Raw genomic sequence first — 111,685 nt, 5'->3', positions numbered from 1 at the left:
GACGCCGACGTCGGACACCGCGTCGTGCGCCCCGCCGACGACGCGGTGCAGCCGGAAACGCCAGGGCCCGTTGGCCGGGTACTCCTGGTTCATGCGCACGAAACGGTCGGCACCGCGGAAGCGTTCGCCGGACTGCGGCCAGTCGAGCACGAAGTCCTCGGTCAGCAGTTCGCCGACCGAGGCGAAGTCGTTGCTCGCCATGCGGCGCCAGAACTCGTGCACCAGCGCCGCGGCACCCACGGCCGGGCCGACGGCGGCCGACGACGGCGAAACATCGAGCGCGGGCGAAGCCGGCACGGCGGCGCCGCCGGCGAGAAAGGCGGGAGAGTTCATGGTTGCAGGACCTCCTGGGTGAACGCAGTGCGGGCCACCGGCGTCGCGGCGCGGGCCCGCGCCGCAGCCGGCAGCACCGGAGGCAGGGCCAGCGCCAGCGGCTGGGCCAGCGGCGGGCCGCGGCGCTTGAGCAGGTGCACACGCAGCGCGTCGGCGCCCGCGGCGCAGAGCCACAGCCGCAGCGGCGCGACGCTGGGCCGGGTGCGCGCGGCGTCGTCGCGCAGCACGAAAGCCGGGCCGTCGTGGGTCTGCGCGGCCAGCTGCAGCCGGCGCAGCGCGTCGGCCGGCAGGCGCGCCGGCAGCCAGGCGAGCACGGCGCCGACCTGGCCCGAACGCAGCGCCTGTTCCAGCGCCCACAGCACGTCGGCAGCCGGCAGCGGCCCACGCGCGCGGCCGCGCTGCGCCTGGCGGCTGCGCACGACGAACAGCTGCGCCAGGTCGAGCCCGCATTCGGCCAGCGCCCAGCCGAAGGGCAGCGCCGGCGGGTCGAACAGCATCACGCAGCCCTCGGCACGCTGGACCGCGGCCAACGCTGGCGCCAGCAGCCGCATCTCGCCCAGGCCGGCACGCGGCAGCAGCAGCTCGGTGAGCACTCGCGAGGGCCAGCCGCCGCCGGGCAGCACCGCGTCGAGCGCGGCGAAACCGCTGGGCCAGGTGGTCTCGTGCTGGCGACCGAGCTGGTGCGCGCGCCACAGCGCCGGGTGCAGGTCTTCCAGCGCCGCGGGCCGCGGCGGCACGGCCGGCGCAGAGGGCGGAGAAGGCTGCACCACAGGGGCCGGCACGGCCCCCTCGCCGGCCGGCGCCGGCGGCACAGGAGGCACCACCGGGGGCGGCTCCGGCCACGGCCGCCGCGCACGCCGCCCCTCCGCCGGCACGGCAGCCGGCGGCGACGGGGCGAACAGGGGCAGCGTCTCCATGATGGAGACTGTATGTCCATACAGTATTCGCCGCAAGCACCGGAAACCGCAGCCAGCGGCATCCGGTCACGTTCAGCCGGGCACCGCCTCCAGCGACAAGACGGCCGGCCGCCCCGGCACGAAGCCCACGCTCAGCACCGGCACCGGCTGGCGTGCGACGAGCGCGGCCTGCGTCGCCGCGCGCCCGGCCTCGTCGGCGACGAAGAGGCCGACCAGTTCGCCGGCCGCCAGCGCCTGCGCCGCACGCTCGACGGCTTCGGCGTGCGCCGCCGCGTCCTCGTGCGCCGGCACCCAGGCGACGGCGCCGGCGCGGCGCAGCAGCGCGCCCAGGCCGGGGCTGGCGAGGCGCTGCCGGTCGACGACCCAGCGCAGCGGCCGCGGCCCGGCGGCCGCCGGCAGCAGCAGGTCGGCGCCGGCCGGCGCCGGGCCGACGAGCAGCGCGGCGCCGTCGGCCGGCGGCAGCACCGAGCCAGTCACACGCAGCCGGCGCACCAGCCGCCCGTGCAGCAGCGCGCGGCAGCGCAGCAGGTACTCGGGCACGAACCAGAACACGGCCCCGGCAACGAGCGCGTTGACGACGCCGGCGACGAGGAACACACCCGGGATCGACAGCCCCGCGCCCAGCAGCGCACCGGCGCCCAGCGCGCTGGCGATCATGAACAGCGCGTTGAGGATGTTGTTGGCGGCGATGATGCGGGCGCGGTGCGTCGCCGGGCTGCGCAGCTGGATCAGCGCGTACATCGGCACGCTGTAGACGCCGGCGGCCAGCGCCAGCAGCACCAGGTCGGCCATCACGCGCCAGTGCGCCGGCTGGGCGACGAAGGCGGAAACCGGCATCAGCGCCGAGGCCGGCAGCGCGTGGGCGGCGAAATACAGGTCGACGGCGAAGACGCTCATGCCGGCCGCGCCCAGCGGCACCAGGCCGATCTCGACGTGGCGCCGCGACAGCGTCTCGCACAGCAGCGCGCCGACGCCCACGCCCACCGAGAACAGCACCAGCAGCAGCGAAGCCACCTGCTCGTCGCCGTGCAGCACGTCCTTGGCGAAAGCCGGGAACTGCGACAGGAAGACCGCGCCGAAGGCCCACATCCACGAGATGCCCAGCAGCGAGCGGAAGACCACCGGGTCTTCGCGCGACAGCCGCAGGTTGCGCCAGGTCTCGCTGAACGGGTTCCAGTTGATCGTCAGATCGGGCTGCGGCGCCGGCGAACGCGGCACCGCCTGCGCCACCAGCCGGCCGAGCAGCGCCACGCCCAGGCAGGCGGCGGCCACCAGGCGCGCGCCGGCCTCGGGCACCGCCATCAGCAGGCCGCCGGCCAGATTGCCCAGCAGGATGGCGACGAAGGTGCCCATCTCGACCAGGCCGTTGCCGCCGGTCAGCTCGCGTTCGTCCAGGTGCTGCGGCAGGTAGGCGTACTTCACCGGGCCGAACAGCGTCGAGTGCAGCCCCATGCCGAAGACGCAGGCCAGCAGCATGACGGCGTCGGTGCGCACGAAGCCCCAGACCGCGGCGGCCATGATCGCGATCTCCAGCGACTTGACCCAGCGCGCCAGCAGCGCCTTGTCGTGCTTGTCGGCGAGCTGCCCGGCGGTGGCCGAGAACAGCACGAAGGGCAGGATGAAGACCGCGCCGATCACCAGCCCGGCCAGCGACGGCGGCATCCAGGCCAGCTGCAGCTCGTAGGTCGCCATCACCGTGAAGGCGAACTTGAACAGGTTGTCGTTGCCGGCGCCGAGGAACTGCACGGCGAAGAACGGCGCGAAGCGGCGCTGGGCCAGCAGCGCGAACTGGTTCGGGTGGCCGCCGCTCATCGGCGCCCCTGCGGCAGCAGCCGGCGCACCGTCAGGCCGCCACCGGCGCCAGCGCCTCGCGCAGGAAGCCGCCGGCCAGCGCGAGCGCGGTGTGCGCCTCGTCGAGCACACGCCCCATCGTCACGAAGCCGTGGATCTGGCGCTCGAAGCCGACGTACTGCACGCGGTTGCCGGCCGCCGACAAGGCGTCGGCGTACTGCAGGCCCTCGTCGCGCAGCGGGTCGTGGCCGGCGGTGATGACCAGCGCCCGCGGCAGCCGGCTCAGGTCGGGCGCCAGCAGCGGCGAGGCGCGCCAGTCGGTCCACTGCGCCTCGTCGGGCACGTAGTGGCCGCGGAACCAGGCGATGCTGTCGTTCGTCAGCAGATAACCCTGGCCGTTGGCGGCGTGCGAAGGCGCGACGGCGCGCATGTCGGTCACCGGGTAGATCAGCAGCTGCGCGGCCAGCGGGTCGTGGGCATCGCGTGCGGCGATCGCCGCCACCGCGGCCAGGTTGCCGCCGGCGCTGTCGCCACCGACGGCCACACGCGCGGGGTCGATGCCGAGTGCGGCGGCCTCGCGCCGCGCCCAGCGCACGGCGGCGACGGCGTCGTCGACGGCGGCCGGGAAACGGTGCTCGGGCGCCAGCCGGTAGTCCACCGACAGCACGGCGCAGCCCGAGGCCAGCGCCAGCGTGCGGCAGACGACGTCGTGCGTGTCCAGGTCGCCGATCGTCCAGCCGCCACCGTGGAAGTAGACGAGCAGCGCCAGCACACCCTCGGCCGGCCGGTACAGGCGCAGCGCGAGGCCGGCGTCGGTGGCCAGGTCGCGCACCTCGGCCACCGACGGAGGCTCGGGCTGGGTGAAGGCGCGGCGCTCGGCGTAGAAGCGCCGGGCTTCGGCCGGCTGCAGCGTGTGCACCGGCGGCACACGCTTGTCGATCATCAGGTCCAGCAGCGCGCGGGCTTGGGGGTCGAGCATCGGGGGTTCCTGGCGGGACGGTGGCGTGCACGCGACGCGTGCGGCGGCCGGCGGCGCCGAGTGTAGCCAGCGCATCCCGGCCGCACGGCCGCCGCCGTATGCTCGCGCCGCCCGAGGACGAGACGATGACCCCCTGCCCCTGCGGCCTGAAGGCCGACTACGAGAACTGCTGCGGCCGCTGGCATGCCGGCGCCGCGGCGCCGAGCGCCGAGGCGCTGATGCGCTCGCGTTACAGCGCCTACGTGCTGGCGCTGGAGCCCTATCTGCTGGCCACCTGGCACGCCAGCACGCGGCCGGAGAGCGTCGAGTTCGAGCCCGGCCTGAAGTGGCTGGGCCTGGAGGTCCGCCGCGCCCGCGAAGACGGCGACGCCGCGACGGTCGAGTTCGTCGCCCGCAGCAAGCTCGCCGGCCGCGCCTTCCGGCTGCACGAGACCAGCCGCTTCGTGCGCGAGGACGGCCGCTGGTTCTACGTCGACGGCGAAATTCGATAAGAACCAGCGCGCAGGCTGCACCCGGCCGCCATCGTCCTCCTGACTGGAGCCTCCCTCTCGGAGGGAGGCTGGAGGGAGCCGTCGAACGAGCGGGAGCACCCTCGCGGAGGGGGCTCGGGGGAGCCGTACGTTCACCCGCAGGTTAGGGGCTTGGCCGCCGGCCAGGCCCCTAACCGAAACGCACCGCGTTTATGGGCGGCAGCGTCGTCGCCACCGTGTGCCACTGCTCGCCGCCGTCGACGCTGGCCCACAGGCCGCCGGTCGTGCTGCCCAGCAGCAGGCTCGTGCCGTCGGCAGCCACGTCCAGCGCGTGGCGGTAGACGAGTTCGTAGCAGTCGCGCTGCGGCAGCCCGGCGCGCAGCGTCTCGAAGCTGGCGCCGCCGTCGCGTGTGCGGTTGACGGCCAGCGCGGCACCGACCGGCACGCGGCAATCGTCCTTCACCGCGGGCACGAACCAGGCGGTGTCGGGGTCGCGCGGGTGCACCGCGACGGCGAAGCCGAACGAGGACAGCGGCGCCTGCACACGCTGCCACGAGCGCGCACCGTCGCCCGAGCGCCAGATGCCGTTGTGGTGCTGGCACCAGAGCACATCGGGCGCCGCGGCGCAGCGCACGATGCGGTGCGGGTCCTGCACCGCCGGGTCGTCGGCACGTTCGGGCGGCATGTACTCGGCGTGCATGCCGCTCGCCGCCAGCGCCCAGCTCGCGCCGTCGTCCTCGCTCGCCCAGGCGCCGCCGCAGGACACGCCGACCAGCAGCGCGCCCGGGCGCGACGGATCGGGGCAGACCGAATGCAGGCCCGGCACCTCGTAGCCGCCGCCGAACCACTCGGCACGGCCGGGTGCGTGCCACAAGGCCTCGACCAGTTGCCACGAGGCGCCGAAGTCCTCGCTGCGGAACAGCCCGCCGGGCAAGGTGCCGGCCCAGACGGTGCCGCGGTCGCGCTCCAGCGTCCAGACCTGCACCAGCGTCCAGGCCGGCCCGGGCGCGCCTTCGGGCTGCGGCGGATAAACGGGGGCGGCGACTTCGTGCCAGCTCGCGCCGGCGTCGTCGCTGGCGTGCAGCTTGACGCCGAAGTGACCCAGGTTCAGCGCCGCCAGCATGCGGCCGTCGGCGTCGGGCGGCAGCAGCGCCGACACCGGCTCGCCGAGGAAGGAGACGCCGGCCACGCGCCAGGCGCCGGCGCCGTCGTGGCGCAGTTCGAACAGGCCCTTGCGCGTCGCGGCCCAGGCGCGGTCGTGGTCCATCATGGTCCCCTTTCAGCCTCCGGACAGCGCCTGCAGCACGTGCACCGTGCTGGCGGGCGCGAGCGTGTCGGCCAGCGCCGTGCTGCGCCGGCCGTCGACGAAGACGGCGACGTTGGCGCGCAGCGCGCCCTGGTCGTCGAGCACGTAGCCGCGCAGCCGCGGATAGTGCTCGAACGCGGCGTCCAGCGCCTCGCCCAGCGTGGCCGCGTCGGCCTGCACCGCATCGACCGGGCCGACGAAGCGGGCGAGCTGCGGGGTGAAGACGACACGCGGCACCGCCGCATCATGCGGCGCCGAGGCCACCGCACCGAACGCGAGACCGCGCCGCCGTCAGGGGATCACGGGAGCACCCTTCGGCCTGGCGGCCAGTCCCGCCGCCCCGGACGAGTCCTGAGTCTCAGGCCACCTCGTGACCCATGCTCGCCTGCCAGACGCGGTACCAGGCCTCGGCCGGCAGGCGCAGCGCGAGCGCCGCGGTCGCCTCGGCCAACGCCTCGATGCGCGACGAACCGGTGATCGGCACCGGCCGCGACGGGTGGCGCAGGATCCAGGCATAGGCGACGGTCGCCGCCGAGACACCGTGCTCGGCGCCCAGCGCCTCGAGCACTGCGCGCACGCGCCGCGCCTGCTCGTCGTCGCCGCGGAACAGCCGGCCGCCGCCCAGCGGCGACCAGATCATCGGCGGCAGGCCCAGGTCCAGCGCCTGCTCCAGCGTGCCGTCGGCCAGCGCCTGCATCTGCAGCGGCGACAGCTCGACCTGGTTCGTCACCAGCGGGAACCGCCGGTGCAGCAGCGCGAACTGCGACGGCGTGTGGTTGGAGACACCGAAGTGCAGCACCTTGCCGGCGCGGCGCAGCGCGTCGAAGGTGGCGGCGATCTCGTCGGGGTCGGCCAGCAGATCCGGCCGGTGCAGCAGCAGCAGGTCCAGCCGGTCGGTGCGCAGCGCCCGCAGCGAGGCCTCGACCGAGGCGACGATGTGGCCGCGCGAACTGTCGTAGGACTTGATCGCATGCGCCGGCCGCGCGTCGCCGACGAGCTTGATGCCGCATTTGCTGACCAGCCGCAGCCGCTGGCGCAGCCCCGGCGCGGCGGCCAGCGCCTCGCCGAACAGCGCCTCGACGCGGTAGCCGCCGTAGATGTCGGCGTGATCGAAGGTCGTGATGCCGAGCTCGAGCGTGCGCTCGATCCAGCGCACGCGCGCCGCGACGTCGAAGCCCCATTCGTGCAGCCGCCAGCAGCCGGCGACGATGGGCGACAGCAGGCCGCCGTGCGGCTCGTTCGAGGGGTTCGGGTCCATGCGGCGACGATAGCGCCGCGGGCGGGCGGACACGTCGCGGGCATCGACTTGATGACAAGCCCGTTTTTGGTGCTATACTGCTAGCTGTTTCGGGGGCGTAGCTCAGCTGGGAGAGCGTCGCGTTCGCAATGCGAAGGTCAGGAGTTCGATCCTCCTCGTCTCCACCAAAACAACGAAGCCGCTGATCGCAAGATCAGCGGCTTTTTCGTTTCCGGCTCGCCGCAGGAGCCGCCCTCGGGCGGCTGTGCGGCGCGGGGTCAGGCGAGCGCGCGTGCCGCCGCGGCGTCGAGCTTGAAGATCGACACCACACGCGCCAATTGCTGAGCCTGCACCTTCAGGCTCTCGGCCGCGGCCGCGCTTTCCTCGACCAGCGCAGCGTTCTGCTGCGTCACCTGGTCCATCTGGCTCACCGCGTCGCCGACCTGCTGGATGCCGCTGCTCTGCTCCGTGGTCGCCGAGCTGATCTCGCCGACGATGTCGCTGACGCGTCGGATCGACCCGACGATCTCGTCCATCGTCTGGCCGGCGCGGTCGACCAGCGACGCCCCCTGCCCGACCTGCTCGACGTTGCGCGTGATCAGCGCCTTGATCTCCCGGGCCGCCTCGGCACTGCGCTGGGCCAGCGTGCGCACCTCGCCGGCGACGACCGCGAAACCACGGCCCTGCTCGCCGGCGCGCGCCGCCTCGACCGCCGCGTTGAGCGCCAGGATGTTGGTCTGGAACGCGATACCGTCGATGACGCCGATGATGTCGCCGATCTTGCGGCTGGAGTCGCTGATGCCGGCCATCGTCGTCACCACCTGGCCGACGACCTCGCCACCCTGGGCGGCGACCTGCGCGGCAGCCCGGGCGAGCTGGTCGGCCTGGCGGGCGTTGTCGGCGTTGTTGCGCACCGTGCTGCCCAGCTCGTCCATCGTCGCCGCGGTCTGCTGCAGCGCGCTGGCCTGCTCCTCGGTGCGGCCGGACAGGTCCTGGTTGCCATGCGCGATCTGCGTCGACGCGGTGACCACGCTGTCGCTGCTGGCGCGCACCGTGCCGACGATCTGCGACAGCTCCTCCTTCATCGTGCGCAGCGCCGCCAGCAGCTGGCCGACCTCGTCCTTGGACGAGCCCTCGACCCGGGCCCCCAGATCCCCCGCCGCGACCGCCTGCAGCGCGAGCACGGCCTCCTGCACCGGGCGCGTGATGGACCGGGTGATGACCAGCCCGCCGACGGCGGCCAGCAGCACCGAGGCGAAGGTCACGCCCAGGATCACCGCCTGGGTCCAGGCGTAGGTCGCGGATGCGGCCTCGACGTCCTGCTCGGCCGCATGCAGTTGCAGCTCGGTGATCTCGGCGATCTTGGCGCTGATCGGGTCGACGCTGTCGTACAGCGCGCCGTCGAACTGGCCGAGCTGGCCGGCGGCGGAGCCCGACAGCGCCTGCAGCGCCTGGCGCACGCGTTCGATGTCGCGGTTCGCCGGCTCGAACAGCTGCTCGGCCTCGCGCGCCAGTCGCGCCTCCTGTTCGGTGAGCCGCGTGCCCATGTAGTCCTTCCAGGACCGGGCGATCACGCCCTGGGCCGCGGTCAGCTGCTGGACGGCCTCCTGGGCTGGCATGCGCCCGGCGTTGGCCTTGTTCACCGCGTCGATGACGTTGACGGCATAGGCATCGGCGATCAGCTTGAGCTGCTTGAGCGGCACCACGCGGTCGCCGTAGACGGACTCCAGCCGCGCCTGCGTGGCCTGCAGGCTGCTCAGGCCGATCACCCCGGTCACGGCGAGCAGCACGACGAGGCCGAGAAATGCGCCGCCCAGGCGCACGCCGATGCGGATGTCACGAAGAAGTCCCACGAATCCCCCAAGGAATGCTGGCTGCGAAAGCCGGTCCAAGGAGCCTGATGGTTTACTCCCCAGCGTTTGCCGCTGTATCGGCAGCCAGCGGATGCGCTTGAGGACGCCGCACGGCAACATCGCACGCTGCGGCGCACCGGCCGGCCGCTACAGCGGCCGCAGCACGCTCAGCAGCAGCTCGCTCACACCGTCCCAGACGATCTGCACGCCCAGGCACAGCAGGATGAAGGCCGACAGGCGCAGGAAGACCACCGCGCCTGCCTCGCCCAGCGGGCGCAGCAGCAGCCGGGCGTAGCGGAAGGCGACGTAGAGCACGACGCCGATCAGCACCAGCGCGGCGATCGCCCCGCCCATGCGCGCCAGCGACACCGAGATCGTCGTGTCGTGCAGCGCCACGCCGACGGTGATCGCCGCAGCGATCGAGCCCGGCCCGCAACTGATCGGGAAGGTCAGCGGGTAGAAGGCCTGGCGCCGCGCCTGCTCGGGCGTGAAGGCCTGGGCGATGTCGCTGCGGGACTCGATCGTCGCCGGGGTGACGCTCAGCATGCGCCAGGCGGTGGCGGCGACGATCAGGCCGCCGCCGACACGCACGATCGGCAGCGAGATGCCGAAGAAGTCCAGCACGTAGGAGCCGACCAGCATCGAGCCGACGAGCAGCGCGAACATGTTGCGCGCGATGCGCCGCGCCAGCAGCGCCCGCGTCGTGTCGCTCGCGCCTTCGGTCAGGCCGAGGAAGATCGGCGCCGTCGCCGCCGGGTTGACGATCGGCAGCAGCGTCGCGAGCGCGAACAGCAGCCCCTTGCCGAACGCCAGCAGCAGCGCCCCGGCCTCGACGCCCATCAGAGCGGGCCCGGGCCGACCATCTCGCGCAGGCGCCGCCGCAGTTCACGCTCGCGGCGCTGCTCGGCCTGCCAGTCCTCGCGCACCGCGCGCCACAACGCGGCGGTCATCAGCACGATGACCAGCGTGAACGGCAGCGCGAAGACGATGGTCGCCGTCTGCACCGCCTTGATGCCGCCGGACAGCAGCAGGCTGGCGGCGATGCCGGCCACGAGCAGGCCCCAGACGAGCTTGACGCGCCCCTTCGGGTCGGGCTCGCCCTTGGAGCTCATGATGCCCAGCACCAGCGTCGCCGAGTCGCCCGAGGTGACGAAGAACACCAGCACCAGCACCGTGGCCACGACCGACATCACGGTGCCCAGCGGCAGCGCGTCGAACATCGCGAACATCGCCGTCGAGACGTCGGCCTTGACCGCGTCGGCGATCGGCACGCCGCCGAAGATCTGCAGGTTCAGCGCCGTGCCGCCGAAGATCGCGAACCACAGGAAGCCGGCCAGCGTCGGCGTGAACACCGTGCCGATGACGAACTCGCGGATCGTGCGGCCGCGCGAGACGCGGGCGATGAACAGGCCGACGAACGGCGACCACGCGATCCACCAGGCCCAGTAGAAGATGGTCCAGCCGCCGACCCAGCCGCTGTCGCGGAACGGCGTCATGCGCAGGCTCATGCGCACGAACTCGCTGGCATAGGCGCCCAGCGTCGTCGTGAAGGTGTCGATGATCGCCACCGTCGGGCCGACGGCGAAGACGAACAGCGCGAGCGCCGCGGCGATCAGCAGGTTGACGATCGACAGCCACTTGATGCCGCGTGTCACCCCGGTGAGGGCCGAGCCCAGGAACAGTGCCGTCGTCACGGCGATGATCAGCATCTGCGGCAGCGTGCCCACCGGCACGCCGAAGACGGCGTTCAGGCCGCTGTTGATCTGCAGCGCGCCGATGCCCAGCGACGCGGCGACACCGAAGGCGGTGGCGATGACCGCGAGCACGTTGAACAGCGGCGACAGCACGCGCACGCCGCGCCAGGGCAGCGACTCGGTGGCCGAGCTGATCAGCGCGGCACGGCCGCGACGGAAGGTGAAGAAGGCGATCGCCAGCGCGACGACGCCGTACACCGCCCACGGATGCAGCCCCCAGTGGAAGAAGGCGTAGCGCATCGCGGCGTTGGCCGCCTCGGGCGTGCCCGGCGTGATGCCCGGCGGCGGTGCGACGAAGTGCGAGATCGGTTCGGCCACGCCCCAGAACACGAGGCCGATGCCCATGCCGGCGGCGAACAGCATCGCGAACCAGGTGCCGCGCGAGAACTCGGGCTCGTCGTCGTCGGCGCCGAGCTTCAGGTCGCCGTAGCGGCTGAAGGCCAGCAGGGCGCAGACGACGACGAGGCCGAGCACGACCCACAGATACAACCAGCCGAAGTGCACGGTGATCGTCGCCAGCGCGCGGTCGAACACCGCACCCAGCGACGCCGGGGCGACGAGGCCCCAGGCGACGATCGCCGCGATCAGGCCGGCGGACAGGAACAACTGCATCGGGAACATCCTCCTCTTGAATCTGCCGGACGCACGCCGCCGCGCAGGGGCTCCAGGGAGGAACGATGCAGGACGGGGGCGATCCGGTGGCCCGCGAAGCGCGCCCGGGCCCCTGCGGGACCGGCCGGCGACGGGCATGGTCCGTAAAGGGAGCCGCCCGACACGGCCGAAGTTCCGCACGGGAGCGCAAATTGCCGTTTTCCGGCCTCGATGTCACGGCCGGGACACCGGCTCACGGGACCGTCGGCGCGATATGCGGCGCCGGCACGGGGGTGTTCGCATAACGAACAAGCTGCGCACTCCACCCAGCGGCAGAATGCTGGCCCCGAACTTGCAAAGGTTCGTGGGCATGCCGTCGGCCCCGCGTGATCCGGGGCAAGTCACGAGACGGGACGGCTTGACTTTCGCGATATAGTCCCGCGCTTCGCGGTCGACCAGGCCGCCTGCGGTCCACGAGGCCGCGTGAGAAGTTGGTCACGGGTTCGGGCACCGGATGGCGGTGTCGGAACTCCTGGAGGATTCTGAGTGGATTACGCCCAGCAACAACGAAACCCGGGCAAGCACGCCGTTGGGATCGGCATCGTCCTCGCCCTGCACCTGCTGCTGGGCTGGGCACTGCTTTCGGGTCTAGCGCAGCGCATGGTCGAGGTCATCAAGGCCCCGATCGAGACCAAGATCATCGAGGAGGTGAAGCCGCCGGAGCCCCCGCCGCCGGAGAACCTCCCGCCGCCGCCCAAGTTCGCGCCGCCGCCGCCGTCGTTCGTGCCGCCGCCCGAGGTCAACGTGAACCCGCCGCCGACCCCGGCGCCGACGATCACGACGACCACGGTCGCGCCGCCGCCGCAGGCCGTCACGGTCCCGCGTGCCGAGGCGCCGCCGGCGCCGCGCAACGTGCGCCCGACGATCATCAGTGCCCGATCCTGCGCGCCGACGCGCGAGGACTACCCCGCCGCGGCCGTGCGCGCCGAAGCGACGGGCACGACCAAGGTCCGGTTCACCGTCGACGCCAGCGGTCGCGTCTCGGCGTCCGAACTGGTGCGCTCGGCCGGCCCCTCGCGCGAGCACAAGCTGCTCGACCGTGTTGCCATCAACAAGCTCAGCCAGTGCCAGTTCAGGCCCGGCACCGACGAGCACGGCAACGCGATCGGCGGCCAGGCCGAAGTCGAATACGTCTGGAACCTCGAGTAGCGAGGCCCCTGTTGTTGCGCTTCGCCGCGTGGTGCGCGGCGACGCTCTTACCCACGTGCGGCGCTCGAGCCGGCGTTCTTTCCCCTTGGAGGCACGATGTCCTTGATGAAACTGATGCGATCGTCGCTGGCGGCGATGATGGTCGCGCTGGTCGCCACGTTCGGCACCCAACCCGCCCTTGCCCAGGCTGACACCGCCGCCCCGCCGGCGGCCACGGCCCCGGCCCAAGCCACCGAACACGAGGCGGTGGACAACCCCTACGGCCTGCAGGCGCTGTGGATGCAGGGCGACTTCGTCGCCAAGGGCACGCTGATCATCCTGGTCATCATGTCGATGGGCAGCTGGTACATCATCTTCACGAAGCTGTACGAGCAGCGCTCGATGATGAAGAGCGCGCGCGAGTCGGCCGAGGCCTTCTGGAAGGCGAACTCGGTGAAGGCCGGCGTCACCGCCCTCGAGGAAGGCTCGGCCTTCCGCTACATCGCCGAGTCGGGCATCAAGGCCAGCGACCATCACGAAGGCACGATGGTCGAGTCGATCGACAAGCACACCTGGGTGACGATGAGCGTCGAGCGCGCCGTCGGCAACATCCAGGGCCGCCTGACCGACGGCCTGGCCTTCCTGGCGACCGTCGGCTCGACCGCGCCGTTCGTCGGCCTGTTCGGCACCGTCTGGGGCATCTACAACGCGCTGGTGCGCATCGGCATCAGCGGCCAGGCCTCGATCGACAAGGTCGCCGGCCCGGTCGGTGAAGCGCTGATCATGACCGCCATCGGTCTGGCCGTCGCCGTGCCGGCCGTCATGGGCTACAACTGGCTGATCCGTCGCAACAAGGCCGTGCTGGACCAGGTCCGCAGCTTCAGCGCCGACCTGCACAACGTGCTGATCGCCGGCAAGCGCTGACGTGATGCCGATCGGCCGCCGCCGCCGCGACGGCCGTGCCTGCGGGCACGGCAGCGCGTGCGGCACCGGGCGGCCGTCGTCCTCCAGGAGATCGCGATGGCGATGCAAGTAGGCCCCGCCGAGAACGGCGGGGAGGAGCAGCTCAACAGCTCGATCAACACGACGCCGCTGGTGGACGTGATGCTGGTGCTGCTCATCATCTTCCTGATCACGATTCCCGTGGTCACGCAGTCGATCAAGCTCGAGCTGCCGAAGGAACGCAACATCCCGCTGCAGACCAAGCCCGAGAACATCGTCATCGCGGTCAACCGCGACGGCGAGCTCTTCTGGGGCATCGAGCGGCTGCCGGACATCGAGGCGCTGGTCACGCGGCTGAAGGTCGAGGCGGTCAAGGAACCGCAGCCCGAGGTCCACATCCGCGGCGACGGCGAGGTGCGCTACGAGTCCGTGGGCCGCGTGGTCGTGGCCTGCCAGCGTGCCGGGATCTTCAAGGTCGGCTTCATCACCGAGCCGCCGGCGGGCGCCGTGGCGCGCTGAACGGAGAACAACATGGCCATGCAAGTAGGTTCCGGCGGCGGTGACGACGACGTGATGGTGGACATCAACACCACGCCGCTGATCGACGTGATGCTGGTGCTGCTCATCATGTTCATCATCACCATCCCGATCCAGACGCACGCGGTGAAGATGAACATGCCGACGCCGAACAACGCGGCGCCGCCGCCGCAGCCGCCGGAGATCATCCGCATCGACGTCGACTTCGACGGCACCATCGGCTGGAACGGCGAGATCGTGCCCGACCGCGCGGCGCTGGAAGCCAAGCTGGCCTCCGTCGCCGCCGCGGCCGACCAGCCCGAGGTGCACCTGCGCCCGAACAAGCTCGTGACCTACAAGGTCGTCGCGATGATCATGGCCAGCGCCCAGCGCCTGGGCGTGACCAAGATCGGCATCGTCGGCAACGAGCAGTTCATGAATTGAGGACCACCCCCGTAGCGGCTGCGCCGCTCCCCCTCGAGGGGGCGACGCCAGCGCACGGGCAGAGCCCGTGCGCGGCGTCCGCTTGACATTACCGCACCCCTCCACCTGGCGTGCCGTTTGCTGGCAGGCGGTTCGCCGAGGAATCCAAGAGATGAAGACCAAGCTGCGAACCCTTGCCCTCTGCCTCGTCGCCGCCGGCTGGCTGTCCGTCGCCGGAGCCCAGGGGCTGCGTGCCGAGATCGGCAAGCCGCTGCAGCAGGCCGGCGAACTGCTGAAGGCCGGCAAGGCGCGCGAGGCGCTCGCCAAGGTGCGCGAGGCCGAGAGCGTCGGCAGCCGCAGCGCCGCCGAGCAGCAGACCATCGACCGCATGAAGGCCGCCGCCGCCCAGCGTGCCGGCGACTACGCCACCGCGGTGCAGGCCCTCGAGGCGCTCGCCGCCAAGGCCAGCGGCAACGAGCTCGGCCAGCTCGCCGAGCAGCTCGCCGCCGCCTACGCCCAGCTGCGCAACAACGCCAAGGCCAGCGAGTGGCTGAACAAGGCGGTCGCGGCCGGCAACAACAGCGCCACGGTCAAGCAGATGCAGGCCTACCTGCAGTCGGCCAGCGGCGACTACAACGCGATCGCACGCGACGCCGGAGCCGCCGTCACGGCCGCCGAACAGGCCGGCCGCAAGCCCGACGAAGGCGACCTGCTGCGCCTGGCCGACGCCCAGCAGCGCACCGGCAACACCAACGGCTACGTCGGCACGCTCGAGAAGCTGGTCACCTACTACCCGAAGAAGGACTACTGGACGGCTTATCTGGGCCGCCTGCAGCGCAAGAGCGGGTTCGCGGACCGTTTTGCGCTCGACGTCATGCGCCTGAAGCTGGCCACCGGCACGCTGGGCAAGACCGACGAGTACATGGAGATGGCGCAGCTGGCGCTGCAGGCCGGCCTGCCGGGCGAGGCGCTGCGCATCGTCGAGCAGGGCTACAAGGCCGGCGCGCTGGGCACCGGCGCCGAGGCCACGCGCCATCAGCGCCTGCGCGACCTGGCACAGAAGCAGGCGACGCAGCAGAAGGCGGACATCGCCGCGCAGGCCGACGCCGCCAACGCCGAGAAGAGCGGCGACGACCTCGTCAAGGTCGGTTTCGCCTACGCCTCGATCGGCGAGGCCGAGAAGGGCGCGGCGCTGATCCAGAAGGGCATCGCCAAGGGTGGCCTGCGCCGCCCCGAGGACGCCCGGCTGCGCCTGGGCCAGGTCCAGGCGCAGGCCGGCCAGAAGGCCGCCGCCGCGCAGACGCTGCGCGCCGTGAAGGGCAACGACGGCGCCGCCGACATCGCGCGCCTCTGGCTCGCCGCCCACTGAGGCCGACCGTGCGGGGCCGCGAGGCCCTGCACGCCCGTCGCCTGGCGCGGCGCGGTGACGCGAGATAACGCAGGCGACAGCCGACGGCAGCGCCGGCGCCGACAATGCGGCGCATGACCGTCCCAGCCCTGCCCTCCTTCGTCGAGCCCTGCGGGCACGACATCTACGCCGTCGACACCGGCTTCCACCGCCCGCGTTTCGACGCCGCCTATCTGGTGCTGCACGGCGGCCGCGCCGCCATCGTCGACGCCGGCACCAACCACGCGGTACCGCGCATCCTCGAGGCGCTGGCCGCGCTGGGCCTCGCCCGCGACGCCGTCGACTGGGTCATTCCGACCCACGTCCACCTCGATCACGCCGGCGGCGTCGGCCTGCTGGTGCAGGAACTGCCGGCGGCCCGCGTGATGGCCCACCCGCGCGCCGCGCGCCACCTCGTCGACCCGTCGCAGCTCTGGGCCGGCGCCACCGCGGTCTACGGCGAAGCCGAGATGCGGCGCAACTACGGCACGCTGGTGCCGGTGCCGGCCGAACGTGTCGACAACAGCCGCGACGGTCTGCACCTGTCGCTGGCCGGCCGCACGCTGGAGTTCGCCGACACGCCGGGCCACGCCCGCCACCACCACTGCCTCTGGGACGAGGCCTCGGCCGGCTGGTTCACCGGCGACACCTTCGGGCTGTCGTACCGCGAATTCGACACCGCCCGCGGCGCCTGGCTGCTGCCGACCTCGACGCCGGTGCAGTTCGACCCCGAGGCGATGCGTGTCTCGGTCGAGCGGCTGCTCGCACGTTCTCCGCGCTCGATGTTCCTGACCCACTACGGCCGCGTCGGCGACGTGCCGCGGCTGGGCGCGCTGCTGCTGGCGCTGCTCGACGAGATGGTGGCGCTGGGCCGGCGTGTCGCCGCGCTCGGCGACGCCCGCCACGCCGCGCTGTGCGAGGGGCTGAACACGATCTACCGCCGCAGCCTGGCCGAACACGGCTGCACGCTGGCGCCCGAGCCGCTGCGCCGGCTGCTCGAGCTCGACGTCGAGCTCAACGCCCAGGGCATGGCGGTCTGGCTGGACCGCGAGAGCGCCGGCCAGCCGTAAAAAAGCGCAACAGCGCTCAAGTCCCGAGGCCCCGGGCCGAGCCCCGGAGGGCCTCAGGCGCCCCGGCGAATTCGCCAAAATCAACCCACGTTTCGCACACTTTTCCGCACCTCTAACATTCGCCGCATCTTTATCGTTCGCCATCGCAACCGATTCCAGCAATCACGCTGAGAACCTGCGGAGGACTGTCGATGCGCGTGAATCTGCCCGTGAGTGACGAGGAGTATCCGTTTCCTGCGGGGGAGACGCTGGTGTCGACCACCGACCTGAAAGGCCGGATCCTCTACTGCAACCCGGCCTTCATCTCGGTCAGCGGCTACGTCAAGGACGAGCTGCTGGGCCAGCCGCACAACCTGATCCGCCACCCCGACATGCCGGAAGAGGCCTTCCGCGACATGTGGGCCAGCATCGGCGCCGGCCAGCCCTGGTCGGCGCCGGTGAAGAACCGGCGCAAGGACGGGCGCTACTACTGGGTGATGGCCAACGTCACGCCGCTGATGCGCGACGGTCAGCCGGTGGGCTACATGTCGGTGCGCACCGAACCGACGCGCGAGGAGGTGCAGTGCGCCGAATCGCTGTACGCCCGCATGCGCGCCGAGAAGGCGGCCGGGCAGTCGACGCTGCGTGTGGAGGCCGGCACGCCGTACCGCGCCACCGTCTGGGGCCGCCTGAAGCGGCTGAAGCGGCTGCGCCGCCATCTGCCGCTGGTGCTGGCCTCGGCGTTGTTGACCGGCAGCAGCGCGCTGATCGGCCACTACCTCGGCTGGTACGCCGTGCTGGGCTGCGTGCTGATGGGCAGCACCGTCGGCGCGGCGCTGCTCGCCCGCCTGGTGCTGGCGCCGCTGGCACCGCTGCTGGGGTTCGCCAACCGCATGGCCGCCGGCGACCTGACCGAACGCCTGCCGGCCTTCGGCGACGACGCCTTCGGCCGTCTGTCCAAGGCGCTGAACCAGCTCAACGTGAACCTGCGCTCGATCGTGCGCGACGCCCGCAACGAGGTCGAGCACATGCGCGACGCCACCTGCGAGATCGCCAGCGGCAACCAGGAACTGTCCGGCCGCACCGAGTCGCAGGCCGCCAACGTGCAGCAGACGGCCTCGTCGATGGAGGAGATCACGAGCACGGTGCGCCAGAGCGCCACCGCCGCGTCGGAGGCCGCCAAGCTCGCCGCCGAGGCCGCCGGCGTCACGCGCCGCGGCAGCCAGGCCGTCGACGAGGTCACGCGCACGATGCAGGTCATCAGCGAGTCCTCGCGCCGCATCGGCGAGATCATCCAGGTCATCGACGGCATCGCCTTCCAGACCAACATCCTGGCGCTCAACGCCGCCGTCGAGGCGGCACGCGCTGGCGAGTCCGGCCGCGGTTTCGCCGTCGTCGCCGGCGAGGTGCGGGCGCTGGCGCAGCGTTCGGCCACCGCGGCGCGCGAGATCAAGCAGCTGATCGTCGACTCGACCGAGAAGGTCGACGCCGGCAACCGGCTCAGCAGCGCGGCGCGCACGACGATCGCCGAGGCGGTGCACACCGTCGAGCGCGTCGGCAGCGTCGTCGCCGGCATCAGCCACGGTGCCGACGAGCAACTGCAGGGCATCTCGCAGATCAACACCGCAGTCGCCCAGCTCGACGGCATCACGCAGCAGAACGCGGCGCTGGTCGAGGAGATCGCCGCGGCGGCGATGCAGCTGCGCGCCAAGGCCAACACCGTGACCGAGGCGGTGCAGCTCTTCCACCTCGACGCGGGGCGCGGCGCGGCGCCCGCCGCAGCCGACGCCGTCGCGCTGCGCCGCAGCGCGCGCGCCCCTTTGCACGCGGCCGCCGGCCCAGCCTGCGCCACCTGAACGAGCGGCGCCACCGCGGCCGCAGGGGTCGTCGCGCCACGCGGCCGGGGCCTGCCTACACTGCGGGTCCGTCCCAACCGCCGCGGCCCGGCCGCCCGTCCCCATGCAGCAAGGCGTTCATTTCGGCCTCGACGGCCGCGTCGTCGTCATCACCGGCGCCTCGCAAGGCATCGGCGAAGCCTGCGCCCGCCGCCTCGTGCGCGACGGCGCCGCGGTCGCGCTATGGGACGTCGCCGACGACGCCGGCCGGCGCCTGGCCGACGAGCTGACGGCCGCCGGCCACCGCGCCGTCTACGCCCATTGCGACGTCTCGAAGAAGGCCGAGGTCGACGCCGCGCTGGCGGCGACGCTGGCCGCCTTCGGCCGTGTCGACGGCCTCGTCAACAACGCCGGCATCTTCAAGGCTGCCGACTTCCTGGAGGTCACCGAGGCCGACTGGGACGCCGTCATCGCCGTCAACCTGAAGGGTTCGTTCCTCGTCGGCCAGGCGGTCGCGCGGGAGCTGGTCAAGGCCGGCGGTGGCGCGATCGTCAACATGAGTTCGGTCAACGGCCGGCTGACGATCCCGTCGATCGCCAGCTACAACGCCAGCAAGGGCGCGATCGACCAGCTGACGCGCGTGATGGCCTTGTCGCTCGCCGACCGCGGCGTGCGTGTCAACGCCGTCGCCCCGGGCACGATCGCCACCGAGTTGGCGAAGAACGCGGTGCTGACCAGCGACGAGGCCAAGGCGCGCATCCTGAGCCGCACGCCGATGAAACGCCTGGGCGAACCCGCCGAGGTCGCCGACGTCTGCGCCTGGCTGCTGTCCGACGCCGCCAGCTACGTCACCGGCGAGATCGTCGTCGTCGACGGCGGCCGCATGACGCTGAACTACACCGTGCCCGTCTAGGGGCAGGCCAGCTGCGGGAAAATCGCCCGCATGAGACTGCTCCACACGATGCTGCGCGTCGGCGACCTGCAACGGTCGATCGACTTCTACACCAAGGTCATGGGCATGACGCTGCTGCGCACCAGCGAGAACGCCGCCCACGGCTATTCGCTCGCCTTCCTCGGCTACGGCTCCAACCCCGAGCACGCCGAGATCGAGCTCACCTACAACCACGGCGTCTCGTCGTACGACCTGGGCACGGCCTACGGCCACATCGCGATCGGCGTGCCCGACGCCTATGCGGCCTGCGACAAGATCCGCGCCGCCGGCGGCAACATCACGCGCGAGCCCGGCCCGGTCAAGGGCGGCTCGACGGTGATCGCCTTCATCACCGACCCGGACGGCTACAAGGTCGAGCTGATCCAGCGCGCCGAATCGGCTGCGCCCGCGGACTCGCTGCGCGCCTGATGCATGAGCCGGCGGCCGCCAGGCCGCCGGTCCTTCGATCGTTCAGTCTTCGCGCAGCGCCTGCGCGGCGCGCGCCAGCCGGGTGATCTGCGCCCAGTCGCCGGCGTCGATCGTCGCCTGCGGCGACAGCCACGAGCCGCCGCAGACCTTCACGTTCGACAGCGCCAGGTACTGGCGCGCGTTCTCCGGCGTCAGGCCGCCGGTCGGGCAGAACGCGATGTCCGGGAACGGCCCGGCCAGCGCCTTCAGCATCGGGATGCCGCCGGCCGCGGCGGCCGGGAAGAACTTCAGGAAGTCGTAGCCGTCGGCCGTCGCCGCCAGCACCTCGCTGGGCGTGGCGACACCGGGCAGCAGCGGCAGCTCGATCTGGCGGCAGGCGCGGCCGATCTCGGAGGTGTAGCCCGGGCTGACGGCGAAACGCGCCCCGGCGTCGCGTGCCGCCTGGGCGTCGGCGACGCTGCGCACGGTACCGGCGCCGACCAGCGCCTCGGGCAGCTCGCGCGCGATGCGGCGGATCGCCTCCAGTGCAGCCGGCGTGCGCAGCGTGACCTCGAGCACCCGCACGCCGCCGGCCAGCAGCGCCTCGGCCAGCGGCAGCGCGTCCTCGACACGCTGGATGACGATGACCGGGATCACGGGTCCCGGGGCGGCAAGTTCGATCGGTTTCAGAGCCATGTGACGGCGCCCTCCTCGGCGCTGCGGGCGTTGCGTCGCAGGCCCGCGAACAGTTCGCGGCCCAGGTCGTGGCCGTTGGCGGCCGCCTGGTCCGGGGTGATGGTGGCCGGCGTGCGTGCGGCCCACTCGGCCGGGTCGACCAGCGCCTGCAGCGTGCCGGCGTCGGCGTCGACACGCAGCAGGTCGCCGTCGCGCACCTTGGCCAGCGGCCCGCCGGCCAATGCCTCGGGGCTGACGTGGATCGCCGCGGGCACCTTGCCCGAAGCGCCGCTCATGCGGCCGTCGGTGACCAGCGCGACGCGCCAACCCTTGCCCTGCAGCACCGCCAGCGGCGGCGTCAGCTTGTGCAACTCGGGCATGCCGTTGGCGTGCGGCCCCTGGAAACGCACGACGGCGACGACATCGCGGTCGAGCTCGCCGGCCTTGAACGCCGCCTGCAGCGACTCCTGGTCGTCGAAGACACGCGCCGGCGCCTCGATGACGTGGCGCTCGGCCGGCACCGCCGAGACCTTGATGACCGCCCGGCCCAGGTTGCCCTGCAGCAGTTTCAGGCCGCCGGTCGGCGAGAACGGCGCGTCGGCCGGGCGCAGGATGGCCGTGTCGCCGCTGGCGCCGACCGGGGTCCAGGCGAGCGCGCCACCGTCGGTGGCCTGCGGCAGCGCCGCGTAGCGCTCCAGCCCGGGGCCGGCGATCGTCGCCACGTCCGGGTGCAGGCAGCCGGCGCGCAGCAGTTCGCCGATCACGTAGCCCGGGCCGCCGGCGGCCTGGAACTGGTTCACGTCGGCGGCGCCGTTCGGGTAGACACGCGCCAGCAGCGGCACCTCGGCCGACAGCGCGGCAAAGTCGCTCCAGTCGATCGTGATGCCCGCCGAACGCGCCACCGCCACCCAGTGGATCAGGTGGTTGGTGCTGCCGCCGGTGGCCAGCAGCGCGACCATCGCGTTGACGATCGCCCGCTCGTCGACGAGGCGGCCGATGGGCATGAAGTCGGCGTGCGCGCCGATCGCCAGCACGCGGCGCACGGCCTCGCGCGTCAGCGCCTCGCGCAGGCCCTCGTGCGGGTGCACGAAGGCGGCGCCGGGCACGTGCAGGCCCATCGCCTCCATCAGCATCTGGTTGCTGTTGGCGGTGCCGTAGAAGGTGCAGGTGCCCGGGCCGTGGTAGGCGGCGGACTCGGCGGCCAGCAGCGCGTCGCGGCCGACCAGGCCCTGCGCGTACTGCTCGCGCACCTTGGCCTTGTCCTCGTTGGCCAGCCCGGTGCTCATCGGCCCGGCGGGCACGAACACCGTCGGCAGGTGGCCGAAGTGCAGCGCGCCGATCAGCAGCCCCGGCACGATCTTGTCGCAGATGCCCAGCATCAGCGCGCCGTCGAAGACGTCGTGCGACAGCGCGATCGCCGTGCCCATCGCGATCGTGTCGCGCGAGAACAGGCTCAGCTCCATGCCGGGCTGGCCCTGCGTGACGCCGTCGCACATCGCCGGCACGCCGCCGGCGACCTGCGCGGTGGCACCGTGGCGGCGCGCCTCGTCGCGGATCAGCGCCGGGAAACCCTCGAAGGGCTGGTGCGCCGACAGCATGTCGTTGTAGGCGGTGACGACCGCGACGTTGGGCGCACGTTCGGCGACGACGCGCAGCCGGTCGTCACCCGGCAGCGCCGCAAAGGCGTGCGCGACGTTGGCACAGCCCATGCGTTCGGCCCCGCGCGGTCGGCGCGCGAGGCGGTCCACGCGTTGTAGGTAGGCCGCGCGGGTGTCGGCGCTGCGTTCCCGGATGCGATCGGTGATGGTTTGGATGGCGGGCTTCATGCTGACCTCCGGCCGTAACCATAGCACCGAAAACAAAGTAACCCGGTTACATCGCGATTTCGTGAAGGGCTTCCCGGGGACCTCGTGGCGCCGCCCGCGGCACCGTCATTGCAAGACTCTCGCTGCCGACAATGAACTCCATGACCCGGCTCTCGCGCCCCGCGGCGCGCTCCCACCCGTGAGCGCCTGTCCGCACGACCCCACCGCCCGCCTCGCGCTGCTGCGCGCCCAGTGGGGCGGGCGCGGTGACCTGTGGGTCTTCGGCTATGCCTCGCTGATCTGGCGCCCGGAGTTCGAGGCCGCCGAGCACCGTCCGGCGCTGGTGCGCGGCTGGCACCGCGCCTTTCGCATGCGCTCGCAGATCAACCGCGGCACGCCGCAGCAGCCCGGTCTGGTCTTCGCGCTGATGGCCGGCGGCGCCTGCCGCGGCTTCGTCTACCGCATGCGGCCCGAGACCGCCGACGCCGAGCTGCAGCGGCTGTGGGACCGCGAGATGGTCGGCGGCGGCATCTACGACCCGCGTTTCCTGCCCTGCGAGACGCCGCAGGGCACGGTGCCGGCGCTGGCCTTCACGCTCAGCCGGCGCAGCGAGCACTACACCGGCCGGCTGTGCGACGAGGAGGTGCTGGCCATCCTGCGCCACGCCCGGGGACGCTACGGCACGACGCTGCAGTACCTGGCCGAAACCGCCGCCGCGCTGCGTGACCGTGGCGTGCACGACCGCGAGATCGAGCGCCTGATGCGCCTGGCGGCCTGTGCCGGGCTGGTCGGCCGCGGCGGCGATCAGCCGGCCAGCGCGCGGCGCAACGGCCAGCGAGGGGCGTCCAGATCGTCGTCGGGGTCGACCGCGACGAGCACGCCGGCGTCGTCGACCTCGACGCCGACGGCCGGATAACGCGCCATCAGCCGGCGCGCACCGTCGTCGCCCTGCAGCGACGCCAGTTCCGAGTACAGCTCGGCGGCGAAGCCCACAGGATGGCCGCGGCGTCCGCCGTGCTGGGCATAGGACACCGCATGCGTGGCCACCGAGCCGGCGACGGCCAGGATCGTCGCCGGCCGCAGCATCGGCAGGTCGCCGGGCAGCACCAGCCAGCCGGCCGAGTCGGGGCTGTCGCGCACACCGGCGGCGATCGACTGGCCCGCGCCGCGCTGGGCGCTGGCGTCGTCGAGCACCAGCAGGTCACGCAGCGGCAGCGCCGGCCGCAGCAGCGGCACCAGGCGCTCGGTCGTGACGACGAGCACACGCAGGCCGGTCTGCAGCGCATGGGCGACGGTGGTGCCGAGCACCGTCGAGCCGTGAAGCGCTTGATCCAGCGGGTGCCGCGCCGGGTGGAAGCGCGCCCCCTGCCCGGCTGCCAGCACGACGATCGTCGGGCTCGTGTTCATGGCGCTCGCCTTCCCCGTCGACTCCCCGTGTCACGAAGAATGGCGGCGGCGGACGACGGCCGGCAGTGGGACGTTCACCTACGGCGTTCCACGTAAGGGAAGCACCGTCTGGGCACCGCCGGGCCGGGCGTCGCCGGCCCGCTTCCTATACTCGGCCCATGGACCTGGCTGCCCTCCGCAAGAGCTACGAGCGCGACGCGCTCGACGAGACCGCTTCCGACGCCGACCCGCTGCGCCAGTTCGAGCGCTGGATGAAACAGGCGATCGACGCCCAGGTGCCCGAGCCGAACGCGATGACCGTGGCCACCGTCGGCGCCGACGGACGGCCGTCGACGCGCGTCGTGCTGATCAAGGGCTTCGACGCGCGCGGCATCGTCTGGTACACGAACTACGACAGCCGCAAGGGCCGCGAGCTGGCCGTCAACCCCCATGCCGCGCTGCAGTTCCACTGGATCGAGCTGGAGCGTGTGGTGCGCATCGAGGGCCGGGTCGAGAAGGTCGAGCCCGAGCTGTCGGACGCCTATTTCGCCTCGCGGCCGCTGGACTCGCGCATCGGTGCCTGGGCCTCGCCGCAGAGCCAGGTGATCCCGTCGCGCGCGACGCTGGTCGCCAACGCGGCCAAGTACGCCGCGAGCTACGCGCTGTCGCCGCCGCGGCCGCCGCACTGGGGCGGCTACCGCCTGGTGCCCGACGGCTGGGAGTTCTGGCAGGGCCGCAAGAGCCGGCTGCACGACCGGCTGCGCTACCGCCTGGACGGCGGCGCGTGGGTGCGGGAGCGGCTGGCGCCGTAAGCCGCGACAGCGGCGCTTCGTCGCCGCCGGCCCGCGTTTCGTCGCACGGCACGCGCGCCGGCGCCACCCTGGGCGCGACCATGCGCCATGGACAGCGCGCAAACCCTGTCGCGGACACTCCCGAGGCGCGGCCCGTGGCGCTCGGCGCAGAATCCGGCGTCCGCCGCCACCGGGGGGGTCCGCGGCATGAGCTTCGCCCGCACCAAGATCCAGCCGCCGCGGCCGCGCGCCGGCACGGCCGGCACCTGGATCGAGCGCCCGGCGCTCGACGCCCATCTGCTGGACGCGCTGCTCGGCCAGCGCCTGGTGCTGGTCTGCGCCGCCGCCGGCTACGGCAAGACCACGGCCTTGGCGAGACAGCTCGCCCGGCTGCCGGCCGGCACCGCCGTCGCCTGGATCTCGGCCGACGCCGACGACGACCTGCACCGCCTGCTGGAGTGCTGGATCGCCGCGCTCGAACCCCATGACCTGCCGTGGCGCACCGCGCCCGAGGCGCTGCTGGCGCGTGTCGACGATCCGCGCGGCCGCGCCCGGCTGGCCGCCGAGCTGCTCGACGCGCTCGAATCCTGCGAAGTCGAGCACGGCGTCATCGTCTTCGACGATCTGCACCGCGTCGCCGACGCCGCGTTCTTCGAGCTGCTCGACGGCGTGCTCGAACGCCTGGGCCCGCGCTGGACGGTGGCCGTCGCGACACGCGAGGACCCGCCGCTGTCGCTGGCGCGCTGGCGCGCCGCCGGCGAGCTGGCCGAGTTCCGCCGCCACGAGCTGCAGTTCGCCACCGAGGAAGCCGAAGCGCTGGCCGGCGCGCTGGAGGCCGAGGGCCCGGGCGCGACGGCGCTGGCCGCACGCACACGCGGCTGGCCCGCCGGCCTGCGGCTGGCCCTGGCGCACGGTGCCCGCAGCGCCGCCGCCGGCGAACGTGCGATCCGCGACTTCCTCGACGAGGAGGTGATCGGGCCGCTGCCGGCCGAGCTGCGGGCCTTCCTGCTGCGCAGCGCCGTGCTGCCCGAGCTGACCGCCGCGCGCGCCGCCGCCGTCACGGGTGACGCGCGCGCCGCGGCCCAGATCGAGCGCATCGAGCGCCTGGGCCTGTTCGTCAGCAGCCTGCAGGCCGCCGAGCCGACGCTGCGGCTGCACGACCTGTTCCGCGAGACGCTGCTCGAACGCCTGCGGCTCGAGCACCCCGACGAATGGCCGGCGCTGTGGCGGCGCGCCGCCGCCGGCGAGAGCGACCCCGCGCGCCAGCTGCCGATGCTGCTGCACGCCGGCGACGTCGACGGCGCCGCCGCGGCCCTGCTCGCCCAGGCGCCGACGCTGCTGACCGAAGGCGCGCTGGCCACCGTCGCCCACCTGCTGGCGCTGTTCCCGGACAGCTTTGCCGCCACGTCGCCGGCGCTGCACGAGGTGCGCGGCCTGCTGGCCTGGGCGCGCTGGGACTTCCCGGCGATGCTGCAGGCGATGCGCGCGGCCGAACGCGGCTGGGTCGCATGCGGCGAGGCCGACCGGGCGCGCGCCGCGGTGGCCTACCAGTCGCTGGCGCTGAACGCGCTGGGCCGCCACGTCGAGAGCGCGGCGCGGCTGGGGCCGCTGCGGCGCGAGGCGATGTCGCGCGACACGCGCGTCGTCGTGCTCGTCGCCTGCACCTGGCATGCGCTGGACCTGGGCTCGCTGCACCGGCTGGGGCCGCTGCTCGACGAGCTGGTGGCGCTGCTGGAGACCTGCGACGACGCCTCGCTGTGGTACCGCGCCCACCCGCTGCCGCGCCTGAACGGCCTGCCGGGCACCGAGGCCGCGCTGCAGCGCTACGTGCGCGGCGCCTTGCGGGTCGCCGCCGACCGGCCGCTGCCGCTGCGTGCGCTGGCGCGTGTGCAGGCCGGCTGGCACCACGCCTGGCAGCGCGGCGAGCTCGACGCCGCCGAGCAGGAACTGGCCGCGGTGCTGGACGACTGCCGCTGGCTCGGCGAGCCGGCCAACGTCGCCGGCAGCGCGCAGCTGCTGGCGGCTTTCGTGCACGCGCTGCGCGGCGAACGCGAGCCGGCGCTGGCCGCCGCCGAGCGCCTGGTCGACGAACACCCGGCGGCACGCGGGCCGGCTTCGCTGCGGGTGCTGCGGCTGCACGCGGCGCGTGTGGCCGCACGTTTCGGCGAACGCGAGCGCCTGCTGCGCCATCTCGACTGGCTGCGCGGCCATCCGTCGGCCGACGGCTTCGCCGCCGCGGCCCAGGCCAGCCAGATCGAGGCGCTGGCGGGCCACGCCGAACGGCTGGCCGGCCGCCCCGATGCGGCGATCGACTGCTGGAGCCGGGCGCTGGAGTGCGAGGAGGCCGTCGACCGCCTGGGCCACGCCGTCGAGGTGCGGCTGTACCGCGCCGCGGCGCTGCTCGCCCAGGGCCGGCGCGAGTCGGCCGCCGCCGAGCTGGCGACCGCGGTGCGCCGCGTCGCCGGGGGTGCCGGCGTCGGCGCGGCGCTGTTCGCGCGCCCGGCCCTCGAGGCGCTGGCCGCCACCGACTGGACCGGCGTGCTGGCCGACGAAGCCGTCGCCGTGCTCGGCGGCTGGCTGGGTCGCGCCTTCGCGCCGCCGGCCGCGGCGCCGGCACCACTGCCCGGCGGCCTCAGCGCACGCGAGTGGGAGGTGCTGGAGCGCATCGCCGCCGGCGACAGCAACAAGCTGATCGCACGCGCGCTGGACTTGAGCCCGCACACCGTGAAGCGCCACGTCGCCAACATCCTCGACAAGCTGGGCGCTGCGTCGCGCGGCCAGGCCGCCGCCTGGCACGCCGCGCAGCGCGGCTGAGCCGCCGCCGATGGCCCGTCGTGGCCGCGGCGATGGCTCCTGCGGACGATGCCGGCGCAGGGGCCGCTGTCCAGACTTCGGTTCCACGCCGGCCGCAGGGCGCCGGCGATCACGAGGAACCCCGATGCACACGATCTCCGCCCTGCCGGGCAACACCTACGCCGCCACCGCGACGGCCGCGCGCTTCGACCTCTACGTCTTCATCCACAAGGCGCTGCGCGAGTTCATGCACCACACCGTCGCCGCCGTCGGCGCGATGGACGTCGACGATGCCGGCGAACGTGCCGACGTGCTCGACCAGGTCGAGCTGCTGCTGGCCACGCTGCGCGGCCACGTGCAGCACGAGAACGACTTCATCCACACCGCGATCGAGGCGCGCCGGCCCGGCGGCGCCGCCGACACCGCCGGTGACCACGTCGAGCACCTGGAGGCCATCGCCAACCTCGAGGACGAGACGCACGCGCTGCGCACGGCGGCACCGGCGCAGCGCGCGCTGCTGGCGCTGCGGCTGTACCGTCACCTCGCGGCCTTCGTCGGCGAGAACCTGCTGCACATGCAGGTCGAGGAGACGCGCAACAACGCCGCGCTGTGGGCGCTGTACCGCGACGACGAGCTCGTCGCGCTGCACGACCGCCTGATGGCGACGATCCCGCCGCAGGAGATGGCGCTGGTGGTGCGCTGGCTGGCGGTGGCGCTCAGCGTGCCGGAGCTGGCGATCCTGTTCGCCGATCTGCGCGCCAAGGCGCCGCCGCAGGCCGTCGAGGCGCTGCTGGGCGTGGTGCGCCAGCAGGTGTCGGCGCCGCGCTGGGCGCGGCTGGCGCAGGCGATCGGCCGCGAGGCCTGATCAGTCGGCCGCGGCGTCGCCGACCTGGCGCACGACACGCTGCGGGAACGGGATCTCGACGCCCTCGGCGTTCAGCAGGCGCAGCAGCGCCAGGTTGACCGCCGAGCGCACGTTGCCCTGGCCGTTGTGCGGGTCGCCGATCCAGAAGCCGATCGTCAGCTCCAGGCCGTCGGCGGCGAAGCTGCTGAGCTGCACCGACGGCGCCGGGTCGGCGAGCACACGCGGCACCGCCGCGACCGCGGCGCTGATGCGCGGCATCAGCGTGTCGAGGTCGGTGCCGTAGGCCACCTGCACGACGGTCGACAGCCAGACCCGGGTGTCGGCCAGCGAGGCGTTCTCGACACGCTGCACGATCATCATCTCGTTGGGCACGATGGACTCGCGGCCGTCGAGCGCGCGGATCACGGTGTAGCGCGTGTTGATGTCGGTGATGCGGCCGGAGAATCCGTCGACGCTGACCATGTCGCCGATGCGCACGCTGCGCTCGGCCAGGATGACGAAGCCGCTGACGTAGTTGGACGCCAGCTTCTGCAGGCCGAAACCGAGGCCGACGCCGATCGCGCCGCCGAACACGCTGAGCGCCGTCAGGTCGATGCCGGCGGCCGACAGCGCCATCATCAGGCCGACGAACAGCAGCACCGAACGCAGCAGGTTGGCCGCCATCTTGCGGACCGACAGGTTGTCGCCCGCGCCCTTGAGCAGGCGCTGCTCGAGCACCTGCGAGATCCACAGCGTCAGCACCAGCACGATCGAGGTGTTGAACACCGCCTCGATGACGCTGCCCACCGACAGCCGCACGCTGCCGACCTTCCAGGTGATGGCGTCGAGTTCGGCCATCAACAGCGGCAGCACGCCGGTGATCCACAGCACGGCGCCGATCCAGGCGATCCAGGACACGCTGCGCTCGACGACACGCATCACGCCCGACTTCGGGAAGGCCTGCTGGAGCACACGCACCGTCAGCCGGATCAGCAGCAGCGACAGCAGCACCGGCACCGCCAGGCGGAACACCGCACGCGGCACCGCGTCGCCGAGGATCCACTCGCCGGCGACCGCGAAACACAGCGCCAGCAGCGGGAACAGCACGCCGTCGACGCCGCGGCTGCCGAGCCAGATCGAGCCCTTGTGCTCGACGCGGGCGGCGATCTGGCGCACCAGCGCCCAGGCCAGCGCAAGGCACAGCACGACGATGCCCAGCTCGATCAGCGCCCCGGGCGCACGCAGCGAATCGAAGATCTGGCCGAGGCGTTCGGCCGTCGTGGCGCGGACCATCAGACGTCGGCGAGCACCCGGATGTGCGCGGCCACGCTGCGCGCCAGCGCGCTGAGGTTGTAGCCGCCTTCGAGCACCGAGACGACGCGGCCCTTCGCGCAGCGGTCGGCGACACCGACGACCTGGCGCGTGATCCACTCGAAGTCGGCCTCGACCAGGCCGAGCTGGCCCATGTCGTCCTCGCGGTGGCCGTCGAAGCCGGCGGAGATGAAGACCATCTGCGGCTCGAACTCCTCCAGCCGCGGCATCCACATCGCCATCAGCGTCTCGCGCAGCTCGCCGCCGCGCGTGTACGGCGGGATCGGCACGTTGACCATGTTCTCGCCCTTGGGCACGGCGCCGCTGTACGGGTACAGCGGGTGCTGGAAGAAGCTGCACATCAGGATGCGCTCGTCGCCGGCGACGATGTCCTCGGTGCCGTTGCCGTGGTGCACGTCGAAGTCGATGATCGCCACGCGCTTCAGGCCGCGCACGTCGAGCGCGTGGCGCGCCGCGATCGCGACGTTGTTGAAGAAGCAGAAGCCCATCGTCTCGTCGCGCGTCGCGTGGTGGCCCGGCGGGCGCACGGCGCAGAAGGCGTTGCGGGCGCGGCCGTCGAGCACGTCGTCGGTGGCCGCGACGCAGGCCCCGGCGGCACGCAGCGCGGCGCGCCAGGTGTCGGGGCAGGCGAAGGTGTCGGGGTCCAGCGCGCGGGCCTGGCCGCTCTCCTGGATCTGCACCAGCGCGTCCTGCAGCTGCAGCACGTAGCCGGCGCTGTGCGCGCGCTCGATCTGCTCGAGCGTGGCCGGCGGCGCGTCGCGGAAGTCGAGCGCGACGTCCAGGCCGGTGGCCAGCAGGTGATCGGAGATCGCGTCCAGCCGCTGCGGGCACTCGGGGTGTCCTGGCCCCATATCGTGCAATCGGCACTCCGCATGGCTGTAGAACGCGGTCGTCATGAGTCGTCGTTATGGTTTCGGGGTATGGTCCCGCGCATGGATTCGAGCCTTGCGCGCCAGATCTCCGGGCTGGTCGACCAGATTAGCACGATCATCGTCGGCAAACGCCCGCAGATCGAGGACAGCGTCGCCTGCCTGCTGGCCGGCGGCCACCTGCTGATCGAGGACGTTCCCGGCGTCGGCAAGACGACGCTGGCCCACGCGCTGGCCGGCTCGCTGGGGCTCAGCTTCTCGCGCACGCAGTTCACCGCCGACCTGATGCCCAGCGACCTGGTCGGCGTCAGCGTCTTCGACCGCCAGCGCGACGCCTTCGTCTTCCACCCCGGCCCGGTGTTCGCGCAGGTGCTGCTGGCCGACGAGATCAACCGCGCCGGCCCGAAGACGCAGAGCGCGCTGCTCGAGGCGATGGAAGAGCACCAGGTCTCCATCGACGGCGAGACGCGCGCGCTGCCGCGGCCATTCTTCGTCATCGCGACGCAGAACCCGAGCGACCAGCTCGGCACCTACCCGCTGCCCGAGAGCCAGCTCGACCGCTTCCTGCTGCGCATCACGCTGGGCTACCCCGACCGCGCCAGCGAACGTGCGCTGCTCGCCGGCGAGGACCGGCGCGAGCTGGCGACGCGGCTGCGGCCGGTGATGGACCCGGCCGGGCTGCTGGCCGCACAGCAGGCGGTGCAGCGCGTCAAGGCCAGCGAGCCGCTGCTCGACTACCTGCAGGCGCTGATCGCCGAGACACGCTCCGGGCGCTGGTTCGTGCAGGGCCTGTCGCCGCGTGCCGGCATCGCCGTGCTGCGCGTGGCGAAGGCCCGCGCGCTGATGGCCGGGCGCGACTGGGTCGCGCCGGAGGACGTGCAGGCGCTGCTGCCGCAGGCCGTCGCCCACCGGCTGCAGCCGGTGCCCGGTGCCGGGCGCGGCGCCGTGGCGCAGGTGCGGGCGATGGTCGAGGCCACGCCGGTCCCGTGATCGCCGCCGCGCGCGAGGCCTTCGAGCGCTGGCTCGAGCGCCGCATGCCGGCGTCCGACACCTGGACGCTGACCCAGCGCAACCTCTACATCGTGCCGACACGCGCCGGGCTGGCGTTCGCGGCCACGCTGCTGGCGATGCTGCTGGCGTCGATCAACTACCAGCTCAACCTCGGCTACGTGCTGACCTTCCTGCTCGCCGGCGCCGGCCTGGTGTCGATGCACCAGACGCACGGCACGCTGCGCGGGCTGACGCTGCACCTGAAGGCGCCGCGGCCCGGTTTCGCCGCCGACGCGGCGACGGTGGAGATCGTGCTGACCAACCCCGGCCGGCGCCCGCGCCACGGCATCGCGCTGGGCTGGCGGCGCCAGGGCGGTGTCGCCTGGTGCGACGTCGACGCCGGCGCGCAGGAGACGGTGCAGCTGGCCTTCGTGCCGCCGCGGCGCGGCTGGCACGCGCTGCCGCTGGTGGTCGTCGAGACGGTGTTCCCGCTCGGGCTGTTCCGCGCCTGGAGCGTCTGGCGGCCGGCCGCGCGCGTGCTCGCCTGGCCGCGGCCCGAGACGCCGGCGCCGGCCGTGCCGGCCGCCGCGGCGCAGCCGGGCGAGGCCGCGGCGCCCGCGGCCCAGCCCGCCGGGCAGGAGTTCGACGGCGTGCGCCACTACCGCCGCGGCGACGGCCTGCGCCAGATCGTCTGGAAGAAGGTCGCGCAGACCGGCGAGCTGGTCAGCCGCGACGGCCGCGGCGAAGGCCGGCGCGAGGTCTGGCTGGACTGGGCCGACACGGGCGGCGACACCGAACGCCGGCTGTCGCGGCTGGCGGCCTGGGTGCAGGCCTGCGAACAGGCCGGCCGGCCCTGGGGGCTGCGCCTGCCCGGCCGCGAACTCGCGCCCGGCGGCGGCGACACGCAGCGCCGCGCCGCGCTCGACCTGCTGGCGGGCTGGCCCGGATGAGCCCGCCGCCGCGCACGACGCGCGAAGCGCGCGACACGCTGTTCCTGCTGGCCGTCATCGGCTGGACGCTGCTGCCGCACGCCGCCCACGTGGCCGTGTGGTGCAGCGTGCTGGCCGGCGTGATCCTCGTCTGGCGGGCCTGGCTGGCGGTGGGCAACCGGCCGCTGCCGGGGCACTGGGTGCGGGTCGGCCTGCTGCTGCTGGCCGGCGCGCTGACCTTCTGGAGCGAGCGCACGCTGCTGGGCAAGGAGGCCGGCGTCACGCTGCTCGTCGTGCTGATGACGCTGAAGACGCTGGAGCTGCGTGCGCGGCGCGACGCGCTGGTCGTCTTCTTCCTCGGCTTCTTCGTCGTGCTGACGAACTTCCTGTACTCGCAGAGCCTGCTGGTGGCGGCGTCGATGCTGCTGTCGGTGTGGGGGCTGCTGGCGGCGCTGGTGCTGGCGCACATGCCGGTGGGCCGGCCGCCGCTGGCGCGCGCCGGGGCGCTGGCGGCGCGCGCGGCGCTGCTCGGCGCGCCGGTGATGGTGGCGCTGTTCCTGCTGTTCCCGCGCATCGGCCCGCTGTGGGGCGTGCCCAACGACGCCGCCGGGCGCACCGGGCTGTCGGGCACGATGCGCCTGGGCGGCGTCGCCGAGGTGGCCAACGACGACTCGATCGCGCTGCGCGTGCGCTTCGACGGCGCGGTGCCGCCGCCGGACGCGATGTACTTCCGCGGCCCGGTGCTCGGCCGCTTCGACGGCCTGGACTGGAACCGCGTGCCCGAGCGCTTCGGCGCGGCCGGCGAGCCGCAGCTGCTCGGCGCCCCGCTGCGCTACGAGATGACGCTGGAGCCCAGCCGGCTGGCGATGCTGCCGCTGCTGGAGATCACGCCGGCGCGCGACGGGGCCGCGCCGCGGCTGGAAGGCTGGAGCCCGCGGCTGCGCGCCGACCTGCAGTGGCAGCTCGACCGCCCGCTGACCGACCGCGTGCGCTTCAGCGCCGCGGCCTGGCCGGCCCACCGCCACGGCCCGCGCAGCGCGGTGCCGCAGCTGGCCGACTGGCTGGGCCTGCCGCCGGGCTACAACCCGCGCACGCTGGCCTGGGCGCGCGCGCTGCAGGCCCGGCCCGAGCTGGCCGGCGCCGACGCGCGCACGCTGGCCGCGGCGCTGCTGCGCGAGGTCGCCGGCGGCGGCTACGGCTACACGCTGGAGCCCGGCCCCTACGGCCGCGACGCGATCGACGAGTTCTGGCTCGACCGCAAGCTGGGTTTCTGCGAGCACTTCGCCGCGGCCTTCGTCGTCGCGATGCGCGCGATGGGCGTGCCGGCGCGCATCGTCACCGGCTACCAGGGCACCGACCCGGCGCCGGTGGACGGCTGGTGGATCGTGCGCCAGCGCAACGCCCACGCCTGGGCCGAGTACTGGCAGCCGGGCGTCGGCTGGGTGCGCGCCGACCCGACGGCCGCCGTCGCGCCCGAGCGTGTGCAGCGCGGCAGCAGCCTGGCGCCGGCGCCGGGTTTCGTCGCCGGCACGATGGTCGCCGTCAACCCGGCGCTGGCGGCGCGGCTGCGCGAGGCCTGGGAGACGCTCAACAACCGCTGGAACCAGGCGGTGCTGAACTACTCGCGCCAGCGCCAGTTCGACCTGCTGCGGGCGCTGGGCGTCGAGTCGCCCGACTGGCAGGACCTGGCGCGCGCGCTGGTGCTGCTGGCCGCGGCCGCCGCAGCCGCCGGTGCCGGCTGGGCGCTGTGGGACCGCCACCGCCAGGACCCGTGGCAGCGCCTGCAGGCGCGTGTGCAGCGGGCGCTGGCCGGCCGTGGTATCAAGGTCGGCCCGCAGCACGGGCCGCGGGCGCGCGCCGAGCGTGTGCGCGCCGCGCTGGGCGCGGCCGGCGAACCGCTGGCCGTGGAGCTGGAGGCGCTGGACCGGCTGCGCTACGGCGACGGCGTCGCCCAGCCGGCGCGGCGCTGGTGGCCGGGCTTCGCCAAGGCCCTGCGCCAGGTGGGCCGCCCATAATGGGCCGATGCCCGCCCCGAACTCCGCCCTCGCGAGCATCGCGCTGATCGCCCTGGCCCTGGCCGCACCGCCGCTGGTGCACGCCGCCGAGAAGCCCGCCCGCAAAGCCACCGCCGCGCAACACGCCGCGGCGAAGAAGAAACCCAAGGCCAAGGCCGTGGCCCCCGCCGCGCCGCTGTACGGCGAACGCGAGGACCTGCGCCGCTTCGCCGCCGAGGTCGCCGAGCGCCGCGGCCTGGACGCCGACTGGGTCGCTGTACAGCTCGCCCAGGCGCGCCGGCTGGACAGCGTGCAGCGCCTGGTGATGCCGCCGCCGGCCGGCACGGCCAAGGACTGGGCGGCCTACCGCGCGCGTTTCGTCGAGCCGCGGCGCATCGCCGCCGGGCTGGCCTTCTGGCAGGACCACGAGGACGCGCTGGCGCGTGCCCAGGCGCGCTGGGGCGTGCCGCCGGAGATCGTCGTCGGCATCATCGGCGTCGAGACCTTCTACGGCCGCATCACCGGGCGTTTTCGCATCGTCGACGCGCTGGCGACGCTGGCCTTCGACTTCCCCACCGGCCGCAGCGACCGCAGCCCCTTCTTCCGCCGCGAGCTGGAGGAGTTCCTGGTCTGGGCCGAGCGCGAGGGCCGCGACCCGCAGGCGGTGCGCGGCTCCTTCGCCGGCGCCATCGGCCTGCCGCAGTTCATGCCCAGCAACCTGAACCGGCTGGCCGTGGACTTCGACGGCGACGGCCACGTCGACCTGGGCGGCAACGGCGTCGACGCCGTCGGCAGCGTCGCCCACTTCCTGTCGGCGCACGGCTGGCAGCCGGGGATGGCGACGACGCACGCGGTGGCGCCGCCGGTGGACACCGCGGCGCGTGCGCGGCTGCTGGCGCCGGACATCGAGCCCAGCTTCACCGCGGCCGAGTTCGCCGCCGCCGGGGCCGAGCTCGACGCCGCCGGGCGTGCCCATGGCGGCCCGATGGCGCTGGTCGAGCTGCAGAACGGCGCTGCGGCGCCGAGCTACGTCGCCGGCACCGCCAACTTCCGCGTGCTGACGCGCTACAACGCCTCGTCGTACTACGCGATGGCGGTCATCGCGCTCGGCGACGCGGTCGCCCAGGCGCGTGCCGAGGCCGCCGCCGCCGCGACGGCAAGCGGCCCGGCGGCGCGCTGAATCAGGCTGCCACCGGCACCAGGAAGTCGCGCCCGATGCCGGCGCCGAGGTCGTTGACGCGGTCCAGGAACTGCGTCAGGTAGGCGTGCAGCCCGGTGGCCAGGATCTCGTCGATGCGGCCGTACTGCAGGTCGGCCTGCAGCCGCCCGGCGCGGCGCAGCGTCTCGGCGCTCTGCTGGTTGGCCACCGGCTCGAGGTTGGCGACGACCTCGTTCATGCAGGCCGCCAGCGAGCGCGGCATGTCCGGGCGCAGGATCAGCAGCTCGGCGACACGCTCCGGGCGGATCACGTTGCGGTAGACCTTGCGGTAGACCTCGAAGCCGGAGACCGACCGCAGGATCGCGCTCCAGTGATAGAAGTCGACCTCCTGCGTCTCCTTGACGTTGCCGTTGCCGAAGTACTCGGACGACAGCGCGTGGAACTTCACGTCGAGCAGCCGCGCGGTGTTGTCGGCGCGTTCGAGGAAGGTGCCGACACGCAGGAAGTGCATCGCCTCGTCCTGCAGCATCGTGCCGACGGTGACGCCGCGCGACAGGTGCGAGCGGTACTTGACCCACTCGAAGATCGCGCCCGGGTCGCGCTCGAAGCGGCCGGCCTTGAGCAGGCGGTTGAACTCCAGCCAGGTCTGGTTCTGCGTCTCCCAGACCTCGGTGGTCAGCGCGCCGCGCACCGCCCGCGCGTTCTCGCGCGCCGCACGCAGGCAGCACAGGATGCTCGACGGGTTGGTCTCGTCGCGCACCATGAAATCCATGACGTTGCGCGGCGTGACCTCGCGGTACTTCTGCTGGAAGCTCCAGGTGAGTTCGCTGATCGACAGCAGCCCCTGCCAGCCCTGCTCCGCCATGTCCGCCGACTGCGGCAGCAGCGAGGTCTGGTAGTTGACGTCCAGCATCCGGGCGGTGTTCTCGGCCCGCTCCATGTAACGGGCCATCCAGAACAGGTGATCGGCGGTGCGAGACAGCATCTTGTTCCTCCTGCGCGCGTCAGTCCTCGAGGACCCAGGTGTCCTTGGTGCCCCCGCCCTGCGACGAGTTGACGACCAGCGAGCCCTCCTTCAGCGCCACGCGCGTCAGCCCGCCGGGCACCATCTGCACGCCCTTGCCCGACAGCACGAAGGGCCGCAGGTCGATGTGGCGCGGGGCGATGCCCTGCTCGACGTAGGTCGGGCAGGTCGACAGCGCCAGCGTCGGCTGGGCGATGTAGTTCGACGGGTTGGCCAGCAGCTGCTGGCGGAAGGCCTCGATCTCGGCCTGGCTGGCGGCCGGGCCGACGAGCATGCCGTAGCCGCCGGCGCCGTGGACCTCCTTGACGACCAGCTCGCCCAGGTGCGCCAGCACGTGCGCCAGGTCGCCCGGCTCGCGGCAGACCCAGGTCGGCACGTTGTGCAGGATCGGCTTCTCGCCGAGGTAGAACTCGATCATCCTCGGCACGTACGGGTAGACGCTCTTGTCGTCGGCGATGCCGGTGCCGATGGCGTTGGCCAGCGTCACGTTGCCGGCGCGGTAGACGTCCAGCAGCCCGGCGCAGCCCAGCGTCGAGTCGGGGCGGAAGGCGCGCGGGTCGAGGAAGTCGTCGTCGACGCGGCGGTAGATCACGTCGACACGCTTGGGGCCCTGCGTGGTGCGCATGTAGACGAAGCCGTCGCGCACGAACAGGTCCTGGCCCTCGACCAGCTCGACGCCCATCTGCTGGGCGAGGAAGGCGTGCTCGAAGTAGGCGCTGTTGTACATGCCGGGCGTCAGCACGACGACGGTCGGGTCGTCGGCAGCCGTCGGGGCGCACTCGCGCAGCGTCTCCAGCAGCAGGTCGGGGTAGTGCGCGACCGGCTCGATGCGGTGGCTGGCGAACAGCTCGGGGAACAGCCGCATCATCATCTTGCGGTTCTCGAGCATGTAGCTGACGCCGCTGGGCACACGCAGGTTGTCCTCCAGCACGTAGTAGCAGCCGCTGCCGTCGGGCTGCGCGGCACGCACGATGTCGATGCCGGCGATCAGCGAATAGACCTGGCCCGGCACGTCCACGCCCATCATCTCGGGGCGGAACTGGCTGTTGCGCAGGATGAGGTCGGCCGGCACGACGCCGGCCTTGAGGATCTCTTGCTCGTGGTAGACGTCGTGCAGGAAGCGGTTCAGCGCGGTGACGCGCTGGGCGAGGCCGGCTTCGAGTTCGCGCCATTCGGCGCCGGGGATCACGCGCGGGATGACGTCGAACGGGATCAGCCGCTCGGTGCCGGCACCGTCCTCGTCCTTGGCGCCATAGACGGCGAAGGTGATGCCGACACGGCGGAAGATCATCTCCGCCTCGCTGCGTGCCGACTGCATCGCGTCGGCCGGCTGCTGGCGCAGCCAGCGTTCGTAAGTCCGGTAATGGGACCGCACGGCGCCGTCGGCGGCGCTCATCTCGTCGAAGCTGGGCTTCATCGTCGACATCGCTCCTCTTCAACCGGGGTTAGCAACAACCGGACCCACCACCCGCGTCGTGACGCCGACGGCCAGCGTGTGGCGGCCGCCGCCGCGGATCACGCCGCGCAGCGGCGTGACGTCGCCGAAGTCGCGGCCGACGGCGACACGCACGTGGCCGCTGCCGGGCACCAGGTCGTTGGTCGGGTCCAGGTCCAGCCAGCCGCCGTCGACCCCCGGCGTGTCGGGGCACCAGGCCTGGACCCAGGCATGCGAGGCGTCGGCGCCGACCATCGCCGTGCCGTCCTCGGGCCCGCGTGTCAGCAGGTAGCCGCTGACGTAGCGCGCCGGCACGCCGTGCATGCGCAAGGCGCCGGCCAGCAGGTGGGCGAAGTCCTGGCAGACGCCGCGGCGCTGCACGAAGGCCTGGGCCAGCGGCGTGTCGACCTCGGTGCTGCGGCTCTCGTACTCGAACTCGCGGTGCAGCCGGCGCATCAGCTCGATCGCCGCTTCGGCGACCGGGCGGCCGCGCCGCAGCGAAGGCGCCGCCCACTCGCGCAGTGCCGGCAGCCGCGGCACGAAAGGCGACGGCAGCACGAACTCCACCGCCGGCTCGAACGGCGCCCGCGCGACGTAGCGCAGCCGCGCCGCCAGCGTGTCCCAGGCCGGGGACCGCGCCGCCTCGAGCGCCGCGAAACGCGCCGCGACCCGCACCCGGCTCGTCGCGCGCACGACCAGCGTGCGGTGCGGGCGCAGCAAGGTGAAGTGGCTCTGGTGGTTGCCGAAGGCGTCGGCGTCGTCGCGGCGCTGCTGCGGCCCCGGCTCGATGTCCAGCTCGTGCGCCAGCAGGCGCTGGCCGGCGTCGTCCAGCGGCCGCAGATGCGCCAGGTGGTGCGCCAGCGTCACCGGCGCGGCGTAGTCGTAGCGTGTCTCGTGGACGACCTCGAGCTCGGTCACACGCGTCGGTCCTGTCCGTGCGCCAGCGTGAAGAAACGCGTGCCGACGTCGTCGGCCAGCGCCATCGCCGCGGCACGCAGCGACACCGACAGCGCCAGCAGGCGCTCGACGATGACCGCGTCGCTGGCGCCGCGCAGCGACTCCAGCGTCAGCCCGGTGCCGCCGGGCGGCAGCCGCGCCAGCAGGGCGGCGGCGCCGTTCGGGTCCAGCGGCAGCTTGCGCAGCTCGGTGCGCAGCCGGCGCAGCACGCCGGCGAAGGCACGCGGGTTGGAGTCGTCGAAGACCAGCAGGTCGGCCAGCGCCAGCAGGTCCTCGTGGCGCTGGTAGCGGGCGCGGAAGGTGATCGCGCTGTCGAACAGCTCCAGCAGCAGGTCGACACCGGCGGCGCTGCCCAGCGCGCCGGCCTGCAGCAGCGCCTCCAGCCGCGAGGCCAGGCCGATCAGGCGCTCCAGCAGCCGGCCGACGGCGAGCAGCCGCCAGCCGTGGTCGCGTGTCATGCGGTCGGTCTGCACGCCGGTCACGGCGGCCAGGCGCAGCGCCAGGCGGTCGAGTGCCGGCAGCACCTCGGGCAGCGGCGGCGGCCGTGTCGGCCCGCCGGGGAACGCGGCCTCGAAGGCCTCGCGCATCGAGCGGATCAGCCCCCACTGCTCGGACGACAGCCGCTCGCGCAGCGCCTGCGAGGCCTGCTCCAGCGCACGCAGGTTGAAGGCCACGCTCCAGGCACCGTCGGCGTCGCCCAGCGCGCCGAGCAGCGCACGCTCGAAGCGCGAGGCCGACTGCTCCAAAGTCGGCACGCCCGCCGGCGCCAGGCCGCTGGCCACGGCCATCGCCGACAGCGCACGCTGCACGGCGAGGTCGGCGTCGCTCTCGGCGTCGATCTGCAGCAGCGTCGCACGCGCCAGGCGCACGAGCTGCTCGGTGCGCTCGGTGTAGCGGCCGAGCCAGAACAGGTTCTCGCCGGTGCGGCTGGACACCGGCCGGCGGCGCGCGGCGATGTCGTCGACCTCCAGCCGGCGCGGCAGCATCGAGAAGGTGTCGACCGGGCCGTCGGTCAGCACCCAGGTGTCCAGGCTGGAGCCGCCGCGCTGCATCGACACCGAGGCGTCTTCGCGGCGCGAGACACGGGTCATGCCGCCGGGCAGCACGTGCCAGCGGCCGCCGCCTTCGGCGATCGCGTAGACACGCACCATCGCCGGGCGCGGATTCAGCGCCGCGCCGCCCCAGATCGGCGCACGCGAGAACCGCAACCGGCCCTGAATCGTCCACGCGTCGGGGTCCTCGTCCACCCTGAGTTGGTGCCCGTCGTGCACCTGCGACGTGCGTCCGCCATGCGGGAAGGTGCTGCGCACGAACTTGCCGTCGAGCTGCTCGCGCACGTCCTGCCAGGCCGCCGCCTCGCCGCACCACCAGGTCGGCAGCGCCGGCATGCGCAGCGGCTCGCCGGTCAGGCGCTCGCAGATGCCGGGCAGGAAACCCTGCACCGCCGGCGACTCGAGGAAGGCGCTGCCCAGCGCGTTGGCCATCACCACCTGGCCGGCGCGTGCGGCCTGCAGCAGCCCGGGCACGCCCAGCGTCGAGTCGGGGCGCAGCTCCAGAGGGTCGCACCAGTCGTCGTCCAGGCGGCGCAGCAGCGCGTGCACCGGCTCCAGGCCCTCGACGGTCTTCAGGTACACGCGGTCGTCGCGCACCGTCAGGTCGCCGCCTTCGACCAGCGGCAGGCCGAGGTAACGCGCGAGGTAGGCGTGTTCGTAGTAGGTCTCGCTGTACGGCCCGGGCGTCAGCAGCGCGACACGCGGCGTGGTGCCGCGGGCGACCTCGCGCGCCGCGGCCTCCACCGTGTCGAGCAGGCGCCGGTAGCTGGCCGCCAGATGCTGCACGCGCAGCTCGCGGAAGGCGTCGGGGAACTGGCGCGACACCAGCAGCCGGTTGTGCAGCACGTAGCCCAGGCCCGAGGGCCCCTGCGTGCGCTGGGCGACGACCCACCAGCGGCCGTCGGGGCCGCGCGCGAGGTCGAAGGCGACGATGTGCAGGCGCAGGCCGCCCGGCACGCGCGCGCCGATCATCGGCCGCAGGTAGCCCGGGTGGCGCAGCGCCAGCGCCGGCGGCAGCAGGCCCTCGGCGAGCAGGCGGCGTGCGCCGTAGAGGTCGTCGAGCACACGCTCGAGCAGCGCCGCACGCTGCATCACGCCGGCCTCGATGCCGGCCCAGTCGGCGGGCTCGATCAACAGCGGCAGCAGCTCCAGCGACCACGGCCGCATCGGCGCGCCCTGGTCGTCGAAGACGTTGTGCGTGACGCCGTCCAGGCGGATCTGCTGCGCGATCTGCAGCAGGCGGCGGTCGAGGTCGGCGGCGAGGTCGGCGCCGGCGGGCTCGGGCATCCAGTCGGCGAACTGCCGCCAGGCCGGCCGCACGCTGCCGTCGCCGGCGCGCAGCTCGTCCCAGACGCCGGGCTCGGCCGGCAGGGCGCGCTCGACGAACAGGCCGAGCGCACCGCCGGCGGCGGCGTCGGGGTCGAAAGGCAGCGTGCTCTGCGAGGCGTTCACCGGCGCGATCCTGCCACGGCGTTCAGCCGCGGCGCAGGTCCAGCGTGAACGGGAACTCCAGGCTGGGAGCCGCCGGCTCGACCTTCAGCGTGCCCGGCGTGTGGCCGTAGCGGAAGAAACGCGCCAGCCGCCGGCTTTCGGCCTCGTAGGCGTTGACCGGGAAGGTCTCGTAGTTGCGCCCGCCCGGGTGCGCGACGTGGTAGCGGCAGCCGCCCAGCGAGCGCTCCAGCCAGCGGTCGACGAGGTCCACCGTCAGCGGCGCGTGCTGCGGGATCGTCGGGTGCAGCGCCGACGGCGGCGCCCAGGCGCGGTAGCGCACGCCGCAGACGTACTCGCCGCTGCGCCCGGTGGGCTGCAGCGGCGCCGCGCGCCCGTTGACGGTGACGACGTGGCGGTTGTCGTTGAGGCCGGTGACCTTCAGCTCCAGCCGCTCCAGCGACGAGTCGACGTAGCGCACCGTGCCGCCGATCGCGCCCTCCTCGCCCATCACGTGCCAGGGTTCGAGCGCGGTGCGCAGCGTCAGCTTGACGCCCAGCGCCGCAACCTCGCCGATCAGCGGGAAGCGGAACTCGAAATGCGGCGCGAACCAGGCGGCGTCGAAAGCGAAGCCGGCGCGCTTCAGCTCGGCGACGACGTCGTCGAAGTCCAGCTGCACGAAGGTCGGCAGCAGGAAACGGTCGTGCAGCGCCGTGCCCCAGCGTGTCAGCCGCGTCGCGCCGCGGCCGGTGTAGGGCTCGCGCCAGAACCAGGCGACGAGCGCGCGCAGCAGCAGCTGCTGCGCCAGGCTCATGCGCGCATGCGGCGGCATCTCGAAGGCGCGCAGCTCCAGCAGCCCCAGGCGGCCGGTCGGGCCGTCGGGCGAATACAGCTTGTCGATGCAGAACTCGCTGCGGTGGGTGTTGCCGGTGACGTCGATCAGCAGGTTGCGCAGGCTGCGGTCGACGAGCCACGGCGGCACCTCGCCGCCCTCCTCCGCGATGCGGCGTTCCAGCTCGGCCAGCGCGATCTCCAGCTCGTAGACCTGGTCGTTGCGCGCCTCGTCGATGCGCGGTGCCTGGCTGGTCGGGCCGATGAACAGGCCGCTGAACAGGTAGCTGAGGCTGGGGTGGTTGTGCCAGTAGGCGAGCAGGCTGGCCAGCAGGTCGGGCCGGCGCAGGAAAGGGCTGTCGGCCGGCGTCGCGCCGCCGAGCACGAAGTGGTTGCCGCCGCCGGTGCCGGTGTGGCGGCCGTCGAGCATGAACTTCTCGGTCGACAGCCGCGTGCGGTGCGCGGCGTCGTAGAGGAACTCGGTGTGCTCGACCAGTTCGGCCCAGTCTTTCGCGGGGTGGATGTTGACCTCGATGACACCCGGGTCGGGTGTCACGGCCAGCGTCTTCAGGCGCGCGTCGCGCGGCGGCGGATAGCCTTCGAGCACGACCTTGACACCGAGTTCGACGCAGGTCGCCTCGACCTCGGCCAGCAGGTCCAGGTAGTCCTCCAGGTGCTGCAGCGGCGGCATGAAGACGTAGAGCACGCCGCTCTTGCCACCGTGCTCGGCCTCGGCCTTGGGGCCGTTGGCGCGCTGCGGGTCGCGCACCTCGACGCAGAGGGCCGTGCGGGTGATCCAGCCGGCCGACTCGCGGCGCTCGGGGCGGGCGTCGAGGCCCTGCGGATGAGGCGGGACAGGGATGCGGGCGATGGCGGGATCTCCCTCTCCCGCGGCGCGGGAGAGGGGCGGGGTGAGGGCTGGGGGTGCGCCGGCACCCTCACCCCAGCCCTCTCCCGCGAGCGGGAGAGGGGGCAGGTCCGTGCCGCGGGCGCTTCCCGGCCAGGCGACCGTGCCGCCTTCGGCGAAACCGCCGCCTTCGCGGTGCGCGTCCCAGCCGCGCGGCTGGGCGCGCACGCTGGCCGGCACCGGCAGCGGGGCCTGCGGCGCGAAGGGGTCGGGTGCGAACGAGGCCGGCCGGTCGCCAGCCTCGGCCCAGGGCAGCGAATCGAGCGGCAGACGCCAGCCCATCGGCGAGTCGCCGGGGATCAGGTAGAGGCGCTCGTCGCGCAGGAACCAGGGGCCGCTGATCCACTCCGGCCCCGCGGCGCCGGCGAACCACTCGCGGCGCAACGGCAAGGCGTAGCCGGTGACGGCATCCAGCCCGGCGCTGAAGACACGGCGCAGGCGCGCGCGCTCCAGCTCGTCGTCCAGGCGCGAGTCGAAGGGGTCGACGTTGCTCGGCAGCCGGCGCTCGCGCCAGAGGTAGTACCAGGCGTCTTCGTGGCCGGGCATCAGCCACTTCGGGTCCAGGCCCAGCCGGCGCGCCAGCGCGGCGCCGAAACGTTCAGCGTCGGCCACCGTGTAGGCATGCGTGTCGCGCTCGTCGGCGAACAGCGAGGCGTCGTGCCAGCAGGGCTGGCCGTCGGCGCGCCAGGCGATCGTCAGCGCCCAGCGCGGCAGCTGCTCGCCGGGGTACCACTTGCCCTGGCCGAAGTGCAGGAAACCACCTTCGCCGTAGTGCGCGCGCAGCCGGTGCACGAGTTCGTTCGCCAGACCGCGTTTGGTCGGGCCCAGCGCGTCGGTGTTCCATTCGGCGCCGTCGCGGTCGTCGACCGAGACGAAGGTCGGCTCGCCGCCCATCGTCAATCGCACGTCGCCGCGTTCGAGCTCGCGGTCGACCGCCTCGCCGAGCGCCAGCACGTCCTGCCACTGGTCCTCGGTGTAGGGCTTGGTGACACGCGGCGACTCGTGCACCCGCGTGACCTGCATCGTGTGGCCGAAGGTCACTTCGCAGGCGTCGACCGCGCCGGAGACCGGCGCCGCCGTCGAAGGCTCGGGCGTGCAGGCCACCGGGATGTGGCCTTCGCCGGCCAGCAGGCCTGAGGTCGGGTCCAGGCCGATCCAGCCGGCGCCCGGCAGGTAGACCTCGCACCAGGCGTGCAGGTCGGTGAAGTCGGTCTCGGCGCCGCTCGGGCCGTCGAGCGACTTCAGGTCGGGCTTCAGCTGGATCAGGTAGCCGGAGACGAACCGCGCCGCCAGGCCGCAGTGGCGCAGCGCCTGCACCAGCAGCCAGCCGGTGTCGCGGCAGGAGCCGGACTTCCTGGCCAGCGTCTCTTCGGGCGTCTGCACGCCGGGCTCGAGGCGGATCAGGTAGCTGATGTCACGCTGCAGCCGGCGGTTGATCTCGACGAGGAAGTCGATCGTGCGCACGCGTTCGCGCGGGATGCTGGCGACGAACTCGGCGAACAGCGGCGTCGCCTCGTCGCGCGCCAGGTAGGGCGCGAGGTCGTGCGCCAGTTCGGGCGCGTAGGCGAACGGGAAGTGCTCGGCCTCGGGTTCGAGGAAGAAGTCGAACGGGTTGTAGACCGACATCTCGGCCACCAGGTCGACGGTGACCTTGAACTCGGTCGTCTTCTCCGGGAAGACGAGGCGCGCCAGGTGGTTGGCGAACGGGTCCTGCTGCCAGTTGACGAAGTGCTCGCCGGGCTCGATGCGCAGCGAGTACGAGACGATGGGCGTGCGGCAGTGCGGCGCCGGGCGCAGACGCACGACCTGCGGCGAGAGCCCGACGCGGCGGTCGTAGCGGTAGTGCGTGACGTGGTTCAGCGCGACGTGGATGGACACGGACGGAGCTCCTGCGGCGGGATGCCGCGGTGTTGCAAGTGCCGGGCCACGGATGCAGCACGCGGGCTGCGACGATGATGCCAGCGCGGCGATGACGGCCGCAGCGCGCCGCGCAAGCCGGCCTCAGATGGCGAGCGCGGCTTCGAGCTCGGCCTGCAGCTCGGCTACCGCGTCGGCCCAGCGGCCCGCCGCCGGACGGCGGAACAGCCGCATCACGCCCGGATACCAGGGCGTGTCGGCGCGGCCTTCGAGCCAGCGCCAGTCGACGTTGTAGTCGGGCAGCAGCAGCGCGCACGGCGTGCCCAGCGCGCCGGCCAGATGGGCGATGGCGGTGTCGACGCTGACGACGAGGTCCAGGTTCTCGATCAGCGCCGCGGTGTCGGCCAGGTCGGCCACGTCGGGCATCGGGTTCAGCAGCGCGAACGGCGGCGCCGCGGCCTCGTCCTCGCCGGCGCCCTTCTGCAGGCTGACGAGCTGCACGCCGGGCAGCATGGCCAGCGGCGCCAGTTCGGCCAGCGACGGCAGCGAACGGCAGGCGTCGGTCTCGAAGCGCGGGTTGCCGCGCCAGACCAGGCCGATGCGGCGGCGGCCGCCGGCGTCACCGAGCACGGCGCGCCAGCGGGCGACGCGGGCCGGGTCCGGGCGCAGATAGGGCAGCGCGGCCGGCACCGAGTCGACGCGCGTGCCGAAGTGCCACGGCAGGCTCATCGCCGGCGCCCACAGGTCCCAGTCGCCCGGCGCGACCTCGGCCGTCGGCGGCACGACGACGTCGACGCCGTCGGCACCGGCCAGCAGGCGGACCAGCGGCGCATAGGCCAGCACGCCGACACGCCCGGCACCGGCGGCCTTGGCAACGGCGGCATAACGCACGAACTGGATCATGTCGCCGAGGCCGGCCTCGGCGCCGATGAGCAGCGAACGCCCGGCCAGCGGCTCGCCGGCCCAGCGCGGCAGCGGCAGCCGGGCGGCCAGCGTGTCGGACCAGCGGCGGCGCTCGAACAAGGCCCAGCCTTCGTCCCAGCAGCCCTGGCGCAGCCGCAGCGTCGCGAGGTTGAGCGCGGCGTCGACGTGGCCGGCGTCGAGCTCCAGCGCCCGCCGGTGGCAGCCTTCGGCCAGGCGCTCCAGGCCGGTGGCCGCGTAGAGCAGGCCCAGGTGCGTCCAGGCGGCGGCGGATGCCGGGTCCAGCGAGACCGCACGCGTCAGCGCGACCTCGGCGTCGAGCCGGCGCTTGCGCGTCAGCAGCAGCGTGCCGAGCAGGTTCCAGATCGGCGCCGCCTGCGGCGCCAGCGCCAGCGCGTCGCGGTAAGCGGCCTCGGCCTCGTCGGCGCGGCCGGCGCGTTCGAGCACCAGCGCGAGGTTGGCATGCGCCTCGGCCAGCGTCGGCTGCCGCACGATCGCCTCACGCAGCGCGGCCTCGGCGCCAGCCAGGTCGCCCGCTTCGAGGGCGCGGGTGCCCCTGGCGAACAAGGACTCGGCAGCGGCGGACACGGGTCAGGCGGGATCAGCGGGAGGACGGCCGATGATGCCAGTAGCGGCGCGAGCGCTCGCGCTCGCAGTGCGCGCGGCCGTCGGCGGCCAGCGTCCACGCGCCGCATTCGTCGCTGCGCACCAGCACGATGCCGCGCTCGACGAAGCGCGCGCTCACCTCCGGCGCCGGATGGCCGAAGCGGTTCAGGTAGCCGGCCTGCACGACGGCGACCCGCGGCGCGACCGCGTCGACGAAGGCCTCGCTCGACGAGCTGCGGCTGCCGTGGTGCGGCACGACGAGCACGTCGGCACGCAGCGGCGCACCGGCGGCCACCAGCGCCCGCTCCTGTGCGGCCGGCAGGTCACCGGGCAGCAGCACGCTGGCGAGCGCACCGCGCACGCGCAGCACGCAGCTCGTGGCGTTCGACGCCTCGTCGGCGATGGCCATGCCGGCCGGCGGGTGCAGGACCTCGAAGTCGACGCCGTCCCAGCGCCAGCGCTCGCCGGCCATGCAGCGCCGGTGCGGCACGCGGCCGAGCAGCGGGTGCTCGGCCGGCAGCGAGCCGACGATCTCGGCGACCGGCAGCGCCTGCAGCAGCGCGGCGCCGCCGCCGACATGGTCGCCGTCGCGGTGGCTGAGCATCAGCAGGTCGATGCGGCGCTCGCCACGGGCGCGCAGCAGCGGCACGAGCACGCGCGAGCCGGCATCGGCCTCGGGGCTCCAGCGCGGGCCGGCGTCGAACACCAGCAGGTGCCGCGCGGTGCGCAGCAGCAGCGCGCTGCCCTGGCCGACATCGGCGGCGACGAGCTCGAAACGCCCCTCGGCCGGCCGCGGCAGCGGCGGTGCGAGCAGCGGCAGCATCAGCGGCAGCGCCAGCCCGCGCAGCCGCCACGGCAGCGGCAGCACCGCGAGCAGCCCGCCCAGCAGCCCGGCGGCGACGGCCCAGGGCGGCGCCGCGGCCGCCGTCCACGAGGCCCACGGCCAGGCGGCCAGCGCCGCCAGCAGCACGCGCAGCCCGTCGACCAGCCCGGCCGCCGCCAGCCACAGCGGCGGCAGCAGCACGCCGGCCAGCGCCAGCGGCGTCACCGCCAGCGTCACCAGCGGGATGGCGACCAGGTTGGCGACGAAGCCGACCACCGACACCTGCTGGAAGAACAGCAGCGTCAGCGGCGCCAGGCCGACGGTGGCCACGGCCTGGGTGCGCAGGCCGCCGCGCGCGGCGCGTGCGAGCGCCGCCGCGCGGCGGCGCCAGGGGCGCGGGTCCGCGGCGGCAGTGGCCTGCGCCGCGTGCGCCGGCTCGGACACCGCCAGCAGCGCCACCGCGACGAAGGACAGCCAGAAACCCGGCTGCAGCGGCGCCCAGGGATCGATCAGAACGACGGCCAGCGCCGCGGCCAGCAGCACCGCCGGCAGCGGCCAGCGCCGGCCGGCGCTGCGCAGCACGACGACGGTGGCCAGCATGCCGACCGTGCGCTGCGCCGGCACGCCCCAGCCGGCGGCCAGCGCGTAGGCCGCGGCGCAGGCCAGCCCGCCCCAGCGCGCGGCCTGCGGCGCCGGCAGCACCAGCAGGCCGCGCCCGGCGTGCCGCCACAGCCGGCCGATCACGGCACCGGCCAGCCAGGCGAACATCGTCACGTGCAGGCCGGAGATGCTCATCAGGTGGGCGACGCCGGTGACGCGGAAGAGCTCCCAGTCCTCGCGCTCGATCGCCGCCTGGTCGCCGATCGCCAGCGCCGCCAGCACGCCCGCGGCGGCCGGGTCGGCGACCCGCGCGAAGACCGCGTCGCGCACGCGCTGGCGCCAGCGCTCCAGCGGTGCCGCGGCGTCGACCGCCAGCCGTTGCGGCGCGGGGGCGGCGCGCACGCTGCCGGTGGCGCCGATGCCCTGGATGAACCAGGCCAGCTCGGCGTCGAAGCCGTGCGGATTGAGCCCGCCGTGCGGCGGCTTGAGCCGGACGTGCCAGCGCCAGCGTTCACCGACCGCCGGCACCGGCGGGCGCGCGTCGCCGTCGACATACCCGCCGAGCACGACCCGCGGCGGCACCGTCACCGGGCGGCCGTCGGCCGTGGCCGCGCCCTCGGTCTCGACGGTGAAACGCACACCGCCGGCATGCACCGCCGGGATGCGCACGACGACGCCGGTGAGCACCAGCTCGGCACCGGCCAGCCCGGGCGCCAGGCGCTCGGCCAGGCGCTGGGTGGCACGCCAGTCGGTGGAGGCGGCGCCGAGCGCGGCGGCGGCCAGTGCCAGCGAGGCCGCACGGCGCGGGCCGCGGCCCCCGGCCAGGGCCAGCAACGTGGCGGCGGACACCAGCAGAAGCAGCTGGATCTGCGCGCCCCAGGGTTCGGGCTGGTGCAGCTGCAGCAGCACACCGGCCAGCCAGCCAGCACCGGCGGCCCACCACTCTCGCGCCGCAGGCTCCGCCGGGCCGGTCATCGGCCCAGTGTAGGATGGCCCGTTCCCCTGAACGGCACCCCCGAAGGCGTGCCCTCCCGAGCCGACCATGAGCATCCAAGACCGCCTGAACCAGCTGGGCATCACGCTGCCCGCCGTCGCCGTGCCCGCCGCCGCCTACGTGCCTTTCGTGCAGACCGGCAAGCTCGTCTTCATCTCCGGCCACATCGCCAAGCGCGACGGCAAGCCCTGGGTCGGCCAGCTCGGCCTGACGATGACCACCGCCGAAGGCCAGGCCGCGGCGCGCGCGATCGCCGTCGACCTGCTGGGCACGCTGGCGGCCGCGGCCGGCGGGCTGGAGAACGTCGCCCGCATCGTCAAGGTGATGAGCCTGGTGAACAGCACGCCGACCTACACCGAGCAGCACCTGGTGACCAACGGCGCCAGCGAGCTCTTCGTCGAGGTCTTCGGCGCCGAGGTCGGCGCCCATGCGCGCAGCGCCTTCGGCGTCGCCCAGATTCCGCTGGGCGCCTGCGTCGAGATCGAACTGATCGCCGAGCTTAAGTGACCCCCCCCGTAACGCGCGAGCGGAGCCGGCGATGAAGCGCGCCGATCTGGTGCTGGGTGCGATCGCGCTCGGCGGCCCGGCGGCCGTCGCCGCGGCCTACTACACCCAGCACGCCTGGAACATGCCACCGTGCCCCTGGTGCGTGCTGCAGCGCCTGATCTTCCTGGCGCTGGCGGCGGCAGCGGCGCTGGCGCTGGTCTGGCGCTCACCGCTGGGGCGGCGTGTCGGCGCGCTGCTGGCGCTGGGCTTTGCCGGCTGCGGCATCGGCGCGGCGCTGTGGCAGCACTTCGTCGCGGCCAGCGAGGCCACGTGCGACCTGTCCTTCGCCGAACGTTTCATCGGCGCGCTCGGCCTGGACGCTCGCTACCCCGACCTGTTCATGGCGATGACCAGCTGCGCCGACGCGGCCACCCGCCTCTTCGGCCTGCCCTACGAGTTCTGGAGCCTGGGCCTGTTCGTGCTGTCGGCGCTCGGGGCCATCACCGTGATGGCGCAGCCGCGGCGCTGAACGCGGCGAACGCCGGCCGCGGTCGGCCTCTCAGGCCTTGCGCCGGCGCAGGCCGGCACCGGCGGCGCCCAGCGCCAGCAGCGCGAGTGCCGCGCTGCCCGGCTCGGGCACGTCGTTGCTGGCCGGCTTGGCCGGCCCCTGGCGCAGCGAGGCCATCAGGAAGTCCTGCGAGCCGCTGCGCTGCAGCACCGAGATGTCGTAGATCGAGCTGACGCCGGCGGCGGCCAGCAGCAGCTCGTTGGCGTAGTCGCCCAGCGCCCGCAGCGGCCGGCCCTCGGCGAGGTTGAAGCCGCTGCCCGAACGCACGCTCGTGTCCTTGTCGTAGACGGTGTTCCAGATCGCGAGCTGCAGCGCCGCCGACTCGAAGGCCGTGTCGACCGCCGACGCGTTCTGGCCGACGTAGGTCATCAGGCGGCCCAGCAGGTCGACCTTGGCCTGGCTGCCGAAGTAGTCGAGACCGCCGACGAGCTGGTAGCCGGTCATCGCCTGCCGGCCGAACGAGAAGGTCTCCTCGAGCTCGACGCAGTAGGTGATGAAGTCGGTGGCGGCGCTCTGGCCGTCGGCCAGCCAGCTGCCCTTGAACGCGCCGGCCTCGACGCTGAAGCTGTGGCGGTAGCTGTTGCCGCGCGCCGGCACGTCGGGGCTGACGTAGGCGCCCTCGACCGACACGCCGCTGCCGTAGGCCCAGTCGGTGAGCGTGACGCTGGCGGCCTGGGCCGCACCGGCGGCCGTGAACAGGGCGATCGCGCCGACGGCGGCGCGCAGGAGAACGGGGGTCATCGTCGGGTCCGCATGAGCTTGCAACGGGCCGGACGATAGAAGCCGTTACGGTTTGACACATCCCCGCGCTCCGGGGTGCGGCGCCTGCTGCGGGCGGGCGAGCGTGAGATCGTGCACGCCCGCCGCAGCTTCAGGGGGCCGGCGAGCGCAGCGCGGCGACCTTCTGGAAGCCTTCCAGCTTGCGCCCCTTGCGCGCACGTTTGCCGATGCAGCTGGTGAAGGCGCTGTTGCGGATCTCCTCGTCGCGCGCCTTGCCGCCGCGGCCGCTGCCGACGACCAGCACCGACTGCGCGCAGGCCGCCACCGCGACCAGCGGCGTCGCCGCGTCGACGTCCATCAGCGTCAGCCCGCGGCCGCCGTTGGGCTGGTGCTTCAGCTCGTCGAGCGGGTAGACCAGCAGCCGGCCGTCGGCCGCCAGGCAGGCGGCGTTCGTCTGGCCGGCGGCCACGGCCCAGGGCTCGAGCGGGCGCTCGCCCGCTTCCAGCGTCAGGAAGCTCTTGCCGGCACGCTGGCGGCCGTGCAGGTCGCCGGCCTTGGCCAGCAGGCCGAAGCCGCCGCTGTTGGCCAGCAGCAGCGTCGTGTCGGCGGCGCCGGCCCAGTAGTGGGCGATGGCGGTGCCGGCTTCCAGCTCGATCAGCGTCGTGATCGGCACGCCGTCGCCGCGCCCGCCGGGCAGCGACGAGACGGCGACGCTGTAGACGCGGCCACGGTCGCCGAAGACCAGCAGCGTGTCGACGCTGCGGCAGGCGAAGGTGGCGTAGAGCGCGTCGCCGGCCTTGAAGCCCAGCGTCGAACGTTCGACCTCGTGGCCCTTCAGCGCCCGCACCCAGCCCTTCTGGCTGACGACCACCGTCACCGGCTCGTCGACGACGCGGATCTCGGCGACCGCGCGGCGCTCTTCCTGGATCAGCGTGCGGCGCTCGTCGCCGCAGGCCTTGGCGTCGGCCTCGATCTCGCGGATCAGCGTGCGCTTCAAGACCGCCGGGCTGGCGAGGATCTCTTCGAGCTTGGCCTGCGTTTCGCGCAGCTCCTTCAGCTCCTGCTCGATCTTGATCGCCTCCAGCCGCGCGAGCTGGCGCAGCCGCAGGTCGAGGATGTCGTCGGCCTGGCGCTCGCTCAGATTGAAGCGGGCGATCAGCGCGGCGCGCGGCTCGTCGCTCTCGCGGATGATGCGGATCACCTCGTCGATGTTCAGCAGCACCAGCTGCCGGCCTTCGAGCACGTGGATGCGCTCCAGCACCTTGTCCAGGCGATGGCGCGTGCGCCGCTGCACGGTCTGCTGGCGAAAGCCGATCCACTCCTCCAGCATCTGGCGCAGGCTCTTCTGCGTCGGCCGGCCGTCGGCGCCGACCATCGTCAGGTTGACCGGCGAGTTGCACTCCAGGCTGGTGTTGGCCAGCAGCGTCGTGATCAGGTCCTGCTGCGAGACGGTGCGGCTCTTGGGCTCGAAGACCAGGCGCACCGGCGCGTCCTTGCTGGACTCGTCGCGCACCGCGTCGAGCACCGCGAGAACGGTCTGCTTGAGCTGCTGCTGCTCCTGCGTCAGCGCCTTCTTGCCGGGGCGCAGCTTGGGGTTGGTCAGCTCCTCGATCTCCTCGAGCACACGCTGGGCGCTGGTGCCCGGCGGCAGCTCGTTGACGACGAGCTGCCACTGGCCGCGCGCCAGGTCCTCGATCGTCCAGCGCGCGCGGACCTTCAGGCTGCCGCGGCCGCTGGCGTAGGCGGCGCGGATCTCGGCGGCGCTGCTGATGATCTGGCCGCCGCCGGGGAAGTCGGGGCCGGGCAGCAGGGTGTACAGCGCGTCGTCGGCCAGCGCCGGGTCGCGGATCAGCTCGACCGCGGCGGCCGCGACCTCGCGCAGGTTGTGGCTGGGGATCTCGGTGGCCAGGCCGACGGCGATGCCCGAGGCGCCGTTGAGCAGCACGAAGGGCAGGCGCGCCGGCAGCTGACGCGGCTCCTGGGTCGAGCCGTCGTAATTGGGCTGGAAGTCGACCGTGCCTTCGTCGATCTCGTCGAGCAGCAGGCGCGCGATCGGCGCCAGGCGGGCCTCGGTGTAGCGCATCGCTGCCGCGCCGTCGCCGTCGCGGCTGCCGAAGTTGCCCTGGCCGTCGACCAGCGGGTAGCGCTGGCTGAAGTCCTGGGCCATGCGCACCATCGCGTCGTAGGCCGCGGTGTCGCCGTGCGGGTGGTAGCGGCCGAGCACGTCGCCGACGACACGTGCGCTCTTCACCGGCTTGGCGCCGACGTTGCCGTTGTAGCCCAGCCCCATGCGGTGCATCGCGTACAGGATGCGGCGCTGCACCGGCTTCTGGCCGTCGCAGACGTCGGGCAGCGCGCGACCCTTGACGACCGACAGCGCGTACTCGAGGTAGGCGCGTTCGGCGTAGTCGGCCAGCGTCAGGGCGTCGGCGGGTTCGGCCGCCGCGAAATCGAAGAGGTCTCGCATGCAGGGCGGGCGGCCGCGGGGCCGCTCGGCTTGGAAAGGCGGCGATTCTCGCAAACGCCGCCGGGCGGCGCCGGAGCGCGCCGGTTCAGCCCAGCGCCAGCCGCGTCGCGCGCGCCGCCTGGCTGCGCTGCAGCAGCGCCCAGTACAGCTCCAGCACCAGGTGCACGTGGGCGCGGGTCTCGGCCAGGCGCGGCAGGCCGCCGTGGCGGCGCACCGTGCCTTCGCCGGCGTTCCAGGCCGCCAGCGCGAGCTCGATGCGGCCGTAGCGGCGCGTCAGGTCGGCGAGCATGCGCGCGCCGGTGTGGATGTTGGTGCGCGCGTCGAGCAGGCGCTCGGCCGCAGGCTGGCGGCGCTCGGCCGCGGTCGCGTAGCGGTCGCCGGTGACGGCGGTGATCTGCATCAGCCCGATCGCGCCGCGCGGCGACACCGCGTCGCGGCGGAAACCCGACTCGACGGCGATGACGGCGGTCAGCAGTTCGGCGTCGACACCGTGCAGGCGGGCGGCCTCGCGCACCCAGGGCACCAGCACCTTGGCCTCCGGCGCGATTTCCATCCAGGTCAGCAGCGCGTCGGCGCCGTCGCGTTTGCCGGGCACGCGCGGGCCGGTGGCGGCGGTGTCGGCATGCACCAGGCGGTAGCGGGAGTCGACCGCGCGCGAGGCGAAGTGCGCCACGCCCTGGGCGTCGACAAAACCCCAGAGTTCGGCATGGGCCGGGCCACCGGCGGCCAGCAGCAGCGCCAGCAGGACGGGACGGAGGAAGCTCGGGCGGACGCGGGACACGATCGCCGCATCGTAGGCGGCGCACCGCCGCCGCGATCCGGCGAACACCGCCGTCGCGGTGGTGCAGTTCGGCGCCGCGCAAATGAAAACCGCCGGGCACGGCCGGCGGTTCTCGGATGGCGGGCCAGGCCTTGCGGCGAGGGCCGAGCCTGGCGCGAGAGGCCTGGCGGCCTCTCGCGTCGCGGCTCAGTTCGCGCAGCCCAGCGTGTTGATGCGGTCGATCGCGGCCTTGGCCTGCACCAGGCCGGCGCCGGTCTTGTCGTCGCGGCCGGGGTCGCCGATGTCCAGCGCGCTCTTGACCAGCGTGCTGCGGATCTGCTGCGCGCTGCAGCTCGGGAAGTAGCTCCACACCAGCGCCGCGACACCGGAGGCGTGCGGCGTGGCCATCGAGGTGCCGTTGAACGCGGCGTACTTGGCCGGATCGGGTTCGATCGCGACGTAGGTCGACTGGCCGAGCTGGCCCATCAGCGCCGCGCCGTCGGCCTGCGTGATGCCGACCGACGGGATCGTCGTGACGACGTCACCCATCGTGCCGGCCAGCTCGCCCGCGGTGTTGTTGTAGATGACCGCACCGACACCGCCGCTGGTCTGGCAGTTCACGACCTTGTCGGCGAACGAGATGTTGCCGCGCGAGATCAGGCAGACCTTGCCGGTCATCGAGCCGGCGGCCGGGGTGTCGCCAAAGCCGAAGTCGGCGAGCGCACCGGTGGCGCCGGTGACCGGCGAGCCTTCCATCGACAGCGAGGGCACGGCGACGCCGCCGACCTTCAGCACGCTCATCGTCAGCACGTTGGGCGGCACCGTCGAGACGACGGCGACGCCCGGCGCGGCGATCTCCACCGTCGCGTTGTATTGCGAGAACGAAGCCCAGGCCTTGTTCTCGTCGACGGCAGCGACCGACATCACGTTGTCGAAGCCGGCCGGGTACGACACCGCCGTCGTGCCGGCATTGCCCGCCGCGGCGATGAACAGGATGCCCTTCTGCGTCAGGCGGTCGATGGCGCGCTTCTCGGTGCGGCTGGGGCTGGCGCTGCCCAGCGACATCGAGACGATGTTCGCCTTGGCGCGGCCGCAGGCGTTGATGGCCTTGGTGATCGTCGAGGCGCTGGCGCTGCCGGAGGCGTCGAACACCTTGGCGATGTACAGCGAGACCTGCTTGCGGCCGTTGACGCCGACGACGCCGACATCGTTGTCCAGCGCCGCGACGGTGCCGGCGACGTGCGTGCCGTGCGCGTTCTCGTCGGTGTTCCAGCTGCCCGAGCCGGAGAAGTTCTGGCCCGCCAGCTTGTTGCCGGCGAGGTCCTCGTGCGTGCCGTCGATGCCCGAGTCGACGATGCAGACCTTGGGTGTCCAGGCCGGCGTGCCGGCCACCTGATCGGCCTGCACGGCGGTGATGCCGTAGGGCAGCGTCTGCGTCGACGCGGCCGCCAGCGCCGCCTTGCGGCTCTTGATCGAGGTGCTGCGCTGGCCCTGGAGGGTGTGGATCACGTCCTCTTCGACGTAGTCGACGCCGGCCAGCGCCCGCAGCTTGGCGAGCTTGGCGCGCGGCACGGTGACCGCGATCGCGTTGTCGTCGGCGAGGTCGGCGCGGAGCTTGCCGCCAAGACCGGCGAGCCCGCTGCGCAGCTTGGCGGCGGCGCCGGCCTTGTACGCGACGATGACGTTCACGCTGCCCGCGTCGGCCGCGACGGCCGCCATCGACGCGCTGCAGACGACCGCCGACACGGCCAGCAAGACGGCCGTGCGCAACGGCTTGAGAACCTGGGTCATGGGACGAACTCCGGCAAAGAAAAGCCACATGCGGCAGAAGCATTTGACTTTTCCGACGCCGGAGCAGAGCGTCAACCCCCGATCCCGGCGTCAGGAGAACACCGAGCGCAGCCCCGTCAGACGTCGATCTCGACCGCGTCGGCGCGCAATTCCATCAGGTCGCGGCGGGCCTGCGCCTCGCCCTTGCCCATCAGCCGCGTGAACAGCTCGACGGTGTTGTCGAAGCCCGGTGCGCCGAAGGCCACCGGCAGCAGGCGGCGAGTCTCGGGGTTCAGCGTCGTGTCCCAGAGCTGCTCGGCGTTCATCTCGCCGAGGCCCTTGAAGCGGCTGATGGTCCACGAGCCTTCACGCGCGCCTTCCTTGCGCAGCTTGTCCAGCGCCGCCTCGAGCTCGCCGTCGTCCAGCGCATAGAGCTTGGCCGCCGGGCGCTTGCCGCGCGCCGGCGCGTCGATGCGGTACAGCGGCGGGCGCGCGACGTAGACGTGGCCGCGTTCGATCAGCTTCGGGAAGTGGCGGAAGAACAGCGTCAGCAGCAGCACCTGGATGTGCGAGCCGTCGACGTCGGCGTCCGACAGGATGCAGACCTTGCCGTAGCGCAGCCCGGACAGGTCGGGCTCGTCGGCCGGGCCGTGCGGGTCGACGCCCAGCGCCACCGAGATGTCGTGGATCTCGTTGTTCTTGAACAGCAGGTCGCGTTCGACCTCCCAGGAGTTCAGCACCTTGCCGCGCAGCGGCAGGATGGCCTGGGTCTCCTTGTCGCGGCCCATCTTGGCGCTGCCGCCGGCGGAGTCGCCTTCGACGAGGAAGACCTCGTTCAAGCTCAGGTCGCGGCTCTCGCAGTCGGTCAGCTTGCCGGGCAGCACGGCGACACCCGAGCCCTTCTTCTTCTCGACCTTCTGGCCGGCACGCTGGCGCGTCTGCGCCTGGCGGATCACGAGCTCGGCCAGCTTCTTGCCGAACTCGACGTGCTGGTTGAGCCAGATCTCCAGCGCCGGGCGCACGAAGCTGGCGACGAGCTTCAGCGCGTCGCGGCTGTTCAGCCGCTCCTTGATCTGGCCCTGGAACTGCGGGTCCAGCACCTTGGCCGACAGCACGAAGCTGGCGCGCGAGAACACGTCCTCGGGCATCAGCTTGACACCCTTGGGCAGCAGCGCGTGCAGCTCGATGAAGCCCTTGACCGCCTGGAACAGGCCATCCTTCAGGCCGGACTCGTGCGTGCCGCCGGCCACCGTCGGGATCAGGTTGACGTAGCTCTCGCGCAGCGTCGTGCCTTCGTCGGTGAAGGCCACGCACCAGGCCGCGCCCTCGCCTTCGGCGAAGCTCTCGGTCTCGTTGGCGGCGGCGTACTGGGCACCTTCGAACAGCGGGATCAGCGGCTCGGCGGCCAGGCTCTGCAGCAGGTAGTCGCGCAGGCCGGACTCGTAGCGCCAGGTCTGGGTCTCGCCGGTCTTCTCGGTCGTCAGCGTGACGGTGACGCCGGGCATCAGCACGGCCTTGCTGCGCAGCAGGTGCAGCAGCTCGCCGCGCGGCAGCTCGGGGCTCTCGAAATACTTCGGGTCGGGCCAGACGCGCACGCGTGTGCCGTGGCGGCGTTCACTGGACGTCGCCTTGCGCACCGCCAGCGGCTCGATGACCTCGCCACCGTTGCCGAAGGCCAGCGTCGCGCACTGGCCTTCGCGCCAGACCGTCACCTCCAGCCGTGTCGCCAGCGCGTTCGTCACGCTGACACCGACACCGTGCAGGCCGCCGGAGAAGCTGTAGGCGCCGCCCGAGCCCTTGTCGAACTTGCCGCCGGCGTGCAGCCGCGTGTAGACGATCTCCAGCACCGGCACCTGCTCCTCGGGGTGCAGACCGAAGGGGATGCCGCGGCCGTCGTCCTCGACGGCGACCGAGCCGTCGGCGTGCAGCGTCACCGCGATGCGTTTGCCGAAGCCCGCCAGCGCCTCGTCGGCGGCGTTGTCGATCACTTCCTGGACCACGTGCAGCGGGTTGTCCGTGCGCGTGTACATGCCCGGCCGCTGCTTGACGGGCTCCAGGCCCTTCAAGACGCGGATCGAGGCTTCGGCATAACTGCCCTGCTTGATTGCCATAGGGGGCGGATTCTAGGAACCCCGGGGATGGGGTCAGGCGGATGGGGTCAGGTCCCGAGGGACCTGACCCCAGTCTTCCCTGCGGCGCCTCAACCGTAGCGAGCGATGTTCAGCGGCGCGACGTCGATCTCGGGCTGGCGGCCCGAGACGATGTCGGCGATGACACGCCCGGTACCGGCGGCCATCGTCCAGCCCAGCGTGCCGTGGCCGGTGGCCAGCAGCAGGTCGCGCACCGGCGTCTCGCCGACGATCGGCGTGCCGTCGGGCGTCATCGGGCGCAGGCCGCACCAGAACTCGGCGCGCGAGACGTCGCCGCCACGCGGGAACAGGTCGGTGACGACGTGCTCCAGCGTCTGGCGGCGGCCGCCACGCAGCGTCAGGTCGAAGCCGCCGAGCTCGGCCGTGCCGCCGACGCGGATGCGGTCGCCCAGGCGCGTGACGGCCACCTTGTGCGTCTCGTCCATGATCGTCGACTCGGGCGCGAAGGCGGCGTCGGTGATCGGCACCGTGATCGAGTAGCCCTTGACCGGGTAGATCGGCAGGCTGAGGCCCAGCGGCTTCATCCACTGCGGCGAGAAGCTGCCGAGCGCGACGACGACACGGTCGGCCGTCAGCGTGCCGGCCGTCGTGCGCACGCCCGAGACGCGGCCGCCCGAGACCTCGACGCCCTGCACCGTCGTGTCGAAGCGGAAGCGCACGCCCAGCGCACGCGCCATCTCGGCCAGGCGGTTGGTGAACTTGAAGCAGTCGCCGGTCTCGTCGTTGGGCAGGCGCAGCGCGCCGACGAACTTTTCCTGGGTGAGCGCGAGCGCCGGCTCGACCTTGACGAAACCCTCGCGGTCCAGCACCTCGAAGGGCACGCCGTACTGGCGCAGCACCTCGACGTCGCCGCCGATGCCGTCGAGCTGCTTCTGGGTGCGAAACAGCTGCAAGGTGCCCTGGGCGCGGTCGTCGTACTCGATGCCGGTCTCGGCACGCAGCGCCTTCAGGCAGTCGCGGCTGTACTCGGCGATCGGCACCATGCGGCTCTTGTTCAGCGCATAGGCGCGGGCGTTGCAGTTGGCCAGCATCGCCAGGCCCCAGCGCCACATCTTCGGGTCGAGCAGCGCGCTGACGACCAGCGGCGAATGCTGCATCAGCATCCACTTGACGGCCTTCAGCGGCACGCCCGGGCCGGCCCAGGGCGACGAGTAGCCCGGCGAGATCTCGCCGGCGTTGCCGAAGCTGGTTTCCAGCGCCGGGCCGCTCTGGCGCTCGACGACCTCGACCTCGTGCCCCGACTTCGCGAGGTAGTAAGCCACCGAGGTGCCGATGACACCGCTGCCCAGGACCAGGACCTTCATGCGCCGCTGCCGTTGCCGTTGAAGAGGCGCACTCTACCGACCGGCCCGCAGACGCTTTCACCATAGTTTCCCGAACATCTCCTCACGATTCACCATTCAAAAGCGCATGCACCGAATCGCCTGCAACTGAACCGCGAAAGTGCACGAAGGAACCACGGTGGAGCACAGCCATTGCCGCGCCGACCGCGCCGCCGACGCGCCCTCGCCGCATTGGATACATTGCGCCCCCATGACCCCCGCCACGACCGCACCGCGCCTGTCGATGACGCAGGTGCTGCTCTGCGGCGCCGCGATCGTCACCCTCAGCATGGGCATCCGCCACGGCTTCGGCCTGTGGCTGCAGCCGATCACGATGGACCGCGGCTGGACACGCGAGACCTTCGCTTTCGCGCTGGCGGTGCAGAACCTGGCCTGGGGCCTGGCCGGGCCGGTGGCCGGCATGCTGGCCGACCGCTGGGGCGCCTTCCGCGTGCTGATCGTCGGCTCGGTGCTGTACGCGCTGGGCCTGGTGTCGATGGCGCTCGCCACCTCGGGGCTGGCCTTCACCGGCGGCGCCGGGCTGCTGATCGGCATCGCCCAGTCGGGCACGACCTACGCGGTGATCTACGGCGTCATCGCGCGCAACGTCGCGCCCGAGAAACGCTCCTGGGCGATGGGCGTGGCCGCCGCAGCGGGTTCGTTCGGCCAGTTCCTGATGGTGCCGGTGGAGAACTGGCTGATCGGCGGGCTGGGCTGGCAGAACGCGCTGTTCCTGCTCGGCTGCGCGGCGCTGGCCATCGTGCCGCTGGCCTTCGGCCTGAAGGAGCCGGCCGGCGCCGGCGTGCACACCGGCCCGGCACAGAGCGTGGGCGCGGCGCTGCGCGAGGCGCTGGGCTACCGCAGCTTCCTGCTGCTGACCGCCGGCTACTTCGTCTGCGGCTTCCAGGTCGTGTTCATCGGCGTGCACATGCCGGCCTACCTGAAGGACCAGGGCCTGGGCCCCGAGGTCGCGACCACCGCGCTGGCGCTGATCGGCCTGTTCAACGTCTTCGGCACCTATGCCGCCGGCGTGCTGGGGCAGAAGCTCGCCAAGCGCCACATCCTGGCCGCGATCTACCTGCTGCGCGCCATCGTCATCACGATCTTCGTGCTGTCGCCGATCACGACCTGGGGCGTCTATCTCTTCGCCGCGACGATGGGCGTGCTGTGGCTGTCGACGGTGCCGCCGACCAACGCCATCGTCGCCCAGATCTTCGGCGTGCGTTACATGTCGATGCTGGGCGGCATCGTCTTCCTCAGCCACCAGGTCGGCTCCTTCCTCGGCGTCTGGCTCGGCGGCCGGCTCTACGACACGACCGGCAGCTACCAGGTCGTCTGGTGGATCGCGGTGGCGCTGGGCGTGTTCGCGGCTCTCGTCAACCTGCCGGTGCGCGAGACGGCGATCCCGCGCGCCGAGGCGCGCCCGGTGGCGGCATGAAGACCGGCCGCGTGCTGGCCTGGATCGCGGCGGCCGCCGTGCTCGGCGCGGTCTTCGCCGCCTACCGCGACCCGCACACCGTCGTCGACCTGGCGACGCGCGTCTGGTCCTGCTTCTGATGCCGGGCCTCGCCCCGCCGTCGGACTGGCTGCAGCGCTGGACCCACCTGCTGCCCGCCGGCGGCCGCGTGCTCGATGTGGCCTGCGGCCACGGCCGGCACGTGCGCTGGCTGGCCGAACGCGGCTGGCACGTCACTGCCGTCGACCGCGACGTGCAGGCGCTGGCGCCGCTGTCGGCCATCGCCGAGACCGTCGTCGCCGACCTCGAGGCCGGCCCCTGGCCCCTGCCCGGCCGCCGCTTCGACGCGGTGCTGGTGACGAACTACCTCTGGCGGCCGCTGTTCCCGGCGCTGCGCGCGGCGCTGGCCGACGGCGGCGTGCTGATCTACGAGACCTTCGCGCGCGGCCAGGAGAGCTACGGCCGGCCGTCGCGGCCGGAGTTCCTGCTGGCACCGGGCGAACTGCTGGCCGCCGCCTCGGGCCTGCACGTGCTGGCCTATGAAGACGGGCTGCTCGACGGGCCGACGCGGCGCGTGCAGCGCATCGTCGCCATCGCGCCGCCCAGCGGCGCGCTCGCCCTCGCCGGAGCGCGGCACTCTGGCAGCTAAAATCGGCGATTTACCGCGGCTACGGCTTAAGCGCATGAAGGCAATTGTTGGCAGCATCGTCGCGCTCGTCACGCCGATGCACCCGGACGGCAGCGTCGACTACGAGGCACTCGGCCGGCTCATCGACTGGCACATCGCCGAAGGCACCGACTGCATCGGCGTCGTCGGCACCACCGGGGAATCGGCGACGCTCACGGTGCCCGAGCACTGCGAGGTGATCCGCTTCTCGGTCGAACGCGCCCAGGGCCGCGTGCCGATCATGGCCGGCGCCGGCGGCAACTCGACCGCCGAGGCGATCGAGCTGACGCGCTTCGCCAAGGAAGTCGGCGCCGACTGCACGCTGCAGGTCGTGCCCTACTACAACAAGCCGTCGCAGGAAGGCATGTACCGCCACTTCCGCGCGATCGCCGAAGCGGTCGACCTGCCGCTGATGCTCTACAACGTGCCCGGCCGCACGGTCGCGGACATGCTGCCGGAAACCGCGCTGCGCGTCGCCCAGGTGCCGGGTGTCTTCGGCATCAAGGAAGCCACCGGCAACATCGAACGCGCCGCCTGGCTGATCAAGCACGCGCCCGAAGGCTTCTCGGTCTATTCCGGCGACGACGGCACCGCCGTCGCGCTGATGCTGCTGGGCGGCAAGGGCAACGTCAGCGTCACCGCCAACGTCGCGCCGCGGCTGATGCACGAGATGTGCGTCGCGGCGATCGAAGGCGACGCGCGCCGCGCGACGGCCATCCACTTCCAGCTGCTGGCGCTGCACCGCGCGCTGTTCTGCGAGTCCAACCCGGCGCCCGCGAAGTGGGCGCTGCACCGGATGGGCCGCTGCGCCAACGTGCTGCGCCTGCCGCTGCTGCCCGTCACCGAGGCCGGCCAGGCCGCGGTCGACGCCGCGCTCGCCGACAGCGGCGTGTGCATCTGAAGAAGCCCCTCACCCGCCACCCGCGGCCGCCACAGGCCGCGCCGGAGACCGTCACCGTGAATCGTATTCCCGTCGTTCCCGCAGCCCGGACCACCGCGCTCGCCGTCGCCGTCGCGCTGGCCGGCTGCTCCTCGATCGGCGACATGCTGTCGGGCGACAAGGTGGACTACCGCAGCACCAAGGTGCGCGAGCAGCCGCTGGACGTGCCGCCGGACCTGAGCCAGCTCGCACGCGACAGCCGCTACCAGGCCCAGGGCGGTGTCGTCAGCGCCGCCAACTCCGGCCTGGCGACGTCGGCCAACGGCGCCGCCATGGCCGGCGCCGGCGCCGTGGCCCCGGCGGCACGCGGCGAGACCCGCGTCGAGCGCCTGGGCAACGAGCGCTGGCTCGTCGTGCCGATGTCGCCCGACCAGCTCTGGCCGCAGCTGAAGACCTTCTGGCAGGAGCGCGGCTTCGTCATCGAGAGCGAGGACGCGCAGACCGGCATCCTCGAGACCGACTGGGCCGAGAACCGCGCCAAGCTGCCGCACGACTTCATCCGCACGACGATCGGCCGCGTGTTCGGCAACCTCTACGACACCGGCGAGCGCGACCGCTTCCGCATGCGCGTCGAACGCACCGCCACCGGCAGCGAGGTCTACATCGCCCACCGCGGCCTGGAGGAGGTCTACGTCGGCGACCGCAAGGACGCCACCGAGTGGCGCCCGCGCGCCAGCGACCCGCAGCTCGAGGCCGAGATGCTGACGCGGCTGATGGTCAAGCTCGGCACGCCCGAGACGCAGGCCCGTGAGGCCGTGGCCGCCCCGGCCGTGGCGCAGTCGCGTGCACGCCTGGTGCAAGGCACGCCGGCGACGGTGGAGGTCGACGAGGGCTTCGACCGCGCCTGGCGACGAGTCGGCCTGGTGCTCGACCGCACCGGCTTCTCGGTCGAGGACCGCGACCGCGCCGCCGGCCTGTACTTCGTGCGCTACATCGACCCGAAGGAGATCGGCAAGGAGGAGCCCGGCTTCTTCTCGAAGCTCTTCGGCGGCGCCAAGGACGGCCCGGCGGGCCCGCAGCGCTACCGCGTGCTGGTCAAGGCCGCGGGCGACAAGACGACGGTGACGGTGCAGCCGGCCAGCGGCAGCGGCTCGGCCGGCGAGTCGGGTGATCGCATCGCCGGCATCCTGGCCAACGAACTGCGCTGAGCTCGTCCACGTGAAAGAAGGCCGCCTGCGGGCGGCCTTTTTCTTGTCCCTGCGGGTTTGTCGCAGGCATGAAAAAAGCCGCCCGAAGGCGGCTTTTGAGCGTTCGGATCGCTCGGTCTCGCGATTATTGCGAGGCGGCTTCCGAGGCCGGGGCGGCGACTTCCGACGCGGCTTCCACCGGCGCCGAAGCAGCTTCCGAAGCGGCCGGAGCCGGTTCAGCGGCCGGCGGCGGCGGCGGGGGGGTTTCTTCCTTCTTGCCGCAGGCGGCCAGCGCCATCGCGGCGACCAGCGAAGCCAGAACGATCGACTTGTTCATGCGTGTGTCCTCAGGGAATTGTGGGTCGACGGAACCTCAAGGGATGGTGGGTCGACCCGACCCGGATCTCGCAACCCTCCACCCCCGAAAGACAAGGACGGGCTTTGCGCCTCTCCCATGCCTAGCCTAAAAGTATAGCGCCGAATAGGTGCATTCCCCTACAGGCCTAAAGGACGGAGGAAAAACGAGGGTTGCGCGCGCTCGATGCGGCCGTCCAGCACGTCGCGCCAGCGCTGCGCGTCGCCCGCGTCGCGGCCGGCACGGCCGCGCCAGTGCTCGGCGTCGCGCAGGTGCACGAAGACGTCGCCGTCGTCGACCAGCACCCGCGGCAGCTCGGCCTCGTCGCCCTCTTCCGGCGCCCAGCCTTCGACGGCGTGAGCCCAGGGCGTGCGCCAGGCGACGAAACGCGGATGGCGGCGCGGCAGCACGCTCCAGTCGGCGGCCAGCAGCACGAGGCGGCGCTGCGGCCGCTTCAGCCAGGGCACGAGGCGGTCGTGCAGCGCGGCGTCATCCAGCGGCCAGTCGGCGAAGTCGGGGTCGCAGCAGACGATGCGGCGCGCACCACGCGCGATCGCGGCCTCGAAGGCCTGGTGCACGGCGTCGTGGAAGGCGCCGCGCGTGTCGAACAGCGCCGAGCCCGCGCTCATCGCCCACCCCGGCGCACCCAGCCGGTCTCGATCCAGCCGGCCACGGTCTCGCGTGCGCCGTCGCTGAGGCCGGCACAGTCGCGTGCCGACAGGACACGGTCGTCGGCCAGGCGGCGCATCAGGCGCGCATCGCGGCCGCCGGCGACGAAGGACTCGCCGTTGAGGAAGACGTGGCGCTCGTCGTAGAGCATGCGGCTCTTCGGATCGAGCGCGACACCGGCGGCGAAGGCCTCGTCGCCGTCGACCGCCTCGCCGTCGAACCAGACCCGCGGCTTGGGCTCGCTGAGGATCTCGCCGAGCGCGCGGTCGAGCGCGCCGCGGCGCGTGAGCAGACGCTCGACAGCGCGGCCGGCGAACTCCCGCAGCCCCGCCGGGATCTCGCCCGGCGTCGCGGTGGCCGGCTGGCGCGGGTCGCGGTAGAGCGCGCCGTCGCCGAGTTCGTCGTCTTCGGCCAGGCGCTGCAGCAGCTCGCGCGCCAGCCCGGTCTGCAGCGGCACGCGGAAACCCGCCGAGGCCGTCATGCACTCGCCTTCGGCGATGCCGTCGTGGCCCCAGCGCGGCGGCAGGTAGAGCATGTCGCCGGGCTCGAGCACCCACTCCTCGGCGGGCTCGAAGTTCTGCAGCAGCCGCACCGGCATGTCGGGCAGCAGCGTCTCGTCGGCCACCGGGCCGATGCGCCAGCGGCGGCGGCCGTGCACCTGGATCAGGAACACGTCGTAGGAATCGAGGTGCGGGCCGACGCCGCCGCCGTCGCTGGCCCAGGACAGCATCAGGTCGTCCAGCCGCGCCTCGGGGATGAACGAGAAGCGGCGCAGCAGCTCGTGCGCCGCCGGCACGTGCAGGTCCAGGCCCTGCACCAGCAGCGTCCAGCCCGGGCGCGAAGCCGGCGGCAGCGCGCGGCGTGCGAACGGGCCCTGGCGCAGCGACCAGCGGCCGCCGTCGCGCTGCACCAGGCGCGACTCGACGTCTTCGCTGCCGGCCAGGTCGAACAGCGCGGCGCGCGCCAGCGGCGGCGTGACGCCCGGCAGCGCCTGGCGCACGAGCAAGGGCTTCTTCTGCCAGTGGCGCCGCATGAAGGCCTGCGGCGAGAGCCCGCCCAGCAGGGCGATCGGTGCGTTGAGATCCATGCCCCATTGTCCCGCGGACGCTGTGCGATCATCGCCCGATGAACATCGCAGCTCCCTGCGTCGTCAGCCTCACCTGGCTGCTGACCGACGCCCAGAACAACACCATCGACGAACTGAAGGAACCGGTCGAGTTCTTCTACGGCGGCGACGACCTGCTCGCCCCGGTCGAGGAAGCGCTCGCCGGCCACGTCGAAGGCGACGAGGTGCGTGTGCAGCTCGAACCCGAGCAGGTCTTCGGCGACTACAAGAGCGAACTCGTCTGCTTCGAGGACCGCAAGCTCTTCCCCGAGAACCTGGAGACCGGCATGGCCTTCGAGGGCCTGCCGCCGGGCGCGGCGACGCCGGACATGCCGGCCGACACGATCTACGTCGTCACCGAGGTCTACCCGTCGCACGTCGTGCTCGACGGCAACCACCCGCTGGCCGGCATGGCACTGCGGCTGACGATCCGCGTGCGCGCGGTGCGCGAGGCCGACGAGGACGAGATCGAGGCGCGCAGCGTCGGCAACAACGCCTTCACGGTGCTGGACGCGGCCGCGCCGGAGCAGCCGCTGCACTGAAGCCGGCGGCCCGGCGCTGGAAAGCTGGGGTCAGGTCTCTCAAGACCTGACCCCGCCGATTTAGACCTGACCCCGCCGATTTGACCCCGCCGATCCTCAGCGCGCCCCGGTCGAGCCGAACCCGCCCTCGCCGCGCTCCGACGCGTCGAAGTCCTCGACGATGCGGAAGGTGGCCTGCACCACCGGCACGACGACGAGCTGCGCGATGCGCTCGAAGGGCTGCAGCGTGTACGCGGCGCTGCCGCGGTTCCAGACGCTGACCATCAGCGGGCCCTGGTAGTCGCTGTCGATCAGGCCGACGAGGTTGCCGAGCACGATGCCGTGTTTGTGGCCCAGGCCCGAGCGCGGCAGGATCACCGCCGCCAGCGACGGGTCGGCGACGTGGATCGCGATGCCGGTGGACACCAGCGCGCTGGCGCCGGGCGCCAGCTCCAGCGGCGCGTCCAGGCAGGCGCGCAGGTCCAGGCCGGCGCTGCCGGGCGTCGCGTAGCGGGGCAGCTGGTCCGCCATGCGCGGGTCCAGCACCTTGAGGTCGATCGTCGTCATCAGGTCGGGAATCGGGTGATGCGGCCGGCGATCTCGCGCACGAGTTCGCGGGCCAGGCTCAGCTTGTCGCCGTGGGGCAGCTCGCGTTCGCCGGCGGCGTCGACGAGCAGCAGCGTGTTGTCGTCGCGGCCGAAGGTCGCGGGCCCCAGGTTGCCGACGATCAGCGGCACGCCCTTGCGCTCGAGCTTCTCGCGTGCGTGGCGCACGAGGTCGTGGCTCTCGGCGGCGAAGCCGACGCACCACGGCCGCGTCTGCACGGGCAGGCGCGCGACGGCGGCCAGGATGTCGGGGTTCTCGGCCAGCTCGAAGGTCGGCGCGATCTTCTTGCCGTCCTTCTTGATCTTGTGGTCGTTGAACTGCGAGGGCCGCCAGTCGGCGACCGCCGCGGTGGCGACGAAGACGTCGTGCGTGGGCGCCAGCGGCAGCACCGCGTCGTGCATCTGCTGCGCGCTGCAGACGTCGATGCGGCGCACGCCGGCCGGCGTCGGCAGGTGCACCGGGCCGGCGACCAGCGTCACGTCGGCGCCGGCCTCGGCGGCGGCGCGCGCGACGGCGAAGCCCATCTTGCCGCTCGAATGGTTGGTGATGCCGCGCACCGGGTCGATGGCCTCGAAGGTCGGCCCGGCGGTGATCAGCACGCGCCGGCCGGCCAGCACCTTGGGCTGGAAATGCGCGACCAGCGCGTCGCGCAGCTCGACGGCCTCCAGCATGCGGCCGTCGCCGGTCTCGCCGCAGGCCTGGGAGCCGCTGGCGGGCCCGAGCACGATGGCGCCGTCGGCGGCCACCTGGGCCACGTTGCGCTGCGTCGCCGGATGGGCCCACATCTCGCGGTTCATCGCCGGGGCGACGAACAGCGGCACCCGTTCGGCCGGCCGCGCCAGGCAGGCCAGCGCCAGCAGCTCGCCGGCGCGGCCCTGGGCGAGCTGGGCGATGAAGTCGGCACTCGCCGGCGCGACGACGATCGCGTCGGCCTCGCGCGACAGCTCGATGTGGGCCATCGAGTTCGCCGGGCGTGCGTCCCACTGGCTGGTGAACACCGGGCGACCCGACAGCGCCTGCATCGTCACCGGGGTGATGAACTGCAGCGCGGCGTCGGTCATCACGACCTGCACGGTGGCGCCGGCGCGCACGAGCTCGCGCGTCAGCTCGGCGGCCTTGTAGCAGGCGACGCCGCCGGTCAGCCCGAGCAGGACGTGGCGGCCGAGAAGGTCTTGGCGATCGGACATGGGGCGGGACTGTAAGCGCGGGCCGGCTTCAGGCCGCCGCTCCATGGCATTTCTTGTACTTGAGGCCGCTGCCACAGGGGCAAGGATCGTTGCGACCGGGTGTCTTCTCGACACGCCGGGTCTCGGGCTTGGGCGCGTGGTCGACCCACCACATCCGCAGGTCCTGCACGGCGTAGCAGGCCTCGTCGATCAGGCGGTCGCGGTCGGCGCCTTCGTCGCCGTAGACGGCCTTCACGTGCTCGGCCAGTTCCTCGCTGCCTTCGGCCAGGCGCAGCGCGTGCACCTGGGCCAGCAGCTCCTCGAACGCGGCCATCGAGTCCTCGCCAGCGTCGGCGCGCCAGTCGGCGCTGAAGGCCTGCAGCGCGGCGAAGAAGCCGTCGGCCCATTCGGCGCCGGTGACGAGGCCCGCGGCCTCCTCGGGCTTCAGGCCGTCGACCTCGATCGCCTCCTGGCGGCCGGCGTCGTCCCAGACGTACATCAGCGGCGCCAGGCGCAGCGCGTCGGGGTCCTCGTCGATCGACTCGGCGTCGAGCTGCACCGCCAGCGCCGCGGCGCGCGTGGTCAGCGCCTGCTCGGCCGCGGCCTGGTCCTCGGGGTCGGCGAAGGCACGTTCGTAGGCCTCGCCGGCCATCGCCGGCAGCCACGACGCGATCGGCAGCGGCTTCGGGCCGGCGGCGAGCGCGGCGAGGAAGCCGTCGCACCATTCGGCCGACAAACGGCCGTCGAAGCCACCAAGGCGCTGGCAGACGGTGCTGAAGGCCTCGATCTCGGCCTCGGTGTTCTGGCGTGCGGGTTTCATCGTGTGCGGCCGGCGGCAGCCGGCAGGTTCAGCCGGCGGCCGGCGGCAGCCGCGGCGGGTGAGAAGCGGGCCGGCGCCGCCCGGCGCCTCAGGCGCGCTCGCCGACCCAGCCGGCCACCGAGGCCAGCGCCTGCGGCAGCGCGGCGGCGTCGGTGCCGCCGGCCATCGCCAGGTCGGGCTTGCCGCCGCCCTTGCCGCCGACCTGGCCGGCGACGAAGTTGACCAGCTCGCCGGCCTTCAACTTGCCGCCCTTGACCAGATCGCCGGTGACGCCCGCGGCGAGCTGCACCTTGGCGCCGTCGACGGCGGCCAGCACGATGGCGGCGCTCTTGAGCTTGTCTTTTAGCTTGTCCATCGTCTCGCGCAGCGCCTTGGCGTCGGCACCGGCCAGCGTCGCGGCCAGCACCTTGATGCCCTTGACGTCGACGGCCGAGGCCAGCAGCTCGTCGCCCTGGGCCGAGGCCAGCCGGCCCTTCAGCGCGGTGATCTCCTTGTCCAGCGCACGCAGCTGCTCGAGCACCGCGTCGACACGCGCCGGCACCTCGGCCGGCGTCACCTTCAGCGTCGCGGCGACACCGCCGAGCGCGCCTTCGAGCTGCTGCAGGTAGGCCAGCGCGTTGTCGCCGGTGACGGCCTCGACGCGGCGGATGCCGGCGGCGACGCCGCCTTCGGCGACGATCTTGAACAGGCCGATGTCGCCGGTGCGCTGCACGTGCGTGCCGCCGCAGAGCTCGCGGCTGCCGCCGATGTCGAGAACGCGCACGGTCTCGCCGTACTTCTCGCCGAACAGCATCATCGCGCCGAGCTTCTGCGCCTCGTCGATGGCCATCGTGCGCGCCTGCGTGGCGGCATTGGCCAGGATCTCGGCGTTGACCAGCGCCTCGACCTGGGCGATCTGGGCCGCGGTCACCGGCGCGTTGTGGGCGAAGTCGAAACGCGTGCGCTCCGGCGTCACCAGCGAGCCCTTCTGCTGCACGTGGCCGCCCAGCACCTCGCGCAGCGCCTTGTGCATCAGGTGCGTGGCGCTGTGGTTGCGGATGGTCTTGGCGCGCAGCTCGGCGTCGACACGCGCGACCAGCGTGTCGCCGATCTCGATCTCGCCTTCGACGATGCGCGCCTGGTGGCCGTGCACCTGGGCCTGGATCTTCACCGTGTCCTCGACGACGAGGCGGGCGCGGCCGTTGCGCAGCTCGCCGCGGTCGCCGACCTGGCCGCCGCTCTCGGCGTAGAACGGCGTGTGGTCGAGCACGACGACGACGTCGTCGCCGGCCTGGGCCTTCGTCACCGGCGTGCCGTCGACGTAGATCGCGCTCACCTTGGCGTGTTCGCAGACCAGGTGCTCGTAGCCGTGGAAGGTGGTCGCCTCACCGTCGTAGGCCAGGCCCTGGGCCATCTTGAACTTGGCCTTGCTGCGCGCCTGCTCGCGCTGGCGCTGCATCGCGGCGTCGAAGCCGGCGCCGTCGACGGTGACGCCGCGCTCGCGGCAGACGTCGGCCGTCAGGTCCAGCGGGAAGCCGAAGGTGTCGTGCAGCTTGAAGGCGGTCTCGCCGTCGATGACGGTGGCGCCACTGGCCAGCGCGCCTTCGAGGATCTCCATGCCGTGGGCGATGGTCTGGAAGAAACGCTCTTCTTCCGCCTTCAGCACCTCGGTGATGCGCAGCCTGTCGCGGCGCAGCTCGGGATAGGCCTCGCCCATCTCGACGGCCAGGGCCTCGACCAGCGTGTGGAAGAAGGGCTTGCGCGCGCCGAGCTTGTAGCCGTGGCGGATGGCGCGGCGGGCGATGCGGCGCAGCACGTAGCCGCGGCCTTCGTTGCCCGGGATGATGCCGTCGGCCACCGTGAAGGCGCAGGCGCGGATGTGGTCGGCGATGACCTTCAGGCTCGGGCTCTCGGCGTCGACGTCCTGGCCGCCGGCGGCCTCGACGGCCGACTTGGCCGCGGCCAGCAGGTTCACGAACAGGTCGATCTCGTAGTTGCTGTGCACGTGCTGCAGCACCGCGGCCAGGCGCTCCAGCCCCATGCCGGTGTCGACGCTGGGCTTGGGGAGCCGGTGCATCGTGCCGTCTTCGGTGCGGTTGAACTGCATGAAGACGTTGTTCCAGATCTCGATGTAGCGGTCGCCGTCCTGCTCGGGGCTGCCCGGGGGGCCGCCGGCGACGTCCGGGCCGTGGTCGTAGAAGATCTCCGAGCACGGGCCGCAGGGGCCGGTGTCGCCCATCATCCAGAAGTTGTCGCTGGCGTAGCGCGCGCCCTTGTTGTCGCCGATGCGCACGATGCGCTCGGCGGGCAGGCCGATGACCTTCAGCCAGATGTCGTAGGCCTCGTCGTCCTCGGCGTAGACCGTCGCCCAGAGCTTGTCCTTGGGCAGCTTGAAGTGCTCGGTGAGCAGTTCCCAGGCGAAGCTGATCGCGTCCTTCTTGAAGTAGTCGCCGAAGCTGAAGTTGCCCAGCATCTCGAAGAAGGTGTGATGCCGCGCGGTGTAGCCGACGTTCTCCAGGTCGTTGTGCTTGCCGCCGGCGCGGATGCACTTCTGGCTGGTCGTCGCGCGCGTGTACGGCCGCTTGTCGAAGCCGAGGAACACGTCCTTGAACTGGTTCATCCCGGCGTTGGTGAACAGCAGCGTCGGGTCGTCGCCCGGCACCACCGGCGAACTCGGAACGATGGTGTGTCCCTTCGATTCGAAGAACTTCAGGAACGTGGAGCGGATCTCGGAGGCTTTCATGCCGCGGATTCTAAGGTTGGGCCATCGTCCAGAATGGGGGTCAGGAGGTCCGAGATGGCAGACAACACGCGTTCCGTGGGGCTGGTGGCGGCGCTGGTCCTGGCGGCGGGGCTGGCCGCCGGCGGTTACGGCGTCGGCAAGGGGCTGGAGCGTTTCCGCGCCGCCGACCGTTCGGTGACCGTCAAGGGGTTGGCCGAGAAGGATGTCGACAGCGACTACGCCGTCTGGCCGCTGGCATTCCGGCGCGGCGGTGCCGACTTCGGCGCCGTGCAGCGCCAGCTCGCCGAGGACCGCGACCGCGTCGTCGCCTTCCTGAAGGCCCAGGGTTTCACCGAGGCCGAGATCGAGATCCGGCCGCTGCAGGTGCAGGACCTTTGGGCGCGCGAGTACGGCGGCAACAACCAGCCGCTGCGTTTCCAGGGCACGGCCCAGGTGCTGGTGAAGTCGGCACGGCCCCAGGCCGTCGAAGCCGCGGCGCTGGCCGTGGACCCGCTGATCCAGGCCGGCGTGCAGCTCGGCGGCGACGGCCCGGCCGGGCCGCGTTACCAGCTGCGCGCCTTCAACGAGGCCAAGGCGCCGCTGCTGGCCGAGGCCACGCGCAACGCGCGCGAGCAGGCCGAGAAGTTCGCCGCCGAGGCCGGCGCCACGCTGGGCGGGCTGCGCAACGCCAACCAGGGCGTGATCCAGATCGGCGCGGCGGGCGGCGAGGGCTTCGACGACGGCAGCGCACGCGTCAAGCGGCTGCGCGTCGTCAGCACCTTCGAGTACACGCTGGACTGACCCGGTCCGAGACCCCCAGAACCCGAGGACGAACGATGGACGACACCGCTTCCCCGCTGGCCACGCTGGCCGATCCGTCGCTGCTGAAGACCGCCGGCCTGATCGACGGCGAGTGGATCGAGGCCGGCAGCCGCTTCGCCGTGCACGACCCGGCCACCGGCCGCGAACTGGCCCAGGTGGCCAACCTGGGCGCCGTCGACTGCGCCGCGGCCATCGCCGCTGCCGAGCGGGCCTGGGCGCCGTGGCGCGCCAAGACCGCCAAGGAACGCGGCGCGGTGCTGATGCGCTGGTTCGCGCTGCTGCACCAGCACGCCGACGACCTGGCGCGGCTGATGACCGCCGAACAAGGCAAGCCGCTGGCCGAGGCGCGTGGCGAAGTGACCTACGGCGCCAGCTTCATCGAGTGGTTCGCCGAGGAGGCGCGCCGCGTCTACGGCGAGACCATCCCGACCACCGACGGCAACAAGCGCTACCTGGTGATCCGCCAGCCGGTCGGCGTCTGCGCGGCGATCACGCCGTGGAACTTCCCGATCGCGATGATCACGCGCAAGGTCGCGCCGGCGCTGGCCGCCGGCTGCCCGGTGATCGTCAAGCCAGCCGAGCAGACGCCGCTGTCGGCGCTGGCGGTGGCCGAGCTGGCGCAACGCGCCGGCATGCCGGCCGGCGTCTTCAACGTGCTGCCGGCCGACGCCGCGAACTCGATCGAGATCGGCAACGTGCTGTGCTCCAGCGACGTCGTGCGCCACCTGTCGTTCACCGGCAGCACCGAGGTCGGCCGCATCCTGATGAAGCAGTGCGCGTCGACGATCAAGAAGCTGTCGCTGGAACTCGGCGGCAACGCGCCGTTCATCGTCTTCGACGACGCCGACCTGGACAGTGCGGTCGAGGGCGCGCTGGTCAGCAAGTACCGCAACGCCGGCCAGACCTGCGTCTGCGCCAACCGCCTGTACGCCCAGGCCGGCATCCACGACGCCTTCGTCGAGAAGCTGGCGGCACGGGCACGCCAGATCGCCGTCGGCAACGGCTTCGAGCCCGGCGTGCAGCTCGGCCCGCTGATCGACGAGCCGGCGATGGCCAAGGTCGAGGCCCACGTCGCCGACGCGCTGGCGCAGGGCGCGCGCCTGGTGACCGGCGGCGAGCGTGTCGGCGAACGTTTCTTCGCGCCGACGGTGCTGGCCGGCGTGACGCCGGAGATGCGCTGCTCGAAGGAGGAGACCTTCGGCCCGATCGCCCCGGTGATCAAGTTCGAGACCGAGGCCGAGGCGATCGAACTCGCCAACGCCACCGAGTTCGGCCTGGCGAGCTATTTCTACAGCCGCGACATCGGCCGCATCTGGCGCGTCTCGGAGGCGCTGGAGTACGGCATGGTCGGCGTCAACACCGGGCTGATCTCGACCGCCGAGGTGCCGTTCGGCGGCGTCAAACAGTCGGGCCTGGGCCGCGAAGGCGCGCGCCAGGGCATCGACGACTACCTCGAGACCAAGTACGTCTGCCTCGGCGACATCCTGAAGTAAGGCTTCAGGCTTCCTCGTCGTTGGCCGCCGCGGCCGGGCCGCGGTCGGCCGGCTGCGCGGCGTCGCGGCCGACCGGCGTGAACTGCAGCGCCGCCCCCAGCGCCCGGCGCAGCAGCGGCTCGGCGCTCTTGCCGTGCTCCGGGTACGAAGCCAGCCCGGCGTGCGGCAGCAGGCGCTGCGCGCGCCCGGCGACGCTGAAGGGCTGCGACAGGATCGCCGCCAGCTTGTCCATCACACGCTCGCCGTCGGCCGGCGAGTCGATCCAGGCCAGCAGCACGGCGAACGCGTCGTGGCCGATCGAGGCGACGACGTCGCTGGCGCGCAGCGCCGCGCGCAGCCGCACCGCGGCCTTGCGCCGCAGCACGTCGGCCGACTCCTGGCCCAGCGTCTCGGCGACCGCGGCCAGGCCGTCGACACGCAGCACGATCAGCGCCATCGGCGCCGGCTCGCGCTCGCGCAGCGCCAGCAGATGCGTCATGTGTTCCAGCAGCTGGGCGTGGTTGGGCAGCCCGGTCGGCAGGTCGGTCGAATAGCCCTTGCGCGCCGCGAGACCCAGGCGCCGGCGCTCGATCGCCAGGCGCAGCGCCCGCGGCACGTCGGTGGCGTCGGCCAGCACGTCCTGGACACCGAACTGCAGCAGCTCGACCGCCGCACGCGGCGCCGGTGCGTGCAGCACGACGACGACCGCGGTGTCCAGCACGGCCTGCGCCAGCGCCGGCCAGTCCGGCAGTGCTCCGGGCTCGGCGGTGGCCAGCAGCAGCGCGTCCGGCGGCTGCTCGCGCAGGCGTGCCGCCACCTGCTCGGGCGAATCGCAGTGCTCGACGACGAAGGGACCGTAGGGCGACCCGGCGATCTCCGGGGCCCCGTCGCCCAGGCTGAGAACTCGAAACACTGCATCCATCGCGGCTCCCGCAGCGAGACGGCCTTGTCGCGCAGGCGACGCGGGCGGAGGGGATCCCCAGTTCACGGGGCCACAACGGGCCGACAGCGGCCCGCGGTCACTGTAACCGCGTGCTGCGACGGTCCCGACATCAGCGCCAAGGCCGCCAACCGGGCCGTCGCGGCTGTTGCGGGCGCGCGACGTTGGTAGTTTTGTGGATGCCGCTAGCGTCACCCCCTTGTCTAACGTCGGGCTGCTGTCGGATTCCCGCGCCGCCGGCAGGCCATCGGCCTGCGTCGCCTGCCTCGGGTCCCGACCGGTTCCTCGTCACACCCGAAGTACAACCAGGAGACTGAACTTGATTTCCAAACCCAGAAGCCTGACCGCCCTCGCGCTGGCTGCCGCGGCCCTGTTCGCCGGTGCCGCGCAGGCTCAGGACGGCAGCGTGCAGATCTACGGCACGCTGGACCTGAGCGTCGACCGCATCAACAAGTCCGAAGGCAACGTCACCGGCACCGTCCAGGGGCTGGCCGGCGCCAACTCGGTCGTCTCGCCCGAGCAGAAGCAGACCCGCCTGGCGCCGAGCATGACGCGCCAGTCGCACCTCGGCGTGCGTGGCACCGAGCCGCTGGGCGGCGGCTGGGAGGCCAAGTTCACGCTCGAAGGCTCGGTCATCGCCGACAACGGCACGATGGGCAACGACGGCCGCATGTGGGGCCGCCAGGCCTGGGTGGCGCTGACGACGCCGGTCGGCGAAGTGCGCCTGGGCCGCCAGGTCTCGCCGATGCTGGCCGCCTACTTCCTGGGCACGCTCGACGGCATCGGCGGCACCGACCTGTTCGCCACCGGCGTCGCGCTGAACAACCTGCAGACCTACCAGGACAACGTCATCAGCTACGGCGTGCGCCAGGGCGCGTGGGCCGGCCGCGTGTCGTACTCGCCGAACGCCGGCGCCGCCGCGCGCATCAGCCCGGTGCGCTCGACGGCGACCAACACCCCGACCGGCACGATCCCGCCGTCGGGCTCGGCGCCGCAGCTGGGCCAGATCCTCGGCGGCCTGACCGCCGGTGCCGAGAGCGACGACGGCCGCGGCAAGACCTGGGGCGCGATGATCGCCTACCTGGGCGACGACCTGAAGGCCGTGGCCGCGTACAACCGCAACGACCTGTCCAACGTGCAGCTCGGCCTGCCGTTCCGCGTCACGCCGCTGTCGCCGGACGGCTTCCTGCCGCTGTTCGCCACCGAGAAGTTCACGAGCTACATGCTCGCCGCGAAGTACAAGTTCGCCTTCGGCACCGAGCTCGGCGGCAGCTACTACCAGGGCCAGCTCGACGAGACCGGCGACACCGACCCGAAGATGCGCGTGCTGGCGATCGCGGCCAAGCACACGATCGGCTCGCTGGACCTCATCGGCCAGGTGATGCAGGCGAAGTTCACCAACTTCACCAAGGGCAAGGACACCGGCTTCATGCTCGGCGCCGACTACAACCTGTCCAAGCGCACCGCGATCTTCGCGCGTGCCGGCCAGGTCAAGGACGACCGCGGCGACATCTCCAACGGCAACCCCTTGCTCGGCGGCGCCGGCCTGGCCGGCGGCCCGGTGGCGCTGCTCGTCCCGCTGGGTTCGACCGAGGTGCCGCTGTTCTCGGGCGCCGGCATGAACATCGACGCCAAGACCAAGATGTTCGGCGTCGGCATCCGCCACTCGTTCTGATCCACGTCGCCCGGGGCCGCGAGGCCCCGGCCCACCCTGACGCCCCGGCCCGCCGGGGCGTTTTTCATGGTGCGGCGGGCAAAGAAAAAGCGCCTGTCCGGGGGACAGGCGCTTCATCGTGTTCTGGAGCGGGTGAAGGGAATCGAACCCTCGTATGAAGCTTGGGAAGCTGCCGTTCTACCATTGAACTACACCCGCGCTGGGCCGGCATTCTAGCGCCGCCGCGGCGGCGTCGCGAGATGTCCCCGGCCCGGCGCGGCCGGCGCTCGCTACACTGCGCGCCCTCATGGACGACACACCTTCTCCGCAACGGCCGATCCGCAGCTACGTGCTGCGCGCCGGCCGCATGGGCACCGGACAGCAGCGAGCGCTGGCCGAACTCGGGCCCCGCTACGTGCTGCCCTACGCGGCGCAGCCCCTGGACTTCGCCGCCGTCTTCGGCCGCACGGCACCGGTGGTGCTGGAAATCGGCTTCGGCATGGGCGACGCGACGGCCCAGGTGGCGGCCGCCTCGCCCGAACGCGACCTGCTGGGCGTCGAGGTGCACGAGCCCGGCGTCGGCGCGCTGCTGCGCCACATCGGCGAACGCGGCCTGGAGAACGTGCGCATCCTGCGCCACGACGCCGTCGAGGTGCTGCGCGAGATGATCCCTCCGGCCTCGCTGGCCGGCGTGCACGTCTGGTTCCCCGACCCCTGGCACAAGAAGCGGCACCACAAGCGCCGCCTGATCCAGCCGGCCTTCGTCGAGCTGCTCGCCAGCCGGCTGGCGCCCGGCGGCTACCTGCACTGCGCCACCGACTGGCAGCCCTACGCCGAGCAGATGCTGGAGGTGCTGTCGGCCAGCTCGCTGGCCAACACCGCCGCCGGCTACGCCGAACGACCGGCCTGGCGGCCGCTGACCAAGTTCGAGGCCCGCGGCCTGCGCCTGGGCCACGGCGTCTGGGACCTGGTGTTCACTCGGACCAGCTGACGACACCGCTCCACGCCGTCAGCAGCACGACGCAGCCGAAGACGATGCGATACCACGCGAAGACCGTGAAGTCGTGCGTGGAGATGTAGCGGATCAGCCAGCGGATGCACAGCAGCGCACTGACGAAGGCGAAGGCCGAGCCGACGAGGAACATCGGCGCGTCGCCCCAGTGCAGCGCGTCGCGCTGGCGGAACACCGAGTAGGCGCCGGCGCCCATCAGCGTCGGGATGCCGAGGTAGAAGCTGAACTCGGCGGCGCAGCGACGCGAGAAGCCGAAGAGCATCGCGCCGATGATCGTCGAGCCCGAACGGCTGGTGCCCGGGACCAGCGCCAGGCACTGCACCAGGCCGACCTTCAGCGCGTCCAGCGGCGTCATGTCGTCGACGCTCTCGACACGCGCCCGGCGCGCGCCCTCCAGGTCGCGTTCGCCGAAGGCCCGCCGGTGGCGGCGTTCGACGAGCAGGATGACGATGCCGCCGACGATGAAGGCCGTGGCCACCGGCACCGGGTGGAACAGGTGCTCCTTGACGACCTTGCCCAGCGCCAGGCCGAACACCACCGCCGGCACGAAGGCGATCAGCACGTTGAGCGCGAAGCGCCGCGCCAGCGGGTCGTGGCCGATGCCGGTGACGGTGCGGCCCAGGCGCTGGCGGTACTCCCAGATCACCGCCAGCATGGCGCCGGTCTGGATCGCGATCTCGAAGACCTTGGCGGTCTCGCCGGTGAAGTCGAGCAGGGAGCCGGCGAGGATCAGATGCCCGGTGGAGGAGATGGGGAGGAACTCGGTGAGGCCCTCGACGATGCCCATGACCGCGGCCTTGGCCAGCAGCAGCAAATCCAAAATGCTCGTCCCTTGGAAGCGGCAAAGCGGCCGATCATAGAGGCCGCCGGCGACACGGCCGCCGATGTCACCGCGGCGCGTGCGTGAAGCGCAGGACGAGCGCGCCGGGTCGCCTGCCCCGGCCGCGTCATGCGGCGACGCCGGAAAGCCGCCTTGCGGCCCGGCCGCCGGACTGGGTACAGTCCACTAATGACCTCGAAGTCATTAGATACCCCTCCCCGGCCGCCGCGGCAGCGCCGCAAGCACGCACGGCCGCAGGAGCTGCTGGACGCGGCGCTCGAGCTGTTCGTGCAGAACGGCTACGCGGCCACCCACTCCGACGAGGTGGCCCGCCGGGCCGGTGTCTCCAAGGGCACGCTCTACCTCTACTTCCCGAGCAAGGAAGAGCTGTTCAAGGCCGTCGTGCGCGCGACGCTGTCCAACCTGATCGCCGAGGGCGCCGAGCTCGCCGAGCACCACCAGGGCTCGACGCGCGAGCTGCTGCTGGCCCTCGGCCGCATCTGGTGGGAGCGCATCGGCAGCCGGCCGGCCGCCGGCCTGCACCGCGTGCTGCTGGCCGAGCTGCAGCACTTCCCCGAGCTGCAGCGCTTCTACGCCGACGAGGTCGTGGCGCCGGCCGACCAGCTCTTCGCCCGTGCGCTGCAGCGCGGCATCGAACGCGGCGAGTTCCGCGCCCTGCCGGTCGAGGAGGCCTGCTACGCGCTGATCGCGCCGCTGCTGATGCGCGCGCTCGACGGCGGCACGCTGTGGGCGCCGCCCGTGCGGCCCACCGAGGAACTGCTGGCGCTGCAGATCGACATCCTGCTGCGCGGCATCGAGCGCCGCGACGGGCCGGCCGCGGCGCCAAACCCCGGATCGGCGCACGCCGCCAGCGGCGCCTAGAATCCGGACAGCCCGGACTCTGATACCCTGCACGGTATATTGCGATGAACACCGAACTCGCCCGCTTCAACATGATCGAGCAGCAGATCCGCCCCTGGGAGGTGCTGGACGACGGCGTGCTGCAACTGCTGGCGACGGTGCGGCGCGAGGACTTCGTGCCGCCGGCGCTGAAGGCCCTGGCCTTCGCCGACCTGCAGGTGCCGCTGATCGCCGACGAGCCGCACGGCCCGGTGATGCTGGAGCCCAAGATCCAGGCCCGGCTGCTGCAGGAGCTGCAGGTGCAGCGCCACGAGAAGGTGCTGGAGATCGGCACCGGCTCGGGCTTCATGGCCGCGCTGCTGGCGCACCGCGCGCAGCAGGTCTGGACGCTGGAATGCCGCTCGGCGCTGGTCGCCCAGGCGCGCGAGAACCTGCGCCGCGCCGGCGTGACGACGGTCCGGGTCGTCGAGGTGACGGCCGAGGACGGCGCCCGCGGCCTGCCCGCCGAGGCGCCGTTCGACGCCATCGTGCTGTCGGGCTCGGTCGCCGCGGTGCCGCGCGCGCTGCTCGAGCAGCTGAAGGTCGGCGGCCGGCTGGCGGCGATCGTCGGCGAGCTGCCGATCATGTGCGCCCGGCTCTACACCCGCGTCGGCCCCGAGGCCTGGTCCGAGGTCGACCTGTTCGACACCGTCGCGCCGCGTCTGCAGGGCTTCGCCGAGCCGACGCGCTTCGCCTTCTGAGCCCGGCATGCCCGCGCGCCGGCCTGCCGTCCATCGCCTGCGGCGGCACGTCGGCCCCGTCCGGGGCGCCGCCCGTCGCATGACGGCAGCGGCGCCGGCCCGTCGGCGCTAGAACCGCGGCTCGTCCCGCCGAAACACGAAGAACCGAGGGAACCCGTTTCATGCGTCCGCTCCTCACCCGTCTCGCCCTGGCCAGCGCCGTCGCGTTCGCGCTGCCGGCGGCCGTCCACGCCCAGAGCCTGTCCGAGCTGTACCAGGCCGCCCGCGCCTACGACGCGTCCTACCTGGCCGCACGCGCACAGGCCGACTCGGCCGAGTACCAGGTCGCCCAGACGCGCGCGCTCAACCGCCCGGCCGCGGCGCTGAACGCCAGCGCCACCGGCAGCGACTCCCGCCCCGACGGCGTCGAGCGCGGCACCTACAACACCGCCCGCGCGTCGATCGACGCCAGCCTGCCGCTGTTCAACCGCTCCAACTCGGTCGCGATCGAGCAGGCCGAGCGCTCGCTGGCGGCCACCCAGGCGGCGCTGGAAGCGGCCGAGCAGGACCTCGTCGTGCGCGTCGCCCAGGCCTATTTCGACGTGCTCGCGGCGCAGGACGCGCTGGCGACCACGCGCGCGAGCAAGACCGCGATCACCGAGCAGCTGGCCTCGGCCAAGCGCAACTTCGAGGTCGGCACCGCGACGATCACCGACACCCGCGAAGCCCAGGCCCGCTACGACCTCGTGCTCGCCGAGGAGATCGCCGCCGAGAACCTGCTGCTGACGCGGCGCACCGCGCTGGACACCCTGGTCGGCCGCCTCGGCACCGACCCGAAGCCGCTGGCCACGCCGGTCGTGCTGCCCGAGCCCAGCCCGGCCGACCCCGAGCAGTGGGTGCGCAGCGCGCAGGGCGACCACCCGGCGATCCGCCGCGCCCAGGTGGCCTACGACATCGCCCGCCTCGAGACCGAACGCGCCCGCGCCGGCCACCTGCCGACGCTGGACCTGGTGGCCTCGGCCGAGCGCCAGCGTGTCGGCGGCAGCTCGGTGGCGCTGAACAACGCCGGCGGCGCCACCAACACCTACAGCATGGGCCTGCAGTTCAAGCTGCCGCTGTACGCCGGCAACGCGACGCAGAACCGCGTGCGCGAGACGCTGCTGCTGGAGGAGAGCTCGCGCAACGAGCTGGAATCGGCGCGCCGCAACGTCGCGCTGAACGCGCGCACCGCCTTGTTCGCGGTGCAGTCGGGCATCGCCCAGGTCCGCGCCTACGAGGCCGCCGAGGCCTCGAGCAAGCTGTCGCTGGAAGCCACGCAGCTCGGCTACCGCGTCGGCGTGCGCGTCAACCTCGACGTGCTCGACGCCCAGACCCAGCTCTACGCCACCCAGCGCGACCTGGCGCGCGCACGCTACGACGTCATCGTCAACACGCTGCGGCTGCGCCAGGCGGCCGGCCGGCTGGGCCTGACCGACGTCGAGTCGGTCAACGCGCTGCTGGCGCGCTGACGCCCGGCAGCAGCTCGACGATCGCGCGCGCCATGCGTTCGGCGGCGCCACGGTGCTGGGCCGAGAAGGCCAGCGCAGCGGCCACGCGCTCGGCGCGCGCCGGGTCGAACGCCAGCGCCACTGCCTGCGCGACGCCGTCGGCCATGTCGGCCGCACGCAGCGCGGCGCCGGCGGCCAGCGACATCTCGGCGGCCTGCGCGAAGTTGAAGGTGTGCGGCCCCATCACCAGCGGGCAGCCGCAGGCCGCGGCCTCGATCAGGTTCTGCCCGCCCAGCGGCGCGAAGCTGCCGCCCAGCAGCGCCGCGTCGGCGGCGGCGTAATACAGCGGCATCTCGCCGATCGAGTCGCCGAGCCAGACGTCGGCACCGGCCGCGTCGGCCGGCGGCGTCTCGCCCCAGCCGCTGCGACGCCGCACCGACAGCCCGGCGGCGGCGGCCATCTGCGCCACGGCGTCGAAACGCTGCGGATGGCGCGGCACCAGCAGCAGCAGCGGCCGCGGCGCGTCCAGGCGCTTCCAGGCGGCCAGCAGCAACTCCTCCTCGCCTTCGCGTGTCGACGCCGCCAGCACCACCGGCCGGCCCGCCGCGACACGCCAGGCGCGGCCGCGCTCGACCAGCGCCGGGTTCGGCGAGACGTCGAACTTCAGGTTGCCCATGACCTGCGGCGACGGCGCGCCGCTGGCCTCGAGCCGGCGCGCGTCGTCGGCGGTCTGCGCCAGCACGCGCGAGAAGCTCGCCGCCGCCGGACGCAGCAGCGCCTGCAGGCGCTGGCCCTTGGCGAAGCTGCGTTCGGACAGGCGCGCGTTGGCCAGCACCATCGGCACGCCGGCTTCGAGGGCGGCGTCGAGCAGGTTGGGCCAGATCTCGGTTTCCATCAGCACGCCGACCGCCGGCCGGTGGCGGCGCAGGAAGCGCCGCACCGCGCCCGGCGTGTCGTAGGGCAGCCAGACCTGGGCGTCGCCGGGTTGCAGCAGCGCCGCGCCGGCTTCGCGGCCGGTGGCGGTGCCGTGCGTCAGCAGCAGGCCGCGCTCCGGCGCGAGCCGGCGCAGCGCGTTCAGCAGCGGCTCGCTGGCACGCGTCTCGCCCAGCGACACGGCGTGCACCCAGATGCGGCCGCTGCGGCCGTCGCCGACGCCGCCGGTGGCGAAACGTTCGTTCCAGGCGCTGCGGTACGGCGGCTCGTGGCGCCCGCGCCACCACAGCTTGCCGACGTACAGCGGCGCGGCCAGGCGCAGGCCGGTCGAGTAGACCCAGCGGGCGAAAGCGCCGTCAGCAGCCATGTCGGGTTCCGCGGCGGGAAGAAGGCCCGCCTCGCGCTCAGTGCGCGGCGGCCTCCACGCGGGCGTCGGCCTTCACGGCGCGCAGCGCGGCCATGAAGTCGCCCTGGATGCGCTCCAGCGCCTCGGGCGTGTGGCCCTCGAAACGCAGCACCAGCACCGGCGTCGTGTTCGACGCGCGGATCAGGCCGAAGCCGTCGGCGAAGTCGATGCGCAGGCCGTCGACGGTGCCGACGTCGCCGCCGGCCAGCGCCAGCCGGCCGTCGGCGGCACGCGCCAGCAGCTCGGCGACGACGCGGTGGTTCTCGCCCTCGGCGCAGGGCACGTTGAGCTCGGGCGTGCTGAAGCTCGTCGGCAGCGCGTCGAGGAATGCGCTGGGGTCGGCCTCGCGCGACAGGATCTCCAGCAGCCGCGCCGCGGTGTACATCGCGTCGTCGAAGCCGTACCAGCGTTCGCCGAAGAACAGGTGGCCGCTCATCTCGCCGGCGAACGGCGCGCCGGTCTCCTTGAGCTTGGCCTTGATCAGCGAGTGCCCGGTCTTCCACAGCAGCGGCACGCCGCCGGCGGCGCGGATCGCCTCGGGCAGGCGCTGCGAGCACTTGACGTCGAAGATGATCTCGGCGCCCGGGTGGCGCGACAGGATGTCGCGCGCGAACAGCATCACCTGGCGGTCGGGGTAGATGACGTTGCCGCCGGCGGTGACCACGCCCAGGCGGTCGCCGTCGCCGTCGAAGGCCAGGCCGAGCTCGGCGCCGGTGGCGTGCACGACCTTGATCAGGTCGGCGAGGTTCTCGGGCTTGGACGGGTCCGGGTGGTGGTTCGGGAAGTCGCCGTCGACCTTGGAGTACAGGTCGATGACCTCGCAGCCCAGGGCCTTCAGGATGCCGGGCGCGCTGGCGCCGGGGATGCCGTTGCCCGAGTCGACGACGATCTTCATCGGCCGCGCGAGCTGGCAGTCGGAGACGATGCGCTGGGTGTACTCGGCCAGGATGTCCATCGCCGCGCTGCGGCCGGGCGCCTGCACGTAGTCCTCGGCCTCGATGCGGCGCTTCAGGCGCTGGATGTCCTCGCCGTAGATCGCGCGGCCGCCGAGCACCATCTTGAAGCCGTTGTAGTCCTTCGGGTTGTGGCTGCCGGTGACCTGGATGCCGGAGCGGCAGCCGTGTTCGCCACGTGTCGCGGCGACGTAGTAGAGCATCGGCGTCGTCACCGCGCCGAGGTCGACGACGTCCAGGCCGGTCGACACCAGGCCGCGCACCAGCGCCGCCGCCAGACCCGGGCCCGAGAGCCGGCCGTCGCGGCCGACGGCCACGGCGCGCTCGCCGGCGGCCAGCGCCTCGGTGCCGAAAGCCCTTCCGAGATGCTCCGCGAACGTTTCGTCGATCGTCTGGCCGACGATGCCGCGGATGTCATAGGCCTTGAACACCGAGGAATGGACTTGCATGGAAGGCGGGCCGGGGGCCGGGTGGAAGTCGCGGGCGATTGTAGGCAGCGGCCGGGCGGGCCGGCTTGCGCCCCGGCGCGGCCGTCTCAGAACGGGAACAGCAGCGGCAGCAGCGCCACGCAGACGATGCCGACGACCACCGTGAACGGCACGCCGATCTTCACGAAGTCGGCGAAGCGGTAGCGCCCCGGGCCCAGCACCAGCGTGTTCACCGGCGAGGACACCGGCGTCATGAAGGCCGCCGACGCCGCCAGCGCGACCATCATCGCGAACGGCTCGGGCGCGCAGCCCAGGCGCTCGGCCATGCCCAGCCCGATCGGCGCCATCAGCACCGCGGTCGCGGTGTTCGAGACGAAGAGCCCCACCGCCGCCGTCAGCACGAACAGCCCGGCCAGCGCCGCGCGTGGCGAGGCCTCGCCGGTGGCCGCGAGCATCGCGCCCACCAGCCAGTCGATGCCGCCGGTCTTCTGCAGCGCGACGGCGAACGGCAGCATGCCGACGATCAGCATCAGGCTCTGCCAGTGGATCGCGCGGTAGGCCGACTCGGCGTCGATGCAGCGCACCGCGCCCATCGCCAGGCAGCCCAGCAGCGCCGCGACGACGTTGGGCACCAGCCCCGAGACCATCAGCGCGACGGTGGCCGCCAGCACCGCCAGCGCCAGCGGCGCGCGCGACGCGGCCGGCGCGACGTCGTCGACCTCGGCCGGCAGCGTCAGCACGACGAAGTCGCGCGCCGCGCCGGCCAGGCCGCGGATGTCCTTCCAGGCGCCGGCCACCAGCAGCGTGTCGCCCATCCTCAGCTTGGCGTGCAGCGGATCCTCGTCGACGAGGTGGCCGCCGCGGCGCAGGCCGATGACGTTGATGCCGCGCTGCGAGCGCATGCGCAGCTCGAGGATCGACTGGCCGATCACCGCCGCACCCGGCGGCACCAGCAGCTCGGCCAGGCCGATCTCGCGCGACAGGCGCGAGAAGTAGTCGCGCCGGAACGGCAGCTCGGTGAAGCCCATCGCCTCGACGACACGCTGCGCCTGGGCCGCCCCGTCGGGCGCGGCGAAGTCGGCCAGCAGCACGTCGCCGGGCAGGATCTGCTGGTGCGCCGAGGTGTCGACCACCGTCGGCCCGAGCCCGCGCTCGCGTTCGATGGCGATGACGTTGGCGCCGTGGCGTGCGCGCAGCTCCAGCTCGCCCAGCGTGCAGCCGACGGCCGGCGACGCGGCCGGGACACGCAGGCGCCGCGTGCGGTCGAGCAGGCCGTAGTCGGCGGCCAGCTCGCGCAAGCGCCGGCGCCGGCCCTCGCCGTCGCGGCGCGGCGCCTCGCGTTCGGCCAGCCAGCGCCGCGCCACCAGCATGTAGCCGATGCCCAGCACCAGCAGCACCGCGCCCATCGGCGTGAAGTCGAAGAAGCCGAAACCCTCGTGGCCGCGGCGGTGCAGCTCGGCCTGCACGACGAGGTTGGGCGGCGTGCCGACCAGCGTCAGCATGCCGCTGAGCAGCCCGGCGAAGGCCAGCGGCATCATCAGCCGCCCCGGCGCGCTGCCCACGCGCGCGGCCACGCGCAGCGCCACCGGCACGAAGATCGCCACCACCGCCGTCGAGCTCATCACCGAGCCCAGCGCCGCGGTCGCGGCCATCAGCAGCGCCAGCAGCCGGGCCTCGCGGCCGCCGGCACGCGCCACCAGCCAGTCGCCGACGCGGTGCGCGATGCCGGCCCGCGCCAGCGCCTCGCCGATGACGAAGAACAGCGCGATCAGGATCACGCCCGGCTCGCTGAAGCCGGCCAGCGCCTCGGGCAGCGTCAGCGTGCCGCCCAGCACCAGCAGCGTCAGCGCCGCCATCGCCACCACGTCCATGCGCGGGCGATTGAGCACGAAGCAGACGACGCAGCCGGCCAGCAGCGCCAGCACCCAGACGGTTTCGGGAGTCATCGACGGCGCACCCGGGCGGCGGGTGCGGGGGCGGATTGCAAAGGGCGCGATCTTCGCCCGGCCATCGCCCGCGCCGCGCGTGTCCCCTGCCCGCCCTAGGACATCGCTGCAGCGGTGGACATGTCCGGAAACGGCGAGTCCGCGTCAGCCCGCCCCCTATCATGGGCCGCATGTTCCCCGACCCCGACGCCGCCTACCTCGCGCTCGCCGCCCGCGACGCGCGTTTCGACGGCCGCGTGTTCGTCGGGGTCACCAGCACCGGCATCTACTGCCGCCCGGTGTGCCGCGTGCGCACGCCACGGCGCGAGAACTGCCGCTTCTTCGCCAGCCCGGCGCAGGCCGAGGCCGCGGCCTTCCGCCCCTGCCTGAAGTGCCGCCCGGAGATCGCGCCCGGGCTGTCGGCGATGGACTCCTCCGACGCGCTGGCCGGCTGCGCCGCGCGCGCGATCGAGGCCGCGGTGCAGGCCGGCGAGCCGGTCGTGCTGCCGGCGCTGGCCGCACGCCTGGGTGTCGGCGAGCGCCATCTGCGCCGCATCTTCGCCGCCGCGCACGGCGTCGCGCCGCGGGAGTACCTCGCCACCCAGCGCCTGCTGCTGGCCAAGCAGCTCTTGACCGACACGACGATGCCGGTGGCCCAGGTCGCGCTGGCCAGCGGCTTCGAGAGCCTGCGGCGTTTCAACGCCGCCTTCCTGGAACGCTACCGCCTGGCGCCGACGGCGCTGCGCCGCGCGCGCGGCGAGACCCCGGCCGAGCCGGTGCTGCGCCTGGCCTGGCGGCCGCCCTACGACGTCGAGGCGATGCTCGGTTTTGCCGCGCGCCGCGCGCTGGCCGGGGTCGAGCAGGTCGAGGGCCTGGCCTGGCGGCGCACGCTGGCCTGGCCGCAGCGCGGCTCGGTGCTCGACGGCTGGATCGAGGCGCGTTTCGTGCCCGAGCGCCACGAGGTCCATCTGCGCGCCGCGCCGGCCTTGGCCCTGGTGCTGGGCGCCGTGCTGCGCCGCGTGCGCGAGGCGCTGGACCTGGACGCCGACCCGGCGCCGATCGCCGCGGCACTGGCCGCCGCCGGCCTGGCGGCCGAGGGCCAGCGCCTGCCCGGCGCCTTCGACGGCTTCGAGACCGCGGTGCGCATCGTGCTCGGCCAGCAGGTCACGGTGGCCGCCGCCGGCACGCTGGCGGCACGCCTAGTGCGGCGCTACGGCCGCCCGGTGCCGACGCCGTTCACCGCGCTGACGCACGCCTTCCCCGACGCCGCGACGCTGGCCGCCGCCGACCCCGACGAACTCGGCCGCCTGGGCCTCGTGCGCCAGCGTGTGCGGGCGCTGCAGGCGCTGGCCGCGGCGGTGGCCGACGGTTCGCTGAAGCTCGAACGCGGCGCGCCGCTGGCGCCGACGCTGGCCACGCTGGCCGCCCTGCCCGGCTTCGGCCCCTGGACCGTGCAGCTCGTCGCGCTGCGTGTGCTCGGCTGGCCCGATGCCTGGCCCGCCGGCGACGCCGGCCTCGCCGCCGCGCTGGGCAGCCGCGACGCGCGTGAACACGAACGCGCGGCCGAGGCCTGGCGGCCCTGGCGCGCCTATGCCGCGATGGCGCTCTGGCGCCCTGGAGACACCCGATGAGACACCCCCGACTCCAGGCGCAGTCGCGCCTGGACACGCCGCTGGGCCCGGTGACGCTGGCCGCCAGCGCCAGCGGCCTGGCCGGCCTCTGGTTCGACGCCCAGCGCCACCACCCCGGCGCGCTGGACCTGCCCGTCGACCCGGCGCATCCGCTGATCGCCCGGGCGGCGGCCGAGCTGGCGGCCTACTTCCGTGGCGACGGCGCCGGCTTCACGGTGCCGCTGGACGCCGAAGGCACGCCGTTCCAGCACGCCGTCTGGGACCAGCTGCGCGCCATCGCCGCCGGCACGACGACGAGCTACGGCGAGATCGCGCGCCGCATCGGCCGGCCCAGCGCGGTGCGCGCCGTCGGCGCGGCGGTCGGCCGCAACCCGCTGTCGATCGTCGTGCCCTGCCACCGCGTCGTCGGCGGCAGCGGTGCCCTGACCGGCTACGCCGGCGGGCTGGAGCGCAAGCAGGCCCTGCTGGCGCTGGAGCGCGGGGCCGCACGGTGACGCGGCGCGACCTCGCCGAGCTCTTCGTGCTCGCGTCGCTGTGGGGCGGCTCGTTTCTCTTCATGCGCCTGGGCGCGGCCGACTTCGGCCCGGCGGCGCTGGTCTTCGTGCGTGTCGCCGGCGCGGCGCTGATGCTGCTGCCGCTGGTGCTGCTGCGCGGAGAAGGTGCGGCGCTGGCCCGCCACTGGCGGCCGATCGCCGTCGTCGGGCTGCTGAACTCGGCGCTGCCCTTCGCCTGCTACATGGTCGCGGCGCTGGTGCTCAGCGCCGGGCTGTCGTCGATCTTCAACGCCACGACGCCACTCTGGGCGGCGCTGATCGCCTGGGCCTGGCTCGGCGACCGGCCGACCCGGCCGCGCCTGCTGGGGCTGGCGATCGGTTTTGCCGGCGTGCTGGCCGTCGGCCTGCACAACGCGAGTTTCAAACCCGGCGAACACGGCGTCAGCGCGGCCGCCGGCATCGTGCTGTGCCTGGTGGCGACACTGTGTTACGGCATCGCCGCCAGCTACACCAAGAAGCGCCTGGGCGGCGTGCCGCCGATGGCGGTGGCCGGCGGCAGCCAGCTCGCCGCGGCGGTGTTCACGCTGGGCCCGGCGCTGTGGTGGTGGCCGGCGCAGATGCCGGGTGCCGCGGCCTGGGGCGGCGCGGCGGTGCTGGCCTTCGCCTGCACCGGTTTCGCCTACTGGCTGTTCTTCCGCCTCGTCGCGCATGCCGGGCCGGCGAACGCGGTCTCGGTGACCTTCCTGGTGCCGGCGTTCGCGGTGCTGTGGGGCTGGCTGTTCCTCGGCGAGCGCCTGTCGGTGGCGACGGTGGCCGGCTGCGCCGTCGTGCTGCTGGGCACGGCGCTGGCCACCGGCGTGCTGCCGCGGCGGCGGGCTTGAATTCGGCGGCGCACGCCCCAGCTTCGGAGCATGCCCACCGAAACCGTCCGTCTCCCCGCCCGCCTGCACACGCTGGCCGCGATGGCCGCGCTGCTCGAACGCCTGGAGCGTCAGCCGCGTTCGGCCAGCGCCGGGCAGTACCGCGGGGTCGTGCAGCAGGTCCGCGAGTTGCTCGCCGAAGCCGAAGGCGACGAGGCCCTGCCGGCGCTGCTGGCCATCGCCCCGGCGACCGCCGAGCTCTACGAGAACCTGCACTACGAACACGCGGGGCTGTGCCGCTCGCCGCTGGAGGACGCACTGAACGCCGAACTCGCGGCGTCGGCGGCGATCACCGCGGCCCGCGGCCGCTGAGCGCCCCCGGCCACCCAAGGCCGGGGCCGGCATCGGACAATGGCGGGTTGCCCGAACCCGCCCGCATGGCCGACCTGCATCTCGACGACCTCGAAGCCGCCATCAACTGGTGGCGCGACCGCTCCCCCTCGCCCGACGGCGTGACCGCCTGCGCCGAGGTGCGGGCGCTGGCCGAGGTCTACGCGCCGCTGGTGCGCGAACGCCGCAGCACGGTCGACGAAGACACTCTGCCGCCGGCGGCGCGCACCGCCTGGCTCGCCTGGTACGCCAGCACACCCGACGCGCCGTGCATCGCGATCTGCTCGACGACGCAGGGCGACGCGATCTGCAAAGGCTGCGGCCGGACCTTCGACGAAGTCCAGCACTGGACCGTGATGACCCCCGCCGAGAAGCGCGCCGTCTGGCGCCGCATCACCGCCGACGGCACGGCCTGGCGCTTCAACCGTTATGCCGAACGCGCCGCGCGGGGGACGCGTTGAGCGCGCTGGGGCCTGCGGCCGGGCGCGACGAGCCGGTTCCCGAACCCTTTCCCGCGCCGCCGCCGGGCCGCGCCGCGCGGCTGGCCGACAGCGGCCGGCGCATCGCCCCGCTGGCCTGGCCGGTGTTCGTCGGCCAGCTCTCGGTGCTGGCCTTCAGCACCGTCGACACCGTGCTCGTCGCGCGCCACTCGGCCGCCGACCTGGCGGCGCTGGCCGTCGGCAGCGCCGCCTACATCACGACCTTCGTCGGCTTCATGGGCGTGGTGATGGCGCTGGCGCCGATCGTCGGCCAGCTCTTCGGTGCCGGCCGCCCGGCCGACGCCGGGCGCCAGCTGCACCAGGCGGTGTGGATCGCGCTCGCCTTCTCGGCGATCGGCTGCGCGCTGCTGCTGTTCCCGACGCCGTTCCTGGCGCTGGCCCAGGCCACGCCCGAGCAGGCCGACAAGGTGCGCGGCTACCTCGCGGCGCTGGCGGTGGCGCTGCCGGCCTCGCTGCTGTTCACCGCCTACCGCGCGTTCAACGTCGCGGTGTCGCGGCCCAAGGCGGTGATGGCGCTGCAGCTCGGCGCGCTGGCCTTCAAGATCCCGCTGTCGACGGCGCTGGTGTTCGGCGTGCCGGCGCTCGGCCTGCCGGCGCTGGGGGTGCTGGGCTGCGGCATCGCCACCGCGGTGGCGATGTGGGCGCAGACGATCGCCGCCTTCGCGCTGCTGCGCCGCGACCGCTTCTACGACGCCTTCCAGCTGCGCGGCCGCGGCCTGGACGCGCCCGACCGGCCGGCGATCGGCGCCCAGCTGCGGCTGGGTCTGCCCTCGGGCGCCGCGGTGCTGGTCGAGGTCTCCGGCTTCACCTTCATGGCGATCTTCATCGCCCGGCTGGGCGAGACGCCGGTGGCCGGGCACCAGATCGCGGCCAACCTGGTGTCGCTGCTGTTCATGCTGCCGCTGGCCATCGCCAACGGCGCGGCCACGCTGGTCGCGCAGCGCATCGGCGCGCGCGACCTGCCGGCGGCGCGCCGGCTGGGCTGGCACGGCGTGATCATCGGCGCCGGGCTGGCGGTGTTCAACGGCGGCGCGCTGTACCTGCTGCGCGAGCCGGTCATCGGCCTGTACACGCGCGACCTCGCGGTGGTGGCCGCGGCACTGCCGCTGCTGGCCTTCGTCGCGCTGTTCCACATCGCCGACGCGACGCAGACCGTGGCCGCCTTCGTGCTGCGCGCCTGGCGCATCGCCACCGTGCCGCTGGTCATCAACGCCACGGCGCTGTGGGGCGTCGGGCTGGGCGGCGGCTACCTGCTGGCCTTCGACCCGCTGGGCGTGGTGCCGCCGGCGCTGCACGGCGCGCCCGGCTTCTGGATCGCGTCGACGGCGGGGCTGGTGCTCACCGCGGCGGCGCTGTCGGCCTTCCTCGCCTGGACGCTGCACCGGCAGCGCCGCGCGGCGGCCTGAGTCAGGCCGACAGCGGCAGCGACAGCGTGAAACAGCTGCCGCCGCCGTCGCGCGGCGTGCAGCGCACGCTGCCGCCGTGGCGCTCGGCGATCTGCCGCACCAGCGCCAGCCCGAGGCCGACGCCGCCCTCGCGTTCGGCATGGCCGGGCAGGCGGAAGAAGGGCTCGAAGATGCGCTCGCGGTAGGCCTCGGGCACGCCCGGGCCGCGGTCGGCGACCCGCAGCTCGGCCTGGCCGCCGACGGCCACGACCTGGGCCTCGACCTCGTCGCCGCCGTAGCGGCGGGCGTTCTCCAGCAGGTTGCGCACGGCACGCCGGATCAGGCGCTCGTCGCCGGCGACACGCAGGTCCTCGCCCTGGGCCGTGGCCTGCACACGCGCGGCCTCCTCGGCGGCGACCGCCAGCAGGTCCACCGGGTCGCGGCGGTCGACGCTCATCGCGGCGTCCAGGCGGCTGGCCAGCAGCACCTCCTCGACCAGCGCGTCGAGCTCGGCGATGTTGGTGTCGATCTCGCGGCGCAGCGCCTCGCGCTGCTCGGGCGTGGCCTCGTCGGCCATCGACACCGCCATCTTCAGCCGCGCCAGCGGCGAGCGCAGCTCGTGGCTGGCGTTGGCCAGCAGGCTCTGGTGCGAACGCAGCAGCGCCTCGATGCGCGACGCGGCGCGGTTGAAGCTGGCCCCCAGCGCCGCGACCTCGTCACGCCCGTCCTCGGCGACACGCTGCTGCAGGTGGCCGGCACCGAAGGCCTCGACACCACGCTTGAGCGCCTCCAGCCGCCGCGTCAGCCGGCGCACCACCGGGTAGGCGCCGGCGGCCACCGCGGCGAACAGCACGACCAGCAGCGCCGCCAGCCCCAGGCCGTCGAAAGCCGGCCCCGGCGGCAGCCAGGGGTTGCGCGGCTGCAGGCCGCCGAAACGCGGGCCCTCGCGCCCCGGGCCGGCATCGCCGGGGCCTCCGGGACCGCCGGGCTCGCCCGGATCGCCGGCCGCGCCGGGGTCGCCGTCGGGCCGCGGCAGCGCGCCACGCATCAGCTGCGGGCGCAGCACCCACAGCGTGCGGCCGTCGTCCAGACGGATCGGGTAGGCGCGCCCGGCACCGGGGCCGCCGCCCTGGCGGCGCACGAAGGAGTCGGAGGCGCCGAGGCGCCGGCCGCGCGCGTCGTCCAGCGCCATCGGCAGGCGCAGGCGCTCGGACCACTCGCGCAGCGCCTCGGCCTGCACCTCGGCCGGCGCGTCGGCACGCGGCAGCGAGCGCTGCAGCAGCTCGCCCCACGCGGCCACACGCTCCTGCAGCGTGCTCTGGGCCCGCGCACGCTCCTGCTCGAGATGGTTCTGCAGCAGCCAGACCGACACCAGCGCGAACAACGCCAGCGCCGCCACCACCGTCAGGTAGATGCGGATGTAGAGCGAGCGCATCTCAGCGCCGCCCGCCCGTCGCGGCGCTCATTCGGCGTCCTGCTTCTTGGCGAAGACGTAGCCCGCGCCGCGCACCGTCAGCACGCGTTTCGGGTTCTTCGGATCGTCCTCGATGACCGCACGGATGCGCGAGATGTGCACGTCGATGCTGCGGTCGAAGGCCTCCAGCGGATGGCCCTTCAGCGCGTCCATGATCTGGTCGCGCGACAGCACGCGCCCCGGGCTCTGCGCCAGCACGACGAGCAGGTCGAACTGGTGGCTGGTCAGGTCGCAGGGCCGGCCGTCCAGGCGGGCCTGGCGCGCGCCGAGGTCGACCTCCAGGCGGCCGAAGCGCAGCACCTCGTCGCCGGCCGGCTCGGGCGCGGCGCGGCGCAGCAGCGCCTTCACGCGCGCCAGCAGCTCGCGCGGCTCGAAGGGCTTGGGCAGGTAGTCGTCGGCGCCGAGCTCCAGGCCGACGATGCGGTCCATCGGCTCGCCGCGCGCGGTCAGCATCAGCAGCGGCAGGCGGCGCGTGCGCGCGTCCGAACGCAGCTCGCGCGTGAGATCCAGGCCGTCGCCGTCGGGCAGCATCAGGTCCAGCAGCAGCGCGTCGTAGGCGCGATGGCGCAGCTGTTCGCGCCCGGCGGCCAGCGAGCCGGCGGTGTCGACCTCGAAACCGTTGCGGCGCAGGTAGTCGCCGACCATCGTGGTCAGGCGGGAGTCGTCGTCGATCAGCAGCAGTCGGCTCGTCACGGGGCGTTCTCGAACGAAAAGAGCCCCGGGGCCGAGGCCGCGGGGCGAAGGCTTCATGTCAAAGCCACAGGAGGAAAAGGATAACGATGGCAGGAAGGGCTGTCAGCGCCGCGGCGGATCGCTGCGGCCGCGGCGGTTGTCCATCGCCTCGCGGCGTTCCTTCATCGTGTCGGCGATCTGCTGGCGCTGCTCGACGCTCAGCACGCGGCTGACCTCGAGCATGGCCTGCGTCGAACGCTGGCTGGACTGGTCATGCAGGGCCAGCATCTTCTGGCGCAGCGCCTCGACGGCTTTCGGATCGACCGTCGGCTGGACGAAAAGTTCCGCGAACTGCTCGCCCAGGCGGCGGGCGTCGGCGCGCTGGCGCGACAGATCGTCCTGCGCCGAGCCGACGATCTCGCGGATCTGGCGGCGCTGCGCGGGGGTCGCGTCGACCTCGTCGAGCAGGCGCTGCAGCATCGCCGGGTGGCCGAGCCAGGGCAGGCCGCCGGCGCGGTCCATGCCGGGCCCGCCCATCGGGCCGCCGGCCATCGACACCGGATGGGCACCGCCGGGCGGCGCGGCGACGGCGGCGATGCCGGCGCCGAGCAGCGCGGCGCAGGCCAGGGTTCGGAGGGCGCTCGGGAGCGGGAAACGGGAGGTGGGCTTCATCGCGGCAGCTTTCGGCAGAGTGGATGACGGCATGGGATCCACTGTGCCGGGGCCCCGTGTCGGCGCGGTGCCGGGCGGGTAAAGAAGCTTGTCGCCGCCTCCGGCGGCGCCGGCCGCTCAGGGCGTGGCCGGCTGCACGCGCACGAGGCGGCGTTCGAGGCGGAAGCCCGGCGTCGCGCTGCGCAGGTCCAGGCGCACCAGCAGGCCGCTGCTGCGGTCGACGACGATGGCGCCTTCCAGGCGCGAGCTGAACTCGCCGTTCTGCGCGTCGCCGAAGAGCTCGACGACGGCGACGTCGAAAGCGCGGCCGGCGATGGTCTGCCGTCCGGTGGCCACGACCTGACCGCGCACCAGCGCGCGGGCATACGGGTCGCCGGAGATGCGCAGCTCGCCGGCGAGCACGTCGCCGAGCGCGATGTCGCGGCGGAACAGGCGCTGCCACGCGAGCTCGCCGGCCGGCGCGGCGACGACGTTGCCCAGCGGGTCCTGGCGCCAGGGCCGCGACGGGCCGGTCTGGCTGACGCGGAACTCGAAGACATCGCGGCGCAGCGACATCACCTGCAGCGCCCACTCGCCGGAGGCCCCGCGGGCACTGGTGCGCTCCTCGTAGACGAGGCGGTCGCCGGAAGCGATCGGCAGCGCCGCCAGGCGCTCGGGCGGCAGCTCGTCGGTGTGCGCGCAACCCTGGCGATGCGCCGCGGTCTTCATCGCCTCGTAGCGCCCCTGGAGCTGCGCCAGCTCGCCGGCCTCGTGGCCATTGGGGCGCAGCGCGAACAGCGCCGGCCAGAAGATGCTGACGCCGACGCCCAGCGCGACGATGTTGCGCCCGGCGATGTCGTCGACGGCATAGGCGACATCGGCGGCACGCTGCTGCACGGCGTCGCTCTCGTCGGCCAGGCGCACGCAGTCCCAGGCGGCGAAGTCGGCCGGGTCCACCGGCTGCGGCCGCACGTCGACGGAACGCGTGGCGCACCCGGCGACGGCAAGGCCGACGAGGCAGGTGGCAAGGCGTGTCGGCAGGCGCGTCATGAAGCGGGGCATTTTGCCTGCGCTCGAAGACGCCGCAAGCCCGCGGCCCGCGGCGCCCGGGCCGCGGGCGGGGTCAGGAGCCGGCAGGCGCCGAGGCGGGCGGCGCCGCACGCGCGCCGCCACGGCGCTCGGCCAGGCGCTTCTTCGCCGCGGCACGTTCCTCGGGGCTCATCTGCTGCCAGCGATCACGCAGCTTCTCGCGGGCCTGCGCCTGCTGCTCGGGCGACATCGACTCCCAGCGCTCCTTCATCGCCTCGCGGCGCTCGCCGCCGGCCGGCTGGGCCAACGCCGGGACCGACAGCGACGCGGCGGCAGCCAGCGCGAGCACGGACACGAACCTGTTCATCGGGGCACTCCTCGGGTGGCACGGCGGCGGATGCCGCCTGCGTTTCAATGCGGCGCCCACCGGCGCCGTTGACCGCGGCGCCGCACGGGCACGCAAAGAAACGTGTCTGCGGCGCTAGCATGACCGCATCCGCCCGCCTTCGCCGCCGTGCCGCACCCGCACCGTCCGCTGCTGCCCCTGCTCGTCCTGGCCTGCACCGCCGCCCTGCCCCGGCCCGCGGCGGCCGACTGCACCCTGGTCTTCGGCCAGGGCCGCCACGTCGACGCCGCCGACACCGAGGCCGCGCGCCAGTGGGACGGCATCAACCTGGCGTTCAACCAGCGTGTCGCGCAGGTGCTGGGCGAGCGCGGCGAGACGGCGCTGCCGCTGGTCGCGCGTGTGGCCGCCGACGACCCGGCCACCACCGTGCGCGCGGTGATCGCCCGGGCCGAGGACGCCGGCTGCGTGCGCATCGTCGAGACCACGGTCTTCGCCGACACCGAGGCCGGCGCGCTGGTCGCCCGGCTGCGCGAGTACCCGCTGCTGCAGGCCGCCGACGGCCGGCCGCGCATCGGGGCGCCGCGCCACACCGTCGAGCGCCAGTTCGATCTCAGCGGCGCGACGCTGGAGCGCGTGCGTCCGGCGGCGCTGGGCGCGCAGATGGCCGCCGAACTCGTCGAGCAGCGCGCCGCGCGTCGATGATGGCGGCTGCCGAACTCGACGATCCGGCCCAGGCGCGCCTCGTCGCGCGGCTGGCCCAGGCGCTGGCGGCGCAGGGCCCGGTGCAGGCCTTCGAGACCCATGTCTCGCGCGTGCTCGTCAGCGCCGAGCACGCCTGGAAGCTCAAGAAGCCGATCGCGCCGGGATTCCTCGACTACACGACACGCGAGCGCCGCCGCCGCTTCTGCGACGCCGAGCTGGCGCTGAACCGGCGCCTGGCGCCCGAGCTGTACCTGGACGTCGTCGCCGTGACCGGCACGCCCGAGGCGCCGCGCCTGGGCGGCGACGGCGAGGCGCTGGACTGGGCGCTGCGCATGCGTGCCTTCGCCCAGGACGGGCTCTGGGACCGCCTGGCCGCCCGCGGCGCGCTGGGGGCGGCGCAGGTGGACGCGCTGGTGGCGGTGCTGGCGCGGTTCCACGCCGGCGCCGCCGTCGCGCCCGCCGACGGCGAGTTCGGCCACCCCGAGCGCGTGCGCGCGCCGCTGGTGGACAGCCTGGACGTGCTCGACACGCTGGCGGCCGCGGCGCCGGCCGCTGCCGCGCTGGGCGAGCTGCGCGCCTGGCAGACGCGGCAGTTCGCGCGGCTGCAGCCGGTGTTCGCTGCGCGCCTGGCCGCCGGCCGCGTGCGCGAGTGCCACGGCGACCTGCACCTGGGCAACGTCGTCGAGATCGACGGCCGCACGACGGTCTTCGACTGCATCGAGTTCAACGAGGACTTCCGCTGGATCGACGTGGCCAGCGAGGTGGCCTTCATGGCGATGGACCTGCACGCGCACGGCCTGCCGGCGCTGGCCCACCGCTTCGTCGACGGCTGGATGGCTGCCTGCGGCGACTACGACGCGGCGCGCGTGCTGCGCTACTACCTCGTGCACCGCGCGCTGGTGCGCGCCAAGGTCGCCGCGCTGCGCGCCGCGCAGCCGGGTGCACCGGCCGACGCCGCGGCCGAGGCCCGGCGCTACATCGCGCTGGCGCTGCAGGCCACGCGTGCGCCGGCGCCGGTGCTGCTCGTCACGCACGGCGTGTCGGGCAGCGGCAAGACCACGCTGACCCAGCCGCTGGTCGAGGGCGAGGGCGCGCTGCGCGTGCGCGCCGACGTCGAGCGCAAGCGGCTGTTCGGCCTGCAGCCGCTGGAGCGGCCCGACGCTGCGCTGAAGACGCGGCTGTACGGCGCCGAGGCCGGCAGCGCCACCTACGCCCGGCTGCTCGACGCCGCCGGGGCGGTGCTCGACGGCGGCTTCGTCGTGGTGCTCGACGCGACCTTCCTGCACCGTGCGGCCCGCGACGCGGCACGCCGCTTCGCCGCCGCACGCGGCGCGCGCTTCGTGCTGCTGGACTTCGCCGCCGACGACGCGACGCTGCGCGCCCGCGTCGCCGCCCGCGGGCAGCGCGGCGACGACGCCTCGGACGCCGACCTGGCGGTGCTCGCCGCGCAGCAGCGCTCCGGCGACCCGCTGGACGCCGCCGAAGCCGCCGCAGCGCTGCGCGTGACGCCGGACCAGGCGCCGGACTGGCCCGCGCTGCTGGCCGCGCCCGTGACATAGCCGACACGGACGGCGGCCACGAGACGCCTGCGACGCCGTCGCTTGCCGCCGGTCAACCCGGCCGGACGGCCGGCTCGCGAGGATCGCGCCCGGCACCGTGGCCCGTCGCCACGCCGCCGCCGAGCAGCCGATGTGCGCCCTCCGAGTCACCGACCCGTTCGACCCCGAACCCGCCGCGCCGCCGGTGCCGCAGCTGGCCTGGCCGCGGCGCCACGCCGCCCCGCCCGCCGCCGAGCACGGTGACGCCGACACCGGCAGGCGGCCCGCCGCCGAGCGCTCCTGGCGCCGCCACGCCCACCCGGGCGTCCCGCGCGGCTGAGGACGTTCGCCCGCGGGTTGAGCGGGCGCCTTGACACCCGCCGCCACGCGGCGGAGCATGGCCGCGACACCCCCACCCGCTGCCCGGGCGGGCGGCAGGCGCCACCCGGGCCAGGAGCGCATCATGAAGAGCATCCTCGTCCACCTCGACGCCTCGCCGCGCTCGGCGACCCGCCTCGCGCTGGCCCACCGCCTCGCACGCCAGCACGGCGCCCAGCTGACCGCGGTCTTCGCGGTGCTGCCGGCCATCGTCGCCGTGCCCTTCGCCGCGGCCGAAGGCGCCTATGCCGCCGCCTCGCTGCTCGAGGAGACCGACCGCCAGCTGCGCGCCCGTGCGCGCGAGATGTTCGAGCGTGAAGCGGTTTCCGGCGTGCCGATGCAGTGGTTCGAGATCCGCCACGACACGCTGGAGGTCGCGGTCGTCGAGCACGCGCTGTTTGCCGACCTGCTGGTGCTCGGCCAGCACGACCCCGACGACCGCGAGGCCGGCCCGGTGCCGCGCGGCCTGGTCGCGACGCTGGTGCACGACAGCGGCAAGCCGGCGCTGGTGCTGCCGTCGCAGGGCGAGTTCGGCGCGCCGGTGCGCCGCGTGCTGATCGCCTGGAAACCCACGCCCGAGGCCGCGCGTGCGGTGGCCGCCGCCCGGCCCTGGCTGCTGGCGGCCGAGGAGGTGCACGTCGCCTGCACGCTGGCGCGGCGCGACGACGAGCGCACCGGCGTCGCGGCGCTCGAGCGCTGGCTGCGCGCCAGCGGCGTCACCGCGCCGATCCGCAGCCACGGCCTGGCCGGCACCGGCATCGGCGAGGCGCTGCTGTCGGTGGCCGCCGACACCGACGCCGACCTGCTGGTGATGGGCTGCTACGGCCACAGCCGGGCGCGCGAGCTGGTGCTGGGCGGCGTCACGCGCACGGTGCTGCGCTCGATGACGCTGCCGGTGCTGATGGCGCACTGACGCGCCCCCGCTCTGGAGAGCGCTCTCTAGGAAAGACCGCCGTCCTGGGGTGCGCTCTCTAGGCGCAAGGCCGAGACTGGGTGGTGTCGGCAAAGCCCATTCACCATCCACGGAGGCAGCACATGTCCACTCAAGACCTCGCCAGCGTCACGCTGAAGACGATCGAGAACTACCGCGCCGCGGCCGAGAAGACGGTCGCGGCCTACCGCTTCGGCGGCCACCGCCTCGTCGGCTTGGTCGACGGCGTGATCGAGAAGGGCGTCTACACCCGCACCGCCCGCATCGCGCCGCGCACCACCGACAAGATGAACGCGCTGCGCGGCACCGTCGCCGGCACGGTCGACAAGGGCATCGACGAGGTCGCCGACCGCGCCGTCAAGCTCGTCGACCTCGGTGGCGACACCGCCGCCGCGCAGGTCGCGAAGATGGCCGATCTGGCCGCCGGCGTCGACAACACGGTGCTGGCCAACGGCCTGCACACCGCGGCCAAGATGACGCTGCCCGGCGCGAAGATCGCGCTGAAGCTGTCGACGACCGTGGTGCGCGGCGCCGAGCGCCTGGCCGACGCGGCCGGAACGCCCAAGGCGCGCAAGGCGACGCGTGCGGCGGTCGGCAAGAAGCGCACGAAGGCCGTCGCCGAGGCGGTGAAGCCGGCGGCACGCCGGGTGCGCAAGGCGGTCGCCGAAGTGGCGGCGGTGGTCGAGGCGGCGCCGGCGAAGAAGCCGCGCCGCGCACGCCCGGCGAAGGCCGCCGAGGCGGCGCCCGCCGCCTGAGCAAGCGCCCGCCGCGGCCGCGGCATCACCAGGGGCCCTTCGGGGCCCCTTTTTCGTTGCCGCCGCACGGAACCAGGCTTCGCCCGGTGCGCCAGCGTGAAAACAGCACTTTTCACGCAGCACAAATATCATTAATATCACTGCACCGAGGTTGCCGGTGTCGGCACCTCGACACCGGCCCAGCACCGCACGCGCCCCGGCGCCTGCGCCCTGCCGTCGTCCGGGACGGGTTCTGACGGCGCCGCGCACCCGCGCGGCGGACTTCGCCGGTCGAGGTGCCTCCGATGCCTCGACCGGCTTTCTTTTTCTGCAGCGCGGGCCGGCCCGTCAGGGCATGACTTCGACGTACTGGTAGACCTCGCAGTCCAGCAGCACGCGGCGCTGCGGCAGCGGCAGCTGCTCGAACCAGCCCGTGACGTCGTGGCGGTCGATCTCGCGGCCGAGGTGGCGCACCAGCTCGCAGATCGGGTCGGTGACCTTGCTGCGCCAGTCGCCGTCCTCGCGCACGTAGCCGAGGTACAGGTTCTTCATGCAGTTGCCGCGGCACCAGCTCTGCGCCTCGCAGCTCGTGCAGGGCATCTTCGGGTCGGGCTGCAGCGGGCTGCGGCGCAGCCAGTTGCCGACGACGTCGCCGGTCTGCATCTCCGGCAGGTGCATCAGGTCCGGGCAGGCGAAGATGCGGCCGTCGGGCATCACGTTGAGGATGTGCGTCGACACGCGGCAGGCCGTGCCGCCGCCGCACTGCTCGACGGCGCGCGACGGGAACAGCTTGTTGCGCACCGCGCCCATCAGCGGGATGAAGGGGTAGACGCGGTCGCTGTCGGCGAAGAAACGCTCGACGAGCTGCGTCAGCACCGCCTTGCGGCGCTCGACCGACTGGCCGGCATAGGCGTCGCCGGCGACGAACTGGAAGTAGACGTAGTCGAAGGCCTTCGTCAGTTGGTCCAGCTCGTCGAAGCTGATGGTCTCGTCGGACCAGGTCACGCGGGCCGTCAGCGTGCCGCCCAGGCTGTCGCGCACGACGCCGACGTTGCGCAGGATCTGCTTGTAGATGCCCTTGCCGCGGTAGCCGTCGGTCACCTCCTGGCCGCCGTCGATCGACACGAGCACGTTCGACAGGCGCTGCAGCACGTGGTGGCTGAGGTCGTCGAGCAGCGTGCCGTTGGTCTGCAGCTGGAAGCGGAACAGCGGGTGGCGCTGCATCACGGCCTCGATGAACGGCCGGTTCAGCGTCGGCTCGCCGCCGTAGAACGTGACGTAGACCTCCTTGCCGGCGAGCTGCTGGGCGATGAACGCGTCGAGCTGGTCCATCGTGTAGGCCACGTGGCCCTGCGACTCGCGCACGTCGCCTTCGGCGATCGAGCAGTAGCTGCACTTCAGGTTGCAGCGCAGCGTGGTCAGCAACTGCAGCTCGACACGCTGGCCGACGATGGCCGGCTGGGAGTCGGTGGCGGCGGTGCCGGCTCGCGGATGGAGGACGATGGCTTGTTCGGACATGATCGGGTCGGTCGACTCCTCGGGAAATCGATGCGGTTGGGAGCGCGTGGAGCGCGAGGGTGAAGCCGGGGCCTGGCCGCACGGCGGGGGCGCAGTGTCCCTGCCCCCGGTTCGGGCGTCCCGCCACCAGATCAAGGTTGCGGCAGATCAAGCGCCAGCCCGGCGTGCAATTGCACGACGCCCCCCGGCGGGTATCCGGCACGGCAGCGCGCCCCGCGCTACGCTCGGTCATCGGCGTGCACTGGACGCACGCCAGGTTTGCCATGAATGCCTTTTTCGTGCCCGCCGAATGGCGCATCGTCGTCTTCGGCCTGCGCACCCAATGCACCATCGATGAACTTCACGCCCTGCTGGGACGCTGGGCCGACACGGAGGTCGAGATCGAGATCGTCATCGTGTCCGAGGCCGCCGACGACGCGATGGCGATCCTGCGCCTGCGCGCGGCCCTGCCCTACACGACCTGGCGCCTGGCGCAGCGGCTGGACCGACGGGTGCACGACGGCCGCCGGTTGCGATCCTGGATCCCCGTGATGGCCTGGCAGCGTTAGTCTTCGCTCCCGGCGGCCCCGTCACGGCCGCGGTCGGACGGCAGATGGACATCGACCTGCGCGACGAGTGGCTGGAGAACAGCACCTTCGACGAACTCGCCGTCGGCCGCAGCGCGACGATGCGCCGCGCCCTGACCGACGCCGACATCGCCGGCTTCGCCGCGATCTCCGGCGACCTGAACCCCACCCACCTGGACGACCGCTTCGCGCGCGAGGAAGGCCTGGCCGGCCGCACCGCGCACGGCATGTGGAGCGGCGCGCTGGTGTCGACCGTGCTCGGCACCGTCTTCCCCGGCCCGGGCACACGCTACGTCTCGCAGCGCATGGACTTCCACGCCACGGCGCGCGCCGGCGACGTGCTGGAGGTGCGGGTCGCCGTGTGCGCCAAGGACGCCGCCAGCGGCCGCGTGACGCTGGACTGCAGCGTGCGCCGCCAGGACGGCACGCTGCTGATGGACGGGCAGGCCGTCGTCGAGGCGCCGCGCCACAAGGAGCGGGTGCGCAAGGCCACCGGGCTGCGCTGGCACGTCTTCGACGCCGCCGCCGGCGTGCGCGCGCTGATCGAGCAGGCCGCGCGCCACGCCGGGCTGCGCTGCGCCGTCGTGCACCCCTGCGACGCCGAGTCGCTGCGCGGCGCGCTCGATGCCGCCCGCCACGGCCTGTTCACGCCGGTGCTGGTGGCGCCGCGCGACCGCCTGATCGCCACCGCCGACGCCGCCGGGCTGGACCTGGCCGGCGTCGAGATCGAGGACGTGCGCCACAGCCACGCCGCCGCCGAACGCGCCGCCGCGATGGCCGCCGACGGCGCGGTGCAGGCGCTGATGAAGGGCAGCCTGCACACCGACGAGGTGATGAAGGCCGTGCTGTCGCGCCCCGAGCTGCGCACCGGGCGCCGCATCTCGCACGTCTTCCGCTTCGACGCGCCGGCGTACCACAAGCCGCTGCTCGTCACCGACGCGGCGATGAACATCACGCCGACGCTCGACGACAAGGCGCACATCGTGCAGAACGCGATCGACCTGGCGCTGGTGCTCGGCGTCGACCTGCCCAAGGTGGCGGTGCTGGCGGCCGTCGAAGGCGTCAACCCGAAGATGGCCTGCACGCTGGACGCCGCGGCGCTGTGCAAGATGGCCGACCGCGGCCAGATCCGCGGCGCCATCGTCGACGGCCCGCTGGCCTTCGACAACGCGATCTCGGCCGAGGCCGCGCGCACCAAGGGCATCGTCTCGCCGGTGGCCGGCAACCCCGACATCCTCGTGGTGCCCGACCTCGTGTCGGGCAACATCCTCGCGAAGCAGCTGGAATACCTGGGCGGCGCGGTGGGCAGCGGCATCGTGCTCGGCGCGCGGGTGCCGATCGCGCTGACCAGCCGCGCCGACGGCGCCACCGCGCGGCTGGCGTCAGCGGCGCTGGCGGTGCTGGTGGCGCAGTCCGGCGCCCGGGCGTCGATCGACAAGATAGCCTAATGCAATCACATTGGCTCGCGCAATTGACTAAATTGATGCTCGTCGTTCAGACCTGACTCGAGGAGATTGCCGATGTCCACCGAAGCCCGCTGCCCCTTCCACGCCGAACACGGCGCCCGTGTCACGGCCCAGATGCGGTCCAACACCGACTGGTGGCCGAAGCGGCTGAACCTGAAGATCCTGCACCAGCACTCGGCCAAGTCCGACCCGATGGGCGCCGGCTTCGACTACGCGGCCGAGTTCCGCAAGCTCGACTACGCCGCCGTCAAACACGACCTGCGCGTGCTGATGACCGACTCGCAGGACTGGTGGCCGGCCGACTGGGGCCACTACGGCGGCCTGATGATCCGCATGGCCTGGCACAGCGCCGGCACCTACCGCACCGCCGACGGCCGTGGCGGCGGCGGGCGCGGCAACCAGCGCTTCGCGCCGCTGAACAGCTGGCCCGACAACGGCAACCTGGACAAGGCGCGCCGCCTGCTCTGGCCGATCAAGAAGAAGTACGGCAACCAGCTGAGCTGGGCCGACCTGATGATCCTGGCCGGCAACGTCGCGCTGGAGTCGATGGGCTTCAAGACCTTCGGCTTCGGCGGCGGCCGCCCCGACATCTGGGAGCCCGAGGAAGACGTCAACTGGGGCGCCGAGGCCGAGTGGCTGGCCACCAGCGACAAGCCCAACAGCCGCTACAGCGGCGAGCGTGAGCTCGCCAACCCGCTGGCCGCGGTGCAGATGGGCCTGATCTACGTGAACCCCGAAGGCCCGGACGGCAAGCCCGACCCGGTGGCCTCGGGCCGCGACGTGCGCGAGACCTTCGCCCGCATGGCGATGAACGACGAGGAGACCGTCGCGCTCGTGGCCGGCGGCCACACCTTCGGCAAGGCGCACGGCGCCGGCGACGCCGCGCTGGTCGGCCCCGAACCCGAGGCCGCGTCGATCGAGCAGATGGGCCTGGGCTGGCAGAACGCCTTCGGCAGCGGCAAGGGCGTGCACACCACGACCAGCGGCATCGAAGGCGCCTGGAAGCCCCACCCGACACGCTGGGACATGGGCTACTTCGACATGCTCTTCGGCTACGAGTGGGAGCTGGTCAAGAGCCCGGCCGGCGCCTGGCAGTGGCTCGCCAAGGACGTGAAGCCCGAGCACCTGATCCCCGACGCGCACGACCCGAGCCGCAAGCACCGGCCGATGATGACGACGGCCGACCTGTCGCTGCGTTTCGACCCGGTCTACGAGCCGATCTCGCGCCGCTTCCACCAGAACCCGGAACTCTTCGCCGACGCCTTCGCCCGCGCCTGGTTCAAGCTGACGCACCGCGACATGGGGCCGCGCTCGCGTTACCTGGGCCCGGAGGTGCCGGCCGAAGACCTGATCTGGCAGGACCCGGTGCCCGCGGTCGACCACGCGCTGGTCGACGCCGCCGACATCGAACAGCTCAAGGCCGAGGTGCTGGCCTCGGGGCTGACGGTCGCCGAGCTGGTGAAGACCGCCTGGGCCTCGGCCTCGACCTTCCGCGGTTCGGACAAACGCGGCGGCGCCAACGGCGCGCGCATCCGTCTGGCGCCGCAGAAGGACTGGGACGTCAACGAACCGGCCGAGCTGGCGCGGGTGCTGGCGGTGCTGGACGGCGTGCGCGAGCGTTTCAACGCCGCGCAGACCGGCGGCAAGCGCATCTCGGCGGCCGACCTGATCGTGCTCGCCGGCAGTGCCGCCGTCGAGGAAGCCGCGCGCCGCGCCGGACATCCGGTGACGGTGGCCTTCGCCCCGGGCCGCACCGACGCCCGCCAGGAGCAGACCGACGTCGAGTCCTTCGCGGTGCTCGAGCCGCGCGCCGACGGCTTCCGCAACTACCAGCGTGCCGACAGCCAGGCACCGGCCGAGGAGCTTCTGCTCGACCGCGCCCAGCTGCTGACGCTGACGGCGCCGGAGATGACGGTGCTCGTCGGCGGCCTGCGGGTGCTCGGTGCCAACACCGGCCGCAGCACGCACGGCCAGCTGACCGAGCGCCCGGGCACGCTGTCGACCGACTTCTTCGTCAACCTGCTCGACATGGGCACGAAGTGGGGCCCGGCGGCCGAGGCCGGCGTCTACGAAGGCCGCGACCGCGCCAGCGGCGCGCTGAAGTGGACGGCGACACGCGCCGACCTGGTCTTCGGCTCGAACTCCGAGCTGCGCGCGCTGCTGGAGGTCTACGCCAGCGACGACAACGCCGGCAAGTTCGTGCAGGACTTCGCCGCGGCGTGGACCAAGGTGATGAACCTCGACCGCTTCGACCTCGCCGCCTGAGCGGCGGCTGGAACCGGCTGACGACGACGGGCCCCGCGGGGCCCGTTTTTCATGGCGCTCAGCGCAGCCAGAAGTCCACCGGCTGCAGCGGCGGCGGGATGCCCTCGTCGCCCAGGCTCTCGCGCAGGCCGATCTCGATCGTGCGGCAGATCGCGTCCAGCGGCAGGTCGTTGTAGCCGTGTCCGAACGGGTTCTCGATCTCGTCGCCGACGGCGTCCAGGCCGAAGAAGGTGTAGGCGACAAAGGCCACGACCAGCGGCGTGACGAAGCCCAGCGCGTCGATCAGGCCGAAGGGCAGCAGGAAACAGTACAGGTAGGCCGTGCGGTGCAGCAGCAGCGAGTAGGCGAACGGGATCGGCGTGCCCTTGATGCGCTCGCAGCCGGCGAAGGCGGCGGCGAACGCGGCCAGCGTCTGGTCCATCTCGCAGGCGACGATGGAGTCGAGCGCGCCCTCGTCCAGGCCGCGGCGCAGGTCGTCGCCCAAACGCTGCAGCAGGTATTCGGGGCCGTTGGACGCGGCCTGCAGCCCGGCCCATTCGGCCGGCGTCAGGAAACGCGCGAGTTCAGGCTCTGGCTTCGTGTCGCGCAGATGGTGGCGCAGCGCGTGCGCCAGCGCGACGGTGCGCCAGACGATGCGCACACGCAGGTCGTCCAGCCCCAGCGAAGCCTGCGCCGGCACCGCGCCGCGCACCAGGCAGCGCGCCTGGCGCGCCAGGCTGCGGCTGCGGTGCACGACGTCGCCCCAGAGCTTGCGCGCCTCCCAGTAGCGGTCGTAGGCGGCGCTGTTGCGAAAGCCGAGGAAGATCGCCAGCGCGATGCCGATCAGCGAGAACGGGATCGTCGTGACGGTGATCTTGTGGTGCAGCAGTTCGCCGTGCAGCAGCGTGACGACGACGGCCGTCAGCGTCGTGCCGGCCAGCGGCACCAGGATGCGGTGCAGGATCGAGCCGCGCAGCACGAAGAACAGGCGCGGGCCGACCGGGCGTTCGCGGAGGATCATGTGGACGGGTCCGAAAAGAAAAATCCCTCACGGCCGGGGGCGGTGAGGGACTGTTCTGGCGGAAAGGGAGGGATTCGAACCCTCGTCACGGGAGGACCCGTGAACCGGATTTCGAGTCCGGCGCATTCGACCACTCTGCCACCTTTCCTGGTATTCGCGTGGTCTCGCTGGGGTCAGCGAAGCCGCGCATTCTAGCGCAGGATTTCGGCGCCGCCTAGATACGGCCGCAAGGCCGCCGGCACGCGGATCGAACCGTCGACCTGCTGGTGGTTCTCCAGCACCGCGACGAGCGCGCGGCCGACCGCCAGACCCGAGCCGTTGAGCGTGTGCACGAACTCGGTCTTGCCTTGGGCGTTGCGGAAACGCGCCTGCATGCGCCGCGCCTGGAAGGCCTCGCAGTTGCTGCACGAGCTGATCTCGCGGTAGGTGCCCTGCGCCGGCAGCCAGACCTCCAGGTCGTAGGTCTTGGCCGAACCGAAGCCCATGTCGCCGGTGCACAGCGTGATCACGCGGTACGGCAGCTCCAGCTTCTGCAGGATGGCCTCGGCGTGGCCGACCATCTGTTCCAGCGCGGCGTCGCTGTCTTCGGGACGCACGATCTGCACCATCTCGACCTTGTCGAACTGGTGCTGGCGGATCATGCCGCGCGTGTCGCGCCCGGCGCTGCCGGCTTCCGAGCGGAAGCAGGGGCTGTGCGCCGTCAGCTTGATCGGCAGCGCCGCGGCGTCGAGGATCTGTTCGCGCACGGTGTTCGTCAGCGGGATCTCCGACGTGGAGATCAGGTACTGCTCGCGCTGCTCCTCGTCGCCGCCACGCAGCACCCAGAACATGTCCTCCTTGAACTTCGGCAGCTGGCCGGTGCCTTCGAGCACCTCGCGGTTGACGATGTACGGCGTCCAGCACTCGGTGTAGCCGTGCTCCTGGGTCTGCGTGTCCAGCATGAACTGGGCGAGCGCACGATGCAGGCGTGCGGCCGGGCCGCGCAGGAAGGTGAAGCGCGCACCGGCGAGCCTGGCGCCGGTGTCGAAGTCCAGGCCCAGCGGCTGGCCCAGGTCGACGTGGTCCCGGGGCGTGAACTCGAACGTGCGCGGCGTGCCCCAGCGGCGCAGCTCGACGTTGCCGCTCTCGTCGGCGCCGACCGGCACGCTGTCCTGCGGCAGGTTCGGGATCGACATCAGCATCTGCTGCAGTTCGGCCTGGATCGCCTCCAGCCGTTCGGCGCCGGCCTTCTGCTCGTCGCCGATGCCGCCGACCTCGGCCATCAGCGCCGAGGCGTCCTCGCCGCGGCCCTTGGCCTGGCCGATCTGCTTGGACAGCTGGTTGCGCCGCGCCTGCAGGTCCTCGGTGCGGGTCTGGATGCGCTTGCGTTCGGCCTCGAGCGCGGTGAAGCGCTCGACGTCGAGGAAGGGTTGCGGCGCGCGGCGCTTTTCGAGACGGGCGACGACGCTCGCGAGGTCGCGGCGCAGCAGGGTGATGTCGAGCATGGGTCCTCCGGAGAGGGTGATTCTAGAAAGGCGAACGGCGCCCTCGTGGCGCCGTCGTCGGGGATGGCGCGGGAATCTCAGTCAGACGCGGACGGCGCGTCGAGCCCGGCCATGCTGCGGTCGCCCAGGCCGCGCGGCAGCGGGAAGCGCACCGACTCCTTGACGCCGTCCATGTTGCGCACGCTGAGCACGCCCAGCTCGCGCAGCCGGGCGATGACCTGCTGCACGAGGATGTCCGGCGCCGAGGCCCCGGCGGTCAGGCCGACGCGGCTGCGGCCCTCGAGCCAGGCCGCCTGCAGGTCGGCGGCGCTGTCGACCATGTGCGCCGGCGTGCCCAGGCGCTCGGCCAGCTCGCGCAGGCGGTTGCTGTTGCTGCTGGTCGGGCTGCCGACGACGATGACGACGTCGACCGCCGGCGCGATCAGCTTGACGGCGTCCTGGCGGTTCTGCGTCGCGTAGCAGATGTCCTGCTTCTTGGGCTCGCGCACGTGCGGGAAGCGCGCCTTCACCGCGGCCAGGATCTCGGCGGCGTCGTCCACCGACAGCGTGGTCTGGGTGACGACGGCGAGCTTGTCGCCGCGCGGCTGCACGCGCGGCACGTCCTCGGCGTCCTCGACGAGGTAGATGCCCTCGGAGAGCTGGCCCATCGTGCCCTCGACCTCGGGGTGCCCCTTGTGGCCGATCATGATGAACTCGTAGCCCTCGCGCGCCAGCTTGGCGACCTCGACGTGGACCTTGGTCACCAGCGGGCAGGTGGCGTCGAAGACCTTGAAGCCGCGGCGGTCGGCCTCCTCGCGCACCGCCTGGCTGACGCCGTGGGCGCTGAAGACCAGCGTCGCGCCGGGCGGCACCTCGGCGAGCTCCTCGATGAAGATCGCGCCCTTGGCCCGCAGGTCGTTGACGACGTAGGTGTTGTGCACGATCTCGTGGCGCACGTAGATCGGCGCGCCGAACCTGGCGAGCGCACGCTCGACGATCTCGATCGCGCGGTCGACGCCGGCGCAGAAGCCGCGCGGTTCGGCCAGGACCAGTTCCTCGATCGCCGCCATCACAGCACTCCCAGGATGCGCACCTCGAAGTGCACGGACTGGCCGGCCAACGGGTGGTTGAAATCGAACAGCAGCCAGTCCTCGCCGACCTCGCGCACCATGCCGGCGTAGCTGCCCAGGCCGTCGGGGGTCGGGAACTGGACGACGTCACCGACGGTGTAGACGGTGTCCTCGTCGCCGAGCTCGCGCATCAGCGACATCTTCACGCGCTGCATCAGCTGCGGGTTGCGTTCGCCGAAGGCGGCGCCCGGCGGCAGCTCGAAACGCGCCTCGGCGCCGTCGTCCAGGCCGATCAGCGCCTGCTCCAGGCCCGGCGACAGGTCGCCCGCGCCGATCGTCAGCGTCGCCGGCGTGCCGCCGAAGGTGTTGACGATGTCGCCGCCGTCGGGCCCGGCAAGCCGGTAGTGCAGGGTCAGGAAGGAGCCGGACTGGACGGTGGTCACTGGGGGTACGTCGCTGACGATAGACTGGTTGCGGCCATTGTAAGAGCCGCCCCATGCCCCTCCTGAAGGACCTGCCCGCCGACCAGCGCCCGCGCGAGAAGCTGCTCCAGCGCGGCCCGGGCGCGCTCGCCGACGGCGAGCTGCTGGCGCTGCTGCTGCGCACCGGGCTGCCCGGCGAGGGCGTGTTCGAGCTCGCGCAGCGTGTGCTCGCGGCCTGCGGCGGCGCCGGCGGGCTGCTGGCCGCGACGCCGGCCACGCTGGGCCGGGTCAAGGGCCTGGGGCCGGCCAAGCAGGCCGAGCTGCTGGCGGTGATGGAGCTGGCGCGCCGCGCGCTGGCCGCCAAGGTGCGCGCCGCGCCGGTGTTCGACTCGCCGGACAAGGTCAAGGACTACGTCGCGCTGCAGCTGGCCGGCCGGGAGCACGAGGTCTTCGCGGTGCTGTTCCTCGACAGCCAGCACCGCCTGATCGTGATGGAGGAGATGTTCCACGGCACGCTGACCCAGACCAGCGTCTACCCGCGCGAAGTGGCGCGCCGGGCGCTGGCGCTCAACGCCGGCGCGGTGATCCTGGCGCACAACCACCCGTCGGGCGTCGCCGAACCGTCGCGCGCCGACGAGTTCCTGACGCAGACGCTGCGCCAGGCGCTGCAGCTGCTGGACGTGCGCGTGCTCGACCACCTCGTCGTCGGCCGCGGCCAGGTGGTGTCGATGGCCGAGCGGGGGCTGGTGTGAAGGTCTCCAGCCTGAAGGAACTGCAGGCGCTGCGCGAGGCCATCGCCCGGCGCGAGCGCGAAGCCGCCGAACGCGCCGAGCGCGAACGCCGCGAGGCCGCCGAGGCCGAGGCCGCGCGCCGCGTCTTCGCCCATGCCGTCGGCCCGGTGCATGCGCTGCGGCCGCACGGCCGCGCCCACGTGCACCGCGCCCGCCCGGCGCCGCTGCCGCGCCAGCGCGAGGCCGACGAGCGCGAGGCGCTGCGCGCGACGCTGTCCGACGAGGTCGACGTCGAGTCGCTGCTGCTGACCGACGACGGCCTGTCCTTCCGCCGCTTCGGCGTCGGCCCCGACGTCGTCACCAAACTCCGCCGCGGCCACTGGTCGATCCAGGCCGAGGTCGACCTGCACGGCCTGCGCCGCGACGAAGCCCGCGACGCGCTGGTGCGCTTCGTGCGCGAGGCGCTGCAGCGCGGCCAGCGCTGCGTGCGCGTCGTGCACGGCAAGGGCCACGGCTCGCCGGGGCGCAAGCCGGTGCTGAAGGTCAAGGCGCAGCGCTGGCTGGCGCAGTGCGAGGAGGTCATCGCCTTCGCGCAGGCCACCGGCCCGCAAGGCGGCGCCGGGGCGCTGATCGTGCTGCTGGGGTGAGCTCGGACAGCCGGCCCCTCGGGCCAGCCCGCAGCGGCGGGGTCAGGTCTCGCAGCGACGGGGTCACGCAGCGACGGGGTCAGCGCAGCGACGGGGTCAGGTCTCGAAAGACCTGATCCCGGGCATCTCCCGCAGCGGCGGGGTCAGGTCTCGAGAGACCTGACCCCGGGCGTCCCTGACCCCGGGCGTCCCGCTTCACCCGCCCTGGTTGCGCATCCAGTCGGCGGTGCCGAACAGCGACTCGGTCAGCCGGTCGGCCAGTGCGGGTTCGAGGCCGCAGTCGCCCAGCGCCTGGATCATGCAGGCCATCCACTGGTCGCGTTCGGCGATGCCGATCGCGTACGGCAGGTGGCGCGCACGCAGCCGCGGGTGGCCGAAACGCTGGACATAGTGATCCGGCCCGCCAAGCCAGCCGCAAAGGAACCAGAACAGCTTGTCGCGCGAGCCGTCCAGGCTTTGGGGGTGCATCGCCCGCAGCGCCGCGTAGGCCGGCTCCAGCTCCATCAGGTCGTAGAAGCGGTCGACCAGCGTGCGAACGCCGGCTTCGCCGCCCAGGCGCACGAACGGCGTCGGCGCGGCTTCGGCGGCGCTCACCGCGCCCCGTCGACGAGGGACAGCAGCCGAGTCGCGACGCCGACCATGGCGATCGCCGCCGGCGTCCCGGGCAGGCTTTCCAGCAGCAGCTGGCGGCGCAGCACGGCCTCGCGCACCGCGGGATCGGCAGGCAGCTCGCCGAGCAGATCCAGGCGCACCGGCCCGTCCAGCGACGGCGCGACGTAGCGGTCGACGACGGCCTGCAACTGCTGGCGAACGGCTCGCCCCTCGCCGGGACGTCGTGCCTGGTTGACCAGCATCTGGATCAGGCGCCGGCCCTGGGTCGTCGCCAGGACCTTGATCGTCGCGTAGGCGTCGGTCAGCGAGGTCGGCTCGGGCGTGGCGACGACGATCGCGTCGTCGGCCAGCGACACCGTGTAGAGCACGACGTCGGAGATGCCGGCGCCGGTGTCCAGGATGACATGGTCGAAGCGCGGCGCGACATCGGAGATCACGCGCTGCAGCTGGTCACGCACCTCGGGCGTCATGCGCGAGTACTCGACCATGC

101 protein-coding genes and 3 tRNA genes (2 of these 104 cut by a window edge) are annotated in these 111,685 nt (G+C 73.0%); 50 read left to right on the top strand and 54 right to left on the bottom strand.

What is annotated here, in order from left to right; all coding sequences use genetic code 11:
* The 4 genes from G5B56_RS00780 to G5B56_RS00765 all read right to left on the bottom strand — a co-directional run.
* Positions 1–333 carry the 5' portion of a nuclear transport factor 2 family protein gene (locus G5B56_RS00780; RefSeq protein ID WP_240920609.1) on the bottom strand. Its footprint begins 165 nt before the window's first position, so 333 of the gene's 498 nt are visible here — the first part of the coding sequence; its start codon is at positions 331–333; its stop codon lies off the left edge, out of view.
* The gene (gene imuA, locus G5B56_RS00775; protein WP_240920607.1) at positions 330–1,070 is read right to left on the bottom strand and encodes a translesion DNA synthesis-associated protein ImuA; all 741 of its coding nucleotides are present in this window, start codon (positions 1,068–1,070) and stop codon (positions 330–332) included. The genes G5B56_RS00780 and imuA overlap by 4 nt, the downstream gene beginning before the upstream one ends.
* 252 nt (positions 1,071–1,322) lie before the next feature.
* Positions 1,323–3,062, bottom strand: a complete 1,740-nt coding sequence (locus G5B56_RS00770) for an MFS transporter (RefSeq protein ID WP_164962054.1) — start codon at positions 3,060–3,062, stop codon at positions 1,323–1,325.
* A 31-nt stretch (positions 3,063–3,093) separates the two neighbouring features.
* Complete coding sequence (locus G5B56_RS00765; RefSeq protein ID WP_009858169.1) at positions 3,094–4,020, bottom strand: alpha/beta hydrolase; 927 nt, start codon at positions 4,018–4,020, stop codon at positions 3,094–3,096.
* 98 nt (positions 4,021–4,118) lie between these two features.
* On the opposite strand from G5B56_RS00765, the gene G5B56_RS00760 reads away from it, so the two are divergent.
* Positions 4,119–4,511, top strand: coding sequence for a YchJ family protein (locus G5B56_RS00760; RefSeq protein WP_164962053.1), 393 nt, complete (start codon positions 4,119–4,121; stop codon positions 4,509–4,511).
* A 169-nt stretch (positions 4,512–4,680) separates the two neighbouring features.
* On the opposite strand, the gene G5B56_RS00755 is transcribed toward G5B56_RS00760, so the two are convergent.
* The 3 genes from G5B56_RS00755 to G5B56_RS00745 all read right to left on the bottom strand — a co-directional run bounded on the left by G5B56_RS00755 (position 4,681) and on the right by G5B56_RS00745 (position 7,054).
* Positions 4,681–5,757, bottom strand: coding sequence for an exo-alpha-sialidase (locus tag G5B56_RS00755; protein ID WP_164962052.1), 1,077 nt, complete (start codon positions 5,755–5,757; stop codon positions 4,681–4,683).
* A 12-nt stretch (positions 5,758–5,769) separates the two neighbouring features.
* Positions 5,770–6,033 carry a MoaD/ThiS family protein gene (locus G5B56_RS00750; RefSeq protein ID WP_164962051.1) on the bottom strand — a complete coding sequence of 88 codons (264 nt, stop codon included), beginning with the start codon at positions 6,031–6,033 and terminating at the stop codon, positions 5,770–5,772.
* A gap of 121 nt (positions 6,034–6,154) precedes the next feature.
* On the bottom strand, positions 6,155–7,054 hold the full coding sequence (locus tag G5B56_RS00745) for an aldo/keto reductase family oxidoreductase (protein WP_164962050.1): 900 nt from the start codon (positions 7,052–7,054) through the stop codon (positions 6,155–6,157).
* Positions 7,055–7,145: 91 nt separating this feature from the next.
* Between G5B56_RS00745 and G5B56_RS00740 the strand changes: the two genes are divergently transcribed.
* A tRNA-Ala gene (locus G5B56_RS00740) sits at positions 7,146–7,221 on the top strand.
* A 90-nt stretch (positions 7,222–7,311) separates the two neighbouring features.
* Here the strand turns inward: G5B56_RS00740 and G5B56_RS00735 are convergent.
* The 3 genes from G5B56_RS00735 to G5B56_RS00725 all read right to left on the bottom strand — a co-directional run bounded on the left by G5B56_RS00735 (position 7,312) and on the right by G5B56_RS00725 (position 11,252).
* Entirely contained in the window at positions 7,312–8,886 is a 1,575-nt protein-coding gene (locus G5B56_RS00735) for a methyl-accepting chemotaxis protein (protein WP_164962049.1), read from the bottom strand.
* Between the two features lie 147 nt (positions 8,887–9,033).
* The gene (locus G5B56_RS00730; protein WP_009858175.1) at positions 9,034–9,726 is read right to left on the bottom strand and encodes a MarC family protein; all 693 of its coding nucleotides are present in this window, start codon (positions 9,724–9,726) and stop codon (positions 9,034–9,036) included.
* The gene (locus G5B56_RS00725) at positions 9,726–11,252 is read right to left on the bottom strand and encodes a BCCT family transporter (protein WP_009858176.1); all 1,527 of its coding nucleotides are present in this window, start codon (positions 11,250–11,252) and stop codon (positions 9,726–9,728) included. The genes G5B56_RS00730 and G5B56_RS00725 overlap by 1 nt, the downstream gene beginning before the upstream one ends.
* Positions 11,253–11,777: 525 nt before the next feature.
* On the opposite strand from G5B56_RS00725, the gene G5B56_RS20055 reads away from it, so the two are divergent.
* The 9 genes from G5B56_RS20055 (at position 11,778) to gloA (ending at position 19,931) form a co-directional block, all read left to right on the top strand.
* Positions 11,778–12,440, top strand: a complete 663-nt coding sequence (locus G5B56_RS20055) for an energy transducer TonB (protein ID WP_276525103.1) — start codon at positions 11,778–11,780, stop codon at positions 12,438–12,440.
* 96 nt (positions 12,441–12,536) lie between these two features.
* Entirely contained in the window at positions 12,537–13,343 is an 807-nt protein-coding gene (locus tag G5B56_RS00715; protein ID WP_029718621.1) for a MotA/TolQ/ExbB proton channel family protein, read from the top strand.
* 96 nt (positions 13,344–13,439) lie between these two features.
* A complete protein-coding gene (locus G5B56_RS00710; RefSeq protein WP_009858179.1) occupies positions 13,440–13,880 on the top strand; it encodes a biopolymer transporter ExbD in 441 nt (146 codons plus the stop codon).
* A gap of 12 nt (positions 13,881–13,892) precedes the next feature.
* Positions 13,893–14,321, top strand: a complete 429-nt coding sequence (locus G5B56_RS00705; RefSeq protein WP_029718622.1) for a biopolymer transporter ExbD — start codon at positions 13,893–13,895, stop codon at positions 14,319–14,321.
* A gap of 151 nt (positions 14,322–14,472) precedes the next feature.
* Complete coding sequence (locus tag G5B56_RS00700; protein ID WP_009858181.1) at positions 14,473–15,669, top strand: lipopolysaccharide assembly protein LapB; 1,197 nt, start codon at positions 14,473–14,475, stop codon at positions 15,667–15,669.
* A 113-nt stretch (positions 15,670–15,782) separates the two neighbouring features.
* Positions 15,783–16,757 carry an MBL fold metallo-hydrolase gene (locus G5B56_RS00695; protein WP_164962048.1) on the top strand — a complete coding sequence of 325 codons (975 nt, stop codon included), beginning with the start codon at positions 15,783–15,785 and terminating at the stop codon, positions 16,755–16,757.
* A gap of 191 nt (positions 16,758–16,948) precedes the next feature.
* Positions 16,949–18,592, top strand: coding sequence for a PAS domain-containing methyl-accepting chemotaxis protein (locus G5B56_RS00690; RefSeq protein ID WP_164962047.1), 1,644 nt, complete (start codon positions 16,949–16,951; stop codon positions 18,590–18,592).
* 103 nt (positions 18,593–18,695) lie between these two features.
* Complete coding sequence (locus tag G5B56_RS00685) at positions 18,696–19,484, top strand: SDR family NAD(P)-dependent oxidoreductase (protein WP_164962046.1); 789 nt, start codon at positions 18,696–18,698, stop codon at positions 19,482–19,484.
* Positions 19,485–19,514: 30 nt separating this feature from the next.
* A complete protein-coding gene (gene gloA, locus G5B56_RS00680) occupies positions 19,515–19,931 on the top strand; it encodes a lactoylglutathione lyase (protein ID WP_164962045.1) in 417 nt (138 codons plus the stop codon).
* 42 nt (positions 19,932–19,973) lie between these two features.
* Here the strand turns inward: gloA and eda are convergent, their stop codons facing one another.
* Positions 19,974–20,606, bottom strand: a complete 633-nt coding sequence (gene eda, locus G5B56_RS00675; RefSeq protein WP_164962044.1) for a bifunctional 4-hydroxy-2-oxoglutarate aldolase/2-dehydro-3-deoxy-phosphogluconate aldolase — start codon at positions 20,604–20,606, stop codon at positions 19,974–19,976.
* Positions 20,597–22,411, bottom strand: coding sequence for a phosphogluconate dehydratase (gene edd, locus G5B56_RS00670; RefSeq protein ID WP_164962043.1), 1,815 nt, complete (start codon positions 22,409–22,411; stop codon positions 20,597–20,599). The genes eda and edd overlap by 10 nt, the downstream gene beginning before the upstream one ends.
* Before the next feature lie 178 nt (positions 22,412–22,589).
* On the opposite strand from edd, the gene G5B56_RS00665 reads away from it, so the two are divergent.
* Positions 22,590–23,306: a gamma-glutamylcyclotransferase gene (locus G5B56_RS00665; RefSeq protein ID WP_164962042.1), complete on the top strand. Its 717-nt coding sequence runs from the start codon at positions 22,590–22,592 to the stop codon at positions 23,304–23,306.
* Here G5B56_RS00665 and G5B56_RS00660 read toward each other — a convergent pair.
* A complete protein-coding gene (locus G5B56_RS00660) occupies positions 23,195–23,797 on the bottom strand; it encodes an NTP transferase domain-containing protein (RefSeq protein ID WP_009858189.1) in 603 nt (200 codons plus the stop codon). The genes G5B56_RS00665 and G5B56_RS00660 overlap by 112 nt on opposite strands.
* Before the next feature lie 158 nt (positions 23,798–23,955).
* Here G5B56_RS00660 and pdxH point away from each other — a divergent pair, with 158 nt between their 5' ends.
* The 3 genes from pdxH to G5B56_RS00645 all read left to right on the top strand — a co-directional run bounded on the left by pdxH (position 23,956) and on the right by G5B56_RS00645 (position 28,225).
* The gene (gene pdxH, locus G5B56_RS00655) at positions 23,956–24,588 is read left to right on the top strand and encodes a pyridoxamine 5'-phosphate oxidase (RefSeq protein WP_164962041.1); all 633 of its coding nucleotides are present in this window, start codon (positions 23,956–23,958) and stop codon (positions 24,586–24,588) included.
* Positions 24,589–24,774: 186 nt separating this feature from the next.
* Positions 24,775–27,381 carry a LuxR C-terminal-related transcriptional regulator gene (locus G5B56_RS00650; protein WP_164962040.1) on the top strand — a complete coding sequence of 869 codons (2,607 nt, stop codon included), beginning with the start codon at positions 24,775–24,777 and terminating at the stop codon, positions 27,379–27,381.
* Between the two features lie 124 nt (positions 27,382–27,505).
* Positions 27,506–28,225, top strand: coding sequence for a hypothetical protein (locus tag G5B56_RS00645; RefSeq protein ID WP_164962039.1), 720 nt, complete (start codon positions 27,506–27,508; stop codon positions 28,223–28,225).
* On the opposite strand, the gene G5B56_RS00640 is transcribed toward G5B56_RS00645, so the two are convergent.
* Positions 28,226–29,497 carry a mechanosensitive ion channel family protein gene (locus G5B56_RS00640; protein ID WP_009858193.1) on the bottom strand — a complete coding sequence of 424 codons (1,272 nt, stop codon included), beginning with the start codon at positions 29,495–29,497 and terminating at the stop codon, positions 28,226–28,228. It abuts the gene before it with no gap.
* Complete coding sequence (locus G5B56_RS00635; protein WP_029718625.1) at positions 29,497–30,432, bottom strand: histone deacetylase family protein; 936 nt, start codon at positions 30,430–30,432, stop codon at positions 29,497–29,499. Before G5B56_RS00635 ends, G5B56_RS00640 begins: the two co-directional genes overlap by 1 nt.
* A gap of 36 nt (positions 30,433–30,468) precedes the next feature.
* Here G5B56_RS00635 and G5B56_RS00630 point away from each other — a divergent pair, with 36 nt between their 5' ends.
* The 4 genes from G5B56_RS00630 to mltB are packed head-to-tail and all read left to right on the top strand — an operon-like array spanning position 30,469 to position 35,498.
* Positions 30,469–31,395, top strand: coding sequence for a MoxR family ATPase (locus tag G5B56_RS00630; protein WP_037290294.1), 927 nt, complete (start codon positions 30,469–30,471; stop codon positions 31,393–31,395).
* A complete protein-coding gene (locus G5B56_RS00625; RefSeq protein WP_029718627.1) occupies positions 31,392–32,345 on the top strand; it encodes a DUF58 domain-containing protein in 954 nt (317 codons plus the stop codon). Before G5B56_RS00630 ends, G5B56_RS00625 begins: the two co-directional genes overlap by 4 nt.
* Positions 32,342–34,339: a DUF3488 and transglutaminase-like domain-containing protein gene (locus G5B56_RS00620; RefSeq protein ID WP_164962038.1), complete on the top strand. Its 1,998-nt coding sequence runs from the start codon at positions 32,342–32,344 to the stop codon at positions 34,337–34,339. The genes G5B56_RS00625 and G5B56_RS00620 overlap by 4 nt, the downstream gene beginning before the upstream one ends.
* Positions 34,340–34,346: 7 nt before the next feature.
* Positions 34,347–35,498: a lytic murein transglycosylase B gene (gene mltB / locus G5B56_RS00615; protein WP_164962037.1), complete on the top strand. Its 1,152-nt coding sequence runs from the start codon at positions 34,347–34,349 to the stop codon at positions 35,496–35,498.
* A 1-nt stretch (position 35,499) separates the two neighbouring features.
* Here the strand turns inward: mltB and G5B56_RS00610 are convergent, their stop codons facing one another.
* The 7 genes from G5B56_RS00610 to G5B56_RS00580 all read right to left on the bottom strand — a co-directional run bounded on the left by G5B56_RS00610 (position 35,500) and on the right by G5B56_RS00580 (position 48,893).
* A complete protein-coding gene (locus tag G5B56_RS00610; RefSeq protein WP_009856036.1) occupies positions 35,500–36,462 on the bottom strand; it encodes an alpha-E domain-containing protein in 963 nt (320 codons plus the stop codon).
* 19 nt (positions 36,463–36,481) lie between these two features.
* The gene (locus G5B56_RS00605) at positions 36,482–37,918 is read right to left on the bottom strand and encodes a circularly permuted type 2 ATP-grasp protein (protein WP_164962350.1); all 1,437 of its coding nucleotides are present in this window, start codon (positions 37,916–37,918) and stop codon (positions 36,482–36,484) included.
* A gap of 18 nt (positions 37,919–37,936) precedes the next feature.
* Entirely contained in the window at positions 37,937–38,854 is a 918-nt protein-coding gene (locus G5B56_RS00600) for a transglutaminase family protein (RefSeq protein ID WP_009856038.1), read from the bottom strand.
* A complete protein-coding gene (locus G5B56_RS00595; protein WP_164962036.1) occupies positions 38,851–41,397 on the bottom strand; it encodes a circularly permuted type 2 ATP-grasp protein in 2,547 nt (848 codons plus the stop codon). Before G5B56_RS00595 ends, G5B56_RS00600 begins: the two co-directional genes overlap by 4 nt.
* 22 nt (positions 41,398–41,419) lie before the next feature.
* Positions 41,420–44,989: a DUF2126 domain-containing protein gene (locus G5B56_RS00590; protein ID WP_164962035.1), complete on the bottom strand. Its 3,570-nt coding sequence runs from the start codon at positions 44,987–44,989 to the stop codon at positions 41,420–41,422.
* 123 nt (positions 44,990–45,112) lie between these two features.
* Positions 45,113–46,477, bottom strand: a complete 1,365-nt coding sequence (locus G5B56_RS00585) for a tetratricopeptide repeat protein (protein ID WP_164962034.1) — start codon at positions 46,475–46,477, stop codon at positions 45,113–45,115.
* 13 nt (positions 46,478–46,490) lie between these two features.
* On the bottom strand, positions 46,491–48,893 hold the full coding sequence (locus tag G5B56_RS00580) for a DNA internalization-related competence protein ComEC/Rec2 (protein ID WP_164962033.1): 2,403 nt from the start codon (positions 48,891–48,893) through the stop codon (positions 46,491–46,493).
* Positions 48,894–48,960: 67 nt separating this feature from the next.
* Here G5B56_RS00580 and G5B56_RS00575 point away from each other — a divergent pair, with 67 nt between their 5' ends.
* Positions 48,961–49,419: a RidA family protein gene (locus tag G5B56_RS00575; protein WP_009858848.1), complete on the top strand. Its 459-nt coding sequence runs from the start codon at positions 48,961–48,963 to the stop codon at positions 49,417–49,419.
* Between the two features lie 31 nt (positions 49,420–49,450).
* A complete protein-coding gene (locus G5B56_RS00570) occupies positions 49,451–49,927 on the top strand; it encodes a disulfide bond formation protein B (RefSeq protein WP_164962032.1) in 477 nt (158 codons plus the stop codon).
* A gap of 30 nt (positions 49,928–49,957) precedes the next feature.
* Here G5B56_RS00570 and G5B56_RS19785 read toward each other — a convergent pair whose 3' ends face one another.
* The 6 genes from G5B56_RS19785 to G5B56_RS00540 form a co-directional block, all read right to left on the bottom strand.
* Complete coding sequence (locus G5B56_RS19785; protein WP_206023464.1) at positions 49,958–50,707, bottom strand: PEP-CTERM sorting domain-containing protein; 750 nt, start codon at positions 50,705–50,707, stop codon at positions 49,958–49,960.
* A 130-nt stretch (positions 50,708–50,837) separates the two neighbouring features.
* Positions 50,838–53,153, bottom strand: coding sequence for a DNA topoisomerase IV subunit A (gene parC / locus G5B56_RS00560; protein WP_164962031.1), 2,316 nt, complete (start codon positions 53,151–53,153; stop codon positions 50,838–50,840).
* Between the two features lie 85 nt (positions 53,154–53,238).
* Positions 53,239–53,934, bottom strand: coding sequence for a lytic transglycosylase domain-containing protein (locus tag G5B56_RS00555; protein ID WP_230760027.1), 696 nt, complete (start codon positions 53,932–53,934; stop codon positions 53,239–53,241).
* 186 nt (positions 53,935–54,120) lie between these two features.
* Complete coding sequence (locus G5B56_RS00550) at positions 54,121–55,704, bottom strand: S8 family serine peptidase (RefSeq protein WP_009858853.1); 1,584 nt, start codon at positions 55,702–55,704, stop codon at positions 54,121–54,123.
* Between the two features lie 116 nt (positions 55,705–55,820).
* Positions 55,821–57,794, bottom strand: a complete 1,974-nt coding sequence (locus tag G5B56_RS00545; protein WP_164962029.1) for a DNA topoisomerase IV subunit B — start codon at positions 57,792–57,794, stop codon at positions 55,821–55,823.
* An 89-nt stretch (positions 57,795–57,883) separates the two neighbouring features.
* On the bottom strand, positions 57,884–59,137 hold the full coding sequence (locus G5B56_RS00540; RefSeq protein WP_164962028.1) for a D-amino acid dehydrogenase: 1,254 nt from the start codon (positions 59,135–59,137) through the stop codon (positions 57,884–57,886).
* A 229-nt stretch (positions 59,138–59,366) separates the two neighbouring features.
* On the opposite strand from G5B56_RS00540, the gene G5B56_RS00535 reads away from it, so the two are divergent.
* The 5 genes from G5B56_RS00535 to bamC are packed head-to-tail and all read left to right on the top strand — an operon-like array spanning position 59,367 to position 63,366.
* Positions 59,367–60,593 carry an MFS transporter gene (locus G5B56_RS00535; RefSeq protein ID WP_164962027.1) on the top strand — a complete coding sequence of 409 codons (1,227 nt, stop codon included), beginning with the start codon at positions 59,367–59,369 and terminating at the stop codon, positions 60,591–60,593.
* On the top strand, positions 60,590–60,712 hold the full coding sequence (locus G5B56_RS20000; protein ID WP_255455273.1) for a hypothetical protein: 123 nt from the start codon (positions 60,590–60,592) through the stop codon (positions 60,710–60,712). The genes G5B56_RS00535 and G5B56_RS20000 overlap by 4 nt, the downstream gene beginning before the upstream one ends.
* Positions 60,712–61,260, top strand: a complete 549-nt coding sequence (locus tag G5B56_RS00530) for a bifunctional 2-polyprenyl-6-hydroxyphenol methylase/3-demethylubiquinol 3-O-methyltransferase UbiG (RefSeq protein ID WP_164962026.1) — start codon at positions 60,712–60,714, stop codon at positions 61,258–61,260. Before G5B56_RS20000 ends, G5B56_RS00530 begins: the two co-directional genes overlap by 1 nt.
* Before the next feature lie 34 nt (positions 61,261–61,294).
* On the top strand, positions 61,295–62,179 hold the full coding sequence (dapA, locus tag G5B56_RS00525; protein WP_009858859.1) for a 4-hydroxy-tetrahydrodipicolinate synthase: 885 nt from the start codon (positions 61,295–61,297) through the stop codon (positions 62,177–62,179).
* Between the two features lie 56 nt (positions 62,180–62,235).
* Positions 62,236–63,366 carry an outer membrane protein assembly factor BamC gene (bamC, locus tag G5B56_RS00520; protein ID WP_164962025.1) on the top strand — a complete coding sequence of 377 codons (1,131 nt, stop codon included), beginning with the start codon at positions 62,236–62,238 and terminating at the stop codon, positions 63,364–63,366.
* A gap of 124 nt (positions 63,367–63,490) precedes the next feature.
* Here bamC and G5B56_RS00515 read toward each other — a convergent pair whose 3' ends face one another.
* The 3 genes from G5B56_RS00515 to G5B56_RS00505 form a co-directional block, all read right to left on the bottom strand.
* Positions 63,491–63,682, bottom strand: a complete 192-nt coding sequence (locus tag G5B56_RS00515; RefSeq protein ID WP_009858861.1) for a hypothetical protein — start codon at positions 63,680–63,682, stop codon at positions 63,491–63,493.
* Between the two features lie 158 nt (positions 63,683–63,840).
* Positions 63,841–64,329, bottom strand: coding sequence for a hypothetical protein (locus tag G5B56_RS00510; protein ID WP_164962024.1), 489 nt, complete (start codon positions 64,327–64,329; stop codon positions 63,841–63,843).
* Positions 64,326–65,456, bottom strand: a complete 1,131-nt coding sequence (locus G5B56_RS00505; protein ID WP_164962023.1) for a cupin domain-containing protein — start codon at positions 65,454–65,456, stop codon at positions 64,326–64,328. The genes G5B56_RS00510 and G5B56_RS00505 overlap by 4 nt, the downstream gene beginning before the upstream one ends.
* Before the next feature lie 38 nt (positions 65,457–65,494).
* Between G5B56_RS00505 and G5B56_RS00500 the strand changes: the two genes are divergently transcribed.
* The gene (locus tag G5B56_RS00500) at positions 65,495–66,016 is read left to right on the top strand and encodes a peptidylprolyl isomerase (RefSeq protein ID WP_164962022.1); all 522 of its coding nucleotides are present in this window, start codon (positions 65,495–65,497) and stop codon (positions 66,014–66,016) included.
* A gap of 96 nt (positions 66,017–66,112) precedes the next feature.
* Here G5B56_RS00500 and dut read toward each other — a convergent pair whose 3' ends face one another.
* The 4 genes from dut to alaS all read right to left on the bottom strand — a co-directional run bounded on the left by dut (position 66,113) and on the right by alaS (position 71,309).
* Positions 66,113–66,562 carry a dUTP diphosphatase gene (dut, locus tag G5B56_RS00495; protein ID WP_009858865.1) on the bottom strand — a complete coding sequence of 150 codons (450 nt, stop codon included), beginning with the start codon at positions 66,560–66,562 and terminating at the stop codon, positions 66,113–66,115.
* Positions 66,562–67,788, bottom strand: coding sequence for a bifunctional phosphopantothenoylcysteine decarboxylase/phosphopantothenate--cysteine ligase CoaBC (gene coaBC, locus G5B56_RS00490; RefSeq protein ID WP_164962021.1), 1,227 nt, complete (start codon positions 67,786–67,788; stop codon positions 66,562–66,564). Before coaBC ends, dut begins: the two co-directional genes overlap by 1 nt.
* A gap of 28 nt (positions 67,789–67,816) precedes the next feature.
* Positions 67,817–68,587, bottom strand: a complete 771-nt coding sequence (locus tag G5B56_RS00485) for a UPF0149 family protein (RefSeq protein ID WP_164962020.1) — start codon at positions 68,585–68,587, stop codon at positions 67,817–67,819.
* 88 nt (positions 68,588–68,675) lie between these two features.
* Positions 68,676–71,309 carry an alanine--tRNA ligase gene (alaS, locus tag G5B56_RS00480; RefSeq protein WP_164962019.1) on the bottom strand — a complete coding sequence of 878 codons (2,634 nt, stop codon included), beginning with the start codon at positions 71,307–71,309 and terminating at the stop codon, positions 68,676–68,678.
* A gap of 54 nt (positions 71,310–71,363) precedes the next feature.
* On the opposite strand from alaS, the gene G5B56_RS00475 reads away from it, so the two are divergent.
* Together G5B56_RS00475 and G5B56_RS00470 are read left to right on the top strand one after the other, a co-directional pair.
* The gene (locus tag G5B56_RS00475) at positions 71,364–72,089 is read left to right on the top strand and encodes an SIMPL domain-containing protein (protein WP_009858869.1); all 726 of its coding nucleotides are present in this window, start codon (positions 71,364–71,366) and stop codon (positions 72,087–72,089) included.
* Between the two features lie 35 nt (positions 72,090–72,124).
* Positions 72,125–73,603 carry an NAD-dependent succinate-semialdehyde dehydrogenase gene (locus G5B56_RS00470; RefSeq protein ID WP_164962018.1) on the top strand — a complete coding sequence of 493 codons (1,479 nt, stop codon included), beginning with the start codon at positions 72,125–72,127 and terminating at the stop codon, positions 73,601–73,603.
* 4 nt (positions 73,604–73,607) lie between these two features.
* Here G5B56_RS00470 and G5B56_RS00465 read toward each other — a convergent pair whose 3' ends face one another.
* A complete protein-coding gene (locus G5B56_RS00465) occupies positions 73,608–74,504 on the bottom strand; it encodes a GGDEF domain-containing protein (RefSeq protein WP_138938929.1) in 897 nt (298 codons plus the stop codon).
* A 337-nt stretch (positions 74,505–74,841) separates the two neighbouring features.
* Here G5B56_RS00465 and G5B56_RS00460 point away from each other — a divergent pair, with 337 nt between their 5' ends.
* Complete coding sequence (locus G5B56_RS00460; protein ID WP_009858872.1) at positions 74,842–76,197, top strand: porin; 1,356 nt, start codon at positions 74,842–74,844, stop codon at positions 76,195–76,197.
* Between the two features lie 124 nt (positions 76,198–76,321).
* Here G5B56_RS00460 and G5B56_RS00455 read toward each other — a convergent pair.
* A tRNA-Gly gene (locus G5B56_RS00455) sits at positions 76,322–76,395 on the bottom strand.
* 88 nt (positions 76,396–76,483) lie between these two features.
* Between G5B56_RS00455 and trmB the strand changes: the two genes are divergently transcribed.
* Positions 76,484–77,167 carry a tRNA (guanosine(46)-N7)-methyltransferase TrmB gene (trmB, locus tag G5B56_RS00450; protein WP_009858873.1) on the top strand — a complete coding sequence of 228 codons (684 nt, stop codon included), beginning with the start codon at positions 76,484–76,486 and terminating at the stop codon, positions 77,165–77,167.
* Here trmB and G5B56_RS00445 read toward each other — a convergent pair.
* On the bottom strand, positions 77,151–78,008 hold the full coding sequence (locus tag G5B56_RS00445) for an undecaprenyl-diphosphate phosphatase (RefSeq protein WP_029718633.1): 858 nt from the start codon (positions 78,006–78,008) through the stop codon (positions 77,151–77,153). The two genes, trmB and G5B56_RS00445, sit on opposite strands and share 17 nt — an antisense overlap.
* A 189-nt stretch (positions 78,009–78,197) precedes the next feature.
* Between G5B56_RS00445 and G5B56_RS00440 the strand changes: the two genes are divergently transcribed.
* From G5B56_RS00440 to G5B56_RS00430, 3 genes are all read left to right on the top strand, one after another.
* Entirely contained in the window at positions 78,198–78,890 is a 693-nt protein-coding gene (locus G5B56_RS00440) for a TetR/AcrR family transcriptional regulator (RefSeq protein ID WP_029718634.1), read from the top strand.
* Between the two features lie 44 nt (positions 78,891–78,934).
* Positions 78,935–79,609 (top strand): protein-L-isoaspartate O-methyltransferase, encoded by a 675-nt coding sequence (locus tag G5B56_RS00435; RefSeq protein WP_009858876.1) that lies wholly within the window; start codon positions 78,935–78,937, stop codon positions 79,607–79,609.
* 161 nt (positions 79,610–79,770) lie between these two features.
* A complete protein-coding gene (locus tag G5B56_RS00430) occupies positions 79,771–81,096 on the top strand; it encodes a TolC family outer membrane protein (RefSeq protein WP_164962017.1) in 1,326 nt (441 codons plus the stop codon).
* On the opposite strand, the gene G5B56_RS00425 is transcribed toward G5B56_RS00430, so the two are convergent.
* The 3 genes from G5B56_RS00425 to G5B56_RS00415 all read right to left on the bottom strand — a co-directional run bounded on the left by G5B56_RS00425 (position 81,074) and on the right by G5B56_RS00415 (position 85,741).
* The gene (locus tag G5B56_RS00425; protein ID WP_164962016.1) at positions 81,074–82,375 is read right to left on the bottom strand and encodes a 3-deoxy-D-manno-octulosonic acid transferase; all 1,302 of its coding nucleotides are present in this window, start codon (positions 82,373–82,375) and stop codon (positions 81,074–81,076) included. The two genes, G5B56_RS00430 and G5B56_RS00425, sit on opposite strands and share 23 nt — an antisense overlap.
* Before the next feature lie 37 nt (positions 82,376–82,412).
* Positions 82,413–83,816 (bottom strand): phosphomannomutase/phosphoglucomutase, encoded by a 1,404-nt coding sequence (locus G5B56_RS00420; RefSeq protein ID WP_029718635.1) that lies wholly within the window; start codon positions 83,814–83,816, stop codon positions 82,413–82,415.
* A gap of 86 nt (positions 83,817–83,902) precedes the next feature.
* Positions 83,903–85,741 (bottom strand): SLC13 family permease, encoded by a 1,839-nt coding sequence (locus G5B56_RS00415; protein ID WP_029718636.1) that lies wholly within the window; start codon positions 85,739–85,741, stop codon positions 83,903–83,905.
* Positions 85,742–85,902: 161 nt separating this feature from the next.
* Between G5B56_RS00415 and G5B56_RS00410 the strand changes: the two genes are divergently transcribed.
* The 6 genes from G5B56_RS00410 to G5B56_RS00385 all read left to right on the top strand — a co-directional run bounded on the left by G5B56_RS00410 (position 85,903) and on the right by G5B56_RS00385 (position 91,001).
* Positions 85,903–87,351 (top strand): Ada metal-binding domain-containing protein, encoded by a 1,449-nt coding sequence (locus G5B56_RS00410; protein WP_164962015.1) that lies wholly within the window; start codon positions 85,903–85,905, stop codon positions 87,349–87,351.
* Complete coding sequence (locus G5B56_RS00405; RefSeq protein ID WP_009858882.1) at positions 87,348–87,845, top strand: methylated-DNA--[protein]-cysteine S-methyltransferase; 498 nt, start codon at positions 87,348–87,350, stop codon at positions 87,843–87,845. Before G5B56_RS00410 ends, G5B56_RS00405 begins: the two co-directional genes overlap by 4 nt.
* Positions 87,842–88,726: a DMT family transporter gene (locus tag G5B56_RS00400; RefSeq protein ID WP_164962014.1), complete on the top strand. Its 885-nt coding sequence runs from the start codon at positions 87,842–87,844 to the stop codon at positions 88,724–88,726. Before G5B56_RS00405 ends, G5B56_RS00400 begins: the two co-directional genes overlap by 4 nt.
* A gap of 30 nt (positions 88,727–88,756) precedes the next feature.
* Entirely contained in the window at positions 88,757–89,077 is a 321-nt protein-coding gene (locus G5B56_RS00395; protein ID WP_009858884.1) for a hypothetical protein, read from the top strand.
* Between the two features lie 65 nt (positions 89,078–89,142).
* A complete protein-coding gene (locus G5B56_RS00390) occupies positions 89,143–89,556 on the top strand; it encodes a DUF3717 domain-containing protein (RefSeq protein ID WP_164962348.1) in 414 nt (137 codons plus the stop codon).
* Positions 89,553–91,001: an MATE family efflux transporter gene (locus tag G5B56_RS00385; RefSeq protein WP_164962013.1), complete on the top strand. Its 1,449-nt coding sequence runs from the start codon at positions 89,553–89,555 to the stop codon at positions 90,999–91,001. The genes G5B56_RS00390 and G5B56_RS00385 overlap by 4 nt, the downstream gene beginning before the upstream one ends.
* Position 91,002: 1 nt before the next feature.
* Here G5B56_RS00385 and G5B56_RS00380 read toward each other — a convergent pair whose 3' ends face one another.
* The 5 genes from G5B56_RS00380 to G5B56_RS00360 form a co-directional block, all read right to left on the bottom strand.
* Entirely contained in the window at positions 91,003–92,415 is a 1,413-nt protein-coding gene (locus G5B56_RS00380; RefSeq protein WP_164962012.1) for an ATP-binding protein, read from the bottom strand.
* A 27-nt stretch (positions 92,416–92,442) separates the two neighbouring features.
* Complete coding sequence (locus tag G5B56_RS00375) at positions 92,443–93,147, bottom strand: response regulator (protein ID WP_164962011.1); 705 nt, start codon at positions 93,145–93,147, stop codon at positions 92,443–92,445.
* Between the two features lie 102 nt (positions 93,148–93,249).
* A complete protein-coding gene (locus G5B56_RS00370) occupies positions 93,250–93,798 on the bottom strand; it encodes a Spy/CpxP family protein refolding chaperone (protein WP_164962010.1) in 549 nt (182 codons plus the stop codon).
* 117 nt (positions 93,799–93,915) lie between these two features.
* Positions 93,916–94,839, bottom strand: a complete 924-nt coding sequence (locus tag G5B56_RS00365) for a hypothetical protein (protein ID WP_009858890.1) — start codon at positions 94,837–94,839, stop codon at positions 93,916–93,918.
* Positions 94,840–94,900: 61 nt separating this feature from the next.
* Positions 94,901–95,173, bottom strand: coding sequence for a DUF3106 domain-containing protein (locus G5B56_RS00360; RefSeq protein ID WP_164962009.1), 273 nt, complete (start codon positions 95,171–95,173; stop codon positions 94,901–94,903).
* A 147-nt stretch (positions 95,174–95,320) separates the two neighbouring features.
* Here G5B56_RS00360 and G5B56_RS00355 point away from each other — a divergent pair, with 147 nt between their 5' ends.
* The 5 genes from G5B56_RS00355 to G5B56_RS00335 all read left to right on the top strand — a co-directional run bounded on the left by G5B56_RS00355 (position 95,321) and on the right by G5B56_RS00335 (position 99,456).
* Positions 95,321–95,854 (top strand): hypothetical protein, encoded by a 534-nt coding sequence (locus G5B56_RS00355; protein ID WP_009858892.1) that lies wholly within the window; start codon positions 95,321–95,323, stop codon positions 95,852–95,854.
* On the top strand, positions 95,854–97,413 hold the full coding sequence (locus G5B56_RS00350; RefSeq protein WP_240920603.1) for a bifunctional aminoglycoside phosphotransferase/ATP-binding protein: 1,560 nt from the start codon (positions 95,854–95,856) through the stop codon (positions 97,411–97,413). The genes G5B56_RS00355 and G5B56_RS00350 overlap by 1 nt, the downstream gene beginning before the upstream one ends.
* 97 nt (positions 97,414–97,510) lie before the next feature.
* A complete protein-coding gene (locus G5B56_RS00345) occupies positions 97,511–97,732 on the top strand; it encodes a hypothetical protein (protein ID WP_230759993.1) in 222 nt (73 codons plus the stop codon).
* A 123-nt stretch (positions 97,733–97,855) separates the two neighbouring features.
* On the top strand, positions 97,856–98,683 hold the full coding sequence (locus G5B56_RS00340; protein ID WP_164962007.1) for a universal stress protein: 828 nt from the start codon (positions 97,856–97,858) through the stop codon (positions 98,681–98,683).
* A 122-nt stretch (positions 98,684–98,805) separates the two neighbouring features.
* Positions 98,806–99,456 carry a hypothetical protein gene (locus tag G5B56_RS00335; protein WP_009858896.1) on the top strand — a complete coding sequence of 217 codons (651 nt, stop codon included), beginning with the start codon at positions 98,806–98,808 and terminating at the stop codon, positions 99,454–99,456.
* Between the two features lie 327 nt (positions 99,457–99,783).
* Here G5B56_RS00335 and G5B56_RS00330 read toward each other — a convergent pair whose 3' ends face one another.
* A complete protein-coding gene (locus G5B56_RS00330; RefSeq protein WP_009858897.1) occupies positions 99,784–100,953 on the bottom strand; it encodes a radical SAM/SPASM domain-containing protein in 1,170 nt (389 codons plus the stop codon).
* 137 nt (positions 100,954–101,090) lie between these two features.
* On the opposite strand from G5B56_RS00330, the gene G5B56_RS00325 reads away from it, so the two are divergent.
* The 3 genes from G5B56_RS00325 (at position 101,091) to katG (ending at position 105,250) form a co-directional block, all read left to right on the top strand.
* Positions 101,091–101,501 carry a hypothetical protein gene (locus G5B56_RS00325; protein WP_138938930.1) on the top strand — a complete coding sequence of 137 codons (411 nt, stop codon included), beginning with the start codon at positions 101,091–101,093 and terminating at the stop codon, positions 101,499–101,501.
* Between the two features lie 44 nt (positions 101,502–101,545).
* Complete coding sequence (locus G5B56_RS00320) at positions 101,546–102,967, top strand: bifunctional enoyl-CoA hydratase/phosphate acetyltransferase (RefSeq protein WP_009858899.1); 1,422 nt, start codon at positions 101,546–101,548, stop codon at positions 102,965–102,967.
* Positions 102,968–103,039: 72 nt separating this feature from the next.
* A complete protein-coding gene (katG, locus tag G5B56_RS00315; protein ID WP_164962006.1) occupies positions 103,040–105,250 on the top strand; it encodes a catalase/peroxidase HPI in 2,211 nt (736 codons plus the stop codon).
* Positions 105,251–105,308: 58 nt separating this feature from the next.
* Here katG and G5B56_RS00310 read toward each other — a convergent pair whose 3' ends face one another.
* The 5 genes from G5B56_RS00310 to G5B56_RS00290 all read right to left on the bottom strand — a co-directional run bounded on the left by G5B56_RS00310 (position 105,309) and on the right by G5B56_RS00290 (position 109,226).
* Positions 105,309–106,250, bottom strand: a complete 942-nt coding sequence (locus G5B56_RS00310; protein WP_009858901.1) for a bestrophin family protein — start codon at positions 106,248–106,250, stop codon at positions 105,309–105,311.
* Between the two features lie 56 nt (positions 106,251–106,306).
* A tRNA-Ser gene (locus G5B56_RS00305) sits at positions 106,307–106,398 on the bottom strand.
* 43 nt (positions 106,399–106,441) lie between these two features.
* Complete coding sequence (gene serS, locus G5B56_RS00300) at positions 106,442–107,734, bottom strand: serine--tRNA ligase (RefSeq protein WP_164962005.1); 1,293 nt, start codon at positions 107,732–107,734, stop codon at positions 106,442–106,444.
* Between the two features lie 77 nt (positions 107,735–107,811).
* Positions 107,812–108,783, bottom strand: a complete 972-nt coding sequence (ispH, locus tag G5B56_RS00295; protein WP_009858903.1) for a 4-hydroxy-3-methylbut-2-enyl diphosphate reductase — start codon at positions 108,781–108,783, stop codon at positions 107,812–107,814.
* On the bottom strand, positions 108,783–109,226 hold the full coding sequence (locus tag G5B56_RS00290; RefSeq protein WP_009858904.1) for a peptidylprolyl isomerase: 444 nt from the start codon (positions 109,224–109,226) through the stop codon (positions 108,783–108,785). Before G5B56_RS00290 ends, ispH begins: the two co-directional genes overlap by 1 nt.
* A gap of 53 nt (positions 109,227–109,279) precedes the next feature.
* Between G5B56_RS00290 and radC the strand changes: the two genes are divergently transcribed.
* Positions 109,280–109,957 carry a DNA repair protein RadC gene (gene radC / locus G5B56_RS00285; protein ID WP_009858905.1) on the top strand — a complete coding sequence of 226 codons (678 nt, stop codon included), beginning with the start codon at positions 109,280–109,282 and terminating at the stop codon, positions 109,955–109,957.
* On the top strand, positions 109,954–110,583 hold the full coding sequence (locus G5B56_RS00280) for a Smr/MutS family protein (RefSeq protein ID WP_164962004.1): 630 nt from the start codon (positions 109,954–109,956) through the stop codon (positions 110,581–110,583). The genes radC and G5B56_RS00280 overlap by 4 nt, the downstream gene beginning before the upstream one ends.
* A gap of 195 nt (positions 110,584–110,778) precedes the next feature.
* On the opposite strand, the gene G5B56_RS00275 is transcribed toward G5B56_RS00280, so the two are convergent.
* Both G5B56_RS00275 and G5B56_RS00270 read right to left on the bottom strand, forming a co-directional pair.
* Positions 110,779–111,177, bottom strand: a complete 399-nt coding sequence (locus G5B56_RS00275; protein ID WP_009858907.1) for a group II truncated hemoglobin — start codon at positions 111,175–111,177, stop codon at positions 110,779–110,781.
* A protein-coding gene (locus G5B56_RS00270; protein WP_164962003.1) for a MinD/ParA family protein crosses the window boundary here: on the bottom strand, positions 111,174–111,685 show its 3' portion. 325 nt of this gene lie beyond the right edge of the window; only the last 512 of its 837 coding nucleotides appear in the window; its start codon lies beyond the right edge, outside the window — the gene reads right to left on this strand; it ends in the stop codon at positions 111,174–111,176. The genes G5B56_RS00275 and G5B56_RS00270 overlap by 4 nt, the downstream gene beginning before the upstream one ends.

This window comes from Rubrivivax sp. JA1026, assembly GCF_011065555.1.
Classification (GTDB): domain Bacteria; phylum Pseudomonadota; class Gammaproteobacteria; order Burkholderiales; family Burkholderiaceae_C; genus Rubrivivax; species Rubrivivax benzoatilyticus.
This window is presented reverse-complemented; position numbering and strand designations above follow the sequence as displayed.

Excerpts from the sequence above, each read along its gene's own strand:
- G5B56_RS00770 (WP_164962054.1), bottom strand. The coding sequence starts at position 3,062 with ATGAGCGGCGGCCACCCGAACCAGTTCGCGCTGCTGGCCCAGCGCCGC.
- G5B56_RS00765 (WP_009858169.1), bottom strand. The coding sequence starts at position 4,020 with ATGCTCGACCCCCAAGCCCGCGCGCTGCTGGACCTGATGATCGACAAG.
- G5B56_RS00760 (WP_164962053.1), top strand. The coding sequence starts at position 4,119 with ATGCTCGCGCCGCCCGAGGACGAGACGATGACCCCCTGCCCCTGCGGC.
- G5B56_RS00755 (WP_164962052.1), bottom strand. The coding sequence starts at position 5,757 with ATGGACCACGACCGCGCCTGGGCCGCGACGCGCAAGGGCCTGTTCGAA.
- G5B56_RS00745 (WP_164962050.1), bottom strand. The coding sequence starts at position 7,054 with ATGGACCCGAACCCCTCGAACGAGCCGCACGGCGGCCTGCTGTCGCCC.
- G5B56_RS00730 (WP_009858175.1), bottom strand. The coding sequence starts at position 9,726 with ATGGGCGTCGAGGCCGGGGCGCTGCTGCTGGCGTTCGGCAAGGGGCTG.
- G5B56_RS00725 (WP_009858176.1), bottom strand. The coding sequence starts at position 11,252 with ATGCAGTTGTTCCTGTCCGCCGGCCTGATCGCGGCGATCGTCGCCTGG.
- G5B56_RS00715 (WP_029718621.1), top strand. The coding sequence starts at position 12,537 with ATGTCCTTGATGAAACTGATGCGATCGTCGCTGGCGGCGATGATGGTC.
- G5B56_RS00710 (WP_009858179.1), top strand. The coding sequence starts at position 13,440 with ATGGCGATGCAAGTAGGCCCCGCCGAGAACGGCGGGGAGGAGCAGCTC.
- G5B56_RS00705 (WP_029718622.1), top strand. The coding sequence starts at position 13,893 with ATGGCCATGCAAGTAGGTTCCGGCGGCGGTGACGACGACGTGATGGTG.
- G5B56_RS00700 (WP_009858181.1), top strand. The coding sequence starts at position 14,473 with ATGAAGACCAAGCTGCGAACCCTTGCCCTCTGCCTCGTCGCCGCCGGC.
- G5B56_RS00695 (WP_164962048.1), top strand. The coding sequence starts at position 15,783 with ATGACCGTCCCAGCCCTGCCCTCCTTCGTCGAGCCCTGCGGGCACGAC.
- G5B56_RS00690 (WP_164962047.1), top strand. The coding sequence starts at position 16,949 with ATGCGCGTGAATCTGCCCGTGAGTGACGAGGAGTATCCGTTTCCTGCG.
- G5B56_RS00685 (WP_164962046.1), top strand. The coding sequence starts at position 18,696 with ATGCAGCAAGGCGTTCATTTCGGCCTCGACGGCCGCGTCGTCGTCATC.
- gloA (WP_164962045.1), top strand. The coding sequence starts at position 19,515 with ATGAGACTGCTCCACACGATGCTGCGCGTCGGCGACCTGCAACGGTCG.
- eda (WP_164962044.1), bottom strand. The coding sequence starts at position 20,606 with ATGGCTCTGAAACCGATCGAACTTGCCGCCCCGGGACCCGTGATCCCG.
- edd (WP_164962043.1), bottom strand. The coding sequence starts at position 22,411 with ATGAAGCCCGCCATCCAAACCATCACCGATCGCATCCGGGAACGCAGC.
- G5B56_RS00660 (WP_009858189.1), bottom strand. The coding sequence starts at position 23,797 with ATGAACACGAGCCCGACGATCGTCGTGCTGGCAGCCGGGCAGGGGGCG.
- pdxH (WP_164962041.1), top strand. The coding sequence starts at position 23,956 with ATGGACCTGGCTGCCCTCCGCAAGAGCTACGAGCGCGACGCGCTCGAC.
- G5B56_RS00650 (WP_164962040.1), top strand. The coding sequence starts at position 24,775 with ATGAGCTTCGCCCGCACCAAGATCCAGCCGCCGCGGCCGCGCGCCGGC.
- G5B56_RS00645 (WP_164962039.1), top strand. The coding sequence starts at position 27,506 with ATGCACACGATCTCCGCCCTGCCGGGCAACACCTACGCCGCCACCGCG.
- G5B56_RS00640 (WP_009858193.1), bottom strand. The coding sequence starts at position 29,497 with ATGGTCCGCGCCACGACGGCCGAACGCCTCGGCCAGATCTTCGATTCG.
- G5B56_RS00635 (WP_029718625.1), bottom strand. The coding sequence starts at position 30,432 with ATGACGACCGCGTTCTACAGCCATGCGGAGTGCCGATTGCACGATATG.
- G5B56_RS00630 (WP_037290294.1), top strand. The coding sequence starts at position 30,469 with ATGGATTCGAGCCTTGCGCGCCAGATCTCCGGGCTGGTCGACCAGATT.
- G5B56_RS00620 (WP_164962038.1), top strand. The coding sequence starts at position 32,342 with ATGAGCCCGCCGCCGCGCACGACGCGCGAAGCGCGCGACACGCTGTTC.
- mltB (WP_164962037.1), top strand. The coding sequence starts at position 34,347 with ATGCCCGCCCCGAACTCCGCCCTCGCGAGCATCGCGCTGATCGCCCTG.
- G5B56_RS00610 (WP_009856036.1), bottom strand. The coding sequence starts at position 36,462 with ATGCTGTCTCGCACCGCCGATCACCTGTTCTGGATGGCCCGTTACATG.
- G5B56_RS00605 (WP_164962350.1), bottom strand. The coding sequence starts at position 37,918 with ATGAAGCCCAGCTTCGACGAGATGAGCGCCGCCGACGGCGCCGTGCGG.
- G5B56_RS00580 (WP_164962033.1), bottom strand. The coding sequence starts at position 48,893 with ATGACCGGCCCGGCGGAGCCTGCGGCGCGAGAGTGGTGGGCCGCCGGT.
- G5B56_RS00575 (WP_009858848.1), top strand. The coding sequence starts at position 48,961 with ATGAGCATCCAAGACCGCCTGAACCAGCTGGGCATCACGCTGCCCGCC.
- G5B56_RS00570 (WP_164962032.1), top strand. The coding sequence starts at position 49,451 with ATGAAGCGCGCCGATCTGGTGCTGGGTGCGATCGCGCTCGGCGGCCCG.
- G5B56_RS19785 (WP_206023464.1), bottom strand. The coding sequence starts at position 50,707 with ATGACCCCCGTTCTCCTGCGCGCCGCCGTCGGCGCGATCGCCCTGTTC.
- parC (WP_164962031.1), bottom strand. The coding sequence starts at position 53,153 with ATGCGAGACCTCTTCGATTTCGCGGCGGCCGAACCCGCCGACGCCCTG.
- G5B56_RS00550 (WP_009858853.1), bottom strand. The coding sequence starts at position 55,704 with ATGACCCAGGTTCTCAAGCCGTTGCGCACGGCCGTCTTGCTGGCCGTG.
- G5B56_RS00545 (WP_164962029.1), bottom strand. The coding sequence starts at position 57,794 with ATGGCAATCAAGCAGGGCAGTTATGCCGAAGCCTCGATCCGCGTCTTG.
- G5B56_RS00540 (WP_164962028.1), bottom strand. The coding sequence starts at position 59,137 with ATGAAGGTCCTGGTCCTGGGCAGCGGTGTCATCGGCACCTCGGTGGCT.
- G5B56_RS00535 (WP_164962027.1), top strand. The coding sequence starts at position 59,367 with ATGACCCCCGCCACGACCGCACCGCGCCTGTCGATGACGCAGGTGCTG.
- G5B56_RS20000 (WP_255455273.1), top strand. The coding sequence starts at position 60,590 with ATGAAGACCGGCCGCGTGCTGGCCTGGATCGCGGCGGCCGCCGTGCTC.
- G5B56_RS00530 (WP_164962026.1), top strand. The coding sequence starts at position 60,712 with ATGCCGGGCCTCGCCCCGCCGTCGGACTGGCTGCAGCGCTGGACCCAC.
- dapA (WP_009858859.1), top strand. The coding sequence starts at position 61,295 with ATGAAGGCAATTGTTGGCAGCATCGTCGCGCTCGTCACGCCGATGCAC.
- G5B56_RS00515 (WP_009858861.1), bottom strand. The coding sequence starts at position 63,682 with ATGAACAAGTCGATCGTTCTGGCTTCGCTGGTCGCCGCGATGGCGCTG.
- G5B56_RS00510 (WP_164962024.1), bottom strand. The coding sequence starts at position 64,329 with ATGAGCGCGGGCTCGGCGCTGTTCGACACGCGCGGCGCCTTCCACGAC.
- G5B56_RS00505 (WP_164962023.1), bottom strand. The coding sequence starts at position 65,456 with ATGGATCTCAACGCACCGATCGCCCTGCTGGGCGGGCTCTCGCCGCAG.
- G5B56_RS00500 (WP_164962022.1), top strand. The coding sequence starts at position 65,495 with ATGAACATCGCAGCTCCCTGCGTCGTCAGCCTCACCTGGCTGCTGACC.
- dut (WP_009858865.1), bottom strand. The coding sequence starts at position 66,562 with ATGACGACGATCGACCTCAAGGTGCTGGACCCGCGCATGGCGGACCAG.
- coaBC (WP_164962021.1), bottom strand. The coding sequence starts at position 67,788 with ATGTCCGATCGCCAAGACCTTCTCGGCCGCCACGTCCTGCTCGGGCTG.
- G5B56_RS00485 (WP_164962020.1), bottom strand. The coding sequence starts at position 68,587 with ATGAAACCCGCACGCCAGAACACCGAGGCCGAGATCGAGGCCTTCAGC.
- alaS (WP_164962019.1), bottom strand. The coding sequence starts at position 71,309 with ATGAAAGCCTCCGAGATCCGCTCCACGTTCCTGAAGTTCTTCGAATCG.
- G5B56_RS00475 (WP_009858869.1), top strand. The coding sequence starts at position 71,364 with ATGGCAGACAACACGCGTTCCGTGGGGCTGGTGGCGGCGCTGGTCCTG.
- G5B56_RS00470 (WP_164962018.1), top strand. The coding sequence starts at position 72,125 with ATGGACGACACCGCTTCCCCGCTGGCCACGCTGGCCGATCCGTCGCTG.
- G5B56_RS00465 (WP_138938929.1), bottom strand. The coding sequence starts at position 74,504 with ATGGATGCAGTGTTTCGAGTTCTCAGCCTGGGCGACGGGGCCCCGGAG.
- trmB (WP_009858873.1), top strand. The coding sequence starts at position 76,484 with ATGGACGACACACCTTCTCCGCAACGGCCGATCCGCAGCTACGTGCTG.
- G5B56_RS00440 (WP_029718634.1), top strand. The coding sequence starts at position 78,198 with ATGACCTCGAAGTCATTAGATACCCCTCCCCGGCCGCCGCGGCAGCGC.
- G5B56_RS00435 (WP_009858876.1), top strand. The coding sequence starts at position 78,935 with ATGAACACCGAACTCGCCCGCTTCAACATGATCGAGCAGCAGATCCGC.
- G5B56_RS00430 (WP_164962017.1), top strand. The coding sequence starts at position 79,771 with ATGCGTCCGCTCCTCACCCGTCTCGCCCTGGCCAGCGCCGTCGCGTTC.
- G5B56_RS00425 (WP_164962016.1), bottom strand. The coding sequence starts at position 82,375 with ATGGCTGCTGACGGCGCTTTCGCCCGCTGGGTCTACTCGACCGGCCTG.
- G5B56_RS00420 (WP_029718635.1), bottom strand. The coding sequence starts at position 83,816 with ATGCAAGTCCATTCCTCGGTGTTCAAGGCCTATGACATCCGCGGCATC.
- G5B56_RS00415 (WP_029718636.1), bottom strand. The coding sequence starts at position 85,741 with ATGACTCCCGAAACCGTCTGGGTGCTGGCGCTGCTGGCCGGCTGCGTC.
- G5B56_RS00410 (WP_164962015.1), top strand. The coding sequence starts at position 85,903 with ATGGGCCGCATGTTCCCCGACCCCGACGCCGCCTACCTCGCGCTCGCC.
- G5B56_RS00405 (WP_009858882.1), top strand. The coding sequence starts at position 87,348 with ATGAGACACCCCCGACTCCAGGCGCAGTCGCGCCTGGACACGCCGCTG.
- G5B56_RS00395 (WP_009858884.1), top strand. The coding sequence starts at position 88,757 with ATGCCCACCGAAACCGTCCGTCTCCCCGCCCGCCTGCACACGCTGGCC.
- G5B56_RS00390 (WP_164962348.1), top strand. The coding sequence starts at position 89,143 with ATGGCCGACCTGCATCTCGACGACCTCGAAGCCGCCATCAACTGGTGG.
- G5B56_RS00380 (WP_164962012.1), bottom strand. The coding sequence starts at position 92,415 with ATGCGCTCGCTCTACATCCGCATCTACCTGACGGTGGTGGCGGCGCTG.
- G5B56_RS00370 (WP_164962010.1), bottom strand. The coding sequence starts at position 93,798 with ATGAAGCCCACCTCCCGTTTCCCGCTCCCGAGCGCCCTCCGAACCCTG.
- G5B56_RS00365 (WP_009858890.1), bottom strand. The coding sequence starts at position 94,839 with ATGCCCCGCTTCATGACGCGCCTGCCGACACGCCTTGCCACCTGCCTC.
- G5B56_RS00360 (WP_164962009.1), bottom strand. The coding sequence starts at position 95,173 with ATGAACAGGTTCGTGTCCGTGCTCGCGCTGGCTGCCGCCGCGTCGCTG.
- G5B56_RS00350 (WP_240920603.1), top strand. The coding sequence starts at position 95,854 with ATGGCGGCTGCCGAACTCGACGATCCGGCCCAGGCGCGCCTCGTCGCG.
- G5B56_RS00340 (WP_164962007.1), top strand. The coding sequence starts at position 97,856 with ATGAAGAGCATCCTCGTCCACCTCGACGCCTCGCCGCGCTCGGCGACC.
- G5B56_RS00335 (WP_009858896.1), top strand. The coding sequence starts at position 98,806 with ATGTCCACTCAAGACCTCGCCAGCGTCACGCTGAAGACGATCGAGAAC.
- G5B56_RS00330 (WP_009858897.1), bottom strand. The coding sequence starts at position 100,953 with ATGTCCGAACAAGCCATCGTCCTCCATCCGCGAGCCGGCACCGCCGCC.
- G5B56_RS00320 (WP_009858899.1), top strand. The coding sequence starts at position 101,546 with ATGGACATCGACCTGCGCGACGAGTGGCTGGAGAACAGCACCTTCGAC.
- katG (WP_164962006.1), top strand. The coding sequence starts at position 103,040 with ATGTCCACCGAAGCCCGCTGCCCCTTCCACGCCGAACACGGCGCCCGT.
- G5B56_RS00310 (WP_009858901.1), bottom strand. The coding sequence starts at position 106,250 with ATGATCCTCCGCGAACGCCCGGTCGGCCCGCGCCTGTTCTTCGTGCTG.
- serS (WP_164962005.1), bottom strand. The coding sequence starts at position 107,734 with ATGCTCGACATCACCCTGCTGCGCCGCGACCTCGCGAGCGTCGTCGCC.
- ispH (WP_009858903.1), bottom strand. The coding sequence starts at position 108,783 with ATGGCGGCGATCGAGGAACTGGTCCTGGCCGAACCGCGCGGCTTCTGC.
- radC (WP_009858905.1), top strand. The coding sequence starts at position 109,280 with ATGCCCCTCCTGAAGGACCTGCCCGCCGACCAGCGCCCGCGCGAGAAG.